This window comes from Cuniculiplasma divulgatum (genome assembly GCA_031200235.1).
GTDB lineage: Archaea > Thermoplasmatota > Thermoplasmata > Thermoplasmatales > Thermoplasmataceae > UBA509.
This window is the reverse complement of the sequence record CP133595.1, coordinates 172,231-287,573: the sequence shown is the minus strand read 5'-3', so window position 1 is coordinate 287,573 and position 115,343 is coordinate 172,231. Positions and strand designations below refer to the sequence as shown.

General features: G+C 46.3%; 114 protein-coding genes and 4 tRNA genes (1 of these 118 running past the window's edge). 67 read left to right on the top strand and 51 right to left on the bottom strand.

Annotation, left to right across the window (positions count from 1 at the left end; translation table 11 throughout):
* The first annotated feature begins 120 nt into the window (after positions 1-120).
* Positions 121-1,953: a ribosome rescue protein RqcH gene (gene rqcH / locus RE469_01510; GenBank protein WMT44891.1), complete on the top strand. Its 1,833-nt coding sequence runs from the start codon at positions 121-123 to the stop codon at positions 1,951-1,953.
* Here the strand turns inward: rqcH and RE469_01505 are convergent.
* Together RE469_01505 and RE469_01500 are read right to left on the bottom strand one after the other, a co-directional pair.
* A complete protein-coding gene (locus RE469_01505) occupies positions 1,950-2,876 on the bottom strand; it encodes a bifunctional phosphoglucose/phosphomannose isomerase (GenBank protein WMT44890.1) in 927 nt (308 codons plus the stop codon). The two genes, rqcH and RE469_01505, sit on opposite strands and share 4 nt — an antisense overlap.
* Before the next feature lie 213 nt (positions 2,877-3,089).
* Positions 3,090-3,863: a hypothetical protein gene (locus RE469_01500; protein ID WMT44889.1), complete on the bottom strand. Its 774-nt coding sequence runs from the start codon at positions 3,861-3,863 to the stop codon at positions 3,090-3,092.
* A 176-nt stretch (positions 3,864-4,039) separates the two neighbouring features.
* On the opposite strand from RE469_01500, the gene tuf reads away from it, so the two are divergent.
* The 4 genes from tuf to RE469_01480 all read left to right on the top strand — a co-directional run bounded on the left by tuf (position 4,040) and on the right by RE469_01480 (position 8,987).
* The gene (gene tuf / locus RE469_01495) at positions 4,040-5,314 is read left to right on the top strand and encodes a translation elongation factor EF-1 subunit alpha (protein WMT44888.1); all 1,275 of its coding nucleotides are present in this window, start codon (positions 4,040-4,042) and stop codon (positions 5,312-5,314) included.
* Between the two features lie 10 nt (positions 5,315-5,324).
* Positions 5,325-5,639, top strand: coding sequence for a 30S ribosomal protein S10 (gene rpsJ / locus RE469_01490; GenBank protein ID WMT44887.1), 315 nt, complete (start codon positions 5,325-5,327; stop codon positions 5,637-5,639).
* A gap of 72 nt (positions 5,640-5,711) precedes the next feature.
* Positions 5,712-7,916 carry an elongation factor EF-2 gene (locus RE469_01485; protein ID WMT44886.1) on the top strand — a complete coding sequence of 735 codons (2,205 nt, stop codon included), beginning with the start codon at positions 5,712-5,714 and terminating at the stop codon, positions 7,914-7,916.
* Positions 7,917-7,958: 42 nt separating this feature from the next.
* Positions 7,959-8,987: a pyridoxal-phosphate dependent enzyme gene (locus tag RE469_01480; protein WMT44885.1), complete on the top strand. Its 1,029-nt coding sequence runs from the start codon at positions 7,959-7,961 to the stop codon at positions 8,985-8,987.
* 3 nt (positions 8,988-8,990) lie between these two features.
* On the opposite strand, the gene RE469_01475 is transcribed toward RE469_01480, so the two are convergent.
* The 4 genes from RE469_01475 to RE469_01460 form a co-directional block, all read right to left on the bottom strand.
* Positions 8,991-9,443, bottom strand: coding sequence for an OsmC family protein (locus RE469_01475; protein WMT44884.1), 453 nt, complete (start codon positions 9,441-9,443; stop codon positions 8,991-8,993).
* A 60-nt stretch (positions 9,444-9,503) separates the two neighbouring features.
* On the bottom strand, positions 9,504-10,415 hold the full coding sequence (locus RE469_01470) for a hypothetical protein (protein ID WMT44883.1): 912 nt from the start codon (positions 10,413-10,415) through the stop codon (positions 9,504-9,506).
* Between the two features lie 127 nt (positions 10,416-10,542).
* Entirely contained in the window at positions 10,543-11,040 is a 498-nt protein-coding gene (locus RE469_01465) for a DUF1641 domain-containing protein (protein ID WMT44882.1), read from the bottom strand.
* A 1-nt stretch (position 11,041) separates the two neighbouring features.
* Positions 11,042-12,184 carry an FAD/NAD(P)-binding oxidoreductase gene (locus RE469_01460; protein WMT44881.1) on the bottom strand — a complete coding sequence of 381 codons (1,143 nt, stop codon included), beginning with the start codon at positions 12,182-12,184 and terminating at the stop codon, positions 11,042-11,044.
* A 648-nt stretch (positions 12,185-12,832) separates the two neighbouring features.
* Between RE469_01460 and RE469_01455 the strand changes: the two genes are divergently transcribed.
* From RE469_01455 to RE469_01385, 15 genes are all read left to right on the top strand, one after another.
* A complete protein-coding gene (locus RE469_01455) occupies positions 12,833-13,132 on the top strand; it encodes a DNA-directed RNA polymerase subunit L (protein WMT44880.1) in 300 nt (99 codons plus the stop codon).
* Positions 13,133-13,149: 17 nt separating this feature from the next.
* Positions 13,150-14,115 carry a DNA methyltransferase gene (locus RE469_01450; GenBank protein WMT44879.1) on the top strand — a complete coding sequence of 322 codons (966 nt, stop codon included), beginning with the start codon at positions 13,150-13,152 and terminating at the stop codon, positions 14,113-14,115.
* Between the two features lie 48 nt (positions 14,116-14,163).
* On the top strand, positions 14,164-14,700 hold the full coding sequence (locus tag RE469_01445; GenBank protein ID WMT44878.1) for a nucleotide exchange factor GrpE: 537 nt from the start codon (positions 14,164-14,166) through the stop codon (positions 14,698-14,700).
* Positions 14,701-14,706: 6 nt separating this feature from the next.
* Positions 14,707-16,560 carry a molecular chaperone DnaK gene (dnaK, locus tag RE469_01440; GenBank protein WMT44877.1) on the top strand — a complete coding sequence of 618 codons (1,854 nt, stop codon included), beginning with the start codon at positions 14,707-14,709 and terminating at the stop codon, positions 16,558-16,560.
* Positions 16,561-16,583: 23 nt separating this feature from the next.
* Positions 16,584-17,696, top strand: a complete 1,113-nt coding sequence (dnaJ, locus tag RE469_01435; protein WMT44876.1) for a molecular chaperone DnaJ — start codon at positions 16,584-16,586, stop codon at positions 17,694-17,696.
* 59 nt (positions 17,697-17,755) lie between these two features.
* Positions 17,756-18,190, top strand: coding sequence for a universal stress protein (locus RE469_01430; protein WMT44875.1), 435 nt, complete (start codon positions 17,756-17,758; stop codon positions 18,188-18,190).
* Positions 18,191-18,313: 123 nt separating this feature from the next.
* Positions 18,314-18,544 carry a 30S ribosomal protein S17e gene (locus tag RE469_01425; protein WMT44874.1) on the top strand — a complete coding sequence of 77 codons (231 nt, stop codon included), beginning with the start codon at positions 18,314-18,316 and terminating at the stop codon, positions 18,542-18,544.
* 53 nt (positions 18,545-18,597) lie between these two features.
* On the top strand, positions 18,598-19,764 hold the full coding sequence (locus RE469_01420) for an acetyl-CoA C-acetyltransferase (GenBank protein ID WMT44873.1): 1,167 nt from the start codon (positions 18,598-18,600) through the stop codon (positions 19,762-19,764).
* Positions 19,761-20,597, top strand: coding sequence for a 3-hydroxyacyl-CoA dehydrogenase NAD-binding domain-containing protein (locus RE469_01415; protein ID WMT44872.1), 837 nt, complete (start codon positions 19,761-19,763; stop codon positions 20,595-20,597). The genes RE469_01420 and RE469_01415 overlap by 4 nt, the downstream gene beginning before the upstream one ends.
* Before the next feature lie 9 nt (positions 20,598-20,606).
* Positions 20,607-21,362, top strand: coding sequence for an enoyl-CoA hydratase-related protein (locus RE469_01410; protein ID WMT44871.1), 756 nt, complete (start codon positions 20,607-20,609; stop codon positions 21,360-21,362).
* A 71-nt stretch (positions 21,363-21,433) separates the two neighbouring features.
* A complete protein-coding gene (gene smc / locus RE469_01405; protein ID WMT44870.1) occupies positions 21,434-25,012 on the top strand; it encodes a chromosome segregation protein SMC in 3,579 nt (1,192 codons plus the stop codon).
* Positions 25,009-25,788, top strand: a complete 780-nt coding sequence (locus RE469_01400; GenBank protein WMT44869.1) for a hypothetical protein — start codon at positions 25,009-25,011, stop codon at positions 25,786-25,788. The genes smc and RE469_01400 overlap by 4 nt, the downstream gene beginning before the upstream one ends.
* A 34-nt stretch (positions 25,789-25,822) precedes the next feature.
* Positions 25,823-26,074 (top strand): hypothetical protein, encoded by a 252-nt coding sequence (locus RE469_01395; protein WMT44868.1) that lies wholly within the window; start codon positions 25,823-25,825, stop codon positions 26,072-26,074.
* Positions 26,071-26,625, top strand: a complete 555-nt coding sequence (locus RE469_01390) for a Dna2/Cas4 domain-containing protein (protein WMT44867.1) — start codon at positions 26,071-26,073, stop codon at positions 26,623-26,625. The genes RE469_01395 and RE469_01390 overlap by 4 nt, the downstream gene beginning before the upstream one ends.
* Positions 26,603-27,586 (top strand): tyrosine--tRNA ligase, encoded by a 984-nt coding sequence (locus RE469_01385; GenBank protein WMT44866.1) that lies wholly within the window; start codon positions 26,603-26,605, stop codon positions 27,584-27,586. The genes RE469_01390 and RE469_01385 overlap by 23 nt, the downstream gene beginning before the upstream one ends.
* 49 nt (positions 27,587-27,635) lie before the next feature.
* On the opposite strand, the gene RE469_01380 is transcribed toward RE469_01385, so the two are convergent.
* The 5 genes from RE469_01380 to proS form a co-directional block, all read right to left on the bottom strand.
* Positions 27,636-27,803 (bottom strand): AbrB/MazE/SpoVT family DNA-binding domain-containing protein, encoded by a 168-nt coding sequence (locus tag RE469_01380; protein ID WMT44865.1) that lies wholly within the window; start codon positions 27,801-27,803, stop codon positions 27,636-27,638.
* Positions 27,804-27,920: 117 nt separating this feature from the next.
* Positions 27,921-28,940, bottom strand: coding sequence for a flap endonuclease-1 (fen, locus tag RE469_01375; GenBank protein WMT44864.1), 1,020 nt, complete (start codon positions 28,938-28,940; stop codon positions 27,921-27,923).
* Positions 28,941-29,642, bottom strand: coding sequence for a DNA repair and recombination protein RadB (gene radB, locus RE469_01370; GenBank protein WMT44863.1), 702 nt, complete (start codon positions 29,640-29,642; stop codon positions 28,941-28,943).
* Between the two features lie 76 nt (positions 29,643-29,718).
* A complete protein-coding gene (locus RE469_01365; protein ID WMT44862.1) occupies positions 29,719-30,378 on the bottom strand; it encodes an HAD-IB family phosphatase in 660 nt (219 codons plus the stop codon).
* A gap of 9 nt (positions 30,379-30,387) precedes the next feature.
* The gene (proS, locus tag RE469_01360) at positions 30,388-31,785 is read right to left on the bottom strand and encodes a proline--tRNA ligase (GenBank protein ID WMT44861.1); all 1,398 of its coding nucleotides are present in this window, start codon (positions 31,783-31,785) and stop codon (positions 30,388-30,390) included.
* Between the two features lie 106 nt (positions 31,786-31,891).
* Here proS and RE469_01355 point away from each other — a divergent pair, with 106 nt between their 5' ends.
* The gene (locus RE469_01355; GenBank protein WMT44860.1) at positions 31,892-33,088 is read left to right on the top strand and encodes a M20 family metallo-hydrolase; all 1,197 of its coding nucleotides are present in this window, start codon (positions 31,892-31,894) and stop codon (positions 33,086-33,088) included.
* On the opposite strand, the gene RE469_01350 is transcribed toward RE469_01355, so the two are convergent.
* The 3 genes from RE469_01350 to RE469_01340 form a co-directional block, all read right to left on the bottom strand.
* The gene (locus RE469_01350) at positions 33,085-33,612 is read right to left on the bottom strand and encodes a nicotinamide-nucleotide adenylyltransferase (protein ID WMT44859.1); all 528 of its coding nucleotides are present in this window, start codon (positions 33,610-33,612) and stop codon (positions 33,085-33,087) included. The genes RE469_01355 and RE469_01350 overlap by 4 nt on opposite strands.
* Before the next feature lies 1 nt (position 33,613).
* Positions 33,614-36,703, bottom strand: a complete 3,090-nt coding sequence (gene ileS / locus RE469_01345) for an isoleucine--tRNA ligase (GenBank protein WMT44858.1) — start codon at positions 36,701-36,703, stop codon at positions 33,614-33,616.
* A gap of 246 nt (positions 36,704-36,949) precedes the next feature.
* Positions 36,950-37,207, bottom strand: coding sequence for a hypothetical protein (locus RE469_01340; GenBank protein WMT44857.1), 258 nt, complete (start codon positions 37,205-37,207; stop codon positions 36,950-36,952).
* Between the two features lie 176 nt (positions 37,208-37,383).
* Between RE469_01340 and RE469_01335 the strand changes: the two genes are divergently transcribed.
* Positions 37,384-37,506: a hypothetical protein gene (locus RE469_01335; GenBank protein WMT44856.1), complete on the top strand. Its 123-nt coding sequence runs from the start codon at positions 37,384-37,386 to the stop codon at positions 37,504-37,506.
* Here RE469_01335 and RE469_01330 read toward each other — a convergent pair whose 3' ends face one another.
* The gene (locus RE469_01330) at positions 37,507-38,469 is read right to left on the bottom strand and encodes a thiamine-phosphate kinase (protein WMT44855.1); all 963 of its coding nucleotides are present in this window, start codon (positions 38,467-38,469) and stop codon (positions 37,507-37,509) included.
* Between the two features lie 137 nt (positions 38,470-38,606).
* Between RE469_01330 and RE469_01325 the strand changes: the two genes are divergently transcribed.
* Positions 38,607-39,272: a PD-(D/E)XK nuclease family protein gene (locus RE469_01325; protein WMT44854.1), complete on the top strand. Its 666-nt coding sequence runs from the start codon at positions 38,607-38,609 to the stop codon at positions 39,270-39,272.
* On the opposite strand, the gene RE469_01320 is transcribed toward RE469_01325, so the two are convergent.
* Positions 39,273-40,331, bottom strand: a complete 1,059-nt coding sequence (locus RE469_01320) for an archaeosine biosynthesis radical SAM protein RaSEA (GenBank protein WMT44853.1) — start codon at positions 40,329-40,331, stop codon at positions 39,273-39,275.
* A 66-nt stretch (positions 40,332-40,397) separates the two neighbouring features.
* Between RE469_01320 and RE469_01315 the strand changes: the two genes are divergently transcribed.
* From RE469_01315 to RE469_01295, 5 genes are all read left to right on the top strand, one after another.
* Entirely contained in the window at positions 40,398-41,549 is a 1,152-nt protein-coding gene (locus RE469_01315; GenBank protein ID WMT44852.1) for a pyridoxal phosphate-dependent aminotransferase, read from the top strand.
* A gap of 238 nt (positions 41,550-41,787) precedes the next feature.
* A complete protein-coding gene (locus RE469_01310; protein ID WMT44851.1) occupies positions 41,788-42,156 on the top strand; it encodes a heavy metal-binding domain-containing protein in 369 nt (122 codons plus the stop codon).
* A gap of 7 nt (positions 42,157-42,163) precedes the next feature.
* The gene (locus RE469_01305) at positions 42,164-42,865 is read left to right on the top strand and encodes a hypothetical protein (protein WMT44850.1); all 702 of its coding nucleotides are present in this window, start codon (positions 42,164-42,166) and stop codon (positions 42,863-42,865) included.
* Positions 42,865-44,067: a radical SAM protein gene (locus tag RE469_01300; GenBank protein ID WMT44849.1), complete on the top strand. Its 1,203-nt coding sequence runs from the start codon at positions 42,865-42,867 to the stop codon at positions 44,065-44,067. Before RE469_01305 ends, RE469_01300 begins: the two co-directional genes overlap by 1 nt.
* Positions 44,068-44,189: 122 nt before the next feature.
* Positions 44,190-44,810 (top strand): hypothetical protein, encoded by a 621-nt coding sequence (locus RE469_01295; GenBank protein ID WMT44848.1) that lies wholly within the window; start codon positions 44,190-44,192, stop codon positions 44,808-44,810.
* A gap of 109 nt (positions 44,811-44,919) precedes the next feature.
* Here the strand turns inward: RE469_01295 and RE469_01290 are convergent, their stop codons facing one another.
* On the bottom strand, positions 44,920-46,308 hold the full coding sequence (locus RE469_01290; GenBank protein WMT44847.1) for a hypothetical protein: 1,389 nt from the start codon (positions 46,306-46,308) through the stop codon (positions 44,920-44,922).
* Between the two features lie 47 nt (positions 46,309-46,355).
* On the opposite strand from RE469_01290, the gene RE469_01285 reads away from it, so the two are divergent.
* Positions 46,356-46,592, top strand: coding sequence for a hypothetical protein (locus RE469_01285; protein ID WMT44846.1), 237 nt, complete (start codon positions 46,356-46,358; stop codon positions 46,590-46,592).
* Here RE469_01285 and RE469_01280 read toward each other — a convergent pair.
* Both RE469_01280 and RE469_01275 read right to left on the bottom strand, forming a co-directional pair.
* Positions 46,585-47,937, bottom strand: coding sequence for a right-handed parallel beta-helix repeat-containing protein (locus tag RE469_01280; GenBank protein WMT44845.1), 1,353 nt, complete (start codon positions 47,935-47,937; stop codon positions 46,585-46,587). The two genes, RE469_01285 and RE469_01280, sit on opposite strands and share 8 nt — an antisense overlap.
* A 173-nt stretch (positions 47,938-48,110) precedes the next feature.
* On the bottom strand, positions 48,111-48,608 hold the full coding sequence (locus RE469_01275; GenBank protein ID WMT44844.1) for a GNAT family N-acetyltransferase: 498 nt from the start codon (positions 48,606-48,608) through the stop codon (positions 48,111-48,113).
* Between the two features lie 270 nt (positions 48,609-48,878).
* Here RE469_01275 and RE469_01270 point away from each other — a divergent pair, with 270 nt between their 5' ends.
* The 4 genes from RE469_01270 to RE469_01255 all read left to right on the top strand — a co-directional run bounded on the left by RE469_01270 (position 48,879) and on the right by RE469_01255 (position 52,932).
* The gene (locus RE469_01270; GenBank protein ID WMT44843.1) at positions 48,879-50,102 is read left to right on the top strand and encodes an FAD-dependent oxidoreductase; all 1,224 of its coding nucleotides are present in this window, start codon (positions 48,879-48,881) and stop codon (positions 50,100-50,102) included.
* A 1,225-nt stretch (positions 50,103-51,327) separates the two neighbouring features.
* The gene (locus tag RE469_01265) at positions 51,328-51,540 is read left to right on the top strand and encodes an ATP-binding cassette domain-containing protein (GenBank protein WMT44842.1); all 213 of its coding nucleotides are present in this window, start codon (positions 51,328-51,330) and stop codon (positions 51,538-51,540) included.
* Between the two features lie 22 nt (positions 51,541-51,562).
* Positions 51,563-52,192: an ABC transporter ATP-binding protein gene (locus RE469_01260; GenBank protein ID WMT45666.1), complete on the top strand. Its 630-nt coding sequence runs from the start codon at positions 51,563-51,565 to the stop codon at positions 52,190-52,192.
* A gap of 128 nt (positions 52,193-52,320) precedes the next feature.
* Positions 52,321-52,932: an ABC transporter permease subunit gene (locus RE469_01255; protein WMT44841.1), complete on the top strand. Its 612-nt coding sequence runs from the start codon at positions 52,321-52,323 to the stop codon at positions 52,930-52,932.
* A 163-nt stretch (positions 52,933-53,095) separates the two neighbouring features.
* On the opposite strand, the gene RE469_01250 is transcribed toward RE469_01255, so the two are convergent.
* From RE469_01250 to RE469_01235, 4 genes are all read right to left on the bottom strand, one after another.
* A complete protein-coding gene (locus RE469_01250) occupies positions 53,096-53,521 on the bottom strand; it encodes a type II toxin-antitoxin system VapC family toxin (protein WMT44840.1) in 426 nt (141 codons plus the stop codon).
* A gap of 4 nt (positions 53,522-53,525) precedes the next feature.
* Entirely contained in the window at positions 53,526-53,750 is a 225-nt protein-coding gene (locus tag RE469_01245; protein WMT44839.1) for a type II toxin-antitoxin system CcdA family antitoxin, read from the bottom strand.
* Positions 53,751-54,545: 795 nt separating this feature from the next.
* Positions 54,546-54,767 (bottom strand): type II toxin-antitoxin system HicA family toxin, encoded by a 222-nt coding sequence (locus RE469_01240; protein WMT44838.1) that lies wholly within the window; start codon positions 54,765-54,767, stop codon positions 54,546-54,548.
* Positions 54,760-54,969 (bottom strand): type II toxin-antitoxin system HicB family antitoxin, encoded by a 210-nt coding sequence (locus RE469_01235; protein WMT44837.1) that lies wholly within the window; start codon positions 54,967-54,969, stop codon positions 54,760-54,762. Before RE469_01235 ends, RE469_01240 begins: the two co-directional genes overlap by 8 nt.
* 292 nt (positions 54,970-55,261) lie before the next feature.
* Between RE469_01235 and RE469_01230 the strand changes: the two genes are divergently transcribed.
* Positions 55,262-55,813, top strand: coding sequence for a 2'-5' RNA ligase family protein (locus RE469_01230; protein WMT45665.1), 552 nt, complete (start codon positions 55,262-55,264; stop codon positions 55,811-55,813).
* A 76-nt stretch (positions 55,814-55,889) separates the two neighbouring features.
* Here the strand turns inward: RE469_01230 and RE469_01225 are convergent.
* A tRNA-Cys gene (locus tag RE469_01225) sits at positions 55,890-55,961 on the bottom strand.
* A 110-nt stretch (positions 55,962-56,071) separates the two neighbouring features.
* Here RE469_01225 and RE469_01220 point away from each other — a divergent pair.
* The 6 genes from RE469_01220 (at position 56,072) to RE469_01195 (ending at position 61,482) form a co-directional block, all read left to right on the top strand.
* Entirely contained in the window at positions 56,072-56,620 is a 549-nt protein-coding gene (locus tag RE469_01220) for a DUF309 domain-containing protein (GenBank protein WMT44836.1), read from the top strand.
* Between the two features lie 107 nt (positions 56,621-56,727).
* Positions 56,728-58,017 carry an asparagine--tRNA ligase gene (gene asnS, locus RE469_01215; protein WMT44835.1) on the top strand — a complete coding sequence of 430 codons (1,290 nt, stop codon included), beginning with the start codon at positions 56,728-56,730 and terminating at the stop codon, positions 58,015-58,017.
* 22 nt (positions 58,018-58,039) lie between these two features.
* The gene (gene hemE / locus RE469_01210; protein WMT44834.1) at positions 58,040-59,062 is read left to right on the top strand and encodes a uroporphyrinogen decarboxylase; all 1,023 of its coding nucleotides are present in this window, start codon (positions 58,040-58,042) and stop codon (positions 59,060-59,062) included.
* Between the two features lie 92 nt (positions 59,063-59,154).
* Positions 59,155-59,544, top strand: coding sequence for a hypothetical protein (locus tag RE469_01205; GenBank protein ID WMT44833.1), 390 nt, complete (start codon positions 59,155-59,157; stop codon positions 59,542-59,544).
* Between the two features lie 146 nt (positions 59,545-59,690).
* On the top strand, positions 59,691-60,572 hold the full coding sequence (locus RE469_01200) for a ferrochelatase (protein ID WMT44832.1): 882 nt from the start codon (positions 59,691-59,693) through the stop codon (positions 60,570-60,572).
* Between the two features lies 1 nt (position 60,573).
* Entirely contained in the window at positions 60,574-61,482 is a 909-nt protein-coding gene (locus RE469_01195) for an EF-Tu/IF-2/RF-3 family GTPase (GenBank protein WMT44831.1), read from the top strand.
* Here the strand turns inward: RE469_01195 and purD are convergent.
* Together purD and RE469_01185 are read right to left on the bottom strand one after the other, a co-directional pair.
* Positions 61,469-62,761: a phosphoribosylamine--glycine ligase gene (gene purD, locus RE469_01190; GenBank protein ID WMT44830.1), complete on the bottom strand. Its 1,293-nt coding sequence runs from the start codon at positions 62,759-62,761 to the stop codon at positions 61,469-61,471. The genes RE469_01195 and purD overlap by 14 nt on opposite strands.
* On the bottom strand, positions 62,751-63,251 hold the full coding sequence (locus RE469_01185) for an SMC-Scp complex subunit ScpB (GenBank protein ID WMT44829.1): 501 nt from the start codon (positions 63,249-63,251) through the stop codon (positions 62,751-62,753). The genes purD and RE469_01185 overlap by 11 nt, the downstream gene beginning before the upstream one ends.
* Before the next feature lie 99 nt (positions 63,252-63,350).
* Between RE469_01185 and RE469_01180 the strand changes: the two genes are divergently transcribed.
* From RE469_01180 to RE469_01170, 3 genes are read left to right on the top strand one after another with little or no spacing between them, the layout of a single operon-like run.
* Positions 63,351-64,697, top strand: coding sequence for a cytosine permease (locus tag RE469_01180; protein ID WMT44828.1), 1,347 nt, complete (start codon positions 63,351-63,353; stop codon positions 64,695-64,697).
* Entirely contained in the window at positions 64,694-65,182 is a 489-nt protein-coding gene (gene dcd, locus RE469_01175; GenBank protein WMT44827.1) for a dCTP deaminase, read from the top strand. The genes RE469_01180 and dcd overlap by 4 nt, the downstream gene beginning before the upstream one ends.
* A gap of 13 nt (positions 65,183-65,195) precedes the next feature.
* The gene (locus RE469_01170; GenBank protein WMT44826.1) at positions 65,196-65,651 is read left to right on the top strand and encodes an SRPBCC family protein; all 456 of its coding nucleotides are present in this window, start codon (positions 65,196-65,198) and stop codon (positions 65,649-65,651) included.
* On the opposite strand, the gene rnz is transcribed toward RE469_01170, so the two are convergent.
* Genes rnz through RE469_01155 form a run of 3 tightly spaced genes read right to left on the bottom strand, consistent with a single transcriptional unit; the run spans position 65,629 to position 69,753 of the window.
* Positions 65,629-66,567, bottom strand: a complete 939-nt coding sequence (gene rnz, locus RE469_01165; GenBank protein WMT44825.1) for a ribonuclease Z — start codon at positions 66,565-66,567, stop codon at positions 65,629-65,631. The two genes, RE469_01170 and rnz, sit on opposite strands and share 23 nt — an antisense overlap.
* Positions 66,568-66,590: 23 nt before the next feature.
* The gene (locus RE469_01160; GenBank protein ID WMT44824.1) at positions 66,591-66,968 is read right to left on the bottom strand and encodes a hypothetical protein; all 378 of its coding nucleotides are present in this window, start codon (positions 66,966-66,968) and stop codon (positions 66,591-66,593) included.
* A 49-nt stretch (positions 66,969-67,017) separates the two neighbouring features.
* Positions 67,018-69,753, bottom strand: a complete 2,736-nt coding sequence (locus RE469_01155) for a DEAD/DEAH box helicase (protein WMT44823.1) — start codon at positions 69,751-69,753, stop codon at positions 67,018-67,020.
* Between the two features lie 494 nt (positions 69,754-70,247).
* Between RE469_01155 and RE469_01150 the strand changes: the two genes are divergently transcribed.
* The gene (locus RE469_01150) at positions 70,248-70,409 is read left to right on the top strand and encodes a hypothetical protein (GenBank protein ID WMT44822.1); all 162 of its coding nucleotides are present in this window, start codon (positions 70,248-70,250) and stop codon (positions 70,407-70,409) included.
* A tRNA-Ser gene (locus tag RE469_01145) sits at positions 70,410-70,491 on the top strand.
* Positions 70,492-70,648: 157 nt separating this feature from the next.
* Here the strand turns inward: RE469_01145 and RE469_01140 are convergent.
* The 3 genes from RE469_01140 to RE469_01130 form a co-directional block, all read right to left on the bottom strand.
* Positions 70,649-71,458 carry a hypothetical protein gene (locus RE469_01140; GenBank protein WMT44821.1) on the bottom strand — a complete coding sequence of 270 codons (810 nt, stop codon included), beginning with the start codon at positions 71,456-71,458 and terminating at the stop codon, positions 70,649-70,651.
* A 1,007-nt stretch (positions 71,459-72,465) separates the two neighbouring features.
* A complete protein-coding gene (locus tag RE469_01135; GenBank protein ID WMT44820.1) occupies positions 72,466-72,849 on the bottom strand; it encodes a hypothetical protein in 384 nt (127 codons plus the stop codon).
* A 177-nt stretch (positions 72,850-73,026) separates the two neighbouring features.
* A complete protein-coding gene (locus RE469_01130) occupies positions 73,027-73,914 on the bottom strand; it encodes an SDR family oxidoreductase (protein WMT44819.1) in 888 nt (295 codons plus the stop codon).
* Between the two features lie 137 nt (positions 73,915-74,051).
* On the opposite strand from RE469_01130, the gene RE469_01125 reads away from it, so the two are divergent.
* Both RE469_01125 and RE469_01120 read left to right on the top strand, forming a co-directional pair.
* Positions 74,052-74,975: a LysR family transcriptional regulator gene (locus RE469_01125; GenBank protein WMT44818.1), complete on the top strand. Its 924-nt coding sequence runs from the start codon at positions 74,052-74,054 to the stop codon at positions 74,973-74,975.
* 259 nt (positions 74,976-75,234) lie between these two features.
* Complete coding sequence (locus tag RE469_01120) at positions 75,235-76,608, top strand: MFS transporter (protein ID WMT44817.1); 1,374 nt, start codon at positions 75,235-75,237, stop codon at positions 76,606-76,608.
* Between the two features lie 209 nt (positions 76,609-76,817).
* Here RE469_01120 and RE469_01115 read toward each other — a convergent pair whose 3' ends face one another.
* Complete coding sequence (locus RE469_01115; protein WMT44816.1) at positions 76,818-78,131, bottom strand: MmgE/PrpD family protein; 1,314 nt, start codon at positions 78,129-78,131, stop codon at positions 76,818-76,820.
* A 402-nt stretch (positions 78,132-78,533) separates the two neighbouring features.
* On the opposite strand from RE469_01115, the gene RE469_01110 reads away from it, so the two are divergent.
* A complete protein-coding gene (locus tag RE469_01110; GenBank protein ID WMT44815.1) occupies positions 78,534-79,601 on the top strand; it encodes an isocitrate/isopropylmalate dehydrogenase family protein in 1,068 nt (355 codons plus the stop codon).
* 118 nt (positions 79,602-79,719) lie between these two features.
* On the opposite strand, the gene RE469_01105 is transcribed toward RE469_01110, so the two are convergent.
* Positions 79,720-80,223, bottom strand: a complete 504-nt coding sequence (locus RE469_01105; protein WMT44814.1) for a DUF2250 domain-containing protein — start codon at positions 80,221-80,223, stop codon at positions 79,720-79,722.
* A gap of 87 nt (positions 80,224-80,310) precedes the next feature.
* Positions 80,311-80,712 carry a DUF202 domain-containing protein gene (locus RE469_01100; GenBank protein ID WMT44813.1) on the bottom strand — a complete coding sequence of 134 codons (402 nt, stop codon included), beginning with the start codon at positions 80,710-80,712 and terminating at the stop codon, positions 80,311-80,313.
* A 136-nt stretch (positions 80,713-80,848) separates the two neighbouring features.
* Between RE469_01100 and RE469_01095 the strand changes: the two genes are divergently transcribed.
* The 3 genes from RE469_01095 (at position 80,849) to RE469_01085 (ending at position 83,126) form a co-directional block, all read left to right on the top strand.
* Positions 80,849-81,748 (top strand): ABC transporter ATP-binding protein, encoded by a 900-nt coding sequence (locus tag RE469_01095; GenBank protein WMT44812.1) that lies wholly within the window; start codon positions 80,849-80,851, stop codon positions 81,746-81,748.
* Positions 81,741-82,484, top strand: a complete 744-nt coding sequence (locus tag RE469_01090; GenBank protein ID WMT44811.1) for an ABC transporter permease — start codon at positions 81,741-81,743, stop codon at positions 82,482-82,484. The genes RE469_01095 and RE469_01090 overlap by 8 nt, the downstream gene beginning before the upstream one ends.
* An 81-nt stretch (positions 82,485-82,565) precedes the next feature.
* A complete protein-coding gene (locus RE469_01085; protein WMT44810.1) occupies positions 82,566-83,126 on the top strand; it encodes a DUF1018 domain-containing protein in 561 nt (186 codons plus the stop codon).
* 9 nt (positions 83,127-83,135) lie between these two features.
* Here the strand turns inward: RE469_01085 and RE469_01080 are convergent, their stop codons facing one another.
* The gene (locus RE469_01080; GenBank protein WMT44809.1) at positions 83,136-86,459 is read right to left on the bottom strand and encodes a thermopsin; all 3,324 of its coding nucleotides are present in this window, start codon (positions 86,457-86,459) and stop codon (positions 83,136-83,138) included.
* Positions 86,460-86,595: 136 nt separating this feature from the next.
* Positions 86,596-87,330 carry a HesA/MoeB/ThiF family protein gene (locus RE469_01075; GenBank protein WMT44808.1) on the bottom strand — a complete coding sequence of 245 codons (735 nt, stop codon included), beginning with the start codon at positions 87,328-87,330 and terminating at the stop codon, positions 86,596-86,598.
* Between the two features lie 50 nt (positions 87,331-87,380).
* On the opposite strand from RE469_01075, the gene RE469_01070 reads away from it, so the two are divergent.
* The 4 genes from RE469_01070 to RE469_01055 all read left to right on the top strand — a co-directional run bounded on the left by RE469_01070 (position 87,381) and on the right by RE469_01055 (position 90,557).
* Entirely contained in the window at positions 87,381-88,403 is a 1,023-nt protein-coding gene (locus tag RE469_01070) for an alcohol dehydrogenase catalytic domain-containing protein (protein ID WMT44807.1), read from the top strand.
* Positions 88,404-88,641: 238 nt separating this feature from the next.
* Positions 88,642-89,247: an FMN-binding negative transcriptional regulator gene (locus tag RE469_01065; GenBank protein ID WMT44806.1), complete on the top strand. Its 606-nt coding sequence runs from the start codon at positions 88,642-88,644 to the stop codon at positions 89,245-89,247.
* Between the two features lie 129 nt (positions 89,248-89,376).
* Entirely contained in the window at positions 89,377-89,535 is a 159-nt protein-coding gene (locus RE469_01060; protein ID WMT44805.1) for a hypothetical protein, read from the top strand.
* A 50-nt stretch (positions 89,536-89,585) separates the two neighbouring features.
* Positions 89,586-90,557, top strand: a complete 972-nt coding sequence (locus RE469_01055) for a hypothetical protein (GenBank protein WMT44804.1) — start codon at positions 89,586-89,588, stop codon at positions 90,555-90,557.
* On the opposite strand, the gene RE469_01050 is transcribed toward RE469_01055, so the two are convergent.
* From RE469_01050 to RE469_01010, 9 genes are all read right to left on the bottom strand, one after another.
* Positions 90,552-91,061, bottom strand: coding sequence for a winged helix-turn-helix transcriptional regulator (locus RE469_01050; protein ID WMT44803.1), 510 nt, complete (start codon positions 91,059-91,061; stop codon positions 90,552-90,554). The genes RE469_01055 and RE469_01050 overlap by 6 nt on opposite strands.
* 3 nt (positions 91,062-91,064) lie before the next feature.
* Positions 91,065-91,334 carry a hypothetical protein gene (locus RE469_01045; protein ID WMT44802.1) on the bottom strand — a complete coding sequence of 90 codons (270 nt, stop codon included), beginning with the start codon at positions 91,332-91,334 and terminating at the stop codon, positions 91,065-91,067.
* Between the two features lie 49 nt (positions 91,335-91,383).
* The gene (locus RE469_01040; GenBank protein WMT44801.1) at positions 91,384-96,528 is read right to left on the bottom strand and encodes an ATP-dependent helicase; all 5,145 of its coding nucleotides are present in this window, start codon (positions 96,526-96,528) and stop codon (positions 91,384-91,386) included.
* 111 nt (positions 96,529-96,639) lie between these two features.
* Positions 96,640-97,755 carry a DUF763 domain-containing protein gene (locus RE469_01035; GenBank protein ID WMT44800.1) on the bottom strand — a complete coding sequence of 372 codons (1,116 nt, stop codon included), beginning with the start codon at positions 97,753-97,755 and terminating at the stop codon, positions 96,640-96,642.
* A 131-nt stretch (positions 97,756-97,886) separates the two neighbouring features.
* Complete coding sequence (locus RE469_01030) at positions 97,887-98,129, bottom strand: 30S ribosomal protein S27ae (GenBank protein ID WMT44799.1); 243 nt, start codon at positions 98,127-98,129, stop codon at positions 97,887-97,889.
* Positions 98,129-98,434 (bottom strand): 30S ribosomal protein S24e, encoded by a 306-nt coding sequence (locus RE469_01025; GenBank protein WMT44798.1) that lies wholly within the window; start codon positions 98,432-98,434, stop codon positions 98,129-98,131. Before RE469_01025 ends, RE469_01030 begins: the two co-directional genes overlap by 1 nt.
* Positions 98,422-98,931 carry a DUF359 domain-containing protein gene (locus RE469_01020; GenBank protein ID WMT44797.1) on the bottom strand — a complete coding sequence of 170 codons (510 nt, stop codon included), beginning with the start codon at positions 98,929-98,931 and terminating at the stop codon, positions 98,422-98,424. Before RE469_01020 ends, RE469_01025 begins: the two co-directional genes overlap by 13 nt.
* Complete coding sequence (spt4, locus tag RE469_01015; GenBank protein WMT44796.1) at positions 98,909-99,103, bottom strand: transcription elongation factor subunit Spt4; 195 nt, start codon at positions 99,101-99,103, stop codon at positions 98,909-98,911. Before spt4 ends, RE469_01020 begins: the two co-directional genes overlap by 23 nt.
* A gap of 9 nt (positions 99,104-99,112) precedes the next feature.
* Entirely contained in the window at positions 99,113-99,694 is a 582-nt protein-coding gene (locus RE469_01010; protein ID WMT44795.1) for a DNA-directed RNA polymerase, read from the bottom strand.
* Positions 99,695-99,913: 219 nt separating this feature from the next.
* Between RE469_01010 and RE469_01005 the strand changes: the two genes are divergently transcribed.
* From RE469_01005 to RE469_00975, 7 genes are all read left to right on the top strand, one after another.
* Positions 99,914-101,071, top strand: a complete 1,158-nt coding sequence (locus tag RE469_01005) for an acyl-CoA dehydrogenase family protein (protein WMT44794.1) — start codon at positions 99,914-99,916, stop codon at positions 101,069-101,071.
* Positions 101,072-101,074: 3 nt separating this feature from the next.
* A complete protein-coding gene (locus tag RE469_01000; protein WMT44793.1) occupies positions 101,075-102,088 on the top strand; it encodes an NMD3-related protein in 1,014 nt (337 codons plus the stop codon).
* A gap of 46 nt (positions 102,089-102,134) precedes the next feature.
* Complete coding sequence (locus RE469_00995) at positions 102,135-103,400, top strand: arginine deiminase family protein (GenBank protein ID WMT44792.1); 1,266 nt, start codon at positions 102,135-102,137, stop codon at positions 103,398-103,400.
* A gap of 85 nt (positions 103,401-103,485) precedes the next feature.
* The gene (locus RE469_00990) at positions 103,486-104,124 is read left to right on the top strand and encodes a 30S ribosomal protein S3ae (protein ID WMT44791.1); all 639 of its coding nucleotides are present in this window, start codon (positions 103,486-103,488) and stop codon (positions 104,122-104,124) included.
* A 9-nt stretch (positions 104,125-104,133) separates the two neighbouring features.
* Positions 104,134-104,226 (top strand) — tRNA-Met (locus RE469_00985).
* A gap of 738 nt (positions 104,227-104,964) precedes the next feature.
* Positions 104,965-105,186 (top strand): antitoxin VapB family protein, encoded by a 222-nt coding sequence (locus tag RE469_00980; protein ID WMT44790.1) that lies wholly within the window; start codon positions 104,965-104,967, stop codon positions 105,184-105,186.
* Positions 105,176-105,565 carry a type II toxin-antitoxin system VapC family toxin gene (locus RE469_00975; protein WMT44789.1) on the top strand — a complete coding sequence of 130 codons (390 nt, stop codon included), beginning with the start codon at positions 105,176-105,178 and terminating at the stop codon, positions 105,563-105,565. Before RE469_00980 ends, RE469_00975 begins: the two co-directional genes overlap by 11 nt.
* Positions 105,566-105,855: 290 nt before the next feature.
* On the opposite strand, the gene RE469_00970 is transcribed toward RE469_00975, so the two are convergent.
* Entirely contained in the window at positions 105,856-106,239 is a 384-nt protein-coding gene (locus RE469_00970) for a zinc ribbon domain-containing protein (protein WMT44788.1), read from the bottom strand.
* A gap of 30 nt (positions 106,240-106,269) precedes the next feature.
* The gene (locus RE469_00965; protein ID WMT44787.1) at positions 106,270-106,425 is read right to left on the bottom strand and encodes a hypothetical protein; all 156 of its coding nucleotides are present in this window, start codon (positions 106,423-106,425) and stop codon (positions 106,270-106,272) included.
* Positions 106,426-106,656: 231 nt separating this feature from the next.
* On the opposite strand from RE469_00965, the gene RE469_00960 reads away from it, so the two are divergent.
* Entirely contained in the window at positions 106,657-108,261 is a 1,605-nt protein-coding gene (locus tag RE469_00960) for a radical SAM protein (GenBank protein ID WMT44786.1), read from the top strand.
* 2 nt (positions 108,262-108,263) lie between these two features.
* Here RE469_00960 and RE469_00955 read toward each other — a convergent pair whose 3' ends face one another.
* Entirely contained in the window at positions 108,264-108,566 is a 303-nt protein-coding gene (locus tag RE469_00955) for a DUF2175 family protein (protein ID WMT44785.1), read from the bottom strand.
* A gap of 315 nt (positions 108,567-108,881) precedes the next feature.
* Between RE469_00955 and RE469_00950 the strand changes: the two genes are divergently transcribed.
* Positions 108,882-110,135 (top strand): DEAD/DEAH box helicase, encoded by a 1,254-nt coding sequence (locus tag RE469_00950; protein ID WMT44784.1) that lies wholly within the window; start codon positions 108,882-108,884, stop codon positions 110,133-110,135.
* A 25-nt stretch (positions 110,136-110,160) separates the two neighbouring features.
* On the opposite strand, the gene RE469_00945 is transcribed toward RE469_00950, so the two are convergent.
* Entirely contained in the window at positions 110,161-111,936 is a 1,776-nt protein-coding gene (locus tag RE469_00945) for a phosphoenolpyruvate carboxykinase (GTP) (protein WMT44783.1), read from the bottom strand.
* Between the two features lie 311 nt (positions 111,937-112,247).
* On the opposite strand from RE469_00945, the gene RE469_00940 reads away from it, so the two are divergent.
* Positions 112,248-112,320, top strand: a tRNA-Pro gene (locus RE469_00940).
* 240 nt (positions 112,321-112,560) lie between these two features.
* Here RE469_00940 and RE469_00935 read toward each other — a convergent pair.
* A complete protein-coding gene (locus RE469_00935; protein WMT44782.1) occupies positions 112,561-113,316 on the bottom strand; it encodes a class I SAM-dependent methyltransferase in 756 nt (251 codons plus the stop codon).
* A 176-nt stretch (positions 113,317-113,492) separates the two neighbouring features.
* Here RE469_00935 and RE469_00930 point away from each other — a divergent pair, with 176 nt between their 5' ends.
* Together RE469_00930 and RE469_00925 are read left to right on the top strand one after the other, a co-directional pair.
* The gene (locus RE469_00930) at positions 113,493-114,716 is read left to right on the top strand and encodes an MFS transporter (GenBank protein WMT44781.1); all 1,224 of its coding nucleotides are present in this window, start codon (positions 113,493-113,495) and stop codon (positions 114,714-114,716) included.
* 29 nt (positions 114,717-114,745) lie between these two features.
* On the top strand, positions 114,746-115,343 hold the 5' portion of the coding sequence (locus tag RE469_00925) for an ABC transporter substrate-binding protein (protein ID WMT44780.1). Its footprint extends 224 nt past the window's final position; 598 of the gene's 822 nt are visible here — the first part of the coding sequence; the start codon lies at positions 114,746-114,748; its stop codon lies beyond the right edge, outside the window.

The following is a 115,343-nucleotide window of genomic DNA, read 5'->3' as shown; positions in this document are numbered from 1 at the left end:
CATGTGCCATCAACCTCCTGTGACAGGTACTATCCGCAAACATTTGTCCTGCTGAAGTTTAGAAACAATGACAGTGTTACTCCTGGAATCATATATTACCAATAATGCAATCCGGATTAAATGAATCCAAAGCCATCTTCACTGGACTTCTATGCTTTCTTGAAAAGATATTCCTTCAGAATTGAGGGGTCATTCATTAAAAAGGTATACCAGTCCGGCACCAGTGATTTCGTACTTCAGCTCTACGGGTCGGAAACTGGAAAAAATTACCTCATGATATCCCTGTCCAAAGGCATAATATTCTACGATGGAGAGAGGCCTGATGAAGCCACACCACTTTCAATGCTCCTCAGAAAAATTCTTTCAGAGAGGCGCATAATCAAGGTAGAGCAGATCAATTTTGACCGGGTTGTGAAGCTCACTCTCCATACAGGCCAGGAAATTATCCTTGAAATGTTCAGGGACGGGAACCTCATTGTGACGAATGAGGGGAAGATTGAATTTGCAACTGAGCAGAGAGAATGGAAAAACCGAAAAATCCTGAGGGGAGAAAAATACGTCCCTCCATCACTTGTGGATCCACTTCATATGGGGGAAACTGAAATACGCTCCGTTCTGGAAAGCAGCAAGGCTTCTGCGGTGCAAACCCTGGCAACCAGAATGAACCTGGGTGGTGACATCGCTGAAGAATTGCTCTACCGGATCAACATTGATAAGGTCCTTCCGTCCAGAGAAATTTCCGGTGAATCCAAAAGGATCCGGGATGAATTTTCATCCATCCTTGCGGAGGCGGAACTGGGAAAAGGGTATTTTTTTGAGAAGCAGAATCTGCTTTCACCCATTGAAATGAAACATCTGCAGATACTGCCAACAACAATCTACAGCGATCTGAACGATGGCATGGTGGATTTCATTAAGAACCACTTCCCCAAGGAGAGCGATGAGGATCATCTTTCCAGGCGCCTGGAATCAATGAAGAAAAGCATCGAGGAATTCAAAATCAAGAGATCCAGATACACAGAGGCGGGGAAAGCCATAATGGCAGATGTTTCCAGGATAGACGGAATCATACGCCAGATGTCACGGTCGTTCTCATCTTCCGGAAAGATCGATAAGGGACAGATCTATTCAGGATTCAGGGTGAAGTCATTCGATCCCGCCAAGCGAATTGTGACCTTGGAAGCCTCAGGCCAGGAGTTCGAGCTCAACCTTGACAGAACAGCAGGACAGAATGCCAGCGACTATTTTGCCAGATCAAAGGAATTTAAGAGCAAAATTGAGGGCGCCATGAAGGCCATAGAGGATACAGACAGGGCGGTTATGAAACAGGCCCAGCCTGTGAAGAAGGCAAGGAGACGGGAATGGTTTGAAACTTACCACTGGTTTGTTTCGTCGGAGGGTTTTCTGGTCATTGCCGGAAGGGATGCAAAGAGCAATGAAAAAATAGTCAAGAGGCACCTGAAGGACCACGACATATACGTGCACGCTGAGGTATACGGGGCACCCAGTACGGTTATCAAGGTAGAGGGGGAGAACCAGCCAGGTGATAGCACACTTCGCGAAGCTTGCAACTTCTCTGTAGCGTTCTCTAGGGCATGGTCTGCTGGCCTTTCATCAGGCACCGCTTACTGGGTATTGCCATCCCAGGTAAGTAAAACGCCAGAATCAGGAGAGTTTGTCACAACAGGATCATGGATTGTCAGAGGGAAGAGGAATTATTACTTCGATCTGCCAATGGACCTTTACATATCAATGTATGAATCACGTGGAACAATGATACCCATGATCCATCCTACTTTTCCAGAAGGCAAAAATGGTGACAGGAATGTGCACATCGTACCGGGAGACATGAAGAGGCAGCAGGTTGCCGGAGAGATTGCAAAGAGGCTCGGCATCGAGAAAGAAGAAATAGAGGGGATACTTCCACCTGGCGGCTCCCGGGTGGTGGATTAACGGCTCAACTTCTTCTTCAGCTCCTCAATCAGTGATACGTCTGTTGGATCAACATTCAAAAGTTTTGCTAGGTGATATGTGAGGTAATCTCCCTTGTGTATCAAGCCAAACAGCGTGTCAAGCAGATATTTGCCCCTGACATCCACCCTGTGGAAAGGAGTGGAAGTGAGAGACGATGTCCATTTGATTCTCTCCTCTATTCTCATATTTTCCGGGTGCCCAATAACGATGAATTTGAACTCATCTTTTCTGTATGTGCCGCGGTATGGCATTGTCTCGTTGTGATTCAACTCTGGAAAATAATTGCTGAAGGCAAGTATTTTGGAGTTTTCATTGAACTGTGTCTTCCAGCGGTATGCTACCCACTTGAATGGAGAAAAGCCCAGTATTACAGGAATAAGTTTGCCGGACCATATTTCACGGGCCAGAGATTCCATGTCGCTGTTGTCCTCATCAATGGCGCCTATCATTGCAGCGGCTGCATCCCTTTCCTGGCTTGATGGCTTAAGAAAGGTATTCAAAAGTGGCATCAACATGTACCCCAGCGCAGATCTTGGCTGAATACCGCCCGGGATCAGAACCTTATTATCAACGCTGGCCCCTATCTTACCGCCTGAGGTTATCGCCACGACTTTGCATCCCTTCTCCCGGGCCATTTTAAGTGTGGAAAGGGTTTCCTCCGTGTTGCCTGAGTAGCTGATTGCAATGAAAAGAGTCTTTTCATCCGCAAAGGATGGGATACCATAATCTGAAACAACCGTTACGGGTTTTCTGTCATATAGTTCCGAAAAGATATTTCCAACAATTCCAGATCCACCCATGCCGGATATTATTATTTTATCAACGCCGGATGTATCAACGTTAATTTCTTCCTCCGACTGCACCTGTTTCTTCAGTGTTTTCAGCTCATCTGAGAAGTTCATGGAGCAGAATGATTTGATCTTATATATTTAGTCCGGAAGAATATGCTCTACCATAAAAATTAAGATGATATGGCTATCAGAATGGATTTGACACAACAGCGTAGCCGAAAATGGCGGTTACCAGGGCGCATATGACAAGTATGGCTATGATCTTATGATCCGTCGTCATATGATAGTAATCCACGAAAAGTATAAATTTATTCCTCATGAATTTCAGGCGGAATGGGCAAGCAGCATCCCGAAATAATGTTCAACATAGCTGAAGTCGTATACAAGTGAGATCCTGCTGGCTTCAATGAAACCTTTCAGTATCATCATATTCCAGAAGCTGTCTGGTTTTGCTTCATCTATCATCTTATCGGTAATTTTTGACAGGCTTGAGAAATCGTTTGACTTTATTGCACTGACAACAATGCTCTCGTATTCTGCTGCACTTTCCGAAAATCCATACGGTCCGTCACGTGCATGCGTGTGAGCCTGATCCGCACTGAAAATTACTGATACACCATAATCGCGGTCTGATACCGCTGAATAAATGGCCTTGCCGAATCTCATAAGCTTCTCCCTGTCCCGCACCCTTGGCTGTCCTATGAGCACAACCCTCTCGGGCTTGAAGAACGATAACGGTATCAACGTCCCAAAGTCAAGTGGAAATTCTGATTTAGGGCCGGAAGAAGTGATGAATGATACTGACCTGGTAAATCCCGGTATGGATCCGGCTATCTCAGTGGCCAGAGAAATATCATTCCTGAACCTTCTTCGAACTCTTTTTCTTCCGAATACCTGATCACCTTTGGAGTACTCAGTTGTAACAACCCCAACAGAATCCGAGATCCTTATGCCATGGGGGCTGAGAATAACAACGGTTTCAGAGCCATCACTTCTTGACAGGCTCCTGATCATATCCTGCATCTTCCTGGAATCCTGGTCTGGAACATCTATAAGCTCGTCCCCGTGCGGGATAACATACACATTAGATAAGGTCACAGGAAAACATTACAAAGAATAATAAAATCATATCTGGACTATCCACAAAAGCATATAAACGGTTTTGAAAAAGTCTATATATTGTCCTGACTATTCCGGTTAAGTCTTTAAGGACACACTAGATATGAGTCCTTATATGCGCGGATAGAATCTGATAGAAGATTAGGTGAAAATAAATGGCAACGCAGAAACCACACATAAACTTGGTAACCATCGGACACGTAGATCATGGAAAGTCAACGCTTGTAGGCAGGCTTCTCTTTGAGCATGGGGAGATTCCGTCTCATATTATTGAGGAATACAGAAAGCAGGCCGAAGAGAAGGGCAAGGCAACATTTGAGTTTGCATGGGTCATGGACAGGTACAAGGAAGAGAGGGAGAGAGGGGTCACAATAGATCTTTCCCACAGGAAATTCGAGACTGACAAGTACTATTTCACGCTCATTGATGCTCCTGGACACAGAGACTTCGTAAAAAACATGATAACTGGAACCAGCCAGGCTGATGCAGCCATGCTGGTAGTATCAGCAAGAGAGGGCGAGGGCGTAATGGCTCAGACCAGGGAGCACGCTTTCCTTGCCAGAACACTTGGTGTTCAGCAGCTTATCATTCTCATAAACAAGATGGATGCAGTGCAGCCTCCTTACAATCAGCAGAGATATGAAGAAGTTAAGAAGGAGGTTGAAAAACTTCTTGGTTCCATAGGTTACAAGAATGTTCCGATCATCCCGATCAGCGGATACAAGGGCGACAACATCGTCAAGAAATCAGAAAATCTTAAATGGTACAACGGCCCAACGCTCCTGGAAGCACTGGATGCGCTGAAGCCCCCGGAAAAACCCACAAACAAGCCACTCAGGCTCCCCATACAGGATGTTTATTCAATCACCGGTATCGGCACGGTTCCTGTTGGCAGGGTTGAAACCGGAATAGTTAAGATTGGAGACAAGGTCATATTCGAACCCGCAGACAAGCAGGGAGAAGTCAAGTCAATTGAAATGCACCATGAAACAATGCAACAGGCCGAACCTGGAGACAACATTGGATTCAACGTAAGGGGCATTGCAAAGAATGACATCAAGAGGGGCGACGTATGCGGTCCAGTGAGCTCCCCGCCAACAGTGGTGAAAGGTTTCACTGCCCAGGTCGTCGTGCTTAACCATCCAAGTGTTATTGCAAATGGATACAAGCCTGTGTTCCATGTTCACACCACACAGATAGCATGCAGATTTGACGAGATAGTGAAGACACTGAATCCAAAGGATGGAACAACGCTTAAGGATCACCCTGACTTCATAAAAACCGGGGACATAGCAATCGTTAAAATTGTTCCGGATCGTCCCTTCGTAATAGAAAAAGTCTCAGACATCCCGCAGCTTGGAAGATTTGCCATAAGGGACATGGGGCAAACTGTGGCTGCAGGGCAGTGCATTGAGGTTGAAGTAAAGTAAGGTGAACTCCATGGCATCCTATAAGGCTAGAATTTCCCTTAGTGGAACTGAGCACAAGATTGTTGATGTTGTCTGCAATGAGATCAAGGGAATAGCCACCAGGACAGGAGTCGAGGTTCATGGGCCAGTCCCCCTTCCCACAAAGAGGCTTGTAGTTCCTGTCAGGAAAAGTCCTGACGGAGAAGGCTCTCCAACATGGGACAGATGGGAGATGAGGATTCACAAGCGTCTCATAGACGTGGACGCTGATGAGAGAACCCTGAGACAGCTCATGAGAATTCCTATCCCGGATGGGGTTCAGATCGAAATTCAGATAAAATCGTAACTAAACTCTTTTTAAAACCGTTAAATAATGCTTTCTTATTACCGAAATATCATTTAGCAAAGTTGGTGAAATATGGGACGAAAGGAAGACAACATTGCAAAGGCAATGAAATTAATCGAAAGACCGGAAAGAATCAGGAATATGGGTATTGCTGCCCATATTGATCATGGCAAGACAACACTCAGCGATAACCTGATTGCTGGAGCCGGCATGATGAGCGAGGATCTGGCAGGGAAACAGCTGATGCTGGACTATGATGAGCAGGAGCAGGCCAGAGGAATCACCATAAATGCTGCAACAGCTTCAATGGTTCATACCTATGGCTCTGAGGAGTACCTCATTAACCTTATTGACACACCCGGACACGTTGACTTTGGGGGGGATGTGACCAGGGCCATGAGAGCTGTTGATGGCGCTATCATAGTTGTGGATTCTGTTGAGGGCGTAATGCCACAGACTGAAACCGTGATTAGGCAGGCCCTGAAGGAGAAAGTAAAGCCAGTCCTGTTCATTAACAAAGTTGATCGACTCATAAATGAGCTGAAACTGAACGGGGACGAGATGCAAAAACGTTTCCTCAAGATCATCACGGATGTCAACAAACTCCTGGCAAAATATGGGCCAGAAGAGTTCAAACAATCCTGGCAGGTTAACGTTCAGGACGGTAGAGTCGCATTTGGTTCCGCTTATAACAACTGGGCCATCTCAGTTCCAGCCATGGCGAAATACAAGATGTCTTTCAAGGACATTGCCGAAATGGTCCGTGACGGGAAACAGAAAGAACTTGCAAAGAAAGTGCAGCTTCACGAGATTATTCTTGATATGGTTATAAAGCACCTGCCTAATCCGCTGGTTGCGCAGAAATACAGGATTCCGCAGATATGGAAAGGCGACATAAATTCCGAAATCGGAAAGGCCATGTCTGTCTGTGACCACACAGGACCTGTAAGCATGATGGTAACAAAGATTATTGTCGATCCCCATGCAGGTGAAATTGCCGTGGGCCGATTGTTCAGTGGTACGCTCAGGAAGGGCAGCGAACTGTACATATCTGGGATGTCCAACAACAAATACAAGGTTCAGCTTCTATCAATGATGGTGGGTCCAGACAGGATCTCAGTGGATGAAATGGCTGCTGGCAATATTGCTGCAGTGGTAGGCCTTAAGGCTGCAGTGGCAGGATCGACCGTTTCCTCCCTTCCAAACATGGATCCCTTCGAACCGATGGTTCATTATTCCGAGCCTGTGGTTACGTTGGCAATTGAAGCAAAGCATACTGCAGATCTTCCAAAACTGATAGAGGTGCTCAGAAGTGTTTCAAAGGCCGATCCGTCAATTCAGGTTGATATCAACCAGGAAACCGGGGAACACCTTATTTCAGGAATGGGTGAACTCCATCTGGAAGTCACCTTATACAGGATAAGAAATGACTACAAGGTTGACGTGACCACATCCGATCCTCTTGTGGTGTACAGGGAAACAGTTGATCACAAAGGTGGGCCTTTCGAGGGGAAGTCTCCCAATAAGCATAACAGGTTCTACTTTGAAGTGGAACCACTCCCAGAGGCAATTGTGGATCTCATCAAGGATGGTACTATCCCGCAGGGGGCGAAATTCAAGGATAAGAAGGCCCTTATGGAACTGCTAGAGAAGAATGGTCTTACGAGGGAAGAATCAAGAGGTCTGGTTGCAGTTGACGGTGACAATCTTCTGCTGGATGTAACAAAGGGAATCCAGTATCTCGATGAAACAATGGAACTGCTCATAGAGGCATTCGGTGAAGTCATGGCTAAGGGTCCGCTTGCCTCTGAAAAGGTATATGGAATAAAGGCCAGGCTTGTGGACGCAAAACTTCACGAGGACAGCATACACAGGGGACCGGCCCAGGTCATTCCTGCAGGCAGGAACTCAATATATGGAGCAATGACACAGGCAAAGAGAATACTCCTTGAACCTGTCCAGAGAGTTTACATAAGTGTACCGCAGGAAGTTATGGGGTCAGTCACGAACGAAATTCAGCAGAGAAGGGGCGTTGTTGATGAGATGACGCAGGAAGGGGACGAAATAGTCATAGTTGCCAAGGTGCCTGTGGCAGGTATGTTCGGTTTTGCGTCAGCCATAAGGAGCGCAACCGGTGGCAAGGTGCTCTGGAACTCAGAAAACCATGGCTACCAGCGTGTTCCTCCAGAACTTCAGAAGGATGTTGTTGCCAAGATAAGAGAACGTAAGGGTCTCAAGCCGGAACCTTACGACGAAGCTTATTACGCTTCTCTCTAAACATCCATTTTTTTATATCTTACAACCCCATATTCTTTTAACATGTTACCAGCTTATTGCAGCATCTGTGGCAAAGAAAGGCATTCTTTCACTTCCAGTCCGTTATGTTCATGCGGCGGCATACTGATTCCTAGAGTTGATTTCAGGTATCGTGATGGTGATTTCAGGGGTAATTATCCTTACCTGAAGCATGTGATATCGCTTGGTGAGGTTGTCACTCCTGTTGTGGATGTCGCGGGAATGAAGCTCAAGCTGGAGTATTTCTCGCCAACATTCTCTTACAAGGATAGAGGAAGTAAAGTGTTGATCTCAAGCCTTCTGGAGAATCTGCCTAAAGGCTCTGAAATAAACGAGGATTCGTCCGGCAATGCAGGTGCATCCATTGCTGCGTACGGAGCATCGGCGGGCTATAAAGTAAACATATTCGTGCCAGAGGCCACAATGAAAAGCAAGATGAGCCAGATAATTGCTTACGGGGCAGAGATACATACCATCAAAGGAACAAGGGAAGATGTGGCAACCGCGGCAAAGTCGCATCAGGGATACTATTCCAGCCATGTGCTCAACCCGGAATTCAGGGATGGCATGCGCCAGATAAGTTATGAAATATTCCAGCAGATGGGATACAGGATTCCTGAAAGGGTTTTTATTCCTGTCTCCGCCGGGACACTGATGCTTGGAGTCATTGCAGGATTCAGGCATCTCATGAATTCGGGTGAAACATCTGGTATGCCAGAAATTGTGGCAGTCCAGACAGAGGCAGTATGCCCTCTCTGTTCAAGGATAAACGGTTTTCAATATGATCCATCGGCTGTAACAATCTCCGTTGCAGATGCACTGGTTTCCAAGAATCCCCCGCTTCTGGACGAAATGATCAGGGAACTGAAACATTACGGGGGGAAATGCATGGTGGTATCTGAGGATGAGATAATATCGGCCAGAAATGATCTGGCGCATTCCGGCATCTATGTGGAATACAGTTCAGCAACAGTATTTGCTGCCTCCAGAAAGATTCATGGCAATGAAAATGCGTTGCTCATAATGACTGGAAATGGCCTCAAGACACCATAATCATTACACTTCGGCCAGCAGTCCCGGATTGGATCTGCTATGAAGCGTTTCACCGTTTATTGTCAGGGAATACGTCACATTTGCGCCTCCCCTTTTAGCAAGAATTGATACGCTGCAGTATTTATTCAGTGAGAGCCCAATGGCCTTTCTGGCCTTTTCAGCATCAACATCCCCGGAGAATATGTAATGTATGTCAACATTCTTCACTGTACGCGGATGTTCCTCGTGCCTTTCTGCATTTACTTCACACCTGAATTCAGTGAAATTTACCCTCATCTTCTTCAGCATGGAAAGTACATCATCCGATGTGCATCCTCCCATTGACAGAAGGAGAAGTTCTGTCGGGGCATAGTTCTCCTGGTGATTTGAAAGTGAATTCTTCAGCACGATCCTGGTCTTTCCAGGGGTATCTGTGATGAATCCCTCCTCACTGTTGTATTTGAACGAGACATTCATAGAAGCCGTAAATTGGCATCATATATAGATTTTTATGGAACAGCTTAAAGTGGACAGCTTTTAAGGCACTTCCTTTGATCCCGTGAAGTACTCACCTGCACGCACAACCGATGCAATGGAGTTTACATGAATGTTCCTGGCACTCTTTCCAAAGTGTCGTCTCAGGGCAAATGTGAAACCTTCAACCTCATCATTCCTGATCATCATGTTGTTTGTCACGGTGCTACCGTTAGACACTGCATAAAAAATCAATGGCCAAATTCCTGCCTCCTTCATTGATTCATAAAAATCATTAAAAAACCTGGTCCTTAGGGATATCTGATAGATTATCTGATTTCTGTCAACAATCTCGGAATCCGGTCCACTGAAATCGCTCCCATTCCCGTAATAGATCATTTCGCCAGTATCAGAATCTGACATGGCCTTTGGATAGAATAATCCAGGATTCAGGAAAATACCTGAAGTCTCGCCGGCTAACTCACTTGAAGTTGCGTTCCATGCTGTGGTGACAATGGAGTACTCACCAAGATCTCCTCCAAGTGACTGAAACAGGTTAAGCATGAAAGGAATTTGGCCAGAATAATCTCCCATGTATTCCAGAGAAACTGATAGAGAATGATTGCATGAAAGATAATCTAGAAGTATATCACTAACTATTCCTGCCTGTTCCGGAAAATATTCGATGGTGAAATAAACATCATCCATATTCCATATATGTAGTGGACCAATCCTGCATCCAGGTATACCATTAATCTTGTTCATCAAGTCATCGTTGGCAGAATGAAGCCGTGAATACAATATACCATTGCGGATAAAAATACCGTCTGCACCCTTAGAACGGAACTCTTCCTCTATTCTGGGGAGCTCATCCGACCCAATTCCCTTGCCTACATTTTCCGCGATCAGCCATTTTCCTCCTTCCATTAGCAGGTTCAGGAAGCGCAATTTTTGTTTGCCCCTGATTTCATCCACATGGCTATAACTGGGTCTGAGATTAGTGGAGCGAATCAGTGCAACATTGCATAGGGGAGATATCATAAGTGGACGTTCATATGGAATAATAATATAAAATTGATTATTGGGTAATTTCTGCTTGAAATTATTCGTCCGGAACCTTTCTCAGTGCCATTCCTACGGCCTTAAGGGCATTCAGTACTGCAGTCAGGCCTGCGGCAGTGTCAGGATCCCTGAGCATTGCGTATAGCCTTAGAACAGAAATGGCCTCAGGGTTCTTGGCACCCGTAACCATACCTTCCCATATGGCGTCGCTGTTGTAGAGGATTGCCTTAAGGGCATCAGATGCCCTTTCGCCTGCCAGGGAATGAGAAAGCGCCGTAACAACGTTCATGGTTTTAACGAAGGATGTCAGGAAGTCCTTTGAAGTCAGGAACTCAGACAGGAACTCTATATCGCTGGGCAGATAGTCCGCGGATATATTCTCCACAACAGACATCAAACCAGAATTGTTGAGTTTGGTCAGCATGTTCATAAGCGATTCAAAGGCATGCTTGTTTTCAAGGAGCCCTCTCAGCAGGGGCTCTATATCATCTTCGTTCTCTTCCTCAGTGTTTTTCATCTCTTCCTCGTTCTCTGTCATTTCAAATCATCCCCCTCAGAATTGTGGAGAAATATGTGTCTGCCGATGTCCATCTCAGCATGAAGTCTCCCCTGTTGACGTTGATCCCGCGGGATGCTCTTCCCGGGGCATCATAGAAGGAGAAAGCAGTGTCGTTCCCAGTTAATGCGAACTCTGGAACCTTTGCGGTCATCTTTTCCTCCTTAAGCCCGCCTACTGTCTTTGATATAATCAACGATGCCACAAATGAAGCCTGGCCATGTGCGGCTACTGCAGATTTGCTCAGGCTAAGGTTATTTGCGTCACCGATTGCAAAAATTGTCCTGTTACCCTTCACAGAAAGATCCTTGGGGTCCACAACCACATACCCCTTCTCATCAGCGATGCCTGAATCTATGGCAAACTGCTGTCCCCTGTGTGGTGGCACAAGGATGAGCAGTGAATACTTGTACATTGCTCCATCGCTGCCAGCAACTTCCTTGTTTTTCGGGTCTACTGATTTGATGACAACACCTGGATGAAACTGTATTCCTCTGCTTTCCAGCATGCCGGAAAGATCTCTGTGAACTGCTGGGTCAGGGGATAGCTCCTTTGAAGGTGTTGCAAGCACTATTGTCGTCTTATCCTTCAAGCTGTTCTCTGCCAGATATGATTCAAGAACGAATGCAAATTCATAAAGTGACTCAGGATACTGGATAACTTCCCCTGCACTGCCTATGAACACCTGCCCACCCTGGAATGTTTTTATATACTCTCTTAACTCCATGGCTCTCTGAAGGTCAAAGAAGTGCCTGGCCTCACCCTCATAGCCAGGTATCTCTTCTGGCGAATACCTGTCTCCAGTTGCTATTATTATGTAGTCTCCAATAAGGCTCTTGCCGGATTTCAGGAATATTATGTTCTCATCAGCGTTGATCCTCAGCACCTCATCCTTGAGGTAATTCACTCCGTAATTCAGGAGGAAATTCACAGGCTTTACACTCTTCCTGTAATTCTTGTATCCAAACGGTATCAGGACCCCATCCGGCTTATAGAAATGTCGTGGATTGTTCCCTATAACCGTTATTTCCAGCTCCTTATCAGTGGAATGGAATCTCAATTTGTTTGCCGCCATAATGCCGGCTGCCCCATCCCCAATTATTATCACTTTCTTAGAAACTGCCATTCAAACCATCTCGCAAATTAAAAATAGGCTCTGACTTTTTAGCGAATTGCCAAACCCAGGTCACGCTTGTTTCATGGTCAACTCTTCTGTATTCATTTTGCTGATTTCCTCTGGATTCATAATTAAGCAATTCGGTCGCTCTTTCATCGTAACTACTTATTAGTATTTTTTCGTGCAATGGAATATTTTATCATTTACGGCACCAGTCTCATTGTTTCAGCAAGAGGGCGAGGTCAATTAAGACATCTGTTATACACGAAGCGATTTGCAACTGTGAACCATGAATCGGGCAAACATAGCGGGACCATTTACGCCAGCATATTGCAACTTCCCAATGCGACTCTGGAAAATTATGAGAGACGCAAAAATGAGGTCCAGAAGTGAAACATGGTGTTCGTGAAAATGGAAATCCTGGCAACACAAAGGTTTTCACAACATCAGGGCATATTACTACATAATGAACAGCAAGGCTGCTGAGTTTGTGGCTGCAAAAACTGAAAAACAAAGCACGACAATTGAATTTATGAGAACAGAGTTCATGGAATAATGAAATAATTCGCAGTGGATCGGCTTCGAAGGAATTGGCTATTGGCAGGAAACCTGTCTCAGAATAGTGAAGAATATATATCCATGTCTAATGAACCTCCCATGGATAGTTCACTTAGAGTCGTTTCCAAGGAAAAAGACTCAATAACTCTTGAAATGCTAAACTACGACAATACAATTCTCAGGCCACTTATCGATGAGATATTAAGAGATGAACAGGTTGCAGAGGCAAGGTATTACATAAAACACCCCATAATAGATACTCCAAAAATATTCGTGCGCGTGAAAACTGGTAAACCACAGGCCGCTGTAAAGAGGTCCATCAAGAGGCTCAGCAAGGTCTATGAGAATCTTGACATGGATATTACAAAGGAAATTAAGCGCCTTAAAGAATCCAGTTAAGTCAGAATAGAATATCCATGGGAGAGATTTTTGTCCTTGAGTACTCTCAGGATATACCTGAAGCATCACTTTACGAGATCGAAAATTTCTGTGCTCTTTCGAACTCGGAGCTTATATATGCTGAAAACGGAATCGCATTAATATCCGGATCTGTTTCGAATATCTCGGATTCAGCATTTGTAAAAAGAATTGCAAGAGTGATTGAAATAAAAGATAGACAGGAGGCTATTTCTGGTGAATCCCTGCCACCTGGAAAATTTTATGTCCGTTTTCTGGATGGGTCTGATTGCCACGGTTCGTCGCTTGAATCGTATCTTGGCGGAATACTGGGTGGGAGTGGTCGTGTTTCCTTTTCATCTCCTGACTTCATAGTTAGGGTTTACCACCTTGAGAAGTGGTATGTTGCAATTGAAATATTCTCCGGTAACAGCAGTCAGTTCGAGAACAGGCGAGCTCCCAGAAGACCATTCTTTTCACCCATATCAATGCACCCAAGGATAGCGAGGTTTCTCGTGAACGTGTCCAATGCACCAAAGAACGGAACCATTCTTGACCCGTTCTGCGGAACAGGCGGCATACTTATGGAAGCAGGGTCCACTGGAAGGCATGTTGTGGGAATCGACATGTCGCTCCAGATGACAGCGGGCGCAAAACTGAATCTCAAGTATTTCGGGATTCGTGACTTTAGCATAATAACAGGGAATTTTCTTGAGGTTGAGATTCCCAACGACATTGATGCTATTGTAACTGATCTTCCCTATGGCCGTAATTCCCCCATGCACAGGCAGGATATTCTGGAACTTTACAGGAAAAGCATGGAGAAATTCGGTAAAATTCTGAAGCGTGGGTCGCGCTGCGTTATAGCAGTCTCGGATCTTCAGATGCTGCCAGGGGACCTGCCAGATTTCATGATTCTTAAGATCATAGATAACAGGATACACAAATCCCTGACAAGACATTACGTCATTATGGAGAGACAGTAGCCCTGTGAATTAGCTGTATTTATATAGAAGAACAAATTCACTAGTAAGATGTCCCCACATTCCACTTCAAGTCTTAATAGGCATGATCCCATTGGGATAGAGATGGAGCATAGCAGGCAACGTGCCCTCGCAAGAGATCGCGTAAATATGGCTCAGATGGCTGGCAAGTTTCTTGAGCTTTCTCAACAACTTGACCAGTATAAAGACCTGTACGTGAGACAGAGAGCTGAAATGGAAAACTATGCCCGTGCAAGGGACCGCGAAATGGATCAGATGAAGAAGAACGCCGGGAAGGATATTATTAAAAGTATTCTTCCCATTCTGGATACAATGGACGCAGCCATGCTGAACTCAAAGGACAGCACACAGATAAAGCCTATGAGAGATCAGTTGATCAAGATTCTTTCATCTTATGGCTTCTCAGAGATTCAAAGCAAAGGCAAAAAATTTGATCCATTTATGCATGAGGTAATTGCAGTCTCGCCTTCCGAAGAGGATGGGATAGTCCTTGAAGAGGTTCAGAGGGGATACAAACTCAATAATGAAGTAATACGGACTTCAAAAGTGATAGTTGGAAAAAGGTGATGAATTATGTCAAAAATAATAGGAATTGATCTTGGAACAAGCAACTCTGCAGCAGCAGTGGTAATTTCAGGCAAGCCAACAATTATTCCCAGTGCGGAAGGCGTTTCAATAGGTGGAAAGTCATTTCCAAGCTATGTTGCATTCACCAAGGATGGACAGTTGCTTGTGGGCGAACCGGCTAAGCGGCAGGCGCTGCTGAACCCAGAGGGTACGATATACGCTGCAAAGAGAAAAATGGGAACGGACTTCAAATTCAAGGTGATGGGAAAGGAGTACACCCCGCAGCAGGTCTCCGCCTTCATTCTCCAGAAAATAAAGAGGGATGCCGAAGCTTTCCTGGGGGAAGAGGTAAAGGAAGCGGTGATTACGGTTCCAGCTTATTTCAACGATAACCAGAGACAGGCAACAAAGGATGCCGGATTAATTGCTGGCCTTGACGTCAAACGTATAATAAACGAGCCCACAGCTGCCTCGCTAGCTTATGGAATTGATAAGCTGAATCAGTCGCAGAAAATCCTTGTCTTCGACCTTGGAGGAGGAACGCTGGATGTCACAATAATGGATTTCGGCGAAGGCGTATTCGAAGTCGTATCAACATCAGGCGACACCAGCCTGGGTGGAACCGACATGGACGAGGCCATCATAAAATTCCTTGTAGACGATTTCAAGAGCAGGGAAGGAGTGGATCTTTCCAAGGATAAAAATGCATACATCAGGCTTAAGGATGCAGCTGAGAAGGCAAAGATTGAACTTTCATCAACAATGTCGACGGACATCAGCCTGCCCTATATAACTGCCACTCAGGACGGACCCAAACACCTGAACTATACCCTTACCCGGTCAAAATTCGAGGAGCTCATTGAACCCATTGTCAACCGCTGCAAAACACCTCTGGACAAAGCTCTTGAGGGAGGAAAGATGAGCAAATCGGATGTCACAAAGATCATCCTAGTGGGAGGACCCACCAGAATACCTATGGTGAGAAAGTTTGTGGAGGATTATTTCGGCCGGAAGGCCGAGGGTGGAGTGGATCCCATGGAGTGCGTTGCCATTGGTGCATCAATCCAGGGAGCAGTCCTTTCCGGCGAGATAAAGGATATAGTTCTTCTGGATGTTACCCCGCTGACCCTTGGAATCGAAACACTTGGTGGTGTTACCACTCCCATAATTCCTGCCAACACAACAATTCCTACCAAAAAATCCCAGGTCTTCACAACCGCAGCTGATATGCAGACAGCAGTCACAATCCACATTGTACAGGGCGAGAGGCCGATGGCAGCGGACAATGTTTCACTTGGGATGTTCAACCTTGTGGGGATTCCACCTGCGCCAAGAGGTATTCCTCAGATAGAGGTAACATTTGATATCGACGCCAACGGCATACTGCATGTTTCTGCAGTGGACAAGGGTTCCGGCAAGAGTCAGAGTATTTCAATAAGTGCAACAAACAAGCTGTCAAAGGAAGAGATCGAGAAAATGAAGAAGCAGGCTGAGGAGTTTGCAGAACAGGACAGGCAGAAGAAAGAAGAAGTGGAGAAGATAAACGCCGCGGAAACCCTCAGCTATACTATAGAGAAAACCATAAATGAGGCCGGAAACAAGATAGATGAAGCTGCAAAGAAGGACATACAGGAAGACCTCAAGCAGTTCAAGGAAGCCATTTCCAAGAAGGATATCGCAAAGATTGACGAACTCTCAGAAAAGCTATCCAAGAAGATTCAGGATATAGGTGCCAAAATGTACCAGACACAGGATGCAACCGGATCTGCAGGGGCAGAACAGCAGACTGAGCAAACATCCGGGACAGGGCAGGCATCAGACGAAGGCAAAACAGTTGACGCCGACTTCAAGGAAAAATAAGCTGAGGGAGGAAGCCGGCATCGATGGCTAAGGACTATTATGAAATACTGGGCGTTAGCAGGGATGCAACGCCTGATGAAATAAAGAAAGCATTCAGAAATCTTGCCAAAAAATATCATCCTGATGCCAATCCGGATAACAAGGCACAGGCCGAGGAGAAATTCAAGGAAATCAGTGAAGCTTACGAGGTCCTGTCTGATGAGCAAAAGAGGAGAATGTATGATCAGACTGGCCACGTGGAATTCGGTTCAGGAGGGAGCAATTTCACCTGGCAGGATTTCTCACATTTCAACGACTTCAGCGATCTGGGGGATATATTCAACAGGATTTTTGGCGGGAATTTCGGGTTTGGAAATTCTGACAGCTTTTTCTCTGGTTTTCAGGGTGATCGAGGAGAAAATCTTGACCTCTTGACCAATCTCCGCATCTCACTGGAAGATGTGTACTACGGAGCCAAGAAGACCATCAAGTACAGGCGCAATGCTGAATGCCAGACATGTCATGGCACAGGCTCCAAGGATGGAAAGCTGGTTACCTGCAAGGACTGCAATGGAACTGGGCAACAGCGGGTAGTTCAGGGACAGGGGTTCTTCCGGATGGTCACTGTCACAACATGCAAGACCTGTGGAGGAAGAGGAAAGGTGCCTTCTGTGGTATGTCCTGATTGCCATGGGACCGGTTCAGTTCCCGTGACTGAGAATCTGGAGATCACAGTTCCAAAAGGTGCCCCGGACAGGTTGAGGCTGAGAATAAAGGGAAAAGGCCAGTCCCATTTCGGCAGGACAGGGGATCTTTACGTTGCGCTTAACATCGAAGAAACTCCTGACATGAAGCGGATAAATGACGATATCTACATTGTCGAGGAAATCGGTTTTCCCGAGGCTGCTCTGGGTGTTGAGAAGGAAATTAAGCTTTTCCGGGAAACGCTCACCCTCAAGATTCCGGCAGGAACGCAGCCTGGAGAAGTCCTGCGCATAAAGGGGGCGGGTTTCCAGCACATGAACGGCAGAGGATCGGGGGACGTTCTGGTGGAAATCAGGGTAGCTGTACCGAAACACCTGAGCCAGACCCAGAGGGAACTCATAGAAAAATTGATGGATGAACCTGCCAAAAAGCATTCTTGGCTTAGATCGTAATAACTTAGCAGCTTAATGGTCATCACCGAAAAATATTTCACATGACTAAGCTATAGATTATGGTGAAGATACTGATAGCATTCGACAATTCTGAAGCCTCCAAGAAGGCTCTGGCATTTGCGCTCAAGATGAAACCAATCGCTGACGAATTTATAATCTGCTATGTGGCTCCACTCATAGTCGGTGCAGGACCGAACTTCGATGCCTATGTACCACCTTCAATGTATGAGCGAAACGATGCCACGTCTGAAGCCATATTGAATGCGGCAAAGGACCTGCTGGAAAATCAGAATGTGAACGCAACTTTCCTTAAGCTTGATGCGCCGGGAGAACAGATCGCCAGATCCATGACCGGAGCTGCCCTGGAGCGCGGAGTGGACCTGATAATCACCGGGACAAGGAAACTCTCCGGACTCAGCAAGGTGCTGCTGGGATCAGTGAGTTCCGAAATTATTAAGCTGAGCCAGATCCCCGTCCTGGTTGTGCCACCATAGGCGAAGTAGAATACCATCAATCTTCCAGGCAGGTCCCGCCGTGACGGTAGCTGTAGGCTCGCCACTGCAACATAGGAGTTAAGTCATAATGATTTTATACGCCTGCGCCATCACATGAAACCTATGGGAAGCATAAGACCATCAAACATAAAACGAATCGCCGAAGACCTTGTTAACAAGAATCCGGGGGTTTTCAACACGGACTTCAATCAGAACAGGGGCTTTATAAAGAATTCAACCAATGACGTGTCAAAAAGAACGCTCAACCTGGTAGCGGGATATGTAACCAGATACGTTATAAAGAAGGAGACCAGAACCAAGAAAGAGATAGAGGAAGGCACCATAGTTAGCTGATCTTTCTATTTCGGAAACCTATTATTTATTCTGCCAATACTCCATAGATAAATATGGAGAAGGTTTATGTAATTTCATATAAGAGAACACCCATAGGCAAGTTTGGGAAGTCTCTTGCCGGCGTGCCTGCCCCTGAACTGGGATCACGTGCAGTGTCTGCTGTTGTCGCTGATTCCGGACTTAGGCCAAGTAACATTCAGGAAGTCATTATGGGAAACGTCATTGGGGCTGGCGTTGGACAGAATCCTGCCGGACAGGCATCAACACTGGCCGGCCTTCCCGATGGCGTTATAAAATATACGGTTAACACTGTCTGTGCGTCAGGAATGCTTGCCGTTGAGTCAGGTTCCCGCGAAATAATGCTTGGGGAGAAAGATGTTGTTGTGGCGGGCGGAATGGAGAGCATGAGCGGAACACCGCTTCTGATGCCATCATACACCCGATGGGGAGTGAAGCAGCTTCTTAACAGGGATCTCAAGCTTGAGGATTCCATGCTCCTGGACGGCCTCATTGATGCATTCTATCATGAGCACATGGGCTATTCTGCAGAACAGTCTGCCAGAAAGTTCGGGATAACAAGGCAGGAGGCTGATGAATTTGCCCTGAGAAGCCAGGAACTTGCAAAAAAAGCGTGGGATCGTGGCGAGTTCCAGAAAGAAACCATCAAAATGCCTGAACTTTCTGTGGACGAAGGTATCAGGAAAACCACCATGGAGTCGCTTGCTGCACTGAATTCAGCATTTGCAAAGAACGGAGTCCTGACGGCTGGAAACTCATCCCAGCTGAGCGACGGGGCCTCTGCACTTCTCCTTGCATCTGAGAGGGCAGTCAGGGAATATGGGCTGAAGCCTGTAGCAGAGATAACAGGTTTCACCCAGGCCTCACTGAATCCCAGGGATTTTGTGGAGGCTCCAGTTCCAGCCACCAGAGCACTGCTCAAGAAACTTGGGAAGGATATTTCCTATTTCGACCTGGTTGAGCATAATGAGGCATTCTCAGTTGCATCGCTGGTTGTGAGGAAGGAGCTGAACATAGACATCGACAGATTCAACGTCAACGGTGGAGCAACGGCAATAGGCCACCCTCTGGGAAACAGCGGGTCGCGCATTATCGTTACACTCATAAATGCCCTTAAGGAGAGAAAACTGACCCATGGGCTGGCAACAATATGCCATGGAGGCGGAGGAGCACACTCGCTCTCCCTGGAGATGGTTGAATGAAGGTAACAGTGGTCGGCGCCGGCACCATGGGCCGCGGCATTGCACAGGTATTTGCACAGGCCGGAAACAGTGTCATACTGACAGATATCTATCCCAAGGCACTGGAAGACGCTGCTTCCAGCATCAGATCGTCCCTTGAGAGACTTTTCCGCAAGGGAGAGATCAAGGAGAATATTGACACTATCATGCAGCGAATCACTTCAACTCAGGAACTCTCGGCAGGATCCGATTCGGACATGTTTGTGGAAGCAGTCATAGAAAAGGTGGAAACCAAGGAATCGCTGCTTACCCAGATAAGTCAGATTGCAAGAAAAGATGCCATAATAGGCACAAACACTTCATCAATATCAATTAACCAGCTTTCAAGTTTTGTAACTTACCCGGAAAGATTCATCGGAATACATTTCTTCAATCCCGTGCCGGTCATGAAGCTTGTGGAGATAGTGAAGGGAGAAAGGACTCCAGAGAGCCTCGTGAGAAAGACATTTGAGATAGTCAAGGCACTGGGCAAGGACCCGGTTATTTCTCAAGATTTTCCAGGGTTTATATCCAACAGGGTGCTGATGCCCATGATAAGGGAAGCAATTCTTGTGCTTGAGGAAGGAATAGCCACAAAGAATGATATTGACAAGACAATGAAGCTGGGAATGAATCATCCCATGGGACCACTTGAGCTGGCGGATTTCATAGGCCTGGATGTAACGCTGGACATAATGGAAGTCCTGTACCATGAATACGGAGATCCCCGGTTCAAGCCCCCGGTTACACTGAGGAATCTGGTGAATGCCAGAAAACTTGGAAGGAAAACAAGCGAGGGATTTTACAAATATTAGGTGATGAACATGGAATACAGGGAAATAAGCATAGATGATACTGATCAGGTAAGGACAGTCACAATAAAGAGGGATAACCCCCTGAACCCCATAACCATAGATCTTCTTTCCGAAATCCAGGACACAGTCAGTAATTCCGGCGAAAGAATCATAATAATAACTGGGTCCAACAAGGCGTTCTCCGCTGGCGCAGATATTAAGGGATTCATGGACATAGATTCAAGGAAGGCCTACAGCTTCGCAATGAAGGGTCACGAGATAATGAACTTTTTCAACTCCTACCCAAGGCCCATAATTGCTGCCATTCACGGCTTTGCACTGGGCGGAGGTTTCGAACTTGCACTGGCATGTGATATGAGGGTGGCGCATCCTTCCACTGTCTTTGGATTGCCCGAGGTCACGCTGGGGATTCTTCCCGGATTCGGGGGGACACAGCGCCTTACCAGGATTGTGGGCGAAACAAGGGCGATGGATCTCATAGGGAGAGGTCTCAGGTTCAACGCGCAGGAAGCCCTGTCAATGGGTGTTGTGAATTACGTTGCCGAGGATTACATGCAGAAAGCCATGGAAATTGCAATGGATTTTGCTGCAAAACCAGTACAGTCACTTAAGTTCATAAAACACCTTGTCAGGTCAAGGCCGGACGACATGTACACCACGGAGGCAGAGTACTTCGCAAGGGCGTTCGATCATCCTGACAGGAAGGAGGGAATATCAGCATTTCTCGAGAAAAGACCTCCAAGATTCATGAAACGCAAACAATAATTCTGAAATTTTTCCGGCCTAACATTTATCTTTTTATTGAACAATAATATTTATATAGGATTATAAGTTAATTGAATGACAACTGTCAGACAGATGGAAATATGTTTCTGGAATCTCTAGAGCTTCATAATTTCAAATCGTTCGGAATCAGGAAGAGAATAGTGTTCAGGAAAGGGTTCACCGTCATAAGTGGGCCCAATGGCAGCGGAAAGAGCAACATTGGCGATTCACTGCTGTTTGTCCTGGGCACAAGATCATCAAAGGCAGTCAGGGCTGAAAGACTTGGCGATCTCATACACAAATCATCTGACGAGAAACGCAACAGGGATTACTGCAGTGTTACTGTGACGCTTGATACCGAGGATCCTGAGAAGCTTCCTGAGGACAGGAAGATAATCCTTAAGCGGGAACTGGTGGCCGAAATGGACGGCTACAAGTCCAATTATTACATAAACGGACAGAGGGTAAGGCACTCCGATGTGGCCGATCTCCTGGATTCCCTGCACATTTACCTGGATTCATACAGCTTTGTTCTCCAGGGGGATATAAATAACATTGTGAAAATGACCGGTTTCGAGCGGAGAAAGCTCCTTGAGTCCATATCGGGAATAGAAAGCTTTGACATACAGATAGAGAAGGCTCAGGGTGACATCCTCTCCATAAGCGAGAACCTGGGAAGGCTTGAGGTCCTGCTTGACCAGACCAGGAAGCGCAGACAGGATCTTGAAGCCGAAAAGGATGTGGCAGAAAGGTATGAGCAGTTATCCACGGCAATAAGAAACCTCAGGATGACAATGCTTAACATTGAAAAGGAAGGCATGCAGAGGGAGATCGCTTCACATTCAAGAAACATTGAACAGCTGATGCAGGAGATCGGAGAAATAGAAGCCCGAATTTCCAGCATGAATCAGCAGCTTGGCATTCTGGAAGGCGAGAACAGGGACCTGAAGCAGAGGCTTGAGGTGTCAGGAAACTCCCAGTTGCGCGAGATCAGGGAACAGATTGAAAATCAGCGAGTCACCATAGCCGAAACAGGAATCAGGGTTGAGAACAGCCAGGAGAGAATCAGGAGTATCTCTGACCAGATGGAAGCTGACAACCGGGACCTGGAAAAAACCTCAAGAAGCCTTGAATGGCTACAATCCAATCTTGCTGAAAACAGCAAGACTCTGGATGAAATCCGGTCTTCAATGGGAAAGATTTCACAGGATCTGAAATCAATCCGGGATAAAAACAGCAGGAGTTCCTCCGAGATCCTGAAAAAGCAGGAGGAGATTAAGGAGAAGGACAGTTCCATCAGGGAACTGAACAGCCAGATGGATCACCTCATTGAGGAAAGGGACAGAATACAGGCGGAGCGGTCTGGCGTTGTTGGCGAACTTGGGACGCTGGAAGAGAAGAAGAAGGATCTTGAATTCCAGGTAAGAGATGCCGCTTGGCGCCTGAAAGAAATAGAGAAGGATGCAGGCAGTTCAAAGGAAAACAACGAAAAACTGTCATTCAGGTATTACGATCTGAAACGCAGGCTGGATGAACTTCGAAAGAGGAAGGACGTCCTGCAGACAGAACTGAACACAGCGGGAAGGGAACATACTCAGCTTCAGTCGCAGGTCTCATCAAGATCCGGATCAGCAAACCGTGCTGTCACCACAATTCTTGGTGCAAGGAACCAGAACAAAATACAGGGAATACACGGAACCATAAGGGAACTGGTGTCATTTCCGGACGAATTCAGGCCGGCCATAGAGGCAGCCGCAGGGGCAAGGCTCAACTCCGTTGTTGTTGAGGATGACGGGGTTGCCGAGCAGTGCCTTGACCTTCTGAAAAGGGAGAGAGCAGGCAAAATGACCTTCCTTCCACTCAACAAGGTTCTGGGTGGCAGACCCAGAGGCAAAGCCATCACCGTAAGGTCCTCTGAGGGCTCCATGGGCTACGTCTTCGAGAAAATATCTTTCGATCCGAAATATGAGGGAATTATCTGGTACGCTGTCCAGGATACCGTCATAGTGCGTGATGTTCCCACTGCAAGAAAGTACATGGTCGGAGTCAGACTTGTGACAATGGATGGCGATATATTCGAGGCCAGCGGTGCAATAACGGGTGGTTTCCAGGACAGGGGAAAATCACAGGAGAATCTTGATGCAAGAATTTCAGAGCTGTCAGCAAAGATAAGGGAAATTTCCGCAGAGCTGGATGCAATAAATTCAGAAATTCCACAGGTTGAGTCAGAGTTTGATGACATATCCCAGAAGCTGAGGGACACATCGAGAACTGAGGGTTCCAGATCAGCCGAGATCCAGCAGTGGAGAAAACTGGTGGATGAGGGAAAACCTAAGCTGGAGGATCTGGCTTCAAGAATCTCCGACCTGAACAGGAAGCTATCTGAGGTGGACGGAAAACTTTCCGGCAATGACCGGGAATCCAAGGAGATACGGGTCAGGATATCTCGTCTCGAATCGGACAAGTCAGCAATATTCGATCAGATCCGTGAAATTTCCCCGCAGTTCGCTGAAAAGGAGAGTGCGCTGGAAACAGAACTCACATCGCTCAGGTCAAGGGAAGCCGACTTTTCTGCTGAGATTGTGAAGATCGGGAACGATATCTCACACATGAAGCAGAAATCAGATGATATCAGGGCAAGAATCGGGTCTAACAGCGAGGAAAGGACAAGGCTGGAAAAAGATCTCGAAGCTTCCCAGAGCACGCTGGCACAGCAGAAGGCTGACCTTGAAAAACTCAGGGCCGTTGAAGCAGAAATATCAGAGAAGTCCAGGGAGATTGTGGACGCACTTAACGTAAATGAATCGGAAATTTCAAGGATAAAGGAGAGCATTGATGCAGAGAAGGCGGGAATCGGGACAAAGAATGATCTCATACTGTCATCCAGGCTCAAGATTGAGAACCTCCAGGCAAGGATGCAGGATCTTGCCCAGCAGATGACTGAGGTTGGAGGCGAAATTCTCCCGGGCATGAGGTATATCCAGGAGGCAAAACGTGAGCTTGATGCCAGGAATGCGGAACTTGTAGCTTTGGGTCCAGTGAACCAGAAGGCCGTTGCTGAATACCAGCAGGTCTCGGCGGATCTTGATTCACTCACCAGGGAAATGGACAGCCTTTCGCAGGAGAAGGCGGACCTGGAAAAGTTGATGGAAAGGCTGAACCACCAGAAGGAAAAGATTTTCATGGAAATGTACGGGGCCATAAACGAGAACATGAAATCCATATATGGCGAGATATCGGGTGGCGGAGAAGCGAGCCTTGAAATGAGCAATGAATCTGATCCGCTGAATTCCGAGATATTCATAAGGGCAAGGCCCAAGGGGAAGAGCTTCTCCAAGCTTGAAGCACTGAGCGGTGGTGAAAAGAGCCTCACTGCGCTATCATTCATACTTGCCGTGCAGAGAATCAATCCCTCTCCCCTCTACTATCTGGACGAGGTGGACATGTTCCTTGATGGATCAAACGCTGAGCGCGTTGGAAAGATGTTCAAGCTCAACTCAAACACATCCCAGGTATTCTCAGTGTCCCTGAGGAAGGCGATGCTGAAATATGCCGATCATGTGGTTGTGGTAACAAGTTTTGACGGGGAAAATACCGAGATATTCGAGAAGTCCGTATCCGAATCAGGCAACATGGAGGTGCAGAGTTGAACCAGGATGAAATAGTCAGGAGCATCGTTGTCCAGGGAACGCTTCTTGAATCGGACACTGCATATTACCAGGAGATGCTTTCAGACCAGGGAGTCAGGGAGTATACAAACCCCGTGGAAAAGGCCATTGCATCAATCTTCAGGATGTGCCTTGACGGCAGCATAGATCCCTGGGATATCGATCTCAGGTCCTTCACAAAGATATTCTCCGAGGTTGTCACGGATGAATTCAGGGATTTCGGCACAGCCGGCCTTATCATGTACCAGGCATGGCACATACTGAGCCGGAAAACTGAGGATTCAATTGAAAAGAGGCTGCAGCCCGAGCAGCCGGAGTATGAGGATGGCGAAATTGATGAAGCGGGGCCTTCCCAGCTTAATGATCCGGTGGAAATCAGCTTCTCCCCACCGGTGCGCCATCAGGAGAAGAGGAAGGTCTTCCTGGTTGAGCTCCTGGATGCAATGAGGGAGGCTTATTCCAACGGCAATCGCGCAAGGAAACAGCTTGCAATGCGTGATCCAGCGGAGGAAACTCACGACATAGAGGAGATAGTGTCAAACCTTCACGCAGAGGAGCCGGAAAGTGAGATTCTCAGGGTTGGTGAGATTATCAATTCTGATTCCAGGAGCGAAATCCCACTGGAGCAGATCTGGGACACACCAGAGTTTACGAGACCCTCATTCTTCGTGTACTGCGGTTTTCTGATGAGGGAGAGAAAATTGAAACTTTCACAGCAGCAGCCATACGGGCCTGTGATAATAGAAAAGCCGCTCTGATACCGCCAGATGCGGTAATGGAAGTGAGAATGTTTTGGGGGATAAGGAAAACATAAGTGCGTCGGAAATTTCAGAATATGCGTTCTGCAATGTTAGCTGGCAGCTGGACAGGGAAGGAGCTCCCAGATCAGGGCACTCTTCGGCCAGAATGAAAGTGGGTGTAAGGTCTCACAGGAAGGTTGGCCGATCATACAGGTCAACCGGCATGTACATCTATGCAATTTCAGCTCTGCTTCTGGCCACGGTGGCATTCATATTGTATTATGTGATGTCACTTCTCATATGAACCAGTTCCCGCTTGTTATCCTATCATTAACATTCATTTTTCTTCTGGCAGTTCTCCTGAAGCTCAGGAGCAGGAGGAAATCTCTGGCAATTCCGGAAGGCCAGGAGGTGTACCAGGACCTGCAGGGCAAAGGAAGGATACTCAGGTCGGTAGAACTTGGGATTTCAGGCAAACCTGATATGATTGTCAGGAAGGGGAGGAACATAATCCCATATGAGTACAAGAGCACAAATGCATCTTCACCGCGGGATGGCCACCTCTATCAGATGTTTGCATATTTTGCCATACTGGAGGAGAATTATCCTGGCCAGAGCATCCCCTATGGCGTCCTGAAGTACAGAGAAACGGCCTTCAAGGTTCACAACAGCCCAGAAAACAGATGGAAACTGCTTTCAATCCTGGATGAGATGAGAAACTCGGACGGCCATGCCGTGAGAAACCACAACAACAGGGGCAAGTGCTTCCGATGCTCATTCAAGGAAGTCTGCAGCCAAAGCTTAATTAAACCAAGCGACAATCCACACCCAGATGATTCAAACCCAAGGACTTGAAAGTGAGTTTCAGGAGATAGTGACACCCGAAGAACTTTCCTCTCTTTCACCCGGAAGTACTGGATATATAGGTTTTGAGCCCTCCGGCCTGCCTCACATAGCCACCGGGATAATGTGGCCAAGAAAGATCAACCGTTTGGTGGATTCTGGCATCAGCATGAGGGTTCTCCTGGCAGACTGGCATGCCATGGTGAACGACAAGCTCGGCGGTGATCTTCAGCGCATAAGGGAAAGCGGCACTGTCATGATGAAGTGCATGAAGGCCCAGGGGCTCTACAACGAAGTGGAATTTGTGTGGGCAGACGACCTTGTCTCAGGATCTGACTACTGGAAGAAGCTCCTCATGGTGGCAAAGAACTCCAATCTGGCCAGGATCAGGAGGGCCCTGCCAATAATGGGAAGGAGCGAGGACGACGCAGACAGCGACTTCAGCAAATACATATACCCCCTCATGCAGGTTACAGACATCTTTTTCATGAAGCTTGATGTTGCAGTTGGGGGTATGGATCAGCGGCATGCCCACATGCTTGCAAGGGATATAGCAGCCAAAATGGGCGAGAAGAAGCCGGTTTCCCTGCATGCACCACTGCTGGGCAGCCTGAAAGGCTCCGGCAGGATGGATAGTTTCAAGAAGATGTCCAAGAGCGACCCGGATTCAGCCATATTCATGTCTGATACCAGGAAGGATGTGGAGAGAAAGATAAAGTCAGCATTCTGCCCTGTGGCAGAGATCGACGGCAATCCTCTGGTGGAAATAATGAAACATGTGGTATTCCCATACCTCGGCAGGGAGATAGTCATAAACAGGCCGCCATCAAAGGGAGGAGACATAACTTTCAGGAATTACGGCGAGTTTGAACTGGAATACTCAGCAGGCAGGATACATCCCATGGACCTCAAGGCTGCCCTCTCGGCCTATCTCAATGAGATGATGGAACCGTCAAGAAGCGTATTTTCATGACGCAAATATCATGGGGGTGCAGATATGTGCACTCACGAATGATGCAGGATCACTTCATCTTTTCCAGTATTATCCTGTCACCTTCCATGTAGAACCCCACGATGTCCCTGGGCTCAATTGAGAGTTGCTGGCTGACCTTCTTGGGAAGGGTTACCCGGAGGGAGCTTCCACGCCTTGAAACATGGGCTATGTCCAGGAGAATTCTGTCAGGATTCATGGCATGTATACATAATGAATGATGTATATAAACTAAATGCATATAATTAATGAGATTGAACTTTAGCACCATGTTGCTGGAAACAATCCTGTAACTTCCAGCTGACAGTTGCATTCTTCAGAAGAATGAATCGAGATTCTTCTGCGATTCCTTCCTGTAGGCTGCCTGCAATGTTTCGATATAGGGATCAACCCGGGATGGCGAGAAATCATGAATGTCGCAGAGGAAGTGCTTCAGGGATTCAGCATCTGGAGGCCTCATGGAAATATCACCCGGATCGGCATATGGGGGGTTCATGAACAGTTCTATGATTTCATCAAGATTTTCGATTTCTTCTTTCCTAGCCTTAAGCGTTTCCTGAATGGTGCCGTACTTTTTGATCAGTTTAAGGGCAGACTTTGCACCTGTCCTTGGAAGCCCCGAATTGAAGTCCGTCCCAACCATTATGCCTACCTGTATGAGTTGCTCCCAGGTGATGCCCAGGATCCCAAGGTTTTCCTGCAGGTCTATGTATTCCGGTGTAACATTGACGTAAATGTTCTTGCCGGGAAGCTTACGCTTTCCCATCTGCGTGAGATTCCGGAATACGCGCCTTGCACCGAAGAGCAGGCAGTCATAGTCCTGAGAGACAACCCCATCCACCAGTGCTGTCCTGCACATCACGGATGCCTGTGCTTCTCCCTCGGATGGTGCCTGAACCACCGGAACACCCATGTATTTCAGCAGATCCTTGGACTCGCTGACAATCTCAGCAGTGATGTAATTTATCCTGGAGCTGAGTGATCTTGCCCTTTCCTCGTTCCCCTCCTCCAGTGCGACCCGTAGCTCCTCCCGGTTCTTCTCCCTGACAAGTTTCCTGGCCTCAAGCGTCCTGTTCTTCAGAACAGACGGCCTGCCATCAAAGACAAAGGCAGGTTTTATACCAACCTCTATCATATTTATTGTACGGTAGAATAGCCCTGAAAGGTGTGACGTCACGTTGCCCGACCTGTCCATGAGCGGAGTGCCATCAGGCTGCCGTATGCTGCTGAGGAACTGGTAGATTATGTTGTATGCGTCAACACTGACCCTCATTCCTCCCTGATCCTTCAGGCTGGTGCTGTGTTTTACAAGTATATCGGATATATCTACGCCCACTCACTGCACCTCGCAGGAAAGCCCGAAATCCGTTATCCTGAACTCAGAGGATCTGCCCTCCGGCAGGGACCTGTGTTTTGTCACTGATATCCTCCTCTTGCCGTTTGGAAACTTCTCAACCCTGTATATTGCCTTCATGTTGTGGTCAACCAGGAAACCTCCGAAGGGATTCAGTCTTCCGGAATCAGGGTCCTGGTAGATCTGGTTCGTGATGAGCGCAGGAACCTTGAGCTTTAGCGCCGCAGCGGAGAGGTTGGAAAGCTGCTTCTGGAATCCTGCTGATCTTGCAGAGAGATCGGACTGGTTCTCAAGCCTGAAAAATTCAGTGAAGGAATCAATGACTATGAGGCCGGGAGTCCTTATCTTTTCGGCTATTTTCGGCAGCCTCATTATTGCAAGATCCTGGTCCTCAAGGGATCCAAGCCTGTAAAGGTAGAGATTTTTCGTAATGCCATCATCCTCACCGCTCATCTGCCTGAACCGCTCAGTGGAAAAGCCTTCGCTGTCCAGGTATATGACTGACCTGCCGGACCTCAGGGTTGCAAGGCAGAACTGCATGCAAAGGTTTGATTTCCCGGATCCGCCTTCGCCGAAGAGTTCAGTGATTATTTCTGGCTCAAGGCCTCCGCCCATGAGATCATCCAGGCAGGCCACACCGCTGGATACCTTTTCTGGCGAGACTGAAGCATCGACCTTTTCCATCGCGTTAGTCATGGATACTGTATATAAATAGAAATGTGCCGAAACCGGCATTGATCCACAGAGGCAGGCAGCAGCATCACCGTTCGCCGGCAAGTATGCGGGTTATTTCCAGCAGATCATTTCCGTGTGCAGAATGTGAGGCCATTCCAGACAGCCTCCCGTCAATGGAATTGAAGGCTATGGACACGGCTGAGTGCCTGAACATGGCAGCGTCCTGCGTGGTGTCTCCAACGCTTGCCGTCTCTGCCTCGGATATTCCTAGCCTCTTCTGTATGGCCGTTATGACATCATCCTTGTGCCTTGGCTCAACCATAACATTTCCATCAGGAATAATGCGGCCTGTATCATCGGTTAGTATCATGTTGGCATAGATCTGGTCAAAGGCAGCCTGATCCGCTATTCGCTGGGCAAGCCAGTAAATTCCGCCTGAGACAATGGCAGTGGCTGCACCTGATTCCCTGATTTCTTTCACTGCAAGGCTGAGGTTTTCCCGGAGAGGGATACTGTCCAGAATCTTCACAACATCTTCCCTTGTTATCCCGGGATGCCTTGAAATCCAAAGGTTAACGTCGCTGCGCAGAAAATCCATGTAACTGATGTTTCCCGTGCGGTAGAGCCTCAGGTTCTCCGAGTTATCCACCCCCATGGCACGATGAACATATTCCCAGCTGCTGGGGTGTGTGGTGAGGACACCATCCATGTCGAATACAACAAGCCTTATTCCGTGAAGATTCATCCCATCACTTCAATACGAACGGGAAAATGCCGCAATCTTTCCGTCCTTCCCGCAAACAACGCATTTCTCAGTTGTCTCACTGTCACGGTTGAAGCCAAGAGCCCCAAGCTCCAGTTTTCCCTCAATGACGTCACTGCATTCCTTTGATCCGCACCATCCTGCAAGAACAAGCCCCTGGGCATCTTTCATCTCATCAATGCTGCTGTACTTTCTCGATAATTTCCTGAAATGCTCGTCAGCCCTTGCCCTGAGATTTCCGGCCACCTCTTCAAGCAGTTCAGCCACAGAACGGGAAATATCACCTCTATCAATCTGCCTTCTCCTGCCGCCGGTTCTGACGGAAACTGTGACACGGTTTCCAGATACTTCCTTCTCGCCAATTTCCAGTCTCAGGGGAACTCCCTTCATCTCCCACTCATTGTACTTGAACCCGGGGGTATAGTTGTCCCTTGTGTCAAGGGATGCCCTTACGCCTGCAGCTTTCAGTTCATCAAGTATTGCCTGTGCGTAAGGCACGACATCAACGCTCCTGGAAGGTATGGTAACGATCATGGCCTGAACGGGTGCCACTGAAGGTGGGAATATAAGGCCCTGGTCATCGCCATGTATGCCTACCACGGCGGCAAGCAGCCTCTCGCTGAGCCCGAATGTTGTCTGGCTCACGTATTCATGGGTCCCGTCATCCTTCAGGTATTTTATGTCGTAATTCTTTGAGAAATTCGTTCCGTACTGGTGTATGGTTCCTATCTGGAGGCTCCTGCCACCGGGAAGAACCGTATCAAAGGCCAGTGTGTACCTGGCCCCAGGGAATTTATCCCACTCTGGACGCTGGTCAATCATGTAAGGAAGGCAGAGTTCATGGCTAATGTTTTTCCAGATTTCCCTGTACTGATCCATCTGCCTCTCTGCGTCTTCGTAGGAATCATGGGCTGTATGGGCTTCAAAGAAATGTATCTCCCGTATCCGGATGAACGTCCTGGTGTGTTTTGTCTCATACCGGTATACGCTTACTATCTGGTATATCCTGAGGGGGAGGTCCGCATGGCTCCTCACCCAGAGGGAGAACATTCCGTACATTGCCGCCTCGCTGGTGGGCCTGAGTGCCATCTCCACGTCAAGCCGATCCATGCCTCCACGCGTGACCCAGTAAACCTCGTTCTCAAATCCCTTCACGTGTTCAAATTCAACAGAGAGCTGGTCTCTTGTTATCAGAACAGGAAAACTCACTTCCTGGAAATCCCGGGAATCAACGTTTGTCCTGATGATACGGTCAATGTTCTGCATTGCCTTGAGCCCGTATGGCATCCAGACATTCATTCCCTTGATGGGATATCTCTTGTCGCTGAGTCCGGCTATGTCAATAATTTCGTTGTACCACTCGCTGAAATTTTCCTTCCGGTTTTCCATGATCAATCGCAGTTATGTGATTGGGATAAAATAGGTTACCGCTGACTGTTGCTGGATGAAGGTTGGCCATGCTGAAACATTATATGCGAAATGCTGATTTCTATACATGCAGTCTGCAATAATGGAAATGGACGACGAGGAATTCATAAAGCACGTTGCAAGCCGGATCATTCCAATACAGTCAATTTCACCTGAATCCGGAGGAAGCGGGGAATCAGCCAGGGCTGATGAGATCTGCACAATCCTAAGGGAACTGGGATATCCTGATTTCAAGAGGTATGATACAAAGGATTCTCACGGTGCTGTCAGGGCAAACATTATCCTGAAGGTGGGAAACGCCAGCACAACATTATGGCTTGTATCCCATACAGACACAGTCCCGGTGGGGGACCCTGCTCTCTGGACCCATCCTCCATTCCAGACTACCGTTGAGGGCAGGAAGATTTATGGAAGAGGCACATCCGATGACGGACAGGCTGTGTTCCTGTCACTGCTTCTCCTCCGGAAGATCAGGGGCAAGAACCTGAAGTACAATCTCGGACTGGCCTTTGTGGCGGACGAGGAAGTTGGCAGCAAATATGGAATACAGTATCTCCTGGAGAAGGACATATTCAAGAAAACCGATCTGGTGATGGTTCCAGATGCGGGCACCGAAGACGGTCTCCAGATCGAGGTTGCAGAAAAGAGCATACTGTGGATCAAGTTCAAGATACTGGGGAAGCAGTACCACGCGAGTCAGCCGGCAATGGCCATAAATGCCAACAGGGAAACCATGAAGTTCATACTTGGCCTTGATGCCGAACTGCACAGGAAATATGCCGACACCGATCCAATTTTCTCTCCTCCGCAGTCCACATTTGAGCCAACAAAGCACGAGAAGAATGTGGACAACATAAACACCATCCCGGGCACGGAGGTACAGTACGTGGACTGCAGGATTCTGCCGAAGTATGATCTGGATGAGGTAACTGACTTCATTGATGCTTACATACGGGAATTCCAGAAGAGCAGTCCAGCAAAGATATCATACGATCTCTTCCAGAAAGAGCAGGCACCCATCCCAACGTCTGTAAATGCGCCTGTGGTCCAGGCACTTAAGGCAGCAATAAGGGATATCCGCGGGAAAGAGCCATCGGCGGTGGGAATAGGGGGCGGCACATGCGCGGCATTCTTCCGCAGGAAGGGCTACGACGCCGTGGTATGGAGCACAACCATGCCGGAAGTTGCCCATCAGGCCGATGAATACGTGGTCATGGACCACATCCTGCAGGACAGCGCAGTCATAATGAAAATGCTGTCTTAAATCACGTCCTCATCGGTCTTTGCAAGATCCTGGATCCGCGATATCCCATCTATTTCATCTATTATATCGGCAACTGCACGGGGGACATCGGATCTCCAGTCCTGATTTTTTATCATCTTTTCTCTTATGTGTGTTCCGGACCAGTTTGATCTGTTGATCATGTCCATGGATTCAACCCTGTAATTTTTTTCCCTGAAAAGCCTGGTTACAAGGGGATTGTTTGTATACACCCTGTTGAAGCCCGGCGTGAGAGATTCAACATGGGCCACCCACAGGGGGTTGGAGTTGACGTCCTCAATGGGTACCAGGTAGAATTGGAAAATACCCTCTCTTTCCAGTGTTGTGGATATCATCAGGTGCCTCTCGCCTGCAGTGAACGGATCCTTAAGGGTGTGCGAATACTGTGCACTTCCTATTCCAATGATTACTGAGGCATTGTGTTTCAGAATGCTCCTTATTATCTCAAGATGCCCGTTGTGGAAGGGCTGAAACCTCCCAACAATGAATGCCCTCTCCTTGTCCAATTCACTTCACCGTCTCTGCTGGGACAATGCGTATGATGAATATTTCGCCATCGATGTCCCATTTCCTTCCCTCGATGCCATTAACGAACTGCAGAGTGGAGGCAAGTGTTTCCTTCCCCATCCAGTCCGTGTGTTCCGCAAGCTGATCTCTGGCTTCATCAGGACCTGATATTGCCACATCTATGGTCTCATCATACTGCAGGTTCATCTCCTTCCTCATGACCTGTATCCTCCTGACAAGCTCCCTTGCAAGTCCCTCATTCATCAGCGCCTGATCTCTCTTCAGGTTGACGAATACCGTTATGCCAGACTTCGGTTCGTGATCCATGGCATATCCAGCCTTCGGTTCCATGAATATTTCAGCTATTTCGCCTGTTATGGTGTGTTCTCCCACCTTCACAGACCCGGAACTGGAAAATTGCAGTGCCAGAGTACCATCATCATGATCCAGCGTTTCCCTGACCATGTTGAGATCTTTACGGAGTAGCGGTGCCGCCTCTTTGGTTTTCAGGGCAATTTTCCTGACCACTGGCCACTCATTTTCGTCAATGAACCTCACTGTTCTGGCATTGAGTTCCGGTGAGATGATTTCCAGAAGTTCATGTCCTATTTCAGTGGTTGAAGAGACCAGAACCTCAGTCACAGGCTGCCTCCCCTTTATGCCGTGGTCCTGCCTGATCCTTCTGGTGGCCTCCAGTATGGCTTCTGCCCTGCTTACTTCTGCCTCAAGATCATGATTTATCATATGGCTCATTACCTCAGGAAATTTCTCCAGATGAACGCTTTCCGACTCAGGATGAAGTTTCCTGTAGAGGTATTCTGAATAGAACGGGGCCAGGGGGGCAAGCATAAGGGTAACTGTCTCCAGAGCATAGAAGAGCACTGAATATGCCTCTTCCTTCTGCCTGTCAAGTGTCTCAGCCCAGAATCTTCTTCTGGAAAGCCGCAGATAGAAGTTTGAGAGATCTTCTATGAAGTCTTCCATGGCCTTCAGAGCTATGTGCATGTCATAGTTATCCATGGCAGCCCTCACTGCCTCAACTGTGGAATTGCAGCGGGAGATTATCCACCTGTCAAGGATGTTGCTCCCGGGCATGAGCCCCTCATATCTGTAGCTGTCAAGGTTTGCATTTGAGGCAAAGAATGAATAGACATTTGAAAAGGTGCCAAAGACCTTCCTTGTTATTTCCGAGATAAGTTTCCTGTCTATGGCCTTTGATCGCCATGGTACTCCGGTCATGAAGAACAGCCTGGCAGGGTCTGGCCCGAATTCATTGACAAAATCAATGGCGTATACGGAATTCCCCTTGCTCTTGCTCATCTTTCTTCCCTGCTCGTCAAGGATAAAATCTATGGAAAGCACATGCTCGTAGGCGTTGGTGTCAAAGAGGATCGAACCGATGACGTGAAGGGTATAGAACCATCCTCTGGTCTGGTCTATTGCCTCAGTGATGAAGGATATGGGAAGCGGAACCCTGCTGCTCTCCATGGGGTAGTGCATGGCGGCGTACGTAGCGCTGCCTGAATCAAACCATGTGTCTATGACGTAAGGTTCCCGGGTCATCTCCTTCCCGCAACTTGGACAGGGGAACTTGACGTTATCAATGAAAGGGCGGTGAAGATCTTCCGGCACTCTGCCCCCATACTGCTTCAATTCCTCAAGGCTCCCCACAGCAACCATATGTTCATCAGGGCATGTCCACACCGGAAGCGGTGTTCCCCAGTACCTGTTCCTGCTCAATGCCCAGTCCTTGGCTTCAGTGAGGAAATTGCCGAACCTGCCGTCCTTAAGGTGCTCTGGATGCCAGTCTATCCTGTTATTGTTTTCCAGAAGTTTCTGCCTTATTGTGGAAACGCGTATGAACCACGCTTGAAGAGGGTAGTAGAGCAGCGGCGTGCCGCAGCGGTAGCAGAAAGGGTACGTATGTGTTATTCTCTCCGACCGGTAGACCTTATTGCGCGTCTTAAGCCATATGAGAATCTCAGTGTCGGCATCCTTGAAGAATTTTCCGTTCCACGGAAGACGCGGATCGTTGAATCTTCCGGACTGGTTGATGGGGTTGATTATTTCCACACCAAATCTTTTTCCTATGTCAAAGTCATCAGCGCCAAATGCAGGGGAAGTGTGGACTATTCCAGTTCCATCCTCCACTGTAACATGATCGCCTGAGGTTACCACAAGGGACCCTCTGGGGGGTGGTATGAAATCCATGAGCTGTTCATACTGCTTTCCCACAAGGTCAGATCCAGGCATTGTGGAAAGTATCCTGGCATCCTTGCTGAAGAGTTTTTCCACAACAGGGCGGGCAACATAGTATTCTTCATCTCCCACCTGAACAAGGGCATATTCAATTTTTTCATTCACAGCAAGAAACTGATTTGCTGGCAGGGTCCAGGGCGTGGTTGTCCAGGCCAGGAAATACCTGCCTGAATATCCTTTCTCCCTGAATTTGACATAGACTGACGGGTCCTTTGCATCATCATATCCCTGTGAAAGCTCATGGGAGCTCAGTGATGTTTCGCATCTGGGACAGTAGGGCACTATCTTGAAGTCCCTTACCAGCATCTTCTTTTCGAACATGGTTTTGAGGGCCCACCATTCGCTCTCAATGTAATCATTCCGCATAGTTACATAGGCGTTCTCCTGATCCACCCAGTAGCCAAGGTGTTCATCAGTCTCCATCCACTCGTCTATGTACCGGAATATGCTTTCCCTGCAGTATTCGTTGAATTTGTCGATACCGAATTCCTCTATCTCCTTCTTCACCTTGAAACCAAAGTGTTTTTCAGCTTCGATTTCAACGGGAAGTCCATGGCAGTCCCAGCCTCCGGTTCTTCGGGAGATGCGGTGACCGGTCATATACCTGTACCTGAGCACGCTGTCCTTGACGGTACGGGTCATGGCATGGCCGACATGAGGCCTGCCGTTTGCAGTGGGCGGGCCTTCAAGGAATGTGAAGGGTTTGTTCCCCAGGGAGGAATTAAGAGACTTTTCAATAATGCCAGCTTCTTTCCAGTATTGCAGAACCTCATCGCCTATGGCCTTCAAGCTTTTGTTCGTCTCAATCTGTTCATATACTGTTTCTGGCATATCAAAATCAGGGGAATCTCTGCGGGGCAAGACTCCAATAACATATCGGATTCACCATACAGACCCCATCCTCCTCCTGACAGGTATTGTTCCATACTCATAAAATTTTTCAGGCATGCAGGCACCTGCCGTCATGGATAAAAGCAAGCATTACCGGGTCCATCAGAAGGCATTATGCGGGTGCTCCGAAATAAGGAATAATAAGCTCATTAGCAAAAATGAGCAAGTTAGCAGATAAATGCAGGATCAGAGGGAGCCAGAAGGTTCACCGGATCTCCAGGGCAGTGAGGTGTTCCCGGGAACAATGATGGTGGAAGGAAGTGATGGCCACCGGTCATATTTCCTTATGTACTTCCTGATAAGCTTATTCTCGCGCCTCTGTATCCAGTCGATGTAGTAACCGTAAAGTTCCGAATTATGCTTCCTCAATTCCTGTATTCCTATTCTTTCGGCATCAAGTTTCCTGATCTCATCCAGCAGTTTGAACTCATCCGTTCCTATCATGTTATCCAATCAACATTATCAAAGGGGCAGATATGCGTTCCTATCTCATTGCAAAATGACAAAATGGTGCATTTCAGGGCTCCAGCATAAAATCAGGCAAAAATTCCAGGGCATATTTCGTTTCATTCCTGATCCACAGTGGAAAGTTAGGTCATCTTCTTGTGATTTGCAACATCATGTGGCGGGAAAGGTTCCGGAAGGTCAAGGATGAGTTCCTTGAGGAGACGGCCAGGATGCGTGAAATTTTGAGGGAGGAAACACAGGATCCAATGGGGCCTGAGCCCCATTACAGGAAGTGATCAGGGGGCAATTTCGGAGAGAGGTTTCACTCCGAAATGTTCGTAACCCCTCTCACGTATGTTCACCCATTCTCTTCCATTGAACATTATGTTGTTGCCCTCCCATGCCTCACCAATGAAGCTTACATCGATTTTCTCAGATTCCATTGCTGCCAGAAAATCCCTGTAGTTTGAATTGCTGATGGAGAAGAATATCTCGTAGTCCCCTCCGAAACCACACATTATTTCAGTGGATGGAAGCCCGGTTAATGATGCGGCCTTTGCCACGTTCCTGTCCGGCTTGAGCTCATTTTCCACTATCTTGAACCCAATTCCGTAGTCACTCTTCATCTGAGATATGCTGGCAAATACGCCATCTGAAAGGTCCATCATGAATTTTGCTCCATATTCGCTCATAATCTGTGCTTCCTTGATCCTTGCACTTATGCCCAGCATCATGTTGATTCCAAGGTCAGGTCGGTATCCAGTTCTGTAGAAAATATATCCTGATGCTGCCCGGCCCATCCTGTTTGTGACGCCAATCACATCACCCTTGGCGATGTGGCTTCTTCTGCGTGTCAGCCTCTTCTCCTGGTGTCCCACTATGGAACCACTTATGACAAGTTCGCTGCCCTCCTTGGTGTCTCCACCGAGAGTATCGGCTCCATTGTCCCTGAGCACCCTGTCAATGGATGCTGCAATCTTCTCAAGGTACCTGTCATCAGACTCCGGATCGACCAGGTATGAAACAAGCATTCCTGTTGGGATTCCTGCCATTGCTGCAATATCGCTGAGGTTTATGTTTGCCACGAATTTTCCAATGAGTGACGGATCAGCACCATCAGGAATGTGGGTGCTCTGCCTTATTATGTCAGTGGAAAAAAGCAGGTATTCATCCCCCTGCTCCAGAACAGCACAATCATCCTTCTCCTGTTTCATTGAAATGCCCTTGAATATCCTGTTGATTATCTCCCTCTCACCCAAATCTCGGAGCTTCAATTGTGATCTGTGGATTATGGCGTTTCCGGTAAAGAGGTTTTTGAATTGGAATCCAGCAGTTAGATATTGTAGAGACGGTCTGCCCGTATGTTATTTTAATGACCATAAAATGTCATGCTGTAATGTCCAGAAAAGATGAAATTGAGAACCTGTTCAGGGAAGTGGTGCAGGGGAAGCCCTATACCGGAAAGCCAATACCCGTCAACAGGTTCAGTGTAAGCGGGTTATCATTCAGCGTAGATCAGGAGGTAAAAAGAAAACTCGGGCTTGTGGAGGAAACTTTCCGCGACAGGCTCAACATGCTCCGTGGAACTGCGCTTCATTCCTATGTGCAGAGCATGGTGAAGAACCAGGGATACGTTGCGGAATACAGGATGTATTTCACCATACCATTCAGATGGCATTATATGGGATATGAAAACATAAATCTTGTAGGCGTCATCGATCTCCTGCATAATGATCGGCGTGAGATACTGGAACTCAAGAGTTCAACAAGTTCAGATCGCATAGAGGATTACCACAGGCTTCAGCTTGCATCATACATGAAGATGATGTCAGAACGGACCGGGCAGGATTACAGCGGTTACGTGGTCAAATTCGGGGGCACTGACCTTGTGACGGAGGAGATACCAAAGGATGAAGTCCAGCATTACTGGGAAACACTTGTGTCAAGGGCGATGGAGTGCGCGCGCAAGATAGACCAGGCAATGGAGGAAAATGACGTAAAGCAGATGACTGACCCCAATGATAACAAGGGAAATGGCTTATATGGCTTTGAACCACACTGATCAGAGACGGGTTGACGACGACCTGATCCTTGCCAGCAGCCTGGAGTAATCAGGCTGGTCATAGTTTATGTCCTCTGCGTCCACAAATTCATCATATGCACTTCGGTCTGCAGAATCATAGTATTCACGTAGCCCTGAGAAATCCTGTGTGAGGGAAGCCTCATAGATGAGGTTGAGCAGTTCAGGATCATTCTCCTCGTTATGTATGCCTCTTTCCCTGTTTCCACCGGTTGGGTAGGAAACAACGCCTGCACCAAGATCGCTGGTCTCCAGCAGAATTCTGGCCAGGCTCCAGAGCCTTGGAAGCCTGTAAAGCCCCTTGTTCCACATGCTTTCAACCAGCGTGTGTTTCTGGATGTTCATTGGGTTCACCGATATGTCGGTGGAATGGCCCCTGGCATCCTCTATGGACTGTATCATGTCAGCAATGGCCGCCTTTTCAGACATGAACAGCGGCTTGAAAAGCAGATATGTCCTGAGTTCATACCCCAGCCTTCTTGCCGTGCTGGATGCAGACACAAATTTTGAAAAGCTGCTACCCTTGTTTATGGAGTTCCTTATTATCTGGTCGTTTGAGCTTTCCAGGCCTATTGCTATCCTGATGGGTATTCCGTAATCCCGGAGTGATCCTGTGTTGCTTTCTGTTATGTACTCAGTCCTTGATTCCACCAGCAGCTTATCGATCTTCCCCTGGATGCTCCTGAAGAAATAATCTCTGGCTTCCGGAGGGAATTCCAGAGGATCCAGGAAGCTCCCTGATGTGAATACCTTGAGCACCCTGACATCGCCAAGGGATCCGGCAACAGAATCTATCTGATTCTTTAGGTTTTCAGGTGTTATGTTGGAGGCAACGTCATTGAAATATCCGCACATGGAGCATGAGGAGAAGTTGTACCATGCGCATCCGGCGGTGCGGAATATCACCACTATGGTGTTTTCCGGGAAACCCCTGAGCCGGTCCCTTTCGCGCCACATTGAAACCGGTTTGTCAGGGTTTGTGGTTCTTGCCCTGGCCGGCATGAGATTCCTGATGGATTCGGAAAGCTGTCTGTTGATCATTACAATACCTGCAATTAGTCGGATGTCACACTGATAATAATATATTTGGAAAGTGAATTGCCATGGATGCTAGCTTCCAGGCTTGAGGCCATAGGTGAATCCAGGAGCGTATCCGCCAGCAACAGGGCAGCTGAACTTAAGAGATCCGGAAAGAAGATCTTCAATTTTGGTATAGGTGAACCGGATTTCACAACTCCCAGGGACATAATTGATGCCGCATTCAAGGCAGCAAATGAGGGCAAGACCCACTATACCCCATCACTTGGCATTCCTGAGCTTCGTGAGGCAATCGCATCCAAGGAGAAGAGCTTCAACGGAGTCCAGGCCTCGGCAGGCAATGTGCTGGTAACACCGACGAAGTTTGCCATAAATCTGGCGGTGATGTGCCTGATCAACCCAGGTGATGAGGTCATAATACCGGAACCTTACTACCTGTCATATCCCGATATAGTCAGGTTATACGGCGGGAAGGTCATCACAGTTCCCACAACAGATGATTACGAATTTGATTTTGACCAGATGGAGAAGCTCGTATCGCCCAGAACCAGGATGGTCATCCTGAGCAATCCCACAAATCCAACCGGTAAGGTCTATACAGAGAAAGCCCTCAGGAATCTCTCAGATTTTGTGCTGAAACACGGACTTTACCTGGTCAGTGACGAAATTTACGAGGACCTGATATATGAAGGCAAAATGTTCTCTCCTGCAAGCATTCCGGAAATGTTTCCCAGGACTATCACACTCTCAGGCTTTTCCAAGAGCTATGCAATGACCGGGTGGAGGATTGGATACATGGTTGCGCCCGATGAAATAATCAAAGCCTCAAACAAGATTCAGCAGCAGACAATGACATGCGCCTCATCCATATCCCAGTATGGCGCCCTTGCTGCACTATCCGACAGGGACTCCCCGGCAAAATTCAGAGAGATATTCCGATCACGCCGCGATAATGTGTATAAACTGGTCTCGGAAACTGAGGGCATAAGCATGAGGAAACCCGAAGGCGCATTCTATGCATTTGTTAAGTATGAAAACAGGATTCCAAGCGAGGATTTCTGCGAGAAAGCCCTTGAAAAGTCGGGAATTGTCATAACACCGGGATCTGCATTCGGTAACCAGGGGGAATACCATTTCAGGCTTTCATTCGCCACGGATAATGACACCATCAGGGATGGCATTGCCGAACTGGGTCGCTTTGTACATTCGTTACCGGCGTGAGATGGACAATTTCCACCCTGCAGCCCACCCGGACAGGTGCAGAAGAAAGAATCACACATAAATATGGGGCTGCAGCCCCATGCTGCTGTTTCAACAAAGTGTGATGTTCCAGCAGCATGCAGCAATATGCCGGCATTATCCGCCTGGCATTAATCTCAAGTACCTGAGATCAAAATTTTAATACATCCACGTGCTGTTAGGTGTGTTCTAATTTATATTGGAACGGAATGTGATTGTGATGGATGGAAACAGCAATGTGGTGATGGTTACAACCAACTATATTCCGGGAAAGAAGATCACGAAGGTTATAGGCACAACCTGGGGCATAACCGTAAGGAGCCGCGGACTGGGCGGAAACATTGTTGCTGGATTGAGGTCGCTGGCCGGTGGAGAAATAAAGGAATATTCAAAAATGCTTTCGGATGCCAGGAATACTGCCATGGAAAGGCTCAGGGACGCAGCGGAACAGGTGGGTGCAAATGCGGTCATTGAGATGAGGTTTGATTCATCAGACATAGGCCAGGTCATGACTGAAATTGTTGCCTATGGTACCGCCGTAGTGGTTGCAGACGTTACGTCCGATGTCCAGAGGGTAGGCCTTTCCTAGGCGCAGAATGATAGATACACAGAAACCAGCAGAACGTACCAGCGGAAAGGAGGCTCTCATAGCCGTGGGCCTCGGCATAGTATTCATGGCAGTGGCACTCTTCGTTCAGGCCATTGTGCAGGAAATTCCGGAGTACATCTACCTTGGTCTGCATGGGTTCAGCATTTCGCTTCTCGTCAGCGGTTACAGCACGTTTGAATTCCAGCACCCACTGGAATTTGGACTTTATCTGGGACTGGTTGCAGCAACGATGCAGGAAGTGGCTGCCTATGTTGCAGTTGACACAAGGACGAAGCAGTACGCATTCTATATCGGCCTTGGATTTTCAGTTGTAGACATAATAGTCCTGATGTTTGACACACTGCCTGTCATCGGAAGAATTACACGGTTCCCTGCACTTCTAATTGTTCTGAATGTTATAGCTTCAATTCTCTTCCATCCTGGAACGGCCACCTTTATGAAATGGGGAAGGATTGCCGGATTTGGGAAAGGAACACTGGGAATATCCATATTCCTTCATGCTGTCATTGATGGAGGTGTTGCATTCCTGGATCTCTGGATACCCTTTCACCCGTCGCTGTATGTGAGGGACAGCAGTATATACTGGGCAATTGCCATGACAATTTCAGCCGGAATTTTCATAGTCGGACTGAAAAAATTAAGAAATGTTGAAGAATCAGTGGAACGGGAAAAACCGGTTGTCTTCTGATGGCGGATTCCCGCGGAGACTATTGGCGGGTTGATGGCATGAATGATATTGCGTGGAAGATTGATCATGGTGTTTTCAGCATAGGGCAGGTTAGCGGAGACGTTCTGACATTCGATCTGGGAGGGAGGATCATATTTGCCACAATATCTGGAAGGAGCTACAGACGAACAATAATGAACCGGTTCATTGAAATCATTGCGGTAAATGGAGTAAGAACAACCAGAGAACTGGAATATGGTGAGGCGCAGGAAATTGCAAACGTTATTTATAGCAGGCTCGGCACACTTGCTTCGGATGCAGGATTGTCGGGGAATGATGAGCCAGGTCTGAGCTGGATGGGAAAGAGAGACTGGGAATGGCTGGTTTCCGATGCGGGAAAACTCAGTGAAATATATGGCGGAGGAATACCGGTCATACCGCCTGACCAGTATTTTGCCTTATACATAAGATATACACGAGGGTGCTCATGGAATAAATGCAGTTTCTGCCGCCTCTACACCGGAATAAACTATGCCGTAGGTTCTGTGAGCTCTGTCCTCTCCCATGTTAATGAGCTGCGGGCAGTTCTGGGGAAGGGCTTAGATTCCAGACGGACAGTTTTCCTTGGCGATGCAAACGCAATAAATACCCGAACATCGGAAGTTGTAAAGGTCATCACAGCCTTGCGTGAAACTCTCGGCCTGCCGGTATATGCATTTTCGGATGCATTCACGACCCCGCTGAGCAAGAGCGAAAGTGACTACAGTCAGATGCATTCTGCTGGCCTGAAGAGGGTTTACATAGGCGTTGAATCAGGCAGCAGAAGAGTACTGGATATTCTGAACAAGCCAATGAATCTGGACACGGCACTTGCGGAAATGAGGCAGATGAAGGCTGCCGGAATTGACCTTGGCGTCATAATAATGGCAGGAGCTGGCGGCAGGGCACTGGCAGAGGATCATATAAGAGACACTTCCGATTTTGTTGCTGAACTTCCCCTGAGCCGGGGCGATGTTGTATATATCTCACCCTTGGTGGAATACAGGGATTCACCATACTATGATACTGTCACGAAGGAAAGACTCGGGATTCTTTCAGCACCGGAAAAGTTGGCTCAGGCACAGATATTGAAGGATCGTATTCTAAGCCTGTGGAAAGAGAGGAATTCATCACCTCCCAATTTTCCGGTGGCGCCTTATCTCCTGGCAGAATCCATCTACTGAGACTTAAGGGCAACCCCAAATCTCACCATGAATATTACAGAATCCTGTACGCATTTGCATAGAGCATGACTCTACTGTTCAGATCAAAGACAAATTATTACACTAATTTGGAATACATCTTTATGGTAGATCTGGAAGCTATTAAGAAACAGGTTGTGGCATGGTTTTCGGATGGAACTGAAGATTCCAAGACCCTCATAGATCTCCCGTGGAAGATGAAATGGGACCAATGGCACCTTGTCCTCGAGAACGAGAAGATACCATTTGCATTTCTCATTGGATTTCACCCGGAGGCCTTGCACATCACCGTGAGAACCGGAATCGAGACAGCGGTGCTGGAGAATCAGGACAGGCTCTCAATATATCGTGTGCTATTGATACTTAACCAGAGGCTTGACATAGCTAAGTTCATGGTATTCGGCATAAATGAGGAGGTTATTGCGAGGGTTGATCTCGCCACGGATTCCCTGACAAAGGATCAGATGAATCTGGCCCTGAACGTGCTTCTTTCAGCGCTTTACCTCATGGTGCACACCCTTCACCTTGAAGAGGAATTCAATAAGCAGGTCAGCGACAGAATGGTGATGATGATCCAGGATCTTGTTGCGCAGGGAAAGAGCCGTGCCGAGATTCTTGAATTCCTGACCAAGAACCTGGGGATCAATCCACAGGATGCCGGAAGAATTCTTAACGAAATAATCAGCCAGGGCGATATTAAAGGTTCAGAATCGATGTATGGATGATATCAGCGGATTTCCCTATAAATCACTCCTTTTTTGTTGCGGGATCAAGACAAAACATGGATACCTGTCTGAAGCTGCCATGATAAAATGACATTTTTCTGGCAATATATTATGTAGGTTCCCTCATGCCCGAATCGATATATGGGGTAACATGTACTGCCGTGGAGGATTCAGAGTTAAGTGAAATGTTGGTGCCAAGCCATACAAAGGGCAGTGAAATGCCCCAGATAACCAGTGAGAATTCTATCTGCTCAGCCATTCCAAAGTATGGCCATATGACATGCAGGGCAATCACGCTGATATAGAAAACAACAATGGCAAGGGTGCTTATCATCATTGTAAGGTACTGGAAATAGAGCAATCTGTGCCTTGTGTTGATATTCTGGAAAAGCAATCCCGCCAATGCACCTGAAATCAATGAAGTGAAACCCATCATTACAAAATACGACACTAGTGTCACAGAATCTGTGGTAAGAGCAGGGATATACCATATGAACATCAGAAGAGTTGATACAGCGATTATGATATATTCAATGTACGCAGGTATATTGATCCTGAAGCCAAGAATCTGTGCTATGGCATGATAGAAAAGTATGCCGTACACAAACATGGAAATATTGATTGCAGAAAAGACCGTGAGGTTCCTGAAATACCCAAGATAAACGCTGGTTACTATGAAGAGAATCTCCAGGGGGAGGAAAACAGCAACTATGGCAGTGAAATAGCTCTTTGAAGGCATTGCCCATATGCGGTCCAGGATTCTTACTTTTCTGCCCTTCATGAAATATCTGGATAGAAGCAGGTTGGTCATCAGAACCAGGATTATGCTCAGGGATATCAGTGGAATAACGGCAGAAAGGAGAACTGTGGCCACTATGGACGGAAACGATGCTGTTATGCCTTCGCACTGGCAGCTTAAAACTGTCAAGGCGCTGTTGAAGTTTTTCCCTATTCCCGCAATACGCCTTGTCGAAGCATACCTTACAATGAGGTGATAATTCTCGGTCAGTACGGCTGCAAGGCCGGTGAACATAACTATTATGGGGATGCTAACTGTAATAACAAGAAATCTGCTGTATATGACTATACCATTATAGAAGAGGAATGGAACACCCAGAGGATTTTCATCATCATATATTGATCCGAAAGCCATGGTGAACTCTGCAGGGTTGTTGTAAAATCTGAGTGCACCACCAAGAATCAGCATAAAGATTGACACGGACACAAACATTGCAATCCTGGAAATCTTTGATTTCCGGGGCATGTTTATCCTTAAGGCAAGCATAACCGAAAGGGCCAGTGAAATCAGGGGAAAGATGAAAAGGCTGAAATCCGGAAGAACAGCAACTGCCATGTAGGCATAGGCCACTACAAGTGCCCCAACAAGATACGCCTGTACTGTGGGATGCCTGCCCAGTAATGCGTTGAGCAGAACTATTGCTGCGATTCCAGCAAATGGCTGGTAGAGCATTGGATCAAGAATCGGATCTGTAAACACTGTTCCTTGGCGCGTTCCAAGAAAATACATGAGTAAAATCGACAGGAGTGAAAGAAATCCATAAATCGAATTGGGGAAAATGTTGTTCCAGGATAATTTCAGGATCTCACTTCTTTCCTGCTGATCTAGCATTCCCACCTTTTGGCTCATTCTCAATTGAATCAAATATTTTACTATACAGAGACATGCAGTTACTCGTTTATTTTATTGAAAAAGTCCTTCCAGCTCCACAAATGTTAATTTTATTAAAAGTTGGGGCAGTTTTAAACGGCCCCTTCACCTGAAGATAAAGCTCTCCAGTGACCTGCTTGGGAAACTGAATAAACCAGAAAAAATCATACCAAAACCAAACTCTCTCTGATTTACGAATGGATGATGGGATACCGGAAGAACAGATACGTTACCAGAATATCCATTGAATCCATTCAAAGCAGGAAGGAAATGTGGACCCCAATAATTGTTGCTCGCATTCAACATACCAGTTCCGGCGTTGTTAGCCACTCCAATGCCATTCCCAATAATGTTGTTCTGGAAAAACACAAAGCCTTCACCAAGAGAAAGGCCTGAGTATGGGGTACCAGTCTGCGATATGCCTAAACCCTCATAACTGTATTTCAGGGTATTTCCGGTCATAATTATATTCTCCTGGTCAGGATTGAATATTGCGATTCCTGCATCCTTTCCTACAGTAGTCCCGCCCATCCCGGCTGATATCACCGTATTGTCAATAACCCTCACATTAAATCCAAAGGCTATCTGTATACCTTCCTGCTGCACATCCCGGACGATATTTCCATATACTAGGTTATTTCCCTCATTGCCCTGTTTGCTCCCAGTCAGTATAATGCCTGCATAATCTGTATTCATCACAACATTATTCGAAATTGTGCTGTTCTGAAGATTACCCAGCCATATTCCAGAGGCGTAATACAGATTGGATGTACTGACATTATTGATATAGTTTCCAGAAACATTAATGAAATTGTCCAGAGGGAATTTGTAACTGAAAGGTTCTGTTGTTCCCAGCGGGTTGGCGTGGTATCCAATGGGTTCAACGTACATATTTGTGAAACTGTTGTCCACTATATTGAGGTATGCCCCTCCAGTTCCAGGAACCTGTATTCCGGCGCCATGAAAATTGAATCCCATTATGGTAACATTTGTCACAGGGCTTCCAGTATAGGTATTAGGGGCTGAAGAACCTCCTAGCTGGAAATATGCAGAGGCTCTTCCATTCAGGTTTATTTCACTGGGAACTGCAGTCAGGTACACGTGGCTTGAAATGTAATTTCCAGAGAAAGACCTGATAGTTAGCGCCTTAGTTATTATTATCGGCTGGCTTGTCACATAAGTGCCAGGAGCCACAATTATCGTAGAACCTGAAGGTACAGCGCTAACTGCATGGGAAATGTTTCCAAAAGCCTGGGATAATGATAGCCCGCTGTTTGAATTATTTCCAGAGGTTGACACATAATATCTGACTGACTGCTGAATGTCAAACGGGTGAATTTGCCCATTCGAAGCCATAATAGGGGTATTGCTTCCGCTGCCGGAGTTTGCATTGCTGGTGAAAGCTGCACCATTGATAGCAAGCATAGATATGACCACTGCAGAAAGAACAGCAATCACTAATATTTTCGAGTGTATATTATTCATATCAAATTATACCGTTACAAGATATAAGAATATTTGGTCAGATATGCCTGAGTATTTTGTAATGGCGTATAATGTTAGTTTCAGATCTGATTTAAGTATGATTTTTGCTAGGCGACCACAGAGGATGTTTTCAACCTCTTTCCGTCTTAAGGGTCTACATTTCCCAGGTCCTTTTTCATTATGATGTTTGTTGCATAGTATCCAAGCGATTCATACATGGATATTGCCGGCCTGTTGTGCCCAAACACGTGCAGGCTTATGCTGTTTGATCCCCTTTCCTTTGCCATTTTTTCAAGGAGCTTCAGTGCTAATGTTCCGTAACCTCTTCTTCTGAATTTTTCGTGTATTATTACGTCCCAGATATACGATGAGTTATGTTCCTTGTTTTTCCATTCAACCCACAGGGTCCCCACACCTGTTTTGCTTTCTGCATCAGTGATGGTCAATATTGAATGGCCTGAGGTATCCTTCCCATCCGGCAAGAGCCCCATAAATGACTTTCTGGATAAATCGTAAGCTTCACTTTCGACCCAGTTTCCTGACTTTATTTTTTCCCGGGCATACTCACTTATCTGTAAGTCCAGAAATGCTTTGAAATCTTCATCGGATATGGGCAATAAATCAACTGTCGTTTTATCTGCCATAACTTCTCAACCCGCAGTTTCTTATAAGGGTTGCCTAAATATGCACTCTGTTGATCAACTGCCCTCAAAAACCTCCATATGAGCTATTCATCTCTGGATTTCCTTTCAAATTACCTTTAATCCGGAGATCTTGCCTCCACCTAATGCGGATCAATGTTTCCATTATATTTCTTGCACTAACCCAGAATAATGGATTTTGGAGTAATCAACTGATTATTGACAATGTCATAAACTAAAAGATAATATGTATCATTCATTTAATTGAACAAAATGAAAAAAATAGTAATTGTTGGAGGAGGCTTTGCAGGCCTCAGGGTTCTTTACAGGCTCAGAAAAGTTCTTGGAACTACTGTGGACATTACGCTAATTGACCGATCTGAATTCAGTATCGAAAAACCCTCTCTGCCGGAGGTTGCGTTTGCAGGGAAGGAACCTTCAAAGGTTCGGATTCCGTTAAAACAGACAGTGGAAAGGAAATGGTCAAAATTTGTAATGGATAATGTCGCAAATATTGATCCTGTGAATAAGGTTGTTATTACAGACGGTGGATCCAGAATAAACTATGACATTCTTCTTATAGCCACAGGCGCAGTGAAAGATTATGATTCAATCATGGGGTTTAGAAATAATGGCTTCTCTATCTGTGATGATTTCCAGGCTGAACGCCTGGCGAAGCGGTTAGAAAGTTTTGAAGGTGGTAAGATTGTAATAGGGTCAGCACGTACAGAGTGGGACAGGGAAAGCACAACCATAAAACTGGACGCCCCCTGTGAGGGTCCAATTGGCGAAGTTATGTTCATGATGGATACCTATCTGCGTGAAAGAGGGATCAGGGAAAAGTCAAGTATAACAGTATTTACACCAGGATCAGTATTCTTCGATGACGTAGGGGAGAGCATACATGCTGAGCTTGGTCCATTCATGAAGGCACACAATATTTCTGTTCTTACAAATAAGATACTCACTGGCATTGATGAACACTCAGTTCATTTTAATGATGGGATCGATCTTGAAAGCGATCTGTCCATTATTATCCCTCCCTACAGGGGCCCAGATGTTATAACTTCCTCCAGCCTGGGAGATAGCCGTGGATTCATAAAAACAGATGGTGAGATGCGACATAAAATCTACAGGGATATTTTTGTGGTTGGAGACGTAAATGCAGATTCAATGCCAAAATTGGGTCATATAGCCATTATGCAAGCAGACGTTGCAGCAGCCGCAATAATCAAGGAGATGACAAATCATGGAGAAGTGCCGAAAGCCAAACCTGAGATTTTCTGCATAATGAATCGGGGAAGTGACGGGGCTACTGTTATACTTTCAGATACACTGTTTGGAGGGCATCGGGATATTGCATACAGCGGGAGACTGGCATCTACCTTTAAATGGGGATTTGATTCATATTACTTTTACACACACGGACATATGCCACCGGAAATATTCCAGGAGCCTGTGGAGTGGCTTGTGAAACTTCTGAAGACAAATGAATGAAAAATTCTACGGCCGGACAAATCTATTTTTTAATAGGCAAAATCATTTTAGGATTAGCTCATTTTAATTCGTAATTTTCAAAAGTTTAAGCTTGGGCCCCTAACCCCTGTTAATAAGCATCGGTTGAAGATTGTTATCCGCCTGAGACATTTACTGAACGGAAGATGGATATCCATACACAAGTGTCTGCTAATCATAACATTGAAGCAACGGCCAGCTGTCCAAGCAATCAGGGTAGAAGGTACTCTGTTATTGCGGCTGCCAGGTTTTTTCTGGCCCAAGACAGGAAAAAATTGACCCGTAATTTCGGGAGATATAAATTTGTGAGATCTGTCCATGCACCAAAATATTCGAAGTAACATGGAAGCAATATTCACGGCATAGTCGCACATCTTTGTCCGAAGTCATCCCATTGGCGAATAATCATATTGTGCGCAAGGTTTTCTATCAGTGTGGCCAACATGAACTCTAAACGTGCGGAAGATGTTGCGCACTTAAGGTGCCAGAATAAATCGGTAAAATATATCAGCAAAAAACTTTCAATAAAAAGAGATGACATAGAAAGAATGATAGCCCAATGGATTATTGACACTGATTATTATATAGAGCATGCAGTGTCTGGGCATAAAATAGATAAGAATCCAGACGCGAATTCTGTTTTGGAAGCTATGAACTCAAGCTCCACTATCATTCCCCTGCAAGGTGAGATTCTGGACTACGTGGCATTACATCGCTCAAATCACCATGATCGCATAATGGATTGCATACGATTCCACCTTCTAAAAGCAATCAAAAGTACAACGTAATCAGCGAAAGCTGACTTGAACCCTCAGTGGACCTTTCTGCTTAAAAAGCCGCAGTTAAAATTCCCAATAGTATGAGAGTAAATAGATGGGAAGAAATCAATTATATCTTGGATAGCCGCATCATTCACAAAGCGTGACGAATGGCTGGGAACAAATGTATTCACTCGAAAGTTTGGGGTCCAGAATATAAAAAGAGTAACAATCATGCAAACAGAAGATGGAACTATCCAGTCTAGTTGCAGAGATTGGTGTTTAGATTTTTCTTATCATTACTATCATGCTATTTTTCGTAGCCAATTCTGATAATATTGCATCTAGGAAAAGAATATACTGGCTCTGTAAATAAAGTCCTTGACCTACAGGTGATAGACGCTGACTGACGTACGAAAACCTTTGGGAAATTCATTGCCGTTGACGGATTGACTTTTCAAATGAAAGATGGTGAGATTTTCGGCCTCTTAGGCCCGAACGGTGCTGGGAAAGCGATTACAATAAGGATGCTTGCATGCCTCATCTCCAGGACGAGCTGGGACGCAAGAATTGATAACTTTTCCATAAGCCGTAGAGAAGATTCGATGAAGATAAGAAGAATTATAGGTCTGGTGGCCGAGAACGTTGGCCTTTACGAGTAACTCAGTGCATATAAGAACATAGATTTTTTACGGAAAACTTTACGGAATCCCAGAAGACCAGCTTAAGGAAAATTTAAAGCACCTTCGGGACGAACTTGGCCTCTGGGATGTTAGAGGCAGGCCAGTTGCAACATTCTCAAAAGGAATGAAACAGAAGGTTGCGATTGCCAGAGCTCTTTCGCATGATCCCAAGGTTCTCTTCATGGGCGAACCTACGGCAAACCTAGACCCGGGAGCAGCCAATGTGGTGCGGGACTCTATCTTGAACATGAAAAGGGAAGGAAAGACAACAATCGTTAACACACATAATCTGGACGAAGCTCAGAGGATCTGTGATACTATAGGAATACTGAAAACAAAACTCATAACCATAGGATCACCTGAACATTTAAAGGACTCGTTGCGAAGGGACAAAACGTTTATAGAGTTAGAGGAAGTGAATGACAGAATCGTTTCAGCAATAAAGGCTGTTTCATCTGCTCAGTTTGAGATCGACGGGAAAAGATCGATCCTAGATTTTAGGAACCCCCTTGTTGAAAATCCAGTCTTGATCAAGGCGATAACATCTGTTGGAGGCAACGTGGTTGCAGTGAACCAACTTTCCCCCACAATGGAAGAAGTTTACCTCAAGGCCGTGAGGGAAGAAATATGAGCTTCCGGAATGCATGGATAATCACTCAGAAGGAGTTTTCCAGAATACGACTGAAGAAGATCCCGATTTATTTTTACTTAGTTCTTCCTCTCGCATTGGCGATTTGACTTCCTCTGTTGGTTTGGCATGTGATAAATGGTGCTTCCATAAACGCTACTGACATATATTACATATCGGGACTACCGAATGCGTTTGAGTTCTTCTTTGCGACTATTGCTGTGATACTATCTTCATATACTGCAGCTTACAGCATAGTTGGTGAAAAAATACAGAAAAGTCTTGAACCACTGCTATCCACACCAGTCTCTGACGGGGAAATTATTCTCGGCAAGGCTATTTCCGCTTTCATTCCTTCATTCACGGCAGTATTGTTGGCAAACTCAATTTACATGGCCTTGATTGATAGGGTTACTTACCATCTCCTGGGTTATTCTCATTATCCGAACTTGTCAGCAGCCATCGTACTCCTTCTTCTGGTACCCCTTGGTATAATCATCTCCATAGAAGTTAGCACGATGTCTTCAGCGAGAGTCAATGATCCTAGAAGCGCTCATCAGCTATCCATGGTTGGCTCCATTCCATTCTTTATCGTCTATATTTTGACAGAGATCAGTGTGATTTCCCTCACGAACACGACCCTGCTGATTATATCTGGCATTGTAGCGGCGGTTGATGTGCTTATGTATCCCATAGTGATAAAGACGTTCAGTAGAGAAATGATTCTAACAAACTGGAAGTGAAAAAAGTACGAATTCATTTTCTCTATATAGTGCAGATTATACATTTCGCAATTGGTAAAGGATAAGTAGGAAGTCGATTATTTAATTAAGCGGATACCGAGAACGTGCAAAGTATTGTATTTTCAATGCTGGTTTTTCCCTGACTCTAGTAATGCGTAGGTCTTCAATTGAAAACCTCTTGTACTTTCTTGACCTCCAAACCCAGCTTCTTGGCTTCCCGATACATTTCCTTGTCGTCGGTCAACAAAGCCATCTGATGAAATTTGCTGTAGAAAACATACGATGAATCATAAAAAGTGAGTCCGGTTGATAGTGAAAGTTTCATTATTTCCGTTATATCTAAAGCGTTAAGTCTAATCACTCTGATATTGGCAATTACTTTCTGGATTTCTTTTGTCAAATCTAGTATGATCTCTCTTTCGAGCCCCCTTATATGACCATCATTTCCTTTTGTTAGTATGCTACCAATCTCGTAACCAGTTAGGTCCAGCACAGAGGACTCTTTTAGAATTTTATGCACCTTTTCTTCCGAATCCAAGAAGAATAGAGTGAAGAGTGAACTTGAATCCAAAACATAACTCAAAACCACCCTATCACCTTTGATCCCGGTCTTCTCTTAAATCCGCAAGAATTTGGTTACGATCAACGTTCTTTAGCATTCTGTGTATCTTAGAAATACTTTCTAAGAATTCTTTATCGTTTCTTCTCTCAATCTCATTCTTCAATGACTCCCTCATTACCTCCGAGTAATTTATCTTCAACCTCTTAGCTTCTGCCAACGTCTGTTCATCCACACGTATACTTACAAGTTTTGTCATACAATACTGTATGTTATTTCCCATATATATACCTTGTGACCATTTCACTAATTTCTGTGGTTTTAAGTTTCAGAAAAACTGTAGGCAATTATTGGATATAATAGGACAATGACGGAGAATCTTATTCCACATCTTCACTGAAGAGGTCTTAACTAACTTTCTTAATTTCGTAAGTGTCTACAATTTCAACCCCTAGATTATGCTGAAACATTAGGTCAACCATTTTTTCGCCATTTATCGATACTACTTTCTTAGAAATAGAGCCAATCCAACTTGCAGCATATCTGGTGAATGTGGATGTTGTTAATATGACGCCCCTATCGGCAGGTATCTTGGATTCGAATTAATAAAAAGCCTATTCTCAGAAACTGCCATAGGAAGATGTCACCTTAATCCTTATTGTTAGTGTTTATTTTCATATTCTGGAAATATAATCTAGATGAACTTTTGACGTATCGCTGTTACGCTATCTGCCATTTTTGTCAAGGACTGGCCCATTGTCTTTTAAATAAGCCATAATGGTAAAGTGTGATAGAATGGCAACTAAACAATGCAGACACAGAGTCCATGCTATTACTCTATGAGCACCACACTTTTATGCAAATTCCTTCTTCAAAATGAATTACTCGAAACGTTCTGCAGTCACAAAATAAATACTTTTAAAATGTACATACAAATGAGAAGTTTAACTTCTATATGTCAACATTGTTAATATTCAATGACAATTGCACAAGGATAGGTGGTAATTCGATTATTTGATTACGTGGATACCAAACAATATTTCGGCTAACTTCATCATAATAGATTCACAAAATCTTCTACAGTTAGACCGGATTGTTTAATAATTGCTCTTAAGGTTCCCGGCTTCAGTTCTTTATGCAATGGAACAACTATGTTCCTGTATCCATCTTTGCTCTGGATTATAACGTGATCACCTTTTCCTTTTCTTAAAATGAAACCTCTTTTGGAGAGTGCTTTGATTACAACTTCTCCAGATACAACTGGAAGTTTAGGCATCCAGAAGGACTTCCTCGCCAACATCCTGGGGTATAGGTTTTCCGTCTTCTTTTAAAACTTCCAAATATAATTCTATTGCTTCCTTGATATTTTTGAGAGCTTCTTCTCTATTCTCCCCTTCAGAGATGCAACCAGGGAGTGCTGGTACACTCACCGTAAACCCCCCATCTTTCTGTGGTTCAAGTATAACTGTAAATTTCACTAAAATGAATTCAAAACATTGATTTAAGTATTGTGTAAGGGAATAACATGTTGAATTGAATGATTTGATCACCCGTCAGGAGGATTTTCTAGATTTTGAAATTCTTGATTTTGACACAAAACAAAAGTTATTTACGTTGATTTTTCTCGAACAATTCTCTAATGATAGTTTGTTGATCATTTTTATACAAGCAACTCAGGAATAATACGTTGGAAAATATTACTGCCGTTCTTTGAAGATTCGTTGCGATAACTTAGTGAAAATATTAGACATCTATGCGTATCACTTGAGCGTGGAATATTTTATTGCTATCACACCCTCGAAGGAATATGGAGAAATAATAACGCGATTCCAAAGAAGTTGGCCAAATAATGCCTTACCAGATTTTGTGGAGCCCCACATCACTGTTAAATCCCAGGCCGGTCTGAATGAAGATGAATACTGGATAGATTCTATAAAAACAATTTGCAGGAACTTCGCAATGTTTAATTTGTCATTAAAGGGTGTAAAATCCTTTGGAAAATCTGTTGTATATCTTGGTGTAGAATCCGATAGAATTCACGTATTGCACCGGAAGATTGTGGAAGCGATCTCCCCCAATCCTGAAAATAGCAGAAGATACTACGAGCTTGACCTTTATGAGCCACATTTGACATTAGGGTCGAAAGAATTCGGAATGAGTGAAGTTGAACTGTCAGAAATGAAAAAACTTGCAAATAATTGTCTTCACGACTTTCAACCGTTCATTGTAAAGTCGCTAAAAATTTACAAGCTATCTGAAACTAAGTATCAGAAAATTCATGAAATTGATTTAAAGCAAACAGGATCAGATAAGATTTTCTGAATTCAGTCAACGCGAACGTTGTTGGATCAAGTGAATAGACATATTAAGCCTCTTTTTGGTGTTTTACAGCAGTATAAGGATAGGTAGGGAGTTGAACCCTATTAGATGGGATCTGCAGTCCCACGCATGACCGCTCTGCCACCTATCCAGTTTCCCTTTCAGGGAAATCCAGAATATTTATCCACACATTAAATTTGCCATCTTTTCATATTGCAACAACTGCAATGCATTTAAGTTGAAAGGAAATAAAGGAGCGAATTGGTACGGTACTTGATAGTGGTGCAGGCTGAAACAAGCAAGCTGATAGAAAAACTTGAAAGTGCAGGAGCTTTCTATATAATGGCAAGAAACCACACAGATTGCACAGAGATTGATTTCCAGACCAGGGAAGAGATTAATATGGCAAATCTTAGCCTGGAAAATCTTTCTTTCTTTGTTTTTACCCAGCTGATTTCAGATGAAAATAATAAGCCAGCATACAATGAAAAAAGTACGCAAACGGCAATCTTCATAGCAAACTGGCTCATTGGCAAAGAACGATACTGGGAAACCCATGAACTGCTGGAGGACATCTGGCATATTTCACACAGTAACTTCAGGGAGTACTTCCATGGCCTCACCCTGCTGGCCGTCGCCGGTGTCCAGTGGCAAACCAATAGAGAGGATATAGCCAGGTCAACCTATCATCGTGCACTCACAAGGCTCAGAAGCTCTGGAATCAACATGGAATTTGTTGAATCTCTACCTCAGACGTATATCTATCCATTGAAGGTCCGGATCCCGGAAGATATGCACATGGCAGAATAGAAATTATCCAAATTGAGGGAAATCACTCTCATCAACCATCTTGCAATTCTTCCGGATCATTGAGTTCCTTCAGAAAAGTTATTTACAAAGTCTGACATAAAATGCGGATGCAAAGTATAGCACAGACACTCAATGAAAGTCAGTTGGGAAAGGAGGTGACCCTGCACGGCTGGGTCTACAGAATAAGGACCAGCGGCAAGCTTACCTTCATAGTTCTCAGGGATTCAACCGGGATTGTTCAGCTTCTTTCCAGCACCAAGAGCCTCAGTGAAGAACAGCACAAGGAGCTTTCCAACCTGACCGTCGAAAGCAGCCTCGAAGTATCCGGAATAGTGAAGGAAGACAAGCGTGCTGTAACAGGGTACGAGGTGGAGATCAAATCCTACAGAATATATCAGAGGAACGATAGTTTTCCCATTTCAAGGGATCTGGGTGAAGAGTTTCTCCTGGACAACAGGCACCTGTGGCTGAGGAGCCGGGAATTCACGGCTGTTCTCAAGATCAGGTCCACCATATTCAAGGCTTTCAATGATTTTTACTATGGAAACGGATATTACCAGGTCCAGCCTCCAATAATGGTATCCACCGCAACGGAAGGTGGATCAACGCTCTTCAAGGTCCCGTTCTTTGGGGAAGAGGTCAGCCTCACACAGAGTTCCCAGTTCTATCTGGAAGCATTCATTTTCAGTCTGGAGAAGGTATTTACAGTATCTCCAAGTTTCAGGGCAGAGAAATCCAGGACCAGGCGGCATCTCACGGAATACTGGCATGCCGAGGCAGAGGTGGCGTGGATCGGCAATGAGGAAATGATGCAGATCGAAGAGAAAATGATTGAGTATATTGTGGCAAAGGTTGTTGAAGAAAATGAGGAAGAACTCAAGCTTCTCGGCAGAGACATTGATTTCCTCAGGAATATAAAGGCACCATTCCAGAGAATCAGGTATGCTGATTTGATGAAGATGGCACAGGGATGGGGACTCAACCTGAAGTATGGCGATGATCTGGGCGCAGACGAGGAAAGAGACATCATGGTTCATTTCGACAAGCCAGTCTTCGTCACTCATTTCCCGCGTTCGCTGAAAACATTCTATCACATGCCTGATCCAGAAAATCCAGAGGAGATACTTTGCCATGATCTTCTGGCACCAGAGGGGTATGGCGAGATTCTTGGGGGAGGAGAAAGGATCTGGGACCTGAAACAGCTTGAGCAGAGAATGGCCGAGAGCAACCTCGACACCAGGGATTATTACTGGTACCTTGATCTGAGAAGGTACGGCAGTGTGCCGCACTCAGGTTTTGGCCTTGGCCTGGACAGGCTGGCATGGTGGATCATGAAGCAGGAAACCATAAGGGATGCCATACCTTACCCAAGGACAATCAGGAGAACAAGGCCTTGATCATGCAATGGGGTAATTGCAATTGAACAGCTTCCTGTCTGCGCTTAAGGGTGATTCCCACGAGACAATTCCGGTCTGGTATATGAGGCAGGCTGGCAGGTATCTTCCAGGTTACACGGAGATAAGGCGAGGTATGTCCATGAAGGACATGTGCAGGGATGCCGACACAACCATCCGGATTACTCTGGAACCTGTTGACAGGCTTGGAGTGGATGCTGCCATCATATTCTCTGACATAATTCTCCCGGCAGAATCCATGGGATTTGCCATTGATTTTGTTGAAGGTGTTGGGCCGTCCATAAAGAACTCATACGTTTCAGACCCCTCAATGCGTTCAATCAACGAATTCAGTTCCGCTGAATATGGTTATTCGACCTATGAATCAATAAGGCGCATAAAGGCATCAAGATCTTCAGTGCCAGTAATAGGCTTTTCAGGGGGGCCGCTCACAATAGCATCTTATCTGGCAGGAGGACGCCCCGACAGGGATCTGTATCTGACAAAGAAGCTGATTTTCTCTGGCGATCCAGGTTTTCTAAGACTCATGCAGATGGTCACCGACATGGTCATAGAAAATGCACTGTCTCAATGGAAATCCGGGGCCGATGCAATACAGATCTTCGACAGCTGGGCGGGATATCTTTCGCCAAGGCAGCTTTCAATTTATTCAGAAAGGTATCTGGAACAGATAACTTCTGCCATTGGAAATAAGATACCGGTGATTTACTTCAGCACACAGACAGGCTCAATGCATCAGATCCTGTCAACCGCAGGATTCAACTTTCTGAGCCTGGACTGGAGGGTTGAGCTTTCAGAAGTTGGCAGATCCATTGGCAGTGAAGTTGGGCTTCAGGGAAACCTGGATCCTTCCATGGTGGAGAACGCACCTGACCTGGCAATGCGCGAAGGGCTTTCAATAGCCATGTCCATGGCAGATCGTGATAATTACATATTCAACCTTGGCCATGGTGTACTTCCCAACACCAGGCCTGAAACACTGCTGGAACTGACCAGAAAGATCCATGCAGTTGAGCGAAGATTCTGATCCCCTTCCCCCTGATTCATCTGATTCAACAATAATGGAATATCAGCTTCAAAATCAGTAAACCATAAAATAAGAAATTGATATACGCACAGATGGGATTTTTTAAGAAGAATTTCAGCCTAACAAGCAGCAAGAGCCTCAGTGATGTTGCCACAGGTTTTCAACAGTTCCTGCAGAGCCAGGGATGGAAGGTACAGAGCAATGTGCAGGGTGATCAGGGAATTGTGCAGGCGCAAAAGCCCGGTATTCTAAGGGATCTTGTTGCCGCCGACAGGGCACTCACATTCAAGTTTGATGCCACGGCACCCGGCCAGATTCAGGTGGAAGTGGGCGTTGGAAAATTACTGAAGAACCTTGCCATAACCGCAATCGAAACACTCCTTCTTTCAGAGCTGTTTCTGGTGGTGGACATACCCGAGATTCTCTTCACAGAGCATGTTGAGAATGAACTCATAGGGCAGCTGCGGGCAATTGCCCAGTGAAAATTCCGGGGAATTTCCATTTTCTTCGGAAGACTCAGGAGCACAGCGGCTATGGAAATAATGTTTCGGTATATCCAGTATAAGCATCACTTTGGCCGGCTGCAGGCGCACTCTGGCTTGCGGTCATGCCCTGAGGGGAGACTGAATTGATTCACGTAATTCTCATGGCATACGGAAGCCCCACAAGAATGGAGGATGTTCCTGCATATTTGCAGGGCATATATGAGGGAAAACCTGTGCCAGAGTATGCAACAAGAGAAAACACGGAAAAATATGCCATGGTTGGTGGAATATCGCCATCAAACGCAATAGTTGACAGCCTTGTCAGGAAGATCAGTGCAAAACTCTCTCAGGGCGGCGAGATTGACGTGATCCTGGGCAACAAGCACTGGAGTCCATGGCTGGACCAATCAATATCGTCGCTGTCCATCAGCAACACGGATAAAATTGTAGCTTTCCCGCTTTTTCCGTTCCCATCGGGTGGCGTCAAGGGATCGTATCTGGATCCTCTGGAAAAGGCACTGTCCAGAAGGAACCTGAACCCGGAGATCAGATTCATCAACGGCATTCCCTCTGATGTACTGGCAGATATATGGGCACCTCTGGTCAGGAAGAATTACTGGAAAGGCGATGCAGTTCTTTTTGACGCGCACAGCCTTCCATTATTCAGGGAGAAAGAGGATGACTACAATGCTGCCTTCATGTCAGCTTCACGCAGCACTGCAGAGGAAGCGGGCCTTCAGGAGTACTTCGCGGGTTACCAGAGCAGGGGGAAATACGGGAACAGATGGCTGGAGCCGTCAATTTATGAGGTCCTGGAAAATATCATGGCCAAGGGCTACAGATCACTGCTGGCAGTTCCCATAGGCTTCCTGTATGAGCACCTTGAGATCCTGTACGATCTGGATCTGGAGTTCGGGGGAAAGGTTAAGGAAATGGGAATGGATTACCACAGAACAGGCCTTCCAGATGACGGAGACAGCTTGGTCGACAGCGTCTGCAGGCTTGTAATGAATGAGGTGACCTGAAATGATAAAGAATCTCACAGTATTCACGTATGATGCCGCCGATTTCCTGAAGGTTGTTGCAAAGAAGGGTACGGAAAGCGATATCACCCTCTACCACAGGAAAGATGGCGAGAACGTTTACACTTTCCTGTCCCCATCACGTTTCCCGGAGAAGGTCTCATCCCTTACCGACGCCATGTATCCTGCTGACATAGCAGTCGTGAATGCAGATATGATCAACAGGGATTTCGGGGAAGTTGTGGTGGCCATGGACCTGATGGGCATAAGCAGGGGTTATTTCCTGGTGAGCAACCCGGATAAGATTGATGTCATAAAGAAAATGACAGCAAACACCACAATGAGAAATTTCGGCTTCTTCTCGGGCAATCCCATGGAGCTTCTGCCTGAACTGGATAAGGAGAAGCATGTGCCAAGGTTCCAGAACACAATGGTTCTCATAGATCACTTCTTCAAGGTGAAGAGTGTTGGCACAGTTGCACTTGGCTTTGTCCTTGGAGGGCAGGTTGAGAAACACCAGAAACTTATCTGCTCCTATGCAGACAAGGAAGTCCAGGTAAGGTCCATCCAGGTGCAGGACGAGGATCAGGAATCCGCCCAGAGCGGTGTCCGTGTGGGCCTTGCGCTGAAGAACATTGATTCGGACGAGCTGGAGAGGGGGATGTTCCTGTCTGATACGCCTTTCCAGTACCTCAGCTCATTCAACGGGAAGCTGGAGATAAGCCCATTCTCAAAACTTAATGCGGATGATGTGCAGGAGATATTCGTTTCAGATGAGATGAGGTACCAGCGCGGAATGGTGGATAAATCCAGCGTCCAGCTTGAGAAACCCATACTCAAAATAAAGAATACCCTGGTTGTGTCAACGCCCAACAGGTCTCCCAGGATATTCGGCCGAATCAGGATTGGCTGATCTTCTTCTGGATCATGTCCCTGGTTCCTATATCGTGGCGGACGTAATATTCGCCATGAATTTTCTTCAGGCCGCTTTCCACGATATCCGATGCATCCCAGATGTGGTCAGCGATGCCCACAACCGCAAGTGCCCTGGATGATGACATGACAACATTCTCCCTGGTCCCCGAGACGGCCGCATAATAGACCTTCAGGTTCTCATTCTCAAAATTTCTTTCAATTTCAAGTTTTCCCGGCCTGGGGGCCGTTCCGTATCCAACCGGTACAACATACTTCAGGACCGTTGCGGAATTCCTGAAATCAACGCTTTTCCTGAGATTTCCATCGGCTATGGAATACAGCATTTCTGTGAAGTTGCCGGAAGATATGCTGAGCACGTTTATCCCCTCGGGATCGGCAAATCTGGCGTTGATCTCTATAACCCTCGGGCCATGGGGGGTCTTCATGAACTGGCCGTACATTATTCCCCTGAACTCATTGCCTTCGGACCTCATTGCGTTAATCACCGATGATATGATCTGCAGAGCCCTTTCCCTTGTTCCGGAATCAATGAATGGAAGCAGGTGGTCAGAATCTGTTATGGAACCCATCCCACCGGTATTGGGTCCCACGTCGCCCTCATAGGCCCGCTTGAAATCCTGTGCCAGAGGCATTGGCATTATATGAGTTCCGTCAGTGAACACCATCTGTGAGAACTCCTCTCCGGATATCTTCTCCTCAAGGAGCACAATGCCATCACGCTCCAGGACCTCCTTTGCATACTGGAAGGCATCCTGCCTTGTCTCAAGGTGAATCCCCATGACCTTCACCCCCTTCCCTCCCGTAAGGCCGGTGGGCTTGACGGCATAATCAGCAGTGGAATCAAGAATCATTTCCCGGAGGTCCTGGACCGACTTCGCCTCATGATACTCAATGTTTCCGGGTATTTCGTAGCGGGAAAGAAGCTCCCTCATGTACGCCTTAGACGTCTCTATGCGGGCGGCAAGCCTTGTGGGAGATGCCACACGAATTCCCCTGGAAATCAGCGTATCTGCAAGAGGCGTATCCAGCACGGGATCGGGCCCAATGAAGGCCAGATCCACACCTTTTCTCAGTGCAAATTCCAGGATTGCAGAATGGTTCAGCTCATCAGTGATAAGGGTGTCAGTGGACAGGGAAATTATAGAAGGATTTCTGTTCTTAAGGGCGGAAAAGAGCTGGGATCCGGATTCAACAATTCTCCTGGCCACTGCATCCTCCCTTCCCCCTCCGCCAACGAGCAGGATCTTACTGGGCATTTTCTTCACCCTCGGTCTTTCTGATCCTGGAGACCAGTTCGCCACGATCTATATTGAAGTACCTGTAGAACTCCCGTGTCACGTCGAAGGCCTCTGTGTTCCTGTACCTTTTCTCCGAGAGGAGCTTTCTCTTCACCAGGTCGTGGATGAGAGGACGTGATCGTTCCCCGTACTTCTGGATAATCTGCCCCCTCAACGCACCCGGATTCGCAGCCACAAAACCAAGAATCCTGACCTGGACCTGGTCAATTTCCATTCTTGAAACGGGAGCAACGATATCAGAATATTCGTTCTTAAGCTGAAGCTTGTACCTTATTCCAGACCTGGCCACTGCAAGGCACGTCTCCCGGGCAGAATAGTCCCTTGCAAGCTTCTTTATTGCCTTGATGACCTCTTCCCGGGGTTCCCCGATCACAGAGGAAATGTCTCCAGCAGACATGGGGGATTCAGAAGCATACAGTACTGCCTCAACCTTGCGGACCACATCCATGATTGGATATGTGCATCCTCTTAATTTTAATTTACTGCTTTCAGATACATATCATGTAAAGAATGTAAATTTTTATTACTGAATATGGCATCCCAATGCATGTCTGCCGAACATACGTTCGCTGAAAATACGCATAAAACCTTTCAAATAGCCACTGAAGATGATAAAAATAGAACCATGAAACCCTCATCGCTTTTCTTCATATGGTTTGCAGCGAACCTCACAATAGGTGACTTCGCCATAGGCTTCATCCCAATCTCACTGGGCATGCCCGTTGATTATGCCGTTGTGGCACTGATCATAGGAAACATAACTGGGGGCATGCTGCTGGGCATGATGAGCATGACCGGGGCTCTTACGGGCAAACCACAGATGGCGCTGAGCCTGGGGCCCTTCGGCCAGCTTGGGTCAAGGGTTCTTGCCGTTCTTCAGTGGGGCAATACGCTGGGCTGGCTCACCGTGAACCTTGTTCTGGCATCATTTGCGCTTCATGTCATCGTTCCCGGTGTATCATTCCTCATCCCCATATTCATAGTGACCGCCATAGTGTTTGCTCTGGCATATGCCGGGCACAACTGGATCAGGAGATTTGAAGTTGCGATGTCGGTCGTGCTGGGAGTAATGTTTGCTGTGATCAGCATAAGATATTTCACCACCTTTTCATCAACATATTCCTATCATCCATCAGGGCTGAGCCCCCTCATTGCATTTGGAATAACTCTTGCCTCATCCTTCTCCTACATCATGGCATGGGGACCCTATGCATCCGACTACTCCAGGTTCACAAGGAAGGCTGACAGGCCCAGGAGATCATTCGGTTTCACATTTGCCGGGGGAGCAATAGCCTCATTCTGGATTGAAATAATCGGGATGGCCGTGGCAATATCGGCGCATGCCTACATCTCCAATCCCGCCACGGCCCTTGCCAGATACATGGGCGCTTACGCTGCGGTTGGCATGATATCGCTGTTTCTTGGCGGAATTGCTGCAAATGCCATAAACCTGTTTTCAAACGCCACTTCGCTGAATACTGCTATCACCAGACTCACCAGGAACAGGGCACTGATCATAGGCGTCATTGTGTCACTTGCTCTTGGGATAATCGGATACAGGAACTTTTACGGCTTCTACGAGACATTCCTGTTTATTCTGGACTACTGGATAACGCCTTGGCTGGGCATATTGATCGCACATTACTTCATAACTGGCAGGAACAGATCCACGGGGCTGGCTTCATATTCCGGGATTTCTGCATATGTGCTGGCCATACTCATATCAGTTCCCTTCATGAGCCCTGGCGCTGTATTTGAAGGCCCGCTTGCCTACTATCTGGGTTCCGTGGACATCAGCTATTACATCTCATTCTTCGCCTCAATGATTCTTTACATTACTTTTAATAATTATTTCAGGGTTAACCATGCAAGGGGTGCGAAGCCCCTGGGATGAATATGTCTGTCTACAGCGACCGGAAAATCCTTGAACTTGCAAGGGAAGGAAATCTTATTGGCGAGAACTTTGACGTGTTAAGTGTTACGCCAAACGGCTACGATCTCAGGATCGACCAGGTATGGGTTTCCGGCAATGTGATTTCAGGGGAAGCAGTGATTCCTGCAGGTACACAGTTTCTGGTTTCAACAATAGAGTACATAAAAATGCCAGAGGATGCCATGGGCCAGATCTGGATAAGATCATCCTACGCCAGGAAAGGTGTCCTGGGGTCATTCGGGGCAGTTGATGCCGGATTCCATGGAAACCTGACACTTTCTTTTCTGAATGCATCCGGGTCCCCGGTGACGGTGGCCAGGGGTGAGCGCATAGCCCAGCTCGTTATTCATGACATGTCATCCAGGCCCGCTGAATCCTACGGAGAGAGATCAGGGAATTACCAGGGTTCAAGGGGAGTAACGGTTAAGGGCAGGAATATACTCTAGGTATGGTAGCACCATGGTCGGGGAGATCAAAATACAGGTGGCCGGAAAATCTTCAGCCAGCCCGGACAGGATAATGGACCAGATAAGCGACTGGCAGAGGCTTCCTGAATTCTGGCACGGAATGAGAAGCATAACCCGGTCGGATGGCAGCATGCTTCTGGTGAGGTTTGCTTTTCCCGGAAACGGAAAAATGTCGTACCTGTGCGACAGGAAATCCCTGACGTGTACGGAGAACTACCACAGCGGCCCATTTTCAGGCTTCAAGAAGACCGAACTCAGGTGCATTGACGGCGGAACAGAGATCAGGGTGAGATGGGAGATCAAGCTCTCACTGTCCATGGTACTTTTGAAAGGCTTCCTTGCAAGGCATTTCACAGAGGGAACTGAAAGCGCCATCAGGCGCATCTGCGAGAGCGCCGAATCCGATCTGCTCCGTGAGCGGGAAATTATTGTGCATCAACAGGCGTGATGGTACCAGAGGGCCTGACATCATATTCCATGAGTTCCCGGCTGAGCTCTGATTCTGGAAATATGCTTCTGGCCTCATTAATGAGTGCATCCAGATTCTCATATCTGGGGCTGTAATGGAAAAGGAAGAATTTCCTGACGTGTGCATCCCTGGCGATCTCCGCGGCCTGCCTTGATGATGAATGGCCGAATTCATTCACCTTGGGTTCCAGGGAGGAATCTGTTGTGGTCTCATGAATAAGGACATCTGCATCTCTGGCAAAAACCTTCATTTCCTCAAGTGGTCTTGTATCGCCCGTATAAACTATGGACCTGCCCTTTCTGATGCCCATGCTTATATCATCAATGGAAACCGTCCTGCCATCGATCACTACAGTGCCATTGCTGCGGATTTCTTCCAGCCGCCTGGCAGGTATGTTAAGGGCTTCTGCCTTTGATCGGTCGATCTTCACAAGGTCCTTTTCCTGAATCCTGTATGACATGGCAGGAACCGGATGGTCATTCCTCATGGTGCTCACAGTGAATTTGTCGAAATCGTACGTCTTTCCGAATTCAAGTTCCCCAACACGGATCTCGTAGCTGAGGCGAAAGTAGCCCACATTCAGTGCATTGGAAAGAATCCTTGTCGCACCCCTGGGGCCAAAGATATAAAGGGGCTTGTCACGCCCGTTGAATGACATGCTCTGCACAAGCCCCAGGAGGCCGAGAAAATGATCGCCATGAAAATGTGTGATGAAGATATTATGGATGCTCATGAAGGACAGCTTGCTCTTCATGATCTGTTTCTGAGTACCCTCGCCGCAGTCTAAAAGATTGGTAATGTCATCGATCTGCACTGCAACTGCAGGCAGTCCTCTGCCAGGGGAGGGCCAGGAACCGCCTGTGCCCATGAACGTGATCCTGATGTTGGAAGCCATTGACCTTCATGGCATTATGGCTATTAATTCTCTGTCTGCTGAACCCTGCCCAGTGCGAATGGGAGTTCCTCCACGGTACGCACTGGCATCATCTTCCTGATGGAATTCCAGAGATCCGTGTCAGCAAAACATCCAGACCCGTGCAGGAAATTTTCCAGGTTCGACATGATCTGGTGCCCCTTGCGGTCAAAGTCGGGGAGAAGTATCACCTCGCTGTAGTTCCTGGCGATATTGTCAGAGAATGTGACCAGGGAACTGCCTGAATTTATTGTTATTATTTCCCCCGGGAAGTCAATTCTCCTGAGGCTGTCAATATCGTGCCTCCCCTCAACAATTATTGGCACACGGTTGTTTTTCAGACGATACCTTTCAAGTATTTTCAGGATTCTTGGTCCGGACATTGGCAATGGTACATATGGGTTGCAAAATTTAACATTTACCATGGAACCACTAGTCCCAGAAGCGCCTGGTCTTGGCATAATCCATTTCCCCGTTAAGAATGGCCCTTATGAGATCATCCTCGTTCCGGTAGGTGACGTCAAGAAGCCGTGAGGCCGTTTCCGGCCCTATCCCTCTGGCTGCCATTACTATTATTGCCTGCATGCCCCGCTCCCTCACAAGGTGAGCATTCTTCATCAGGCGTTTTCTTGTCTTGATTCCGTCAGGATCCTCTTCCCTGGATTTATCAAGGAGGTTCTTCTCAAAAGGCGAAAGGGAAGCCACAAGAGAGCTTCCGCAGACCGGGCACCGTATGCTTTTTATGTCCCTCACCTTCATGGTCCGGACATTGCCGCAGGATGTGCAGTAGAGTATGGTCTCCTCGTTCAGGAGCCTCTTCTTCACGGCATCAAGTATGCTGCGGGTTGGTTTCAGTGGCGCAACCCTTTCCGAGTAGTGGGTCAGGAATACGTCGGAGCTTTCGGAGATGTCATCCTTCAGGGAAAATTCAATCTCTCCAGACCTTATTCCCTTGAGGTACTTTTCAAGAGTTCCCAGGTCCATGTAATCAGAGATGAGCTTCCTGATGGAATCCCTGTATACCGGAGTGTCATAGTATGCATCAACGATCTTCTCAAACCTTATCCTGCCGATATCGGCGTCGTTGGCTATGAGGCCGAACTTGCGGGCTTCATAGAGGAACACCGAATTGAAGAACCGGGATCTCCTTGCTGATCCAGAGATGTACTGATAAAGCCTGTCAGGATCAATGCTCAGGATGATCCGCCTGACGTCATTGGACCTGATGACGCGGGACGACCTTATGTAGAAATGGTACGGCGAGTAATCAGTCTCAACACTCTCTCCCGTGATTCCGGACAGGATGCTTGAGAATATTTCAGCAAGCGCGAAGTTTCCCTTTGTTCCAAGAAGCACCTGGATAATGATCTCGTTGGCCTTGGTCTCAATCACGGTGCGCTTCATGGTGGCAGAATCCTTGGAATACCAGTCTTCCAGAAGCTGTCTGGAATTCTCTTCCACAAAATCAGGCACATACCTGTTTTCCCTGTTCTGGGAAACCTTTTCCGTTACATCAAGCAGAACAGGTATCTCCTCCCCGGACCATTTCGGCGCAATTGCTGCGGTGGGGAACGGTTCAACAAGTATCCGGTCCTTGTCTATCCTTATGGTTCTCCATGTCGATCCGCGGATGACGAAATATGATCCGGGCTCCAGCTCATTGACCACGTACCTTTCATCCAGCGTACCTATGAATTTCCGGTTGATCTGGTCTATTACCTTGAAGTTCTTCTCGCTTGGTATCATTGAAATGTTTTCCAGGAAGTAGTTGAGTACACCTCTCCTTTTCCTTACCCTGCCGTCCTGGAAGAATATCTTGCCCGTGCGTGCAAGAAAATCCAGGGTGGAATCGAACTCCTCCCGGCTGAGATTCCTGAATGGATAGGAACGGGTCACAACTTGGAAGAAGTGATCAGCATCAATTTCACTGACGAATTTGGCTTCCGACAGGACCTGGTTTGCCATTGTTGCAAGGGAATTTTCCCTGATGGCGATATCCTCAAGATGCCCCTCCATTATGTAGGATACTATGGCGCTGGCCTCCTCAAGCTCAATTATGTCGCTGCAGACTATGTTTCCCAGAGAGATTTTCTCAAGGCTGTGCCCTGACCTGCCAACCCTCTGTATCAGCTTGTTGATCTGCCTTGGGGAATTGAACTGCAGAACAAGATCTGCGGATCCTATGTCAATTCCCAGTTCCAGAGAGGAGGTGCATATGAGGGCCTTTACTTTTCCTGCCTTGAAATCCTTCTCCGCGCTCTCCCTGGCATCCCGGGACAGGGATCCATGATGCACCTGTATGGGCGGATCCTTAAGGTAGAGCCTGAGCCTGAATGCAATATCCTCCGCTGAACTTCTTGTGTTGACAAAAACCAGTGTCCCTTTGTGCTTCTGGATCAGGTCCCACATGTGCAGTATGGCACCAGCATACCCATCGTCGCATCCCATTATGCCAGCCACTGCCTCGTCTGCTTTTGCAGGAACACCAATCTGAATGGTCATGCGTTTCTTCAGCCCTGACCTAGAAATATATGGGGGACTTTCAGGAGAAAGGAATCTGGCTAGATCATCCTCATTGCCAACAGTGGCAGAAAGGCCAATTCTCTGGAAGTTGCCGGCTAATTCACGGAGCCGTTCCACCGCAATGGCAAATTGGGAACCCCGTTCATTCTGGGCTGTTTCGTGCAGTTCATCTACTATAAGATAGCGCACGTGGGAAACAATCTCCCTGAGCCTCTTCCCGTTCAGGAGAATCTGCAGGGATTCTGGAGTGGTAATGAGAATATCGCCAGGATTCTTTACTATCTCCCTCCTGTCAGCATCGGTGATATCGCTGTGCCTCACCTGTACGCGGATGCCAAGTTCCCTTCCATATTCCCTGAGCCTGTCAAGAAGGTCCCGGTTAAGCGCCCTGAGGGGAGTTATGAATAGTGTTGAGACAGGTTGCGGCCTTTCAGTCAGAATCCTGTGGAATATTGGAAGTATGGCTGCCTCAGTCTTTCCACTGCCTGTGGGTGAGAGCAGCAGGACGTTCTCGCCTCTCAGTATATGGGGGATCACATCCTGCTGAGGATCCGTAGGATCCAGAATCCCTCTGTTTATGAGCATTTCCCTGATCCTGGGATTAAGCTGGTCGAAGACTGACAGATTTTCCACATTATCTTCCAATTAGCATCACATTTTTTATGCGGATTATTTCCAACTGGCCTATGAGGTTTACCACCCTGGCTGTTTAAATTTTACATTAAACTGAACATGTGTCCGGTGCAGCTTCAGGCAATTTTCACCGCGCATTTCAGCGGTAACATCCTTATTTTTATCGCGGAATTCATAATAAGTCGATAAATCAACCACAAATAACTGCTGCAGGTTCATAATCAATTGAAAAGCAAATCATTTTCGATTTATAAAAAAGGCGTGAAAATCTTTCTACGATCAGTTGTCGTCATCGTCGTCATCGTAGTCGTCATCATCATCGTAATCGCGTCTCTTCACGAAGTTTACCAACGGTGAGCACCTCCGATACCAGCAGGATCAACCAATATTTATACTTTTCATGCAAAACTCACTATTGCATTGGTTTCCCTATCCTCTATTTTTGATACTGGACTCACTTCAACCTGAAAAATATATTATGACCTAACAAATTACGTTGTGGTAGCATGGGAGACAAATTAGCTGAGGTGGAGATTTCGAAGGATGGAGAGATGTATTATGCAACAATTACGCTTCCGTCCGGTGAAGTAATAACTCTGGAAAATGAGGATTTTGAAGAGATTTTAGAACAGGTTGCCAACGATCTTCAAGACCGCTTCAGCTCCTGAGCGGGGATGGCCCAGCGGTACGGCGGCAGCCTGCTAAGCTGTTTCTCGAATGAGAGCGAGGGTTCGAATCCCTCTCCCCGCGCTTACATTTCCGTTCCCGCACATGCCCCCAAGTGCCATTTTCAGTTTCTCCTTAGGTGTGTATACCCTCTTTGCTGCCATTTATAAGGCAAGGAACAGCATGAATCATAATAAATTTCGTATTCTGTCCAGAGATGTGTGAAATATTTTAGAAATAACTACTTTGTGAGTTTTTCATAGTGTTCATTAATAATTTGCATAATCCTATTGGTGTCAGCGCCTATGTTATGGTCTGGATGGTATATCTTGGTCAGCCCATTTCTAATTCTTGTAAAGAAAGTTTTTTTACTTTGGCCATCCCGTGGTGCATAGTCAAATTCGAAGAGGAGGTTAAGTATTTCATCCTTGGCGTTCTTTTCAATGATTTTTTTATTCCTATTGAATTCATCATTCATTTTTTTACTAGCGTCAAAGAAGCCTCTTTCATATTCCGTTCGTATTGATGCTATTAATTGTTGTCTTTCCTTCTCCAATTCCTTGATTCTCTCTTCCAATTCCTTGATTCTCTCCTCCATTTCCTTGGATTTCTCTAATTCCCGATCAAGGTTTTCCGATATAGCTTCAAATGTTTCATCCACTTTCTTCTCCACAAAGGTTGACAAATTAAATTCATAGCTTAAATTGTCCACGCCTTTAAATTGGTCAATTAGGATATAACTGAGCAGGTATCCTATAACAAGATATCCCGAGGCGTCAGCGATCAGAAGCGAAAGAAAGGTAGTTGTTGACGAAAGGGACCACGTGACCTGAGGGAACTCAGGTTTCCCTGAGATCAAAAAAGATACGAACGCTATAGCAATAGTTGGTAAGACAATGTAAATGGCTGAAAATAAAATGACAATGGCTCCTAAAAAAGCTCTGAAATTATAAACTTCTTTTCCGTTTGTTGTTGAGTTAAAATATGACTGAAAGTAAAGGAAATCAAATATTGAAAATGCTAAGACTATCAAAAAAAGTTCTATTCTCATAGCCGCTATCAAAGAGTCGCCAATGAAATGATTCAATAAAATAGCAAAAATATAGAAATCTTCCAGCATAAATAGCATAAATGAATCATACGAGACACTAACAGAATCGTGTGATTTCATAGAAATCACAAGACTTTCGAGCGCCAGACCAAGTGCCAGGAGGAGGTATGCATAATAGTATGGCATTATCAACCCAAAAAACTCCAATGCAAAGAAAAACAAGACACACAAAAGAATGATACTAGAGGATTGCCTTAGTGAGATTATGATATCACTATTTCGCGTTATGCCGTCCTTTCGATACCATAGTGAAGAAACTTCTGTCCATAGCATCACATCTATTATCCCTGAAAAAGGGCTTCCGAATATTATTTTTATTATTCCAAACGAGAGGAGGTATGGACTGTCTTCCCGGTAAAGTATCCCCGATTTCAAATAGTGCAGGTAACCAAAGAGGAAAATTGAAAAATAGATAGTAATTATTGTCTGTATTGTGGACAGTGCTAGAAATGGATAGAAAAAAAGACTGCTATGAACATAAAGCAGAGTCAGGTAAATATAGACAGCAACTGTTAAACATTGCACTATGAGGGACTGTATCCCCGCAGTTCTTGTACCATAGACCCCTATGATATTTGAAAGTGAATCTTTTAAGTTCAAATGGAGATGCTGCATACTTTGTTTAAGCGATGTCCATTGATCCATTAAAGCGAAGAAAACCAGATCGTAACTTAAATTTTAGCCTTGATGTTGTTTCTCCATTATTGCAGTACTCGAGCTCTGTTTATACGGAGTTTGCTACATCGGAGAAAATATATTACAATATGTTGGCTCTTTGTTTTGGAGACTCAAGAAAAGGAAGTATGTTCTGGTTCCTATGTTGCCATTTCATAAATTAATGCGTATGTACGTTTCTGGAGATCAGTCGTAAGCGGACCCTGAGAATATAAATTTCAACAGAAATTGGCAAGTGAGACTAGCAAAAAAGTACTTCCTTGTAGGACACTTTAAATTTGTACTATACAGCACAAGAATGAGGTAATCAATTTCTGGAAGTGAGTTTTTGAGTCGCAAGATTGCCTTTCCAGACCAATGGTTCTGGGTAAGTCTTGTTCATAAAACAGTTTTGGTAGATCCTTTCCAGATCGGGTTTGAGTGTCAAGACTTGCTCCTGCAAGGCCTCTCGAGATATCATTTCTGTAGAGGTGCTCAAGTATCAGTGTATGGAGAACATTCACATCCTCTCCGGGAATTTTCATTACAACAATCTTCTGGCCTTCCCTTGAGTGAACTGTATATCCTCTTGAACCATTATTTATTGGAAATTCCTCCACCTCAGAGTGCTCCTTTGCAATTCTCTTCAGAGTATTGTATGGGGTTGTTGCCTTCACATCTTCTTCAACAGGTTTTGCCTTTCCAGGAAATGGTGTGGTCTGGGATATATCATAAACCTTTCCAGTTCTGAAGACCTTGGTAAAACCACCGTCTGTGAGGTTGAACTTCTCCCGGACAAGCTCCTCAATGGTATCATCATTCAGTTTTTCAACTTTCGGTACGGTATATGGGATTCATGGGAGCACCGGTGATAATGCCAGAGTGTCGGCGGTTAACTGCCAGAGTTTCTCCTGAAGTTCTTCATTATAAGAAACCGTAGATGTCTTAATGGGCTTCAGTCTTGAAAAACACTTTCCATTCAACTCTTCACTTGTTCCATAAATTGCCAGGTTAATGGGTGTTCTTGAAGCCTCATGAGCACTTATCTGGAAAGGCTTCATTATGCCGAAGGATGCTGAAAGAATTCTGCTTCCGCTATTTCTGCCCAGATTTGTGGACACGAAACCTGGCTGCACCAGGATTGAAGACATGTTTGTTTTTCTAAGCCGCCGTGCAATGGCATATGTGAAAAGGGTAATCATCAGCTTTGAGGTTGAGTATGCCTTCATGGCCCCATATTTCTGCTTGAATTGGAAATCAAATTCTGTTCTTCCACTCTTGTGTACGGAAGATCCAATGTTGATAATTTTTGCGGCGCCTGATAACTTCAAAATTGGAAAGAGAAGGCGAGTTAACAAAACAGGAGAAAGATAGTTGAGAGCTATTGTGCTCTCAAAACCGTCTTTGGTTATCATATATCTGTTGAATACGCCACCTGCATTGTTTATCAGCACGTCAATTCGGCTTGTGCCGGAAGCAATTTTTTCGGCAAGTGCCCTTACGGCATTTATTGATGACAGATCAGCTATTTCATAGCTTACATCCCGGTTGGATGTAGCTGAAATTATTTCACTCCTTACTGCTTCACACTTTTCTCTGGAACGACCAACTATGGTAACATCTCCCTGCAACCTGGCCAAGCCTATGGCTGTTTCCTTTCCTATGCCTGATGTTCCACCGGTGACAATGCACCTTTTTCCAGAAAAAGCTGTGGCTGTAACATCTTTGGATGCAGATTCCATTTTTGATTAACGTCAGTTTGCTATTCCAATCTTTCGGTCATCAGTATTCAAGTTGTGGAGTGAGCCTGAAAATTGAGTTTTCATTAAGCAAAATTAAAATCCTAATTGCCTTTTGAGGCATCTGGACGGCCCTATAAATGACAATAGACCTGGAACAGCTCAGAACATTCTGCGATCTCTACATCACGAAGAATTTCACAAAAACAGCTTCCAACCTCGGTATTACAGAATCTACAGTCAGCTACAGAATAAAGGAACTGGAAAAATTCTTCGGGCAGAAACTTTTCAACCGGCGGTCCAATAAAACCGTGGAAACTACTGAGTTCGGAAACTCATTCTTCGCGGAGGCCAAGGAAATAATTTCCATGATTGAGAAATACAGGGATGTGGGGGAAAAAGGAGAAATGATGGGGACCATAAAAGTGTCAGCAGGCGAAATAGGCGGTGTATTTCTCCTTCCCCCAATAATAAGAGCGTTCGAAACCAAGTTCAGGAAAGTCAGGGTAAAAATTGAGATAACAAATTCCCTCACTACCCTGAAAAAGCTCAGCGAAGCAGAATGCGATCTTGGAGTCACGGCAAGTATTGATTTTCAACCCAATCCGTATCTGCGGAATATCCAGGTCCACAAGCTTTTGAAACTCACCTACGGAGTCATAACGCCGGTCAATCACCCTCTTGCTGACAGGGAATCAATAAGCGTAACTGAACTCATAGGTCTCCCTTATATCTCCAGGGATCAGAGTTCAGGTTCTCACAGGGAAATTTTGAAAATTCTCTCGGAGAAAGGAATCAGGGAGAGTGACCTGAATGTTGTCTGGAGGTTTGACAATTCTTCTTCTGTGATAAATGCTGTTACCGAGGGTCTGGGACTTTCCATTGTAAGCAGAATTCAGGCATCGAAATATGTACAGGGGGGGCTCATCAAGTTCATTCCCATTGATACAAAGGTTGAATCTTACCTGAATATTCTGGATGTATGGAAGGGATCGAACCGTATAGTCAATGCTTTCATCAGTTTCATAGAGTATTATGTGGCAACTTCCACAATGCTGTTCTAGGACTGTAACAGCTTTACTATTCTGAATTACAGAAAATCAGTGAGTCACGAAGCAATAGTTCAAAACGTATTCGGAAAGCTTTGCTCTATCTTCTCCTGTAGTTTCTGAAATATTTTGTGCAGTTGAATTGAATGTTCCAATTATTTGACGCGAGTTTAAATTCAGGTATTGTCATTATTAGTATTATAATACGATGCAAAATTTCTATTGATATGTTAATTGCACAAAATTCTTATATTGATACATTATGGCTTTATTGATGGAAACTTCAGATAGCACAAAGAGAGTTGGTGTTGGAGCGAGACTGGACCGTCTGCCGAGCAGTAACCTGCAACGCCTGTTTATAAGTCAGCTTGGGATAGGCGTATGGTTCGATCTCTTTATTTTGTTTACCGGAGGTCCACTGGCCCTGCCCATTGCTAAAACATTAAATGTAAGCAGAGCCACCGCAACGTTCTATGTTGCTGCATTCCCATTCATCGGGGCCTTTCTGGGGTCTATTATTTATGGTATCCTGGGAGATCGTTATGGAAGGAGGATAACCTTTCTGACAAGTCTTCTGGGATTCGGTGTATTTTCTATTATCAGCGCTTTCTCAACGAACATTTACGAGCTGGGATTACTCCGGTTTATTTCCTATCTGAGCGTTGGTGGGGAAATTGCCATTGTTGATACGTACGTAAGTGAATTCATAACGAGGAAAGGCAGAGGAAACTGGCTCTCGTGGATGTACACCCTGGCATGGACATCCTCTCCTGTGGGGGCACTTCTGGTTTATCTGTTCGCACCTGTAAATTATGTACTTCCAGGTTGGAGATGGGTCCTGCTCATAAGCGGAATAGGCGGAATCGCAGCATGGCTTTACAGATTCAGGCTTTATGAGTCACCCAGGTGGCTGGAAAGTCACGGGAAGATCAAGGAAGCAGACGAAACCATGGACAAGATTGAGGAGAGAGTGATGAAAATGAACAAATTAACCACTCTTCCTTCCGCGGAATACGTGCCGTACACCACCAAGGAAGATAAAATACCTCTCAGCGATCTTTTCAAGGGAGAATACAAAGCAAGGACCGTAATGATCTGGATACTTCAGTTCCTTCAGGGAGGAATGAGCTTCATCATCGGAACACTTGCACCGCTTGTGCTGGTTGCGGCTGGCTTCACAATAATACACAGTCTTCTCTTCACAGTTGTCATAGACACCGGATACGTTCTTGGTTCACTGGCAGCATCATTTGTCCTGGACAGGTATGACAGGAAGGCTGAGATCATTGTGTTCGCACTGCTTCTTGGCCTGGATGGTTTTGCATTCTCTCTGATCCACATAGTGGGACTGATACTGTTCTTCGGAACGGCGTACACATTCCTGGATAACTTCTTCAACAATTCCTGGCATATCTACCAGGCGGAGATCTACCCCACAAGAGCCAGGACAACCGGAACAGGTGCAGCTTTCTCGCTCAGCAGAATAGGCACATTCATATTCCTCTCAACTTTTGTTGTTTTACTGGACGCCTACGGCGCGGTGCCAGTATTCTCAATAAACTTCATGTTTGGAATTATAATAGCTGCGGTTGTGTTCATTCTAGGGCCGAAGACAACAGGGAAGGTACTTGAACTAATATCCAAGTAATCCCATTTTTTTTATTTTTTTCTTAATTGAATTTTTCAGAGCCTGATAGAATTCGCTTCTTTTGCTGGTCCAACAAGAAAGAATGACTTCCATGAATCTCCCGCGTCTGTTGACGGGAAGTGGGTGGGTTAAAATGAGAGGAACCAGAGGTGCTTTAAAAAGATTTATGGTGGTTGTGGCTCCGGTGTGTAAAGAAGAGAGCCTAGTTTTCAGTCGAATAACTCCAGTATTTCAGTGAGGTCGCTTTTCTTCTGGAAATCATTCAGGTAGTTCCAGATTGTTGCAGCAGCATCTTTTCCCACAACCGGGTCAACCAGATGTGAGAACTTGAGATGGACATCGTTTTCATCCAGAAGCTTTGATGGGGTATCGGGACCACGATTCAGGTCAACGGTTTCAGTCCTTCCATTTTTGTATTTGATTTCTATTACTGTCTGACCTCTGTTTATGTTTTCCTCTGAATGCACTTTTATTTTCTTCCTTATTTCCAGGGTTGTTTGATCCTTCACAGCTTTATCTGAGAAATGTTCCGGATAGAGTGGGCCGTGAGCAAGGGCGGCGGCAATGGCATGTGTAACACTGAATTTGGATTCCAGGCCGGTCTTTGGTTCCATTATGCCGGTAAGTACCAGTACCACCGGGTTAACATGCACATCCACTCTTTCAACGTCGTCAAATGCGATGTTTTTCTCCCTCATCTTTATGGCCGCATCTATTCCCGGGTGCAAAACAACGCCACATGGATATGGCTTGAGGTAATTGTCAAGGACATGCCATTTTTTTCCAATGTCCATTGTAACAAGGTCAATTTCACTTGATCTGGATAGGGAAGCAGCAAATGTCCTGATGATATTCTTTGAAACAGTAACCCCATTTCTGGAGGCTATTGCACTTATTATTCCCTCCGCAGCTGATCTGCCAACCTGAAAGCTCTTGGTGACGGTTCCCCTGTTTGAAAGAAATCCGGTAGCCACAGTGAGTCCCTGGAGGAAAGACGATGAAATTTCATCCCTGCTGGAATGAAACATGATGGATGCAGCTGTCCCTGCTGCAGAGGTTCCGTAAAGGGAAGTGTTATGCCAGTCTGAGTACCTTTCATCCAACCCAACTCCGAGGGCAAGCCTTATTGCAACCTCCATTCCGATTGCTGAGGAGTAAATTACTTCTGAGCCTGATCCGGAATTTTCAATGCCAACTGCCAGAGCACTGGGTATAACCGGTGCGCTGGGGTGAACAATGGATCCCAGGTGGGTGTCATCAAAGTCCAGAAGGTGGGAAAGGCTTGAATTCGCCCATGCGGAACTTATCAAACCGGATTTTTTCCCGGAGCCATAGATGGGGTAGTTTCCCATTTGAATCTCCCGGCAGGAATCTATAATGTTTTTGGACTGCGGATAAGCATTGGCTCCAATGGTCACTGCAAAAAAATTCAAAACTGCCAGCCTTGTTCTTTCCTTTACATCCGCCGGAAGTGTGGAATAACTGTTACTTGATGCGAATTCACCGATATCATCAGATTGCATCCTTTAGAATATTGCTTCAATATTTAATTCTTATCCTGAAATTGAGCTAAAATTTAGATTACGAATTCCGGGTTTATATTTGCAATTCCCTCATTGTGATATTTTACTTTTTAAAACTCATCTTCTTCTATATGACAGTCAGGTATTGATATTCATAAGAGATCTGCATGAACCGCTTTGAGCCCAATATAAAAGGTTCAACGGCAATGCCAGCAATACGCGTTTCTCAATATTCCTGAGTATGTGGCAGCAACTGACTGGCTGACTGAAGCGGATACTTTATTGGATGTATATGTCTGAATCTCACATTCTTTCACAATGAAAGGCAAATGTGGAGATTCACTCGGACTTAAGTGCTTCCCAAGAAGTAAATGATAATAGCAGATCATGCATCAGCATCTCATGGATGTAATGGTGCTTGAAGGGGATGGCATTGGGCCGGAAATAATGTCAAGTTCCCTGAAGATAATGGATGTCCTGAGAGAAAATTATGATCTTAAGATAAATCCTATAAGGTATGACATTGGGGCAAAAACTGCCGATGAGGGAAAGTGGACCCTTGAAAAGATTCTGGAAGCGGCAGATCCTTACAAAGCCATCCTGAAGGCTCCGATGGGAGATCCAAAACTTGTGGGAGAATCGGGAACAGAGAAAGCGCTGGATATTATCCTGGGCCTGAGGTTCCATTTTGACCTTTACGCCAACGTACGGCCAGTAAGACTTCTACCGGGCATAGCATCCGTTCTGCGGGGCATCGATGACAAAAATTCAATCGATTACACAATCGTAAGGGAAAACAGTGAAGGCCTCTATTCCAGTCATTTTGGCGGAATGGTGCTGAGAGATTCGGTTGCCATTGACAACCAGATAGTTACTCGCGAAGGTACGGAGAGAATAGTGGACATGGCGTTCAATCTTGCAGAGAAAAGCAAGGGGGCTCTTTCAAGCGGAAAGAGATCAGTGACGTGCGTCGACAAGAGCAATGTGCTGAAATCTTTTGCATTCTTCCGGAAGGTTTTCGATGAGGTTGCTGAAAAACATCCTCATGTTGAGAGGCAATATATGTACGGAGACGCAATGACGCAGTACATGCTTCTGCATCCCAGAAACCTGAACGTTATTGTTACGGAAAACATGTTCGGGGACATATTATCAGATCTTGGAGCGTCAACGGTAGGAGGGCTCGGGTTTGCCTACAGTGCAAACCTATCAACGAAAAAAGGTATGTTTGAGCCAGTTCATGGCAGTGCTGTCGACATAGCCGGCAAAGGAATTGCGAATCCAATTGCAATGATACTCTCAATGGGCATGATGATTGACTGGCTGGGTTTCAGCAAGGAGAGGCTGGTGCTTGAAGAAGCAATGTTTTCAGCCATCAGGAAAGGCACAAAAACCCCGGATATGGGTGGAAGCGCGAAAACAGCGGCATTTACGGAACAAATAATTTCTGAGCTGTTGAACAGCTCCTGAGTTCCCCGGCAGGGAAGGCTTGTTTGGCATCATGGATCGGAAACAGTGATCTCCAATGACAGCTCTGTTGCAATCTCATAACGGAGATCCTGAGTCAGTCATGAATCTTGATGATCACTCAACATGATACTTTGTGCGTCCGCCTACCATGCTTGAGAACTTCGGTTCCAATGTCTGTTATGGTATCTTCCTTGTCAATGAGCCCATAACTCTTAAGGAGCAGGACAGCTTCTGGGCTTTCCTGAATCTTTTTCCTGCTGCACAGGACGCTGATGAACTCAGGGCCAATGAACTTTAGATAGTTTTCAGGGGTGGCTTTCTTCAGAAGAATATCGCCGCTCCTGTTGATCTGGAAATAAGTGTGATGCTTGTGTACTTCCGCACTTTTCTTCAGTTTTGCTGCCGTTCGCTTAATTGAAGTATTTTCATATGTATCAAGAAGTCCCAGTGACCTGAGCCGCAACAGGTACTCAGTCACCCTTATCTGCGGTATATCTGTGTACCTGGTGGTGTTCTTGGCATAATCGACCTTTGCAGTATGCATGTGCCTGAGCACCTTCAGCATTTCATGGGAGGAAAGAACCTCCTTCAGCACTTCATCTGAAATATTATCGCTCCCCACCTGCCAGTCACCACAGCAGCACCAATGTGATCATTTCTTAAATACTCGCACTACGTACCATTACGGTTTCCAGAGATGCAGGGGAGTTCAAAGCGTCAACAGCATGTAGGCTATGAGCAGTACGGCCACCAGAAGTATGATAATGCCTGCAGCAACCTCCAGGCCGGTTGAAGGGACAAAATTGCCCTCTTCGATGCTTTTCTTGTTCCTCACGAAACTTCTGAGGGCCATGATCTCCAGGAAACCGCCTGCTATGACAAGGACGATACCTATGGAAGACGACCTTCCGTATGAGGATGTTGGAGCATTTCTGTCAAGCTCCTTGATGATTATTCCAAATTTTGCCACCACAAATCCCAGTGCCATGACTGCGATGCCTGTCCTGAGCCATGCCAGGTAAGTGCGCTCGTTTGCCATGTGGTCAGTTATCTTTGTCTGATCGCTTCCGTCCTTCGTAAACGGATCATAACCCGGAATGTATTTAACCATGGCGCTGGCCATCTAGCCCCATTATTCTCATGGTGATATCCCGTTCATCGCTCCCTATCCTGGCACCGAATTTCCTGTATAATGTGAAGTTTTTTCAGGTTGGGATTGCTTTTATACGGTTTAAACATAACTGGAAGTGGACATACAGGTCACTGAACTGTCCAAGATCTATTCAGGCAATGTCAGTGCTCTTAATGGCGTAAGTTTTCACATCGACCACAATGGCATATTCGCTCTTATAGGAAAGAACGGTGCCGGAAAGACCACACTTGTGAGGATTCTATCAACACAGTTGATGCCCACTTCCGGAAAGGCCTTCATCAATGGAAATGATGTGGTGCAGGATGCACGCGAAGTGAGGGAGATCATAGCTGCTGTGCCACAGGAAGCAAGGGCGGTGCCATGGATGACTCCGGTGCAGACAATAACTTCATATCTCATGTGGCGCGGGTACACGCACTCTGAATCAAGAGCAATGGCAAGGGATGTCCTTCGCAGCCTTGGGCTGGAAGATCAGGAGAATGTTAAAAACAGGAGCCTTTCAGGAGGCCAGAAGAGAAAGGTTCTGGTTGCAACCGCACTTGCAAGTGAGGCAACAGTAATTTTCATGGATGAGCCAACAACAGGCCTGGACTTCATCTCAAGAAAGGAACTCTGGAATGTTCTTGCAGGAATGAAGAAGGACAGGCTCATAATACTGACCACACATTACCTTGAGGAGGCAGAGCAGCTGGGAGACCGAATCGGGATCATTGACCATGGAAGGATGGTTGGCCTTGGCACTCTGGATGACCTGCGTGGATTGACCAAATACCCCCTAAGTGTCAAGATTTTTGCAGGAAACCTGGAAATACCGCAGATCAAGGGTCAGGTAAGAAGGCTTGATGACGGGGAGATACAGGTCCTTACAACAGAAGACCAGGCATATGGCATAGTGACATCGCTTCTTGCCAGCCATATCAGGTTCAATGTGCAGGAAATCTCCCTAAACACCATATTCGAATCTCTTGTTCAGGGAGGTGTCAACGGTGAATAGGAATGTGGGGAGCCAGATATATGCATCAATCCTTGTAAATTCAATTTATGCCATGGTAAATTATCCTGTGACCCTGATAAACACCCTTCTGGCCCCCCTGTCAATACTGGCTGTGGTGACCTTTGCAAGCCATGGGACGCTCCTTCCGGTGGCTGCAGAGGGGGCGCTTATCATGAATATGGTATCAAGCGGGACTTCCATGCAGGGTGACCTGTCTCATCTGAAGAATGACATGAGGCTTCAGGACATGGTTGTGAGTTCGCCCACAGGACCCGGCATATACATAATGGGAATGGCCCTCTCTGAAATAGTATATTCCATACCCACACTGGCAATTCTTGTGGTGTTCAACATACTTTTCGTCCATCTCACAGCACTCGGGTCATTGATTCTTTTCCTGGATATGGCCACAATATTCACCTTCTCCGTATCGCTTGGATTCCTTCTCTCCACGCTGTCATCAGATATTGTGCAGAGCTGGGCGTTTTCAGGCATACTCTCGCCAATACTTACCACGATTCCTCCGGTATACTACCCAATATCCTATATTCCACTACCCTTCAGGTACCTTGCCTACATATCGCCCACAACTTATTCAGCGCAGATTGCCCAGAATGCGGCTCACTTCATTTCCATCTCACCTGAGGTTCAGGGAGTTTACTGGGCGGTTCTTATTTCCCTCACTATGGCACTGAGCTACATGGCATTGAAAAGATCAAGGTGGAGGGATGTTTGACGCACGAATGCACTGCTGCCTTAGCAGGGTTGGTCAAACATCTATCCTAACATTAATCAGTAACGTCATACTCATGCAATTATGCCATCCAGCTCACCTACCAGGAATCAGTTAAATTTCATAAGCAGGCTCATAGGAGAGAATCCTGACCGTAAAAAAGCCATGGAAAAATTCCTTTCCGAATCAGGAAAAAAGTCAACGGAAGAACTCAGTGTTCCCGAAGCCTCGAAGCTTATAGATGAGTTGCGAAAGATAGTTCCAAAGGGGGAAGAGGGCAAGGCAACGGGAAAACCCCTTGCAACCGGAAAGCAGATTGCCTTTCTCACGAACCTGCAGAACTCCGAACAGAGAATAGCCGCTGCCAGGGAATTCCTGAAGGCACATGGAAAAGATTCCCTGAATCTTCTGAACATGGATGAGGCATCAGAACTCATAGAAAAGCTCAAATCCATGGCGGTTGAAAAAGGTGCAGACAACTCAGGAATCCCAGTGAGCCAGAAGCAGATAAAGTACATAGAGAGTCTCCAGAAGTCAGAGGACAAGAAGGAGATTGCACGGTTATTCATGGTAAAACTGAAGAAGAAAACTTTGGATGAGCTGAACCGGAAAGAAGCCAGCCAGCTCATCGACCTGTTGAAGTGACGCACACCATCAGGTTCTGCGGCGCATCACTGCATAAACAGCCACGGATCCAATGGCGGCCCCCCCAATCAGTGACAGGGCAATATAAACAGCCTGGCCAGCTCCAGCCGATGTTTTCACAAATGTAACTGCCACAGTGCCATTGCCGTTATCTATGTACAGGTATCCAGACTGTACTGCCCGGTATCCGGCAACAGGAACTATTGAATAGGAATAATTGCCGTTCTCAAAGCCATATATTGCCATTGTGCTGTTTGTTGTTGAAAAGGTCTGCTGGCCTATCTGGATTTTCCACACTGTCCCGCCCGCCAGTCCGCTCTCTGAAAAGATTACGGTGAAATTGCCTGATATGCTGGCTGGAAGTCTGCTGTATGTGAGGGTAGCGGTTCCCGGGCTGTAAAGCGGACCAATATCGAGCGGTGAAGAATAATATCCTGAAACTGACTGGGGAATGATCTCATACTCCTGACTCGCAGGGAGGAACATGGAAATGTTGTCCGAGGCCAGCTCAAACCCTTCACCTGCGGCTGGAACGGAAAAGCCCCACTGAGTGCCGGCCGGGAGACCCCGCTCCGTAACAGTCAGATTCACGTACTCTTCATACCTGAGAGTGATGTTCATCACAGGTCCAAGAGCCTGGAAGGAACCGACGGTGAGAAGAAGCTTCCCCATGTAGGTTGACGGCAAAAATTCTACCTGAGGGCTAACAAGGGCAAATCCTGAAAGAAAATAGGTTCCATTGGGCAGGTACACTGTATAATGCTGTCCATAACTTATGTTGTAGATGGCATTGTTTAGGTCAAAATATGTCTCAGTGCTGGCTGGAAGCCCGGTGGCTGTAACGTTGGTGGCATAGGAAGGCAGGGTCAGAGGGTTATAACTGTAGCCATCATTCATGCTTCCATTGAAAATCCCCTGGCCGTTGAAAACAAAGCCGACCCCGGACCCGTTGTACGGCACAGTTCCATTTCCAAAGTAGTTGTAGAAGTAATTTCCACCCTGGTATGATGTGTTAAGGATGCTTCCGGAGAGGGTCACGCCGTTGAAGTGTGCAAGTTTGCTGGAACTTTCCCTTGTAATGTTGAATCTGTCGGTGTAAGTGGCATTCCCGCCATTGTAAATATTGGCTCCCCTTCCGCTTATGCTCACAAGTGGAATTGTGGACGTGAACTCATTGTTGTAAATTGTGTTCCCGGAGCTTTCAACCACCAAACCTATGGGAGCGTATCCGTAATAGTCACCCGCATAGACATAGGGGTAGTTTGAGAATGTGTTATTCCACACATAGTTATCAGATATGGTGGAGTTCTGGTTATAAATGAGGATACCTGATCCCTGGCTTTCCACACTGTTCCTTTCAATTAAGGAGTGAGTGGTGTTCCACAGCATAAGGGAAGCGACAGGCGGTACATTGTCCAGTGTGTAGTTGTTATACACTATGGTGCTGAACCATCCCGAGATAGTTGAATTTGAAATTGTTACATTTGATGCTGCATAGAACACCTCAGGGAGGAAATTCACCGTGGGCACATCAAATTCCTGTGTAATGGAAGCAAGGTCAGTGAGTGGTAGTGAAATCTCAAATGGCGAATTTCCCTGGGCAGTGCGGAATCCGTTGTAGAGGGTATAATTTGTCGTGTTGGTTTGGATGATGCCATAGAAGACCGGGTATAGATAATCATTCACCCTGCTGAAGACAGAACTGAGCTGTGCCTGAGCTGGGATGCCATTTGCTGCAAGTTCCAGTGGCCCAGGTATCTGGAATGGGCTCGAAGCAGTGCCATTGCCAGCATTACTGAGGTTTCTTAACTGTGCATTGCTGAATGAATACAGCGGTGTGTATACCCCTCTTGAGAAATTGACTCCCAGTGAGATGGTTCCAACGTTATGCGTATATCCGGACAAAAGTGTCATGTCATTCACGAAAGATGGATTATGGTAGCTCAGGAGGAATTCCATGGAATAATTTCCCGGAGAGATATGGTAATCGAAATTGCCGTATGTGCCAGCTGGAGCCCACTGTGCAGTGGCGTTGTTCATCACTCTGGAATCACTCACCATAACAAAGGCATTTGAAGGGCCAACCCTGCCCTGGATAGAAACCACACCTGGATTATTGGAAATGTTCCAGAGTCCTTCCACAAAAGACGGTCCCGTTGACAGGTATGCAGTGTGGTTGGAATAGTACATGCCTATGCCTGAGGATGTTTCACCAGTCTCGGAACCTGCGTTGTATGCTGATCCCACGGGGGTGTATCTCCCGGAACTGTTACGATAATCCAGGGACATGCTTCCGCTTATGTTGTAGAAGTCTGCCGTTGATCCGCCGCCCGGACCGCCAATTATGAACTCTGCATCCATTGGTATGAATCCTGTGCCTGTAAGGTGGCTTCCACTCACCTGAAAATCTGCTGAAGGAATGGGTCCGGAACCGGGAGAGGAGGAGTTGAACTGCACCTGGTCATAACTCCCGCTTTTGCTGATCAATGTCCCGTTCTCAAGCCTGCCGGAAATTGAGTAATTGAAGAAGACAGTGTTCCTGTTGCCAAGTGTGGTGGTATTGAGGTAAAGGCTCAGAGTGAATGGCGGTTTGATATGCAGTGTTGGTCCAATATCGTAATAGTAAACGCCTGGAACCACTGTGCCATTGTAGGAGTGGAACTCATTGCCATTTATCACTGCAGATGGTGATGAGAAGTTCCATATGTTATCAACAAAGGTCAGCTGGCCCGTCATGGATGAATAATCAACAACATTCTGGGTCCAGTACTGGTACCCTGTGACTCCAAACAGCGTAACGTTGTTGAGCACAGAGTTCAACTGTATGGAGAAGCTGTGTGGTGCATCAGATCCCATATAGAACTCCTGAACAGAAGAAAGATTTATTGTTCCCTGAAAGCTGGACGTGCTGTAGGTATACGGGACAAGGGTTCCTGACTGGTTCATCAGGCCATAGCTGGAAAGTCCCATTGGGGCCGGGGCTGACGTGTATGAAGGCAGTACATTCCCATTTTGAATTTCAGGACCCACTGCAAAGTTCGGAAGATATCTGGCATACGAGGGAACAGAAGAACTGTCAAGTCTCGAGTTTATTACGTTTCTAAGAGATGACCATCCTCCGGATGCATTCAGTCGCGGCTCTCCAAGAGAAGTGAGATTGTATTCAGGAGAAAGATTGTAAGATATTTCAGATACGTTTCCGGTACTGTTTACGGCATGTACGCCCGATGATGCTATCTGCCCTCCATGCTGTAATGCGACACCTCCAGAGGCCAGCATTGCGAACACAGCCACCATGGCAAACAACGTCCCTGTCTTAATGGAGAAATGCATAAGCGTAATAAGCACAATCAAATTATTAAATGATTATTGGTACAGTTGAACATCATGGATATGCCGGGGGTTCCAAACATTCCTTGGGAAGCGGTGCAGGCAATGGAAAAATTGTATGAACACTGGACAGTTTCATTCAGTGCCCGCCGCAAACAGGGCAAAGAGGATTCCTGGCAATTTTAACGGACTGGAACTCTGTATTCCAGGGATCAATGAAGAAAAGATCGCCAGTTACCTCCTTTCCCAAGATGATCTTCAAGGCCATTGTCCATCCCAGGGATGCTGCCATTATGGGGGCGGACGCGAGAACACCCATTGCTTCGCATGATGCCCCATCCCCCTGGCTGTCAGGTATGAAACAGTGCAGGCATGATGTGACATCCGGAATTATGGCTTTAACCTGGGACATTGTCCCCACAGATGCCACAAATACCCATGGTATCTTGAGTTCGTAACATACCCTGTCAATTATCCGCCTGGTGTTGAGATTGTCAGTCCCGTCTATTACAACGCTGCTTCCTCTGATTATTTCTTCTGCATTCTGGGCATTCAGGTTCTCGGACACTGCCCTGATGGTAACATCAGAATTGAATGCAGACAGGGCCTTGGCCGCGGTCTCGGCCTTGTTTTTTCCTGTATCGTTCTGTGTATAGAGTATCTGGCGGTGAAGATTGGTTACATCCACTGTATCGCCGTCAACTAGTTTTATGGACCCCACTCCTGCCCTTACCATAAGATCGGCTGCAGGGGATCCAGTTGCTCCAAGGCCTATTACTGTCACTGACGCAGACCTTAGCCTGGCAAAGCCATCCGGGCCTATCTCTCTCAGTGAGATTTCACGGGAATACTTCAAGCTAAAATTAAGCATCATACATGGTAATACCTGCAAGATCATTTATATTTCCTGAAAATACATAACACATGAAAGCAGCATTTCTTGAGGCACTCAAGCAGCCACTTGTCATTCATGACTATGAGTCCCCTGATCCCGTGGGGAACGAGGTTCTTCTGGAGCAGGAAATAACAGGCATATGTTACCGGGATGTACTGACCAGGGATGGCTTCATGCCCCGGGTCAGGCTACCAATCATTCCGGGGCATGAAATTTCTGGCCGAATAATCAAGGCCGGACCGGATGTGAAAGACTTCCGGGTTGGCGACAGGGTTGCAAGCCTCATTTACACCCCATGCGGGAAATGTGAATTCTGCCTGAGGGGGGACGAGAATCTATGCCCCAACAAGATCACATTTGGAGAAGCCGTGAACGGCGGATATACAAAGTATGTCATAGCCCATGAGAACTCACTTGTAAAGGTCCCTGATAATGTCAGACTGGAGGATGCATCTCTGGCAGCGTGTGTAACAGGAATGGTTTACAACGCACTGGCCAGGGTTGGGCAGCTCCAGGAGGGACAGCGGGTTCTCATATCCGGTGCAGGCGGAGGTGTGGGTGTCCATGCAGTGGAGATGGCCAAGGCTCTTGGAGCATATGTCATTGCCGAAACATCATCACAGTGGAAGATAGAACCGCTGTACAGGGCAGGGGCTGATCTTGTGGTGAGTGGCAATAATTTCGACAGGGAGATCAAGGAAAAGACCGGTGATGGTGTGCACCTTGCACTTGAGAGTGTGGGCCTCCCAACCTTCGAGAAGAGCCTCAGAAGCCTCAGGACAGGTGGCAGGCTTGTTGTGATTGGCAACGTTGATCCATCCCCCGTGGGCCTTCCACTTGGCCTCATAATTCTGAAGGGAAACTCCATTCATGGAAGCATAAGTTCTACTAGAAATGACATGCGCAAGGTGCTGGACATGACGTCCCGGGGAAAACTGCATGCCGTGGTGCACGAAAAGATCAGGCTGGATGATATCAACAGCGCATACGACGAAATGAAGCAGAAAAAGTCCATGGGCCGGATCATGATTGATCTAAACGCTGACCCTTAATTTGCATAGGTTGCGATGCCGATTCAGTCCCATTCAGCCTCGTGAATTGAAGACCTTCAACAGTGGCTGGCACAAATACTGGAGCATAAGCAGGAATACCAGTTCAAGGTTAAACCATCCGCGCAGGTTGCAAATGAAGCTGCAAATTCACACCTCTGTTCCATATGTGCAGGAACTGAGGGATCCAGACCCTCACAGAGTATGCAAAAATATGATATGATAGATGGCATGCTTCACTGTGTACATACCACCTGAATTTGCAATCAATGACCAGAGTGAGATGATAGAATTTATCCGGAAATACAGTTTTGGCATAATGATCACGTACAGTGAAGGGTTCAGGACCTCGCACATCCCCTTCATCATTACCGCCAATGATCCGCTGGTGCTCTGGGGGCATCTGGCCACAGGCAACCAGCAGCTGAGGGGCATTGGGGACTCCCGTACGCTCGTTATTTTCAGTGGTCCCCATTCCTATATATCGCCATCGTGGTATGCCGTTCCTGGGCAGGTGCCCACCTGGGATTACGTTACTGTTCATGCGGAGGGAACTGTAAGGTTGTCCAGTCGTGAGGAAACCACTAAAATGCTGGAGAAAATGGTGGATTTTTATGAATCAGGTTCTACCCTTGCCGGAAAACTCAGGGAAAAACCCTATCAGGACATGATGTCAGGCATAGTGGGATTCAAGATCCATGTGGACAGAATATGGGGCAAAGCCAAACTTAGCCAGAACCACACTGTGGAGGACCGCATGGGTGTCATTGATCACCTGTCCCGCTCCAGCAATCAGGATGAGGTTGAGATTGCAAAACTCATTGGAAAGACCATTAAGAATCATTAGCTGACCAACTCTGACCTGGCTATTGTTTGACTGAGTTCCCTGGCTTCTGCCGTACCTGTAGCAGCCGGGATTGGCAGAGCACCTGAAAATTTTATTAGGGAAGGAACATTCCCGAATCAGGTGTATTTTATGCAGGAGCTTATTTGCAACATAGAATTTGATAAGGAAGATGATGAATTTGTCGCCAAACTCAGGACCGAGATGGGAGGGCTCAGGGAGTACAACGGAGTCACATTCGAGGAGGTTCTGAACATGGTGATGATCGAACTGCAGGAAGAATTCTCCTGATGTGCAGTTTGTACCATAAATTATTATTTAATGTGAATCATTAAGATTTGTTGAAGAAATATCTCATAATTGCTGTGGCATTGCTTGTTCTTGTTTTGCCTGCTGTTTCTATGGGCGCTCCTGCCGGATCACAGCAGCCGTACATGAAAATAGACAGGTGGCCCGGAGTAGAGATTAATTTGACAAATTCCAGCTTCAACCTCACCTTTGCTGCCATGATCCTTCACCAGGGAAGATTCAATTACGTGGCAAGATTTCCAGCACAGCAGTGGGCGGTTTCCAGACTCAATTCCACAACGGTTGAATATGGTGCTGAACTCAATTTCAGGCCATTTTTCCAGCCCATGTGGAATTTTCCACAAACAGCTACAAATCACACTGACCAGATGAATGACACTATGATGGATGATTTCGGATTTCACGGAGTTCCAAGTTCAGATATTACTGCGCACAGCAATATAACACTTCAGAAAGTCTCCACCATCATAACTGAAGCCAACGGCACTGCTTATAACTCAACAGGATTGAAAATAATCATAGGCATGACGTCAGGTGACATATCCGGCTCCGGCTATGTTATGCTTGTGCAGTTCCTTGGTGCAAGATCCGGGGAGAGGCAGGATTTCTATCATCCGTTCAGCAGCTTTGGCCGGAACATGATGTTTAAGAATCCGGAAGGGGTGGAGGCGGAAGAGCACAATATTTCCGCCTACTACATATGGAACAATTCATACCAGGTAAATGGAGTGGAGCATCAGATGCAGAATTACACCTACACGTCAGGAGGGCTGACACTGCTGGAATTCCGCTACAACTTCACGGACGGGCTGAAATCCCTCTTCCAGGATCCGTATTTCAGCGTACCTGCATTCAACGTGTTTAACAGCAGGTTCCTGGACAATGGCATAAGGACTGCAGCAGACTTCCTCATTGAACACGCTGAACTTTTCAGTGCCGGAATTGCCACAGGAATGGTCCTTGTTGGCATTCCATATGGCCTGCACAGACGCAGGCAGCTATGATCTGTCCAGCATGGAGATTATGTTTTCCGTCAGTGTATCCAGGAAACTCTCCCTGAATTTTCTCAGCGTTTCAGTGACCATTCCAGGATCATTCAGGCGGTAGGCAAAGGATTCAGTGTCACTTTCCATGAGTATGCCTTCCTGCAGCATTTCATTGATTATGTCCATTTTCTTTTTCTGCAGCGATTTCCTTCCCCTGGCCACAAATTTGCTGTCTATGCCGCCCCTTTGCAGAGCAGTATAAATTAATTCTCTGCTGACCGGATTCCGGAGATAATAGATGATCTTTCTCTGCTTGAGCCCCGTGCCCTCAGAGGTAAAATACCTCTTAACCTTGCCATCGATCCTGTAGTGGATGCGTTCAGACCTCTCCAGCTGGTAAAGATGATATTCAACCTGCCCGATTGCGGCTCCAGACTTCCTCTGAATTTCCCTGAAGTGTATTCCGGGATTGGTCTGAATGATCTGGAGGATGGCTTCCCTCAGGGGCGGGTCTCCCGGCAAGTTCTAACTACCCCTCACTGTTCCGAAGTAGAAGATCAGGAGAACAGCCACATCTGTAAGCAGGAATACGTCAACAAAGGATACCGGTATCTGGAAGTATACAAGCCCGGAGATGGTGTATAGAGTTGAATCAACCAGAAAAAGGGCAAATACCGCCACAAGGTAAGCGAAAATCCTGATTCTGCTTCTTCTGTATGCCCTGACACCAACTATCAATATGAACAAGGCAAGCACTGTGGCGAGCCCGGACAGATAGTATGACAGATCAAGCATCGTGAAGGCTAACTGTCAGGACTTAATAAATATTCCAGCATTTCCCCGCTCATGAGTAGGATACTGCAAAACCCAGTTCATTCAGCTCCCGCTTCATTCTGTCCCTGTACGATCGATCCCCAACAATCTTGGTGACCCTGAGAACCCTTTCTGACTTTCTGGCTGAAAATCCTGATACTATGGTTCCGTTCTCCACAAGCAGGAAGAGGTTAGTTGATCCCACCCTGCTCTTTATGTAATCCTGGAAATAGAGCATGATTATGTCCTTTGGTATTAGGATCCTTGATGCTGCCGGGCGGCTTTCCCGCTCCTTAATACCAGGGCTGACGTAGATCATTGATCCTATACCCGTTGTTATTCCCTTGATTATTTTTCCCGATTTCACAAGATTCTGTACCACTTTCCTGAATTCTGTCCGGTCTGGATCGTCAGTGACCATCCGGTATCTGTTTTCGTCAAAGAAACCGAAGTTCTTCAGCATACCTTTCAATATTGTCTCAACAGCCTCGGACTTCCTGTATTTTTCCGGCACGAAAATGTATCTCCTGTCATAGTCCCTGGCAATGATGCACCTGGCATACAGATCCTTAATTGTGGACTTCACTCCCATTATGTCACGGCGCAGGTGCATCATGACATCGGCCTCCGTTGCTCCACCCAGCTCCATTATGGCGTGAAGCACTCTCTGCTGCTGGTCGTCAAGATCTGCACCGCGAATTGATCTGTAGAGGGATATGGTGTCGAGTGTGGCGTACGCCTGTATTCCATATGGTCCCTGGAATGTGTAAAGCAGCCTTGACTGGAAATAGTTGTGAAGAAGCGTATTCTTCATTCCCAGATAGGCAGATTCCACCTCATTCCTTACACCCAGCACGAACTCCTTCAGGACCTCAAAGACTATGTTGCCCTCATTCCTCTGGGCATTCATTATTGCATAGTTGAAAAGATCATCCTCCGTCAGATCAACTATCTCGGCATCTCCAAGTATGAGAGACCTGCGCGATACCTTGAATCCCGCCTCCTGGAATGGTTCGATCAGGACTTCCGGAGGTTGCTCGACAAATATTATCTCGGATCTCACAGCCAGTGCGTAATGCTTCAGGGATGCCATAAGCCCTTCCGGGTTTTCCACCGTTCCGTAAATGTTGCTGACCCAGAGCACATTGCTCCGCACAAGCATGGAAAGGCTGGCTGTTTCTGTGCCATTCTCCACAATTATCCAGTTGTAGTCTATCTCCCTGAGATATTTCTTCCCGAGGTATATTTCCAGAGGGTCTGTAACGGGAACAAGTGCGGATGATCCTGGGGGAACATGGAACTTCCTGGCTCCGTAGTACATGTCATTCCTTATGAAGACTGCCCGCATTCCGGCCTCCCTGATTGCATCATCGGGATCAAGCCAGAAGTTCCTGCCAATCTCCTGCCTTGAAATGGGCCCGAATTTTTCCACCAGCAGCCTGATGGCATCTGAGCGCTTTCCTTCCTGCTCTGTACCGAATAGCGGCACAAAGTTTCCATAAACATCACGCGTTATGGCCAGGCGGAACTCCAGGTTGCGCAAAGCCTGCCTGACTATCTTCATGGGGCTGCCGGACCTGCCTGCAAGGTCCTTCTCAGAAATTGGCCCGGATTTTATGATGGAGAAAATCTTTGCCTCCTCATCGTTTTCCTTCTCATATCTGAGAGTGAAAAGCGCCCGTGCCAGCCAGGATGCCACATATCCGTTCCTTCCCTTCATGAAGCGTCCCCTGAGGATGTAGCTGTCCGCAATAAGCGCCTCAAGATCTGATTGCGTAACTTTTGCTCCCCTGGAAATTATGCTGGAAATATCATACGCGTAACCATACTTTTCAAAATATTCCCGGGCATCGGCCACAGGCAATGAGAAGTTCATGACCCTTGCCTGGAGATCGTTGATCTCGCCCTTGCCGGTCATCTCGTCTATATCGGATTTCTGGATGTACTGCTTCGCGAAGACCGGCGTTATGTAATCATAAACAAGCGTACCATCATTGACCAGTCCGTCAAGAACAGGCTGCAGCAGATCATTTGAAACAGGCAGCCTTATTGATATCTCATCTCCTGTGAGGGGCCCCAGGCTTCCAATCAGGAGAAGGACAGCCATCCTGAGGGCTGACTCAAGATCAACATCCTCCAGATACAGGTCGTTGAGCCTGTACACAATGATACCGTCCCGCATGTGCCTCCTGACCATGTACGAGGATTCAAGCCTTGACAGATCCTCCTTCAGGCGGCTGTCTTCTATCTCTGTTTCTTTCTTTATTTCAGCAAATGTGAGGTCCCTGCATGAATCCATGACTTTGGACAGTTCCTGATCAAGCTTGATTTCGGACTGGAAAATCCTTCGTATAACAGGATAATGGTCCACATGAGTCCACACTGTGCCTCTTATGTAAGCCGAAACGATGATGTCATCATTTATGAGCTTTTCATTCAGGTCCGAAACCGCCACTTCAGCATATGGATATGGGCTGTTTACCCGGTTCTTGAACGGGTCGATCCAAAGGAAGTGAAGCGCTGCCTTCTCATAGGAGGCTTCGTCATTTATCCTGGGAACCTTTGACCTGAAATATTCGTCCACCTCTTGCTGGCTCTGGAACAGGAAATGCATGTCCTGGGAGCCGTAAACCTTGTCCAGTATCCTGCTCTGAAGTTCCTTGAGAAGCTTTGACCGATCCTCCATGAGCACCATGTCGGAGACGCCTGCAAGTATCAGTCCGTATGAGAACGGGCTGGTCTCCTGCCGGTAGTCCAGTATTGAGTAATGCTTTCCTTCTATGACGTCCTTAACATATTTCTGGGCACGTGGAACATCCATCATGTCGTTCATGATCTCATGAAATGTTTCCTTAATTACAGGAAAATTCCTCATTTCCTCCAGGGTCTTGAGCAGCTTGTCGCTTCTGAGCTGCTGCCTGGCAACCGAGATATCATATCCCTTGTATTTCCTGAGCACCATGAGGGATCGCGCTGCGCAGTGCCTGAACCGCTGCTTGAACACCTCCGTGTTTGAGAGGCTGCGCCTTACAAGTTCCGGGAAGTCCTGGTCCTTCAGCAGCAGGATTGCCTCCCTTATGGGTATTTTCTTTTCGTAGGTAAGCATGAAGCCGTCATCTGTTACAGTTATCCTGGTGTTAACAGAATAGTGGTTGGAAATGACAAGTGCGAATGCCCTGGAGATTGCGTCATTGACTCTCCTGCCCAGTGGTATGTGAAAGATCATGTTATAGAGGCCGGCGTTGTCCTTGTAACCCTCTATGAGAAGATGCGTATCTGTGGGGATGCCGAACTTGCTCTGGGTCTTGAGGTATGATATGAGGCTCTCTGCGCCATATTCGTCCACATGATAATTCTCAACCAGCCATGTCCGGATATCCTCGCCGCTGTTGATCTTTGCAATGGCTGTTTTCCTGAACTCCCCAATGAGGACACCAAGATCATAGCTCCTTGGCAGCATTTCGCCTGACCAGGATGGAACGGTTGGCCTCATTCCCGTGGCGTCCTTGACATATACCCTGTTCCGGCTGGACTTCATGTACATGTATGTCTTTGCGCCAAGAACAAATATATCTCCCTGCTTAAGGCGCTCCACAAACTTGTCGCTGAGCTGCCCGAGATTTCTGCCCTTCTCGTTGATCACCTTGTAGTCGGCTTCGTCCGGGATGGTTCCCACATTCATGAAGTAGATCATCCTGCTGCTCTTCTTCTTCCCGAAGGTGTTCTGCACATCATCGTACCATATCTTGGAATAGATGACATTGTCCTCTACCTTTCCGGAGAGGTAGTTTATGACCTCCATGAAGTCCTCTTTGTCCAGTGTGTGGAAGGAATATGAATTTCTTATAAGGCTGAAAGCCTCATCCACAGTCCATACCTTTTCCAGCGTCATTCCAACCACTGCCTGTGCCAGCACATCCAGGGAGTTTGTTGGAACAACGACCTTATCAATATCCCGATCGTATGCGGCCTTTGTCAGGACTGCACATTCCATGAGGTCATCCAGATCAAATACAAGGAAACGGCCCATTGAAAGATCATGAATGCCATGGCCCGAACGTCCTATGCGCTGCAGCCCCTTGGAAACGGATTTTGGGCTCCCTATCTGGACAACAAGGTCGATGTAGCCGATATCAATTCCCAGTTCAAGGGAGGTGGAGGTTATGACACACTTGAGCTCCCCGTTCTTCAGCTTGTTCTCCACTTCTATCCTGGTTTCCTTACCCAGTGAAGAATGGTGCGCCTCTATGCTCTCTATCCCCCTTGCTTTCAGCCTCATTGCCACATGCTCTGTTCCGCTTCTGGTATTGGTGAACACAAGGGTTGTCTTGTGATCGTTAATCAGTTTCACAAGGGTGTCATACATCCTCTCATTGGCCACCTCATAACTGGTCTTGGTCAGATCGTTCACAGGAGTTATGGTTTTCAGATCAAGGAATTTCTTTGTGTCAACATCAATTATGGTAAAATCCCGTGGATTCTCGCCGTCATAGCCGCAGAGATATGTGGCTATGAGATCAAGAGGAGCCTGCGTTGCCGACAGGCCAATCCTGACGAAGTCCTTGTTTGCTGCTGCCAGCCTCTCCAGGTTTACAGAGAGCAGTGCACCCCTCTTTGTGGCAGAAATTTCATGAATCTCATCGATGATGAGGTACCTGAGGTCCTGAAGCTTTTCCCTGAACTTCGGGGCAGACAGCGTCAGTGAGAATGATTCCGGCGTTGTTATGAGGATGTGGGGCGGTTTCCTGAGCATCTTCTGCCTTTCATTCTGAGGTGTATCTCCAGAGCGAACTGCCACCCTTATCCTTGGGAGCTTCATCCCTTCAGATTCCGCAAGATCGTAAATCTCTCCAAGCGGCGTGTTGAGGTTCTTGTTTATGTCATTGGCGAGAGCTTTCAGCGGGCTGATGTAAAGACAGTATATGCGGTCCTCTAGCTTTCCTTCCCTTGCAAGTGCGAACAGTTCGTTGATGACTGAAAGGAAACCCGTGAGTGTCTTCCCGGTTCCAGTTGGACTTGAGACAAGTACGTTCTTCCTGGCATGTATGAGAGGAATCGCTCTCTTCTGTGGATCAGTAAGACCTGTATATTTCTGGTTGAACCATTTTGAAATCAATGGATCCAGAAATGGAAGGTGATCCTCAACGTGAAACCTGTCAACTTCAGCCTGCTGCATGTTTTTTAACCTTGTACTGAGTTGTAATCGATATATAACATCTTCCATAATAGAATCCACTGGAAAACGCTATAAGTCCCGTTGCAATGTTCAGGGTTTAAGTAAGGCAGTTCAGGTATGCTGCCTGCCCGTAACAGTGTGGGAAGTCGAGTCATTCAGCAGTTTTCTTGCAAGATGCTCCAGCGTTGCATCCCTTTCCCTTGTTCCCCTTAGCACCTCCGAATAGAATTGTATGGCCCTGTCGTAATCTGCCACGTTCACCGGCTTGGGAACACCATCCTTTCCACCTACTGCGAAGGAGAATTTCACAGGGTCCCTGAATGAAGGCTTATCGCCGTATATAATCTCTGCCAGATAGGATAGTGCCCTGATTGTGGATTTGCCCATGCCCTTCATGAATGCAATGTCCTGGAAGCTTGATGGCTGATACTCGTATATCTCCCGCATTTTTGCCCAGTTTATCCTGTAGTCCAGCCTGAGAACATCCTGCTGGTTCTGGAAATTATCAAGGGTCTTCTGGGGGCCATCAGTCAGTTTCATCCGGTATCTTAACGGATCTTCCCGTGCCATCTCCAGCATTGATCTTCTGTTCCCTTCACTGTTTCTTGTGGTGAGGTCCACGACTCTATCAATCTGGCGGGGAGCTGAAATGCCGTTTCTTCCATCGTTGAAGAAATCCAGGCCAGTTCTGCTTATCCAGTGGTATCGTCTTGCCATTCTCTGTTGCGGATTCATTCCCTGCTGGACAATGCTCCACTTCCCATGGGTGTCCAGAACCAGGAACTGCATGTAAAGATCAAAGCCATCTATGAGCAGGTTCTGGTCCACCCTTGCTATTCTCCTGGCATCCTCCATTATCCTGTGTATTTTTGATTCTGATAGTGCCCCTGTGGCAACTATTTCCATGGATTCAGCAGCCATCTCACCAAGATGCCTGCCCTTCCCGCCAAGAATAAAAACAGGGGAATCTTTCAGGCGGGAATAGTGCTCCTTTATGGCGCTGAGCGTGGCTGTAGTTGTTCCGCTTGAGTTCCAGTCAAAACCTATGGCCAGGGAAAGGGAATGAAACCAGAAGGGATCGGAGACCTTTTCAAGATATTCCTCCACTCCAAACCGTTCTATTATCAGATCTGAAATGAGTCCTCCAAGTTTCACCATCCTGCGGTAAAGATATTCAGGAGGATGTCCGTAATGGAGCGGAAGAATTGCAGAGCCTTTTCTTTCCAACACTCAGTCATGATGTCGGTAATTTTAACGTTTGCTGGAGTAAGGTTCTTTCACAATATCTGGGGAAAAAATGTGATTACAGAGAAATGACACAAAAAATGAGAAACGGGGATAATCAGTATATCCCGGAATTACTCTTTTTTCTCTTCCACTTTCTTCTTGGCGGGAGCCTTCTCTTTCTTGGCTCTTGGTTTTGATTCCTTTGGCTTCTGCTCCTGAGCCTTTGGTTCTTTCTTTATTTCGGTGTAACCGCATCTTCCGCAGGTGAAACGGTCGGCATGCTCAGCAAGGAATACACCGGGCCCGCATCTGGGGCAAAATCTTCTCTTCCTGACCAGCTTGGAATCCTCAAGGACATAAAGTTCACGCTTCATCACTGGCCCTCACCCTCTTTTGTTTTGAGCCCGTTCCTGATAAGCTCATAATCGGGCTCATAAAGCATTGCGCTTTCCTTATCCTTGTATATCTTGGAGTACCCCTTGACCTCATTTTTTCCTGTTTCCTGAAGGTTCCTCTCAACTATTACAAGATCCTTTGGTGATCCTGTATTCTTGGCAATAATTTCCCTGATCTTGTCTCTGCTGGGCGTAGGCTCATCCTTGAAAACAAGCCTGTACCTGACCTCCTTTCTGTGCAGGAGAATATTGTCATTCACGTTTTCTATCTTTAATTCTGGCATCTGATTTCCATCCTTTCAATTAGTGCTTTAACCTCATCCTTAATGGCTTCGTCCACCTTGATGCAGGCCATGCCCACATCTGGAACTCCGTAGGTTACCACTGTATTTATGTCTGAATAAAAAATTATTGGTATGACCGCAAGATCCTCCTCGCCATCCACCTCAATCCTTCCGCCATTCCCGGAAAGCATTCTCTCTATAAGGAGGAACATGTCATGGGTAATCACTCCAGGCGGGTTTCGGACATGCTCCGATCCGGCCTGGCTTCGGAATTCTCCCGGAAGATTTCTCTTGGTCCTCAGATCCACGACTTCCAGGAATGGATGTACTCCATTTCTGTGTAGAATATCTGTTGTCACGTCGCCCACTGAAATTATGCGGGATTTCGCTGACATTGCACGCACCTCGGAAGGTGTGCACAGTTTCCCGCTATAATTAGCTATGTTCTCCCTGAGATCGCTTCCCACGAGAAATTCATTGCCTGACCTTAATTGCATACGCACCAGGCTCTGTGATCCCTGCCCTTTCTGCGATTATGGAAAGCTTTGGTTCAGTCACTATGACGAATCCAAACCATTCTGTGGACGTCTTCTCTTCCCCGTGTATGGGGCAGTTCTTCTCAGTGGTGATAAGATGACATTTCTTGCATGCCCTGTAAACCTGCTTCATTTTCCTGCCTCAGTTCTCAATTTTCCTGGCGAGCCATTCCAGTTTGCCAAGTCCGCTCTGTTTCATGGTAAATCCAATTTTGCTGTCCTCAAGTGTTGAAGAATTGAGGTTCAGAGAAACGATTCTTACTCTTACCCGGTCTCCGGCCTTGATATCTCTTTTGGTTTCCTTACCGATAAATCTCTGGTTCGCCATATCCACATCTATTCTGTCGTCCATTATCTGGCTCTTATGCAGAAGCCCCTCGAATGGTCCAAACTTGATGAAAGCACCGAAGTTCTGGACGGAAACAACAATGCCTTCCACAATCTCCTGCATTTCTGGATAATATGCGAGTGCCTTGAATTTTATTGATTGATATACACCGCCATCTCCGTGCACTATGGTTCCTTCTCCCAGCCTTTCCACATTCATTATGGACACCACATAGCACTTCCCAAGCATCCTTGTATCGTCAGCCGGGTCCTTAAGATCGATGAGTTTCCCTTCAAGGGACCCTTTGGAAACATCCTTGACTGCTTCTCCGTAATCGAATCCCAGCTTCTCCGGTGGTATTCTGGCTATGTATTCATCTTCAATTATAATGTACATCCTTCACCTTCCCTGCTGAATGCCATTACCAGCAACTGCATCCATTCAAACTTACCAGGACGTGAGTCCAGGATTGTTGCGTTGCATATTGGACAGCCTGACAGCAGGCATACGTTGCTGTATAATGACGGGAATTATTAATGTTGTGATACTGAAAACCATAACAGCAATATATCCAGACCAGCAAACTAATAACATTCTATTCATTACTTTCACATTATGGAAGAGAGCAGATTGCCTGAAACGCACGAGATCCTGAAGAATACGGTAAGGGAATTCGTTTCCAAAAAAGTAGCTCCTGTTGCAGCAACAATGGATGAGCATGATGAATTCCCGGTTGAGATATTCAGAGAAATGGGAAAGATGGGCCTGCTTGGGATAACCATTCCAGAGGAATTCGGAGGTTCAGGGATGGATTATCTTGCACAGGCCATAGTTACTGAGGAAATAGCCTATGAATCAGCATCCCTTGCACTCTCATATGCGGCACACAGCAATCTCTGTCTTGACAACCTTTACAGAAACGGCAGCAGGGAAATAAGGGAGAAATTCGTCCCAAAACTCTGCTCCGGTGAATGGATCGGTTCCCTGGCAATGACAGAGCCGGGGTCTGGTTCGGATGCACTTGCAATGAAGTCGCAGGCGGTGAAGGAAAACGGCAGGTATTATCTCAGCGGTTCGAAAACCCTTATCACCAATGCGCCCTATTCCGATCTTTTTCTCACCTACGCCAGAACCGATGACGGGCATTCTGCGTTCGCTGTCCTGGCCACCGACACGGGTTTCTCCAGGGGTAACAAGTTCTCGAAGATGGGAATGCGCGGTTCTCCAACCGGAACAATCTTCTTTGACAGGATAGAGCTTGATCATTCCCGCATACTTGGAAAAATCGGAGACGGGAAGCATATAATGCTCAGCGGCCTCAACTCAGAGCGGATCATACTGGCATTTCTGTTTATTGGGGTGGCAAGAAAGGCACTGGACACTGCCCTGAAGTATTCCATGGAAAGGAAACAATCCGGCAGGCATCTTTATGAATTTCAGCTCATAGAGGAAAAATTAGCGTACATGTATGTGCGATACAGGACAAGCCGGCTAATTTCCCAGGATGCTCTGGTAAAGGTGGAGGCTGATCCGCTGGATTCACTTTCAGCAGCATCAGCAGTGCTGCATGCGTCGGAAAGCGCCGAATACATTGCACGGGAAGCTATCCAGATACATGGCGGATATGGGTATGTGAAGGACTTTGGTGTGGAACGACTTCTCCGTGATGCAATCCTCGGGCAGATAGGCGGTGGAACCACAGAAATAAGGAAACACCTGATTTCAACTGCGCTTGTTAAAAGCTATAAGAGGGATGGGGTAATACCGGAATGAAATATGAAGTGTATCGTCTGCGATAAGAATGAGGCAGTGGATCACGGGCAGTGCCTTGAATGCCTTAGCAAAGGTTTGCAGATTTCTGTAACCGGTTCAATAGACATAACAATATGCCCCAAGTGTGGCTCATACAAAATAGGAAACAGGTGGCACAGGTCAGCAATGAAGGCGAACCTTGCCTCAAAACTTGAGAAGCATATTTCCAGTGGTGAAACTGGAACAGAATTGAGAGTTGTTGCTGATTCCATTGATATTAAGAGGACCGAAGGCAGGATTGACTTCCTTGTGACAGCCGACTACAGGAATCTTGTGTCACAACCGCGCCACCTGAGCATACCCGGTAAGATTCTTCTGAACAGCTGCCCAACCTGCAACAAGATCACAGGGTCATATTACGAGGCTATAATCCAGATGAGGACCCTGGACGCTGAATATTCCCCAATCATCGACAGCGCAATGGACCTCATCGATCCTTTCCTGGTCAACATGGAGAGCAACTCAAACGATTCCTTTGTTTCAAAGATTGTCAGGCTCAAGGAAGGCCTAGATCTGTATATAGGCAAAAAGAATGATGCGCTTAAAATTTCAAAATTCTTACATGACAACTTCTTCTCGGAGATAAAGACCACAAAAAAACTTGCTGGCAGGAAGGAAGGAGAGGATTTCTACCGATACACATACCTTGTCAGGCTGATGAATCTTAAAGCAGGCACACTGATGTACCATAATGGGATTACGTACATTCTTGAAACAGCTACAGCAAATACCCTGAAATTAATCGATGCTTCATCGGAGAGAAGGGTGGATGTGCAGCAGAACGACTTCTATTCTGGGTCATACACGTACTCTAACGAAGTTGTCCCTCTCAGGAAATATATTGTCCTTGCAGCCGGAAACGACGAGACACAGATAATGGACAGCGTAACATTCACCACTCACTTTGTTAAGGGCAATTTCAGCGGAGAGATCAGTGCCTTCGATTATAATGGCAAATTTATAGTAAAAAGGAATTAGCGGCATCATTATTATTTCATCCTGTCATATCCATCGGCGTGGATTTATGAACATAAGATCTGAATGGGATCCGCTAAGGGAGGTCATGATGCACAGGCCAGGCACAGAGATCGATTATGCCATGCTGGCGCCAAAGGCGTTTCTCTTCGAAAGGCCATTCAAGTCACGGGTTGCGGTTCAGGAGCACGAGAATCTGGAACTGGTGCTGAAGGAGAACGGAGTAAGGGTGAGATTGCTCAGGAACACAGTTGTGGACGCTGCGGACCAGAATCCTGATTTTCGGCAGGAGCTGGAGCAGAAAGTTCTGGACACAGTAAGATTCTTTGGGAACCTGAACAGATCCGGGCAGGCAAAGGCAGAACTTGAAAGAAATATAAAATACCTGGATTCATCAACACTTTTCAATATTATAACACTTGAGCCGTCCATTGACCTGAAGGAGGACAGCGAACCTGGTAGTGAGTATCCTACGGTTTATTCCAACGTGCCTCTTGCAAACCTGTATTTCATGAGGGATCAGCAGGCCGTTGTTCCGGGAGGGGTAATCTTCGGGAAGATGAAGAGACTGCAGAGAATGAAGGAACCAGAGATCACGCAGTTCGTTATTTCCAGGGCCCTGAGGGAGAAGAACTCCATAACAATATCAGAGAACGGAGTCTTTGAAGGCGGGGATTTCATGCCAGCAGGGAAGTTCGCCCTCATTGGAACAGGATCAAGGACCAATCTGGACGGTGCCATGCAGGCAATAAGATCTGGTCTTCTGGACTTCGATGAGATTGCAGTGGTGAATAACCCACTCTATGATTTCATGGCTGGAAGCCCCAAAGACCCCATGGTGAACATGCACCTTGACACATACTTCAATCTGGCCGGAGATGGTGTTGCGGTTGGTGCTGGCGAACTAATGCGAAAGGCTGAACTGACAATCTATTCAGGAAGAGGGTCGGACCGGGGAACCGTGATGGGAAAGGATACCCTGTACAGTTACCTGAAAAAGAAAAGCTTCAGTCTGGTGGAACTGAGTCTGGCAGAGCAGCTTGGGTATTCCTCAAACTTTCTTACACTCCGGGACAGGAAAATTGTTGCAGTTAACGTTGCGACCGTGCTTGACAGGCTTCTCGGACAGCATGTATTTCCAGACTATGTGGAGCGGGAAGTACAAAAGGATCTGGAGAATAAGGGGAGAAATGACCTCTTTCCAAACAGCAAGGCTGTCAGGGATCATGGCATCGACCATGTGGAGGTTAAACTGAGTGAATTGACAGGTGGATACGGTGGAGCCCACTGCATGACCGCAGCGCTTTCACGCTGATCCCACCCATCACATCGAAACCTTTAATTCAAAATCAGCATTACGCTGACATCACGATAGATCACAGAAAATTTAGAGGGATTTAATGGCAAAGGATAGAAGTTCAAAGAAAGGAAAGGACAAATTCAAGGAGAAAAACTGGTACACCATAGTATCACCTGATTATTTCGGCGGAAAAGAGCTTACACTGAGTCTTGGCAACTCGCCTGAGAGCATGGTTGGCAGGAAGGTGGAAGTGCCGGTTTCAGATTTTACAGGGAATTTCAAAAGAGCCAACGCAAAGATGATATTCAAGATCCTTTCCTGCCAGGGAACAAAGTGTTCCACTGAATTCCTGGGTCACTCCCTTAGTGATGACTATATCAGAAGAATGGTCAGGCGCAGAAAAGAGAGAATAGATATTATTCATGAGGTCAATGCATCCGATAAGTCAAAGATGGTTCTCAAGGTGGTCATCGTCACAGACGGAAAACTCAATGCCTCCAAGAGAGTGGAAATCAGAAACTCCGTTCTATCCTTCCTTGATGAGAAATCCAGTGGTATGACATACGGAGATCTTGCCAAGTACGTTGTTGGCGACGACATATACAATGACATAATCAACGCGGCGAAAGATATATACCCTATCAGGAAGATTGAGCTCAGAAAGTCGGTACTTGTTACCCACGAGAACAGCGGAAATGCAGTTAATACCGAAGAGCCTGGAATAGAACAGGCATCCTGATTTTTTTATGCCGGGGTGGCTTAGCTGGAGGAGCGCCGGACTCATAAGAATGGAATGTTCTGAGAAATCCGGAGGTCTCGGGTTCGAACCCCGATCCCGGCATACCCCAAAAAGTTCAATGCTATATTGCTTCCACAATGGTTATCTTACCACTCTCATGCATCTTTCTGTCATTGAAGCTATTCTTAATGCGTTCGTTTGAAAGCTGAATAAAGGTGGATGTTCTTATGTCTTCGAGCTTACTTATATAGCCTGGAACAGCACTCACTTTGTTGCCCTATCATTATCTGATAAGGGAGTATTTGTGAAGGATAAAAATCGTATTCACTTAAAATATTAATCAAATCCTAACTGGATCGTAGAATTTTATTTAGTCATACAATTTTTTCAGTGATCGACCATTATTACTAAAACGGCTGTTCATTGTTCTTTTTCTGAAAAATTATTAAATAATCTCTTACCCTAAGGCCCCAAATTCCATTGAGTATAGGTGTGAGTGGTTCGCCGCGATGATTATAAGCCTCAACTTTACGAAGAGCCCTCATTTTAACATTTCCTGAATAACATTATCACGTTTTGATAATAGATCCGGAATCTCAAGTCAGAATTAGATCTTGAGTCATAGGTGTTAATACGTATGGAAACATGATCAAATTCCTGATTCTAGGCCCATTTATGTCATCAATTCCTTCCATAAGCCTAGGGAAAGGATTGGAAGATATTCCTTAAGCTAATATCTGCTGGCTATTTCAGGGGAGTAGGAAAGAACCAGCATTTCTTGAATCATGAACCAGAAAAAGGTTAATATGTTTTACACACAAATATATGTGTGTGAACTAGATGGGAAGCAAAAACATATCTATTTCTGATGAAGCCTACTTAAGGTTATCAGAGCTAAAGTTAAAAAACGAAAGTTTTACAGAACTCATTTATAGATTGACAAATAAAACAAATGTGCTTGATTTAAGGGACATCATAAGTGAAGATGAGGGAAAATCCTTAGAGGAAAATATTGGAGATTCGAGGAAACTAAGCAAGGAAAGAATAGATAATGATAGCTGATACTTCATTTCTTATAGACATAATGAAATCTGATAAAGAGGCTATAAAGAAAGCTGAGGAAATTGAAAATAAAGGAAGCACTATCGCAGTTACCTCGATTTCAATTTTTGAGTTGTTCGTTGGTGTGACCCTTAGCATTAAACAGGATCGGGAGAGAAATAAGATAAATCGAATACTCAAAGGCCTATCAATAATAAGTTTTGATGAGGATTCTGCAATAGAGGCTGGAAAGATCTTTGCACAAAAAAGAAAGAATGGATCAACAATAGAACCAGAAGATTCTATGATTGCAGGTATCTGTTCAAGAAGAAATGAGATCCTAGTCACTCGAAATATTAAGCATTTTAACGATATAGAAGGTTTGAGAGTAGAGAGTTAGTGACCTCCTACCCTATCTTTCGAAAGGGGCTTCCTGCTTCCACGGTTACCAGCGGAACCTCCACAGGCATGAATTCCCTCCGGCCCGGGGGCACTTTGCTCTCCATGCTCAGCCAATGGACTTTACGGACACAGGCACGCATGGAGCCACGCGTTATCCAACCTTCTTCCATTCTGTCTGCTGGTGAGCATCGTAATACTTCTAGAAAACATAAAAAAGTTTCACCTTCGTCCCTCCCTTTCGGAAGGGGGGATTTCCCGCTCAATTTCGTTAAATCCCGACCGGTCCACTTACTTCTCCTCCTTAATCAGTTCCTTCTGAAATCTCTCCTTCATTTCCGGATTATCCGCAATCTGCTGCAGCACCGTCTCGAGGATCAGATCCTGGAAGTCATCGGGAAATGATTCGACGATCCTCTTTGTGGGATCATCCACCACTTCCGACTTCATTATTGCAGTTTCGATCTCTCTTGCCTCCTCCTTCAGTTTTTTCTCCGTCAGTGAGCGGCCAAGGATCATGCCGCACTTCCAGCAGAACCTCGCCTTGGGATCATTGGGTTCCCTGCACCTTGGGCATACAGATGGCTCCTGAGATTCTATTGATCTTTCTTCCTTGACCTCAATGCCGTATGCCTTCAGGATTGCATTGTCCTGGTCCCTACCGGAAAATTGCAAGTATGTCTGCGTCTTCCTTGATCTATGAGCTCATCCCATCTGTGCCTCCAGCGGTGCCTCAGTGACCCCGGATGCCAGTATTGTTGCCCTGGTATGCCTGAACAGGTGCGGATATATGCGCCTCTCTATCTTTGCTTCCTGCAATCCCTTTCTCATGAATTTATACACGTTGGCGTGCTCAAGCATGTAGATATAGCCTGTTTATGTGCTGCACAATACATCGCCAACATGTGATGGTTAAATTTAATTGGGGAGTCCTTGTCATCCCCTGACATGGTGGAAATGGTTTCACTCTGAAAAATATATATTGCAAAAAGCTTTTTTACGGTGTAAATTAATAATTATCAATCGAATAATAAAAATAATGTCAGCAAAAAATTGACACAAAGAATATGATATTGAAATTAATTTTTAAACATGGCAATCAGGGCTGTACTTATAAGGCCTTCAAACAAAACGGGCAGCGCATACATGACCAAATGGGGATTTCTTCCTGCCCCGCTGAGTCTACTGACGCTTGCCGGAGAAATCAGAAGGCTCCAGGACAGTTCCATAAAGATAATAGATATGGAGGGTGATAAACTCAGTCTTGATGATGCGGTTGATGAGGCTGTTAAATTCAAACCTGATCTTGTTGGAATCACCCTGCATGCCACAGCAGCACATAATACTGCAGGTTATATTGCCAGAAAGATAAAGGAGAAGAGCCCTGATACCATTCTGGTGGCAGGCGGACATCATGCTACGTTTCTTCCAAAGGAAATCATAAGATCCGGTTTTGACATTTCTGTTCTCGGCGAAGGCGATGAGACTATCTATGAAATTGCAAAGGCAGTGGCTGAAAACACAGGATTCCAGAATATACCCGGTATTGTCTACCTGAGTAACGGTATGATTAAGAGGAACAGGCCCAGAAGACTCATTCCGGACCTGGACAGCCTGCCCATGCCGCCGCTTGATCTTCTGGATTCTTCAAAGTATACTTTCAGCGTGTTCGGTGCAGAAGATAAGGTAATGTGTCTTGAGACATCCCGCGGCTGTCCATACGCATGTGACTTCTGCTCAGTAACCCCAACATGGGGCAACATGTGGAGAAACAAATCCAACGAGAGAATTCTGGAGGAGATGCGTCTTGCCAAGGTCGCCGGCTACAACTGGATATTCTTCACAGATGATATTTTCGTTGTGCATCCAAATGTAAAGCACAGGGAACAGCTTTTTGACATGATCATAGAAGAGAACCTTGACATGAAATGGATAGTGCAGATGAGGGCAGATGTTACCGCAAAGTACCCGGAACTGATAAAGAAAGCATCACAGGCCGGAATGCGCATATCGTTCCTCGGGGTTGAATCTGGCAGTGAGGAAATTTTGAAAAAAATGCACAAGGGTGAATTCACTCCTCAATCCGTGCAGGCAGTCAAAACTCTTGACCAGAATGGAATAATTGTTCTCATAGGCATGATGATCGGGGCACCCTATGAAAGATTCAGGGACGTAATCTCCACAATACGCTTCTCCAGGCAGCTTGAGGCCGCAGGAGCTGATGCTGTTCAATTTTCAATCTACACGCCCCTGCCTGGAACAAGAATATTTGATGATGCCCTGAGAACAAATACACTGTTCACACTGGATTGGGACAGATATGATGTTCTCACGCCGGTAATGAAAACCGGTTTCGGACCGGTAAGGGACCAGATGGCCCAGTTTTATGCATCATACAGCTTCTACATACACAAGTTCCTGAGAGACAAGCTGAAAGGCATAAAGAGAAGCGCCGCAAAGACTCAACTTGTTGACAATGCCTATAATTTCATACTTAAGATGATGCCACAATATCTGCGGGAATTTTTCGGTTTTCCCAGATATATCCTTCAGACGTATGATCTGTACTGGAATTTCAGAAAACATCCCGCTCTTGATTCTGAAAAGGTTGCAGAGGCCCTTGAGACCTCAAACAAGATAGTGTATGATCAGGGGGAGAAAAGGAATCCCTATTTCATGATAAAGGAGTCCCGCTGATTTTAAAGTTCAGAGATCATTCTTGTTGTTTCGCCGGCTGCCTTCTCAACATCCTTGTATTTCACCCGGACCTTTTCCTTTACAGATTCCGGCGTATTCTGCAGTGCAAGGATATTCAGCAGGTGCTGCAGTTCACTGTCAAGTATGTTTGCCAGTATCCTTAGATCTTCCTGTTTTTCCGGTGAAACTTCCTGTCTGCGTTTGGACACGAAACAGTCAAAGTGAACCGATCCATCTCTGGTGAACGTGAATTTTTCACCAGTTTTAACAGGCCTGGCGCATACAAAGCATTTAAATTCTGCCATTATGCTGGATTTGGGCACCCTTTTTAAGGATGTTGTAAACATTTGCGATAAAAACGTCCGTAAAACGTATGGTGCGTCAATTTACGTGATGTTATTGCCTGCGAAATCAGGCATAGGACTCCATAACCGCTATGGTGAGGAAAACATGATGAAGCGAATATCATACTGGAAACAGTTGCTATTTTGCATTTCGATATATTTATGCTCATGTCCGCACAGGCTAACTCATTTTTATATACTCGTGCTGAATATAGTAGTTGACGATAACGCAGGAAACATCTAATTTTTCTGAGTTCGCAACGCAAGAGTGTTAAAATGACAAAATTCGAAGAATTCCAGCTGAAAAGTGAACTTTTAAATTCACTGCACAAAATAGGTTTTGACGAAGCTACTGAAGTCCAGGAGAAAGCTATTCCTCTGGCACTGGAAGGAACTGACATGGTTGTCAGATCCAAGACCGGCACCGGGAAGACAGGTGCATTCCTGATTCCTATCATTCAGAAGCTTGAGAAGAAAGACAGAAACGCAGCATTGATTGTTGCACCCACCAGGGAACTTGCACTGCAGGTTTACGAGGTTGCAGCACAGATGGGCATGTCTTCTGGCATAAGATCAACTGTTGTTTACGGAAAGGTAAGCATTGAAAGGCAGATACAGAACATACACAGGGGAACAAACATCATAATTGGAACACCCGGCAGGCTAATCGATCTCATGAAGAGAGGTGAACTTGACCTCTCCAGAGTTCGGTTTGTTGTTCTTGATGAAGCAGACATTATGTTTGATCTGGGCTTTATTGAGGATGTTGAATACATCCTTTCCAAGACACCAGCAACAAGGCAGACAATGCTACTGTCGGCAACAGTACAGGAAAGGATCCTTAAACTGGCAAAGAAGCATATGCATGATCCTGAGTTCATCAAGGTTGGCGAAGAAAAAGTTCTCACTGTTAACACAATATCACACAGCTACGCATTCTCTGCTGATCATTCCAAGATTGCAACGCTGCTGGCATACCTGAATGAATACAAGCCTCCGAAATCCATAATATTCTCCGAGACCAAGAGAGGCGCAGACTACATATACAGGATACTGGTGAAGCAGGGCTATTCCGCAATGGTTATGCATGGCGATCTGACACAGGCACAGAGGGAGCATTCCCTTGAACAGTTCCGCAAGAGTGCGCAGTTTCTGGTGGCTACAAATGTGGCAGCCAGGGGCCTTGACATAGACGACGTATCGGATGTAATTAACTTTGATCTTCCAGGAGAGCCTGAAGTTTACGTGCACAGGGTTGGCAGATCAGCAAGAATGGGCAAGAATGGAACAGCCTTCAGCATAATTTACGACGATGAGATGAATCTCATAAAGAATATAGAAAAAAACGTGAAGATTCACATGAGCAGGATAGAACTGGACCAAGAACCTTTTGCCCACATAAGTGACAGCATTTCAATGGGCATGCGTGGTGGCCAGAGGCCAAGAAGGAATATGGGCAGCAGATCCGGTTACAGCAATAACAGAAGAAGGCCCGGAAACCGCACCTATGGCGGCTCAAGGTCCTACTGATCTCGGAATAAAGTATAATTCTCCCTCAGGAAAACCGGAATCTGTTCCTGAGCATTGTGTACTGCTCCATTATTTTACCCGGGAGTTCTGGCCCAAGTGAATCCAGGTACTCCCCTATTTCACTTATTTCCTTCTTCCATTCATCCCTGTCAATTTTGAACAGCAGTTTCCTGTGATCATCCGGAAGGTCAATTCCATTCAGGTTGAAATCGCTGTCTGGAATGTAGCCAATTTCCGTCTTGATGGCTCCAGCCCGGTTCTCCTGTCTGTTTATCATCCATTCAATCACCCTCAGATTCTCGCCATACCCAGGCCATATGAATGATCCCTTGCCGTCTCGCCTGAACCAGTTTACATAGAAGATTCCGGGAAGATGATTGGACTGATTTCCGATCTCAATCCAGTGCTGGAAATATTCAGAAATATTGTACCCGCAGAATGGCCTCATGGCCATCGGGTCTCTTCTGATTTCTCCAACTTTTCCTTCGGCTGCAGCCGTCTGCTCAACGCCCATGGTTGCTCCCAGGAACACCCCATGAACCCAGTCAAAAGCCTGATACACCAATGGAACGGAGTCCCCACGCCTTCCTCCAAATATTATACCTGTCACCGGTACTCCATTGGGGTTATTGACTTCAGTGGAAAGGTCCGGATAGTTTGTCAGAGGTGTTGTGAAACGGGAATTAGGATGAGCAGCCTTTGCTCCCTGTCCTCTCATGAATTTTCTTCCCTGCCAGTCAATAATTTCACCGCCTGTGTCCGGCAAACCTTCCCACCAGGGCTCATTCTTATCCGTAAGAGCTACATTTGTGAATATGGTGTCATGTGTTATGGACTTCATGGCATTGGGGTTAGTTCTACTGTTTGTTCCGGGTACAACTCCGAAAAATCCATTTTCTGGATTCATTGCGTACAGCCGCCCATCTTCACCAAGATGTATCCATGCAATATCATCTCCTATGAGGCGTGTCTTCCATCCATTCCTGGCATATTCAGCAGGTGGATTGATCATTGCCAGGTTTGTCTTTCCGCTTGCACTTGGGAATGCAGCAAGAAAATAGTATTTTCTGCCTTCAGGATTCTGAACTTCGAGTATGAGCATGTGCTCAGCCATCCAGCCCTGTTGACGGGCTTCCACAGAAGCAATCCTGAGGGCATGGCATTTCTTGCTTAGCAATGCGTTGCCTCCATAGGCTGAATTTATGCTCACTACATGCGCATCGACACTTGGCCTTTCCCAAGGAAAATGTAGAATATAGCGGTTTTCAGGGTCAAGATCGCGGGAAGCATGGATGCTTCTTATGTAATCTCCCCGCTCCCTTATTTTCTGGAGAGCAACCTGCCCCATTCTGGTCATAATATACATATTCACGACTACGTACGGGCTGTCTGTGATTTCAATCCCAACCTCCGCGTATGGGGAATCTTCGGGACCCATTATGTAGGGAACCACGTACATGGTTCTGCCCCTCATTGAATTCTTCAGAAGTCTGTCAACAATCCTGTTGGACTCCTCTATGGACATATGATTGTTAAGTGGGCCTACCTGTTTGCTATCCTGTGATATAATAAATGTTGCCTTCTCCGTTCGGGCAACGTCCCGTGGATCGCTTCTGGAAAGGTAACACCCAGGGTATGTTTCCTGGTTGAGTTCTATCAACTCTTTGCTCGAAAGCATCTCTCTGATTATTGATTTGTATTCTTCTTCAGTACCATCGCAGAATACCACTTTCTCTGGTGTAACCAGATCCGCAACGCTCTCAACCCACTCTTCGACAGATTTCAGTTTTTCTTTTTCCATCACAACACACCCATGTGAATCGCGAAATTCCTGCAGTATCGGCGAATACAAAGGAACCCACGACCATTCCAAATCTCAATTCTCTTTATTTTTTACAATATTTAAGCTCTTCCTTTTCTGTTAATGTCTGCTATCGGCATATGTCGATGAAATATGAAAATGATGCCTGCACCGCATGAAATGAGGCTGTAAATTTAACAAAAGGCCCTTAAATGTGCACAAAGTATTAATATAGTGGTTTAATTCGGGTGGCCTTTGCCATAAAGGTCAGGGAAAATGAAATATTCACGCTTGCTATGTTCCCGGGATAAGGGTCTGTGGGGTAGCCTGGTATCCTTCCAGCTTCGGGAGTTGGAAACTCCGGTCCAAATCCGGGCAGACCCACTGTTAACTATGTTATTTCTGTTTCATTAAGGCTTCTATGTGGAATATAAAGTGGATTCCTGCAACTTAACTTCTAAATTTAGAACAGGATAACAATTATGTCCTGAGTTATATCGCCCCATCTCAAAAGCAGTATAATTCTCACATGGTGCCATCCATACAGGTTTCGCGCCAATTCGTGCATTTTTCCAGAAATTACGCCAGAATTGCGGTTTATTCTAACGGTTATTTTGAAAATTTTCAAATGCTTCCGAGAAACAGTACTGTCCTGTATACCATTTCCACGCTTCCGTTGGTTTCATAGCGATGGAATATGCTTGAAAAATCATCAACCAACTTCCAGTAAGCCGGGTCATTCTGGGTGATTGCATACGAAGCAGACCGATAACGCCCCATAACTGCATCCAGCGTAAGTTTCTGGACATTGGGGAACTTGAACGTCTGAAAATTTTCCCTGAAAAGCGTTCCAAGGTCTTTCCAGTCAAGCACGGTGCTCCCTGTGGAATGATATTTGCTGCTATATTTGCGGACAACGGATTCATAATCCCAGGTGAAGGTTCCAGGCTCCATCACCCTGTCATTCCAGATGAGTGCAACCCACTTCCTGCCTCGAAGAATTCGGGAAAACTCCTGCATTGCAGGTTTGGCATCCATCCAGTGGAACGACTGTCCGCAAACAACAAGGTCCACGGAAGCGTCTGGAAGCCCTGAGGACTCGCCTGTCCCCTCAATGAAATCCACCTTACCGGCTCCCGCAAGATTTCGAATGGACATTTCCCTCATTTCTCCGTTGGGCTCAATGCATTTCACGTGGTTGCCATTCTCAAGGAAAAGAGTAGCGAGGATTCCCGTTCCTGACCCTATGTCTGCAACCGTCCAGTCACTGCTGAAGTCGGCAACTTCGGATAGGGTGTCAATTATGTCATGGGGATATGTAGGTCTATACCTGGAATAAAATAAAGATGTTCCATTGAAAATCTTCTCTGCATCATTCACGTTTGAGCTATCATCTACTGATAAATTTTGTTTTTGTTCCTCAACCTCTCCGGTTAAAATGCCATCCTTCATTACGTCATGATAATAATTTGCTCTCTTTGCACGTTTGATCGCATTACATGAATTATGTACAGTGCTAAATCACCGTTAAATAGGAATATCCCATCCACAGCAAGATGTATGGAAAGCTTCGATCCCTGGCCTTCACTTCTCTGGGTCATTTCTCCAATGATGGCACCACATTGCTTTATCCCACTCTGATTACCTATTATGTAGAGTTGCCGGGAATCAAGATACCGTACCTTGGAGCAATGGCCATAATATTCAATATTATTTCAGGGATATTCAGCACCCCGGTAGGGAACTATGCCGATCGGAAAGGAAACCATGGCACGCTCATTGCTGTTGGGATATTGATTCTCGCCCTTTCCTCCTTTCTTCTGGCACTGCCCTTTATCATAAAGGGGTATACTCTTGCCCTTATACTGGCCGGCGCAACAGTCCTTGGAATAGGGCAGGCCTTCTATCACCCTCTCGGGGCAGCTGTACTCAGGTCAACCTTTGAGCCAAGGTCTGCCCCAAGCGCAATGGGAGTCAACGGCTCATTTGGAAGCCTTGGAAGAGCCATAATGCCCCTGGTGATTGTGTTCCTCATGACCGCACTTGGTGATTTTCACGGTCTTCTGATATACACGTTATACAGCCTGGTCAGTGCAGCAATAATCTACGGCGGTCTGAGAGGACAGGAGATGTCACGCAAAAAGAAAGTCATCGCAGCCGATTCTTCAGGAAAGGCAGAGACGAAAAGGAGCATGAAGGCGTTTATGCCGTTCCTGTACATGCTAACTGCTGCGGTTTTCGTCCGGTCACTGTTCCTGACGGGCACCATCACCTTTATCCCAACTCTATTCGATGAGACATTCAAGAGCAAGACCCTTATGGTCACCATAATCACCCTCGCCTACATTTCTCCCATAATTGGCCAGCCATACTTTGGAAAGATCACTGCCAAATATGGCGGCAGATTTACTGTTATTGTTACCTTCGTACTTTCAACTGTGTTCTTTGGGCTGTTCCTCATATTCTACCATAATTTCATACTGACCATAATTCTCTACGGAGGATACGCTTTTGCAGCATACAGTGGATTCCCTGTATTCCTTGGCTATGTGGGGCAGGTTGTGCCCAAGGAATTTTCCGGTGCATCAAACGGGCTGGTCTGGGGGATCGGACAGACCGTTGGCGGTGGCATAGGTGCGGCAGTCATCACGCTGTTCACGCTCTTTGTCAATGTTCCAACGGCAATCCTGTACATGTTTCCATTTGCCATAGGGTCATTGCTGTTTTTGCCATTTCTGCCCACCAGGGAGAAGGCGGAAAAGCTGGCATCAGCAGCTTAAGGTTTTATCCATTGTGCAGTTAACCGGTCATGGATTCCAGGACGCTAATTGATCATACAGGCAGGGAAGTAAAAGTACCGCTCAATCCCAAGAGAATAGTAAGTTTCAGCCCAGCGGTGACAGAGATACTTTTCGAGCTTGGTCTTGGCAGCAATATTGTTGGCGTTTCGGCATTCTGCCAGCGCCCCAGGGAAGTTGCAGGCATCAGACGTGTCGGAAGCTACGGAAGTGCCAGAACTGAGGTTCTTGATGCGGTGAATCCTGACCTGATTCTTGCAATATCCGGGTACCAGAAGGACTTTGCAATGAAACTGTCTGAAAGGTACCCGGTGTTCATATTTGAGCTGCCCTCCTCAGTGGCAGGCATACTGGACCTTGTGTCAAGGGTTGGCATAGTTACTGGACGCGTTGACGAATCCAAATACATGAACTTTGAGCTTATGAAATATCTTGGTTCCATACGAAGACATCCTGCACTGACCGGTTACCTGGAGATAGATTTGGGCGGTCCTGTAACCTTCGGATCCATGAGCTATATAACTGACGCACTGTCCCTGATGGGGGTGAACAGTATCTACAGAAAAACCGATTCGGAATGGGTCCAGCCAGATTTGGACTTTGTCATGG

Bases quoted from the DNA above. Each gene is read 5' to 3' on its own strand.
- RE469_01460 (WMT44881.1), bottom strand. From the start codon at position 12,184: ATGGCAGTTTCTAAGAAAGTGATAATAATTGGGGATGGGGCAGCCGGC.
- RE469_01415 (WMT44872.1), top strand. From the start codon at position 19,761: ATGAAGGTAACAGTGGTCGGCGCCGGCACCATGGGCCGCGGCATTGCA.
- asnS (WMT44835.1), top strand. From the start codon at position 56,728: ATGCAAAGTATAGCACAGACACTCAATGAAAGTCAGTTGGGAAAGGAG.
- RE469_01245 (WMT44839.1), bottom strand. From the start codon at position 53,750: ATGACAAAACTTGTAAGTATACGTGTGGATGAACAGACGTTGGCAGAA.
- RE469_01180 (WMT44828.1), top strand. From the start codon at position 63,351: ATGTCTGCCGAACATACGTTCGCTGAAAATACGCATAAAACCTTTCAA.
- dnaJ (WMT44876.1), top strand. From the start codon at position 16,584: ATGGCTAAGGACTATTATGAAATACTGGGCGTTAGCAGGGATGCAACG.
- RE469_01465 (WMT44882.1), bottom strand. From the start codon at position 11,040: ATGACAGAGAACGAGGAAGAGATGAAAAACACTGAGGAAGAGAACGAA.
- RE469_00965 (WMT44787.1), bottom strand. From the start codon at position 106,425: ATGCTTGAGCACGCCAACGTGTATAAATTCATGAGAAAGGGATTGCAG.
- RE469_01295 (WMT44848.1), top strand. From the start codon at position 44,190: ATGGTAGATCTGGAAGCTATTAAGAAACAGGTTGTGGCATGGTTTTCG.
- RE469_00995 (WMT44792.1), top strand. From the start codon at position 102,135: ATGAACATAAGATCTGAATGGGATCCGCTAAGGGAGGTCATGATGCAC.
- RE469_01140 (WMT44821.1), bottom strand. From the start codon at position 71,458: ATGAGAATAGAACTTTTTTTGATAGTCTTAGCATTTTCAATATTTGAT.
- RE469_00945 (WMT44783.1), bottom strand. From the start codon at position 111,936: ATGGAAAAAGAAAAACTGAAATCTGTCGAAGAGTGGGTTGAGAGCGTT.
- RE469_01010 (WMT44795.1), bottom strand. From the start codon at position 99,694: ATGTACATTATAATTGAAGATGAATACATAGCCAGAATACCACCGGAG.
- RE469_01425 (WMT44874.1), top strand. From the start codon at position 18,314: ATGGGAAGCATAAGACCATCAAACATAAAACGAATCGCCGAAGACCTT.
- RE469_01160 (WMT44824.1), bottom strand. From the start codon at position 66,968: ATGTCCGGACCAAGAATCCTGAAAATACTTGAAAGGTATCGTCTGAAA.
- RE469_01365 (WMT44862.1), bottom strand. From the start codon at position 30,378: ATGAATCTTCACGGAATAAGGCTTGTTGTATTCGACATGGATGGTGTC.
- RE469_01115 (WMT44816.1), bottom strand. From the start codon at position 78,131: ATGCAATCTGATGATATCGGTGAATTCGCATCAAGTAACAGTTATTCC.
- rqcH (WMT44891.1), top strand. From the start codon at position 121: ATGAATCCAAAGCCATCTTCACTGGACTTCTATGCTTTCTTGAAAAGA.
- ileS (WMT44858.1), bottom strand. From the start codon at position 36,703: ATGCCAGAAACAGTATATGAACAGATTGAGACGAACAAAAGCTTGAAG.
- RE469_01385 (WMT44866.1), top strand. From the start codon at position 26,603: ATGATTCAAACCCAAGGACTTGAAAGTGAGTTTCAGGAGATAGTGACA.
- RE469_01390 (WMT44867.1), top strand. From the start codon at position 26,071: ATGAACCAGTTCCCGCTTGTTATCCTATCATTAACATTCATTTTTCTT.
- RE469_01380 (WMT44865.1), bottom strand. From the start codon at position 27,803: ATGAATCCTGACAGAATTCTCCTGGACATAGCCCATGTTTCAAGGCGT.
- RE469_01355 (WMT44860.1), top strand. From the start codon at position 31,892: ATGCAGTCTGCAATAATGGAAATGGACGACGAGGAATTCATAAAGCAC.
- RE469_00930 (WMT44781.1), top strand. From the start codon at position 113,493: ATGTATGGAAAGCTTCGATCCCTGGCCTTCACTTCTCTGGGTCATTTC.
- RE469_01450 (WMT44879.1), top strand. From the start codon at position 13,150: ATGGGAGAGATTTTTGTCCTTGAGTACTCTCAGGATATACCTGAAGCA.
- purD (WMT44830.1), bottom strand. From the start codon at position 62,761: ATGCCCAGTAAGATCCTGCTCGTTGGCGGAGGGGGAAGGGAGGATGCA.
- RE469_01170 (WMT44826.1), top strand. From the start codon at position 65,196: ATGGTCGGGGAGATCAAAATACAGGTGGCCGGAAAATCTTCAGCCAGC.
- RE469_01100 (WMT44813.1), bottom strand. From the start codon at position 80,712: ATGGTTAAATACATTCCGGGTTATGATCCGTTTACGAAGGACGGAAGC.
- spt4 (WMT44796.1), bottom strand. From the start codon at position 99,103: ATGAAGCAGGTTTACAGGGCATGCAAGAAATGTCATCTTATCACCACT.
- RE469_01315 (WMT44852.1), top strand. From the start codon at position 40,398: ATGCTAGCTTCCAGGCTTGAGGCCATAGGTGAATCCAGGAGCGTATCC.
- RE469_01240 (WMT44838.1), bottom strand. From the start codon at position 54,767: ATGCCTAAACTTCCAGTTGTATCTGGAGAAGTTGTAATCAAAGCACTC.
- RE469_01085 (WMT44810.1), top strand. From the start codon at position 82,566: ATGCCATCCAGCTCACCTACCAGGAATCAGTTAAATTTCATAAGCAGG.
- RE469_01005 (WMT44794.1), top strand. From the start codon at position 99,914: ATGGAAGAGAGCAGATTGCCTGAAACGCACGAGATCCTGAAGAATACG.
- RE469_01310 (WMT44851.1), top strand. From the start codon at position 41,788: ATGGATGGAAACAGCAATGTGGTGATGGTTACAACCAACTATATTCCG.
- RE469_01020 (WMT44797.1), bottom strand. From the start codon at position 98,931: ATGCAATTAAGGTCAGGCAATGAATTTCTCGTGGGAAGCGATCTCAGG.
- proS (WMT44861.1), bottom strand. From the start codon at position 31,785: ATGGAAAACCGGAAGGAAAATTTCAGCGAGTGGTACAACGAAATTATT.
- RE469_01125 (WMT44818.1), top strand. From the start codon at position 74,052: ATGACAATAGACCTGGAACAGCTCAGAACATTCTGCGATCTCTACATC.
- RE469_01040 (WMT44801.1), bottom strand. From the start codon at position 96,528: ATGCAGCAGGCTGAAGTTGACAGGTTTCACGTTGAGGATCACCTTCCA.
- RE469_01475 (WMT44884.1), bottom strand. From the start codon at position 9,443: ATGAATGTCTCGTTCAAATACAACAGTGAGGAGGGATTCATCACAGAT.
- RE469_01480 (WMT44885.1), top strand. From the start codon at position 7,959: ATGTTACCAGCTTATTGCAGCATCTGTGGCAAAGAAAGGCATTCTTTC.
- RE469_01045 (WMT44802.1), bottom strand. From the start codon at position 91,334: ATGCTTGATCTGTCATACTATCTGTCCGGGCTCGCCACAGTGCTTGCC.
- RE469_00960 (WMT44786.1), top strand. From the start codon at position 106,657: ATGGCAATCAGGGCTGTACTTATAAGGCCTTCAAACAAAACGGGCAGC.
- RE469_00955 (WMT44785.1), bottom strand. From the start codon at position 108,566: ATGGCAGAATTTAAATGCTTTGTATGCGCCAGGCCTGTTAAAACTGGT.
- RE469_01445 (WMT44878.1), top strand. From the start codon at position 14,164: ATGTCCCCACATTCCACTTCAAGTCTTAATAGGCATGATCCCATTGGG.
- RE469_01060 (WMT44805.1), top strand. From the start codon at position 89,377: ATGCAGGAGCTTATTTGCAACATAGAATTTGATAAGGAAGATGATGAA.
- rpsJ (WMT44887.1), top strand. From the start codon at position 5,325: ATGGCATCCTATAAGGCTAGAATTTCCCTTAGTGGAACTGAGCACAAG.
- RE469_00975 (WMT44789.1), top strand. From the start codon at position 105,176: ATGATAGCTGATACTTCATTTCTTATAGACATAATGAAATCTGATAAA.
- RE469_01275 (WMT44844.1), bottom strand. From the start codon at position 48,608: ATGGCAGATAAAACGACAGTTGATTTATTGCCCATATCCGATGAAGAT.
- RE469_01205 (WMT44833.1), top strand. From the start codon at position 59,155: ATGGGATTTTTTAAGAAGAATTTCAGCCTAACAAGCAGCAAGAGCCTC.
- rnz (WMT44825.1), bottom strand. From the start codon at position 66,567: ATGGCTTCCAACATCAGGATCACGTTCATGGGCACAGGCGGTTCCTGG.
- RE469_01410 (WMT44871.1), top strand. From the start codon at position 20,607: ATGGAATACAGGGAAATAAGCATAGATGATACTGATCAGGTAAGGACA.
- RE469_01455 (WMT44880.1), top strand. From the start codon at position 12,833: ATGGATAGTTCACTTAGAGTCGTTTCCAAGGAAAAAGACTCAATAACT.
- RE469_01185 (WMT44829.1), bottom strand. From the start codon at position 63,251: ATGGATGTGGTCCGCAAGGTTGAGGCAGTACTGTATGCTTCTGAATCC.
- RE469_01025 (WMT44798.1), bottom strand. From the start codon at position 98,434: ATGCCAGAATTAAAGATAGAAAACGTGAATGACAATATTCTCCTGCAC.
- dnaK (WMT44877.1), top strand. From the start codon at position 14,707: ATGTCAAAAATAATAGGAATTGATCTTGGAACAAGCAACTCTGCAGCA.
- RE469_01335 (WMT44856.1), top strand. From the start codon at position 37,384: ATGTGGCGGGAAAGGTTCCGGAAGGTCAAGGATGAGTTCCTTGAGGAG.
- RE469_01070 (WMT44807.1), top strand. From the start codon at position 87,381: ATGAAAGCAGCATTTCTTGAGGCACTCAAGCAGCCACTTGTCATTCAT.
- RE469_01485 (WMT44886.1), top strand. From the start codon at position 5,712: ATGGGACGAAAGGAAGACAACATTGCAAAGGCAATGAAATTAATCGAA.
- RE469_01130 (WMT44819.1), bottom strand. From the start codon at position 73,914: ATGGAATCTGCATCCAAAGATGTTACAGCCACAGCTTTTTCTGGAAAA.
- RE469_01430 (WMT44875.1), top strand. From the start codon at position 17,756: ATGGTGAAGATACTGATAGCATTCGACAATTCTGAAGCCTCCAAGAAG.
- RE469_00950 (WMT44784.1), top strand. From the start codon at position 108,882: ATGACAAAATTCGAAGAATTCCAGCTGAAAAGTGAACTTTTAAATTCA.
- dcd (WMT44827.1), top strand. From the start codon at position 64,694: ATGAATATGTCTGTCTACAGCGACCGGAAAATCCTTGAACTTGCAAGG.
- radB (WMT44863.1), bottom strand. From the start codon at position 29,642: ATGGAAAAGGTCGATGCTTCAGTCTCGCCAGAAAAGGTATCCAGCGGT.
- RE469_01320 (WMT44853.1), bottom strand. From the start codon at position 40,331: ATGATCAACAGACAGCTTTCCGAATCCATCAGGAATCTCATGCCGGCC.
- RE469_01030 (WMT44799.1), bottom strand. From the start codon at position 98,129: ATGAAGCGTGAACTTTATGTCCTTGAGGATTCCAAGCTGGTCAGGAAG.
- RE469_01110 (WMT44815.1), top strand. From the start codon at position 78,534: ATGGATGTAATGGTGCTTGAAGGGGATGGCATTGGGCCGGAAATAATG.
- RE469_00980 (WMT44790.1), top strand. From the start codon at position 104,965: ATGGGAAGCAAAAACATATCTATTTCTGATGAAGCCTACTTAAGGTTA.
- RE469_01420 (WMT44873.1), top strand. From the start codon at position 18,598: ATGGAGAAGGTTTATGTAATTTCATATAAGAGAACACCCATAGGCAAG.
- RE469_01150 (WMT44822.1), top strand. From the start codon at position 70,248: ATGGGAGACAAATTAGCTGAGGTGGAGATTTCGAAGGATGGAGAGATG.
- RE469_01340 (WMT44857.1), bottom strand. From the start codon at position 37,207: ATGATAGGAACGGATGAGTTCAAACTGCTGGATGAGATCAGGAAACTT.
- RE469_01505 (WMT44890.1), bottom strand. From the start codon at position 2,876: ATGAACTTCTCAGATGAGCTGAAAACACTGAAGAAACAGGTGCAGTCG.
- RE469_01325 (WMT44854.1), top strand. From the start codon at position 38,607: ATGTCCAGAAAAGATGAAATTGAGAACCTGTTCAGGGAAGTGGTGCAG.
- RE469_01300 (WMT44849.1), top strand. From the start codon at position 42,865: ATGGCGGATTCCCGCGGAGACTATTGGCGGGTTGATGGCATGAATGAT.
- RE469_01195 (WMT44831.1), top strand. From the start codon at position 60,574: ATGATAAAGAATCTCACAGTATTCACGTATGATGCCGCCGATTTCCTG.
- RE469_00990 (WMT44791.1), top strand. From the start codon at position 103,486: ATGGCAAAGGATAGAAGTTCAAAGAAAGGAAAGGACAAATTCAAGGAG.
- tuf (WMT44888.1), top strand. From the start codon at position 4,040: ATGGCAACGCAGAAACCACACATAAACTTGGTAACCATCGGACACGTA.
- RE469_01305 (WMT44850.1), top strand. From the start codon at position 42,164: ATGATAGATACACAGAAACCAGCAGAACGTACCAGCGGAAAGGAGGCT.
- RE469_01080 (WMT44809.1), bottom strand. From the start codon at position 86,459: ATGCATTTCTCCATTAAGACAGGGACGTTGTTTGCCATGGTGGCTGTG.
- RE469_01075 (WMT44808.1), bottom strand. From the start codon at position 87,330: ATGATGCTTAATTTTAGCTTGAAGTATTCCCGTGAAATCTCACTGAGA.
- RE469_01270 (WMT44843.1), top strand. From the start codon at position 48,879: ATGAAAAAAATAGTAATTGTTGGAGGAGGCTTTGCAGGCCTCAGGGTT.
- RE469_01000 (WMT44793.1), top strand. From the start codon at position 101,075: ATGAAGTGTATCGTCTGCGATAAGAATGAGGCAGTGGATCACGGGCAG.
- RE469_01120 (WMT44817.1), top strand. From the start codon at position 75,235: ATGGAAACTTCAGATAGCACAAAGAGAGTTGGTGTTGGAGCGAGACTG.